Origin of the sequence: Kitasatospora sp. NBC_01560, from assembly GCF_045208415.1 — a bacterium.
GTDB lineage: Bacteria > Actinomycetota > Actinomycetes > Streptomycetales > Streptomycetaceae > Kitasatospora.
The window spans coordinates 3,602,717-3,716,715 of the sequence record NZ_CP109364.1 but is presented as its reverse complement, the minus strand read 5'-3'; the positions used below and the strand labels follow the sequence as shown (position 1 = coordinate 3,716,715).

Annotated in this window: 98 protein-coding genes, 2 tRNA genes, 1 other RNA gene, 1 pseudogene and 1 riboswitch (2 of these 103 running past the window's edge); of the genes and pseudogenes, 76 read left to right on the top strand and 26 right to left on the bottom strand. The window is 73.3% G+C overall.

The window, feature by feature from the left end:
- Window positions 1-58, top strand: the 3' portion of a protein-coding gene (gene secA, locus OH807_RS15945) for a preprotein translocase subunit SecA (RefSeq protein ID WP_406199032.1). Its footprint begins 2,705 nt before the window's first position; the window shows 58 of its 2,763 coding nt (coding positions 2,706-2,763); its start codon lies off the left edge, out of view; the stop codon is at window positions 56-58.
- A 119-nt stretch (window positions 59-177) separates the two neighbouring features.
- On the opposite strand, the gene OH807_RS15940 is transcribed toward secA, so the two are convergent.
- Window positions 178-846, bottom strand: coding sequence for an Rv3235 family protein (locus tag OH807_RS15940; protein ID WP_406199029.1), 669 nt, complete (start codon window positions 844-846; stop codon window positions 178-180).
- Window positions 847-1,175: 329 nt separating this feature from the next.
- Here OH807_RS15940 and OH807_RS15935 point away from each other — a divergent pair, with 329 nt between their 5' ends.
- From OH807_RS15935 to OH807_RS15900, 8 genes are all read left to right on the top strand, one after another.
- On the top strand, window positions 1,176-2,249 hold the full coding sequence (locus OH807_RS15935) for a patatin-like phospholipase family protein (protein WP_406199027.1): 1,074 nt from the start codon (window positions 1,176-1,178) through the stop codon (window positions 2,247-2,249).
- A gap of 206 nt (window positions 2,250-2,455) precedes the next feature.
- Entirely contained in the window at window positions 2,456-2,965 is a 510-nt protein-coding gene (locus OH807_RS15930; RefSeq protein WP_406199025.1) for a DUF6912 family protein, read from the top strand.
- Between the two features lie 163 nt (window positions 2,966-3,128).
- Window positions 3,129-3,785, top strand: coding sequence for an HAD family hydrolase (locus OH807_RS15925; protein ID WP_406199023.1), 657 nt, complete (start codon window positions 3,129-3,131; stop codon window positions 3,783-3,785).
- Window positions 3,786-3,952: 167 nt separating this feature from the next.
- Window positions 3,953-5,581, top strand: a complete 1,629-nt coding sequence (pruA, locus tag OH807_RS15920) for an L-glutamate gamma-semialdehyde dehydrogenase (RefSeq protein WP_406211007.1) — start codon at window positions 3,953-3,955, stop codon at window positions 5,579-5,581.
- 426 nt (window positions 5,582-6,007) lie between these two features.
- A complete protein-coding gene (locus OH807_RS15915; protein WP_406199021.1) occupies window positions 6,008-6,385 on the top strand; it encodes a hypothetical protein in 378 nt (125 codons plus the stop codon).
- A complete protein-coding gene (locus OH807_RS15910; protein WP_406199020.1) occupies window positions 6,375-8,324 on the top strand; it encodes a hypothetical protein in 1,950 nt (649 codons plus the stop codon). The genes OH807_RS15915 and OH807_RS15910 overlap by 11 nt, the downstream gene beginning before the upstream one ends.
- A 313-nt stretch (window positions 8,325-8,637) precedes the next feature.
- Window positions 8,638-13,602: an NAD-glutamate dehydrogenase gene (locus OH807_RS15905; protein ID WP_406199018.1), complete on the top strand. Its 4,965-nt coding sequence runs from the start codon at window positions 8,638-8,640 to the stop codon at window positions 13,600-13,602.
- A gap of 271 nt (window positions 13,603-13,873) precedes the next feature.
- On the top strand, window positions 13,874-14,728 hold the full coding sequence (locus OH807_RS15900; RefSeq protein ID WP_406199016.1) for a hypothetical protein: 855 nt from the start codon (window positions 13,874-13,876) through the stop codon (window positions 14,726-14,728).
- Window positions 14,729-14,801: 73 nt separating this feature from the next.
- On the opposite strand, the gene OH807_RS15895 is transcribed toward OH807_RS15900, so the two are convergent.
- Window positions 14,802-17,813 (bottom strand): FtsK/SpoIIIE domain-containing protein, encoded by a 3,012-nt coding sequence (locus OH807_RS15895; RefSeq protein WP_406199015.1) that lies wholly within the window; start codon window positions 17,811-17,813, stop codon window positions 14,802-14,804.
- A gap of 289 nt (window positions 17,814-18,102) precedes the next feature.
- Here OH807_RS15895 and OH807_RS15890 point away from each other — a divergent pair, with 289 nt between their 5' ends.
- The 3 genes from OH807_RS15890 (at window position 18,103) to prfB (ending at window position 22,679) form a co-directional block, all read left to right on the top strand.
- The gene (locus tag OH807_RS15890; RefSeq protein WP_406199013.1) at window positions 18,103-20,040 is read left to right on the top strand and encodes a protein kinase domain-containing protein; all 1,938 of its coding nucleotides are present in this window, start codon (window positions 18,103-18,105) and stop codon (window positions 20,038-20,040) included.
- 212 nt (window positions 20,041-20,252) lie between these two features.
- Window positions 20,253-21,509, top strand: coding sequence for a serine/threonine-protein kinase (locus OH807_RS15885; RefSeq protein ID WP_406199011.1), 1,257 nt, complete (start codon window positions 20,253-20,255; stop codon window positions 21,507-21,509).
- Between the two features lie 57 nt (window positions 21,510-21,566).
- Window positions 21,567-22,679 (top strand): peptide chain release factor 2, encoded by a 1,113-nt coding sequence (gene prfB, locus OH807_RS15880; protein ID WP_406199009.1) that lies wholly within the window; start codon window positions 21,567-21,569, stop codon window positions 22,677-22,679.
- A gap of 76 nt (window positions 22,680-22,755) precedes the next feature.
- On the opposite strand, the gene OH807_RS15875 is transcribed toward prfB, so the two are convergent.
- Window positions 22,756-22,950, bottom strand: a complete 195-nt coding sequence (locus OH807_RS15875) for a hypothetical protein (RefSeq protein ID WP_196947458.1) — start codon at window positions 22,948-22,950, stop codon at window positions 22,756-22,758.
- Window positions 22,951-23,299: 349 nt separating this feature from the next.
- Between OH807_RS15875 and ftsE the strand changes: the two genes are divergently transcribed.
- The 8 genes from ftsE (at window position 23,300) to OH807_RS15835 (ending at window position 32,475) form a co-directional block, all read left to right on the top strand.
- Window positions 23,300-23,989, top strand: a complete 690-nt coding sequence (gene ftsE, locus OH807_RS15870) for a cell division ATP-binding protein FtsE (protein ID WP_406199005.1) — start codon at window positions 23,300-23,302, stop codon at window positions 23,987-23,989.
- A gap of 75 nt (window positions 23,990-24,064) precedes the next feature.
- A complete protein-coding gene (gene ftsX, locus OH807_RS15865) occupies window positions 24,065-24,976 on the top strand; it encodes a permease-like cell division protein FtsX (protein WP_406199003.1) in 912 nt (303 codons plus the stop codon).
- 121 nt (window positions 24,977-25,097) lie between these two features.
- Window positions 25,098-26,258 (top strand): S41 family peptidase, encoded by a 1,161-nt coding sequence (locus OH807_RS15860; RefSeq protein ID WP_406199000.1) that lies wholly within the window; start codon window positions 25,098-25,100, stop codon window positions 26,256-26,258.
- Window positions 26,259-26,314: 56 nt separating this feature from the next.
- Window positions 26,315-26,791: an SsrA-binding protein SmpB gene (gene smpB, locus OH807_RS15855; RefSeq protein WP_406198997.1), complete on the top strand. Its 477-nt coding sequence runs from the start codon at window positions 26,315-26,317 to the stop codon at window positions 26,789-26,791.
- A 106-nt stretch (window positions 26,792-26,897) separates the two neighbouring features.
- Window positions 26,898-27,279: a transfer-messenger RNA gene (gene ssrA, locus OH807_RS15850) on the top strand.
- A gap of 212 nt (window positions 27,280-27,491) precedes the next feature.
- Window positions 27,492-29,813, top strand: a complete 2,322-nt coding sequence (locus OH807_RS15845; RefSeq protein ID WP_406198994.1) for a HelD family protein — start codon at window positions 27,492-27,494, stop codon at window positions 29,811-29,813.
- A 398-nt stretch (window positions 29,814-30,211) separates the two neighbouring features.
- Window positions 30,212-31,684, top strand: a complete 1,473-nt coding sequence (locus OH807_RS15840; RefSeq protein ID WP_406198992.1) for an NAD-dependent malic enzyme — start codon at window positions 30,212-30,214, stop codon at window positions 31,682-31,684.
- A 509-nt stretch (window positions 31,685-32,193) separates the two neighbouring features.
- Window positions 32,194-32,475, top strand: coding sequence for an HU family DNA-binding protein (locus tag OH807_RS15835; RefSeq protein ID WP_030059737.1), 282 nt, complete (start codon window positions 32,194-32,196; stop codon window positions 32,473-32,475).
- 75 nt (window positions 32,476-32,550) lie between these two features.
- On the opposite strand, the gene murA is transcribed toward OH807_RS15835, so the two are convergent.
- Complete coding sequence (gene murA, locus OH807_RS15830; RefSeq protein ID WP_406198989.1) at window positions 32,551-33,891, bottom strand: UDP-N-acetylglucosamine 1-carboxyvinyltransferase; 1,341 nt, start codon at window positions 33,889-33,891, stop codon at window positions 32,551-32,553.
- 314 nt (window positions 33,892-34,205) lie between these two features.
- Between murA and OH807_RS15825 the strand changes: the two genes are divergently transcribed.
- The 6 genes and pseudogenes from OH807_RS15825 to OH807_RS15800 all read left to right on the top strand — a co-directional run bounded on the left by OH807_RS15825 (window position 34,206) and on the right by OH807_RS15800 (window position 41,823).
- A complete protein-coding gene (locus OH807_RS15825; RefSeq protein WP_406198986.1) occupies window positions 34,206-34,790 on the top strand; it encodes a YqgE/AlgH family protein in 585 nt (194 codons plus the stop codon).
- Between the two features lie 63 nt (window positions 34,791-34,853).
- A complete protein-coding gene (locus OH807_RS15820; RefSeq protein WP_406198983.1) occupies window positions 34,854-35,129 on the top strand; it encodes a DUF3039 domain-containing protein in 276 nt (91 codons plus the stop codon).
- A 201-nt stretch (window positions 35,130-35,330) separates the two neighbouring features.
- A complete protein-coding gene (locus OH807_RS15815; RefSeq protein ID WP_406198981.1) occupies window positions 35,331-36,941 on the top strand; it encodes a beta-N-acetylhexosaminidase in 1,611 nt (536 codons plus the stop codon).
- 408 nt (window positions 36,942-37,349) lie between these two features.
- Entirely contained in the window at window positions 37,350-38,216 is an 867-nt protein-coding gene (locus tag OH807_RS15810) for an FAD binding domain-containing protein (protein ID WP_406211005.1), read from the top strand.
- 68 nt (window positions 38,217-38,284) lie between these two features.
- A pseudogene (locus OH807_RS15805) lies at window positions 38,285-38,767 on the top strand ((2Fe-2S)-binding protein); the annotation flags it as partial.
- Window positions 38,768-39,495: 728 nt separating this feature from the next.
- Window positions 39,496-41,823, top strand: a complete 2,328-nt coding sequence (locus tag OH807_RS15800; RefSeq protein WP_406198979.1) for a xanthine dehydrogenase family protein molybdopterin-binding subunit — start codon at window positions 39,496-39,498, stop codon at window positions 41,821-41,823.
- Window positions 41,824-41,999: 176 nt separating this feature from the next.
- Here OH807_RS15800 and OH807_RS15795 read toward each other — a convergent pair.
- Window positions 42,000-42,071 (bottom strand) — tRNA-Cys (locus tag OH807_RS15795).
- A gap of 236 nt (window positions 42,072-42,307) precedes the next feature.
- Window positions 42,308-42,373: riboswitch (guanidine-III (ykkC-III) riboswitch) on the top strand.
- Between the two features lie 44 nt (window positions 42,374-42,417).
- On the opposite strand from OH807_RS15795, the gene OH807_RS15790 reads away from it, so the two are divergent.
- Both OH807_RS15790 and OH807_RS15785 read left to right on the top strand, forming a co-directional pair.
- A complete protein-coding gene (locus tag OH807_RS15790) occupies window positions 42,418-42,732 on the top strand; it encodes a DMT family transporter (protein WP_406198977.1) in 315 nt (104 codons plus the stop codon).
- Window positions 42,733-42,843: 111 nt separating this feature from the next.
- Window positions 42,844-44,280, top strand: a complete 1,437-nt coding sequence (locus OH807_RS15785; protein ID WP_406198975.1) for an MFS transporter — start codon at window positions 42,844-42,846, stop codon at window positions 44,278-44,280.
- Between the two features lie 3 nt (window positions 44,281-44,283).
- Here OH807_RS15785 and OH807_RS15780 read toward each other — a convergent pair whose 3' ends face one another.
- Window positions 44,284-45,591: a hypothetical protein gene (locus tag OH807_RS15780; RefSeq protein ID WP_406198972.1), complete on the bottom strand. Its 1,308-nt coding sequence runs from the start codon at window positions 45,589-45,591 to the stop codon at window positions 44,284-44,286.
- A gap of 434 nt (window positions 45,592-46,025) precedes the next feature.
- Here OH807_RS15780 and OH807_RS15775 point away from each other — a divergent pair, with 434 nt between their 5' ends.
- From OH807_RS15775 to OH807_RS15765, 3 genes are read left to right on the top strand one after another with little or no spacing between them, the layout of a single operon-like run.
- A complete protein-coding gene (locus tag OH807_RS15775; protein ID WP_406198970.1) occupies window positions 46,026-46,670 on the top strand; it encodes a class F sortase in 645 nt (214 codons plus the stop codon).
- The gene (locus OH807_RS15770) at window positions 46,667-47,995 is read left to right on the top strand and encodes an alpha/beta hydrolase (RefSeq protein WP_406198967.1); all 1,329 of its coding nucleotides are present in this window, start codon (window positions 46,667-46,669) and stop codon (window positions 47,993-47,995) included. Before OH807_RS15775 ends, OH807_RS15770 begins: the two co-directional genes overlap by 4 nt.
- Window positions 47,992-50,508 carry a phosphatidylglycerol lysyltransferase domain-containing protein gene (locus OH807_RS15765; protein ID WP_406198965.1) on the top strand — a complete coding sequence of 839 codons (2,517 nt, stop codon included), beginning with the start codon at window positions 47,992-47,994 and terminating at the stop codon, window positions 50,506-50,508. Before OH807_RS15770 ends, OH807_RS15765 begins: the two co-directional genes overlap by 4 nt.
- 68 nt (window positions 50,509-50,576) lie before the next feature.
- Here OH807_RS15765 and OH807_RS15760 read toward each other — a convergent pair whose 3' ends face one another.
- On the bottom strand, window positions 50,577-51,038 hold the full coding sequence (locus OH807_RS15760) for an SsgA family sporulation/cell division regulator (RefSeq protein ID WP_406198963.1): 462 nt from the start codon (window positions 51,036-51,038) through the stop codon (window positions 50,577-50,579).
- 311 nt (window positions 51,039-51,349) lie between these two features.
- On the opposite strand from OH807_RS15760, the gene OH807_RS15755 reads away from it, so the two are divergent.
- The 5 genes from OH807_RS15755 to OH807_RS15735 all read left to right on the top strand — a co-directional run bounded on the left by OH807_RS15755 (window position 51,350) and on the right by OH807_RS15735 (window position 56,086).
- Complete coding sequence (locus OH807_RS15755) at window positions 51,350-53,182, top strand: DEAD/DEAH box helicase (protein WP_406211003.1); 1,833 nt, start codon at window positions 51,350-51,352, stop codon at window positions 53,180-53,182.
- A 298-nt stretch (window positions 53,183-53,480) separates the two neighbouring features.
- On the top strand, window positions 53,481-53,726 hold the full coding sequence (locus OH807_RS15750; protein ID WP_406198961.1) for a TM2 domain-containing protein: 246 nt from the start codon (window positions 53,481-53,483) through the stop codon (window positions 53,724-53,726).
- Between the two features lie 2 nt (window positions 53,727-53,728).
- On the top strand, window positions 53,729-54,169 hold the full coding sequence (locus tag OH807_RS15745; RefSeq protein ID WP_406198959.1) for a DUF2752 domain-containing protein: 441 nt from the start codon (window positions 53,729-53,731) through the stop codon (window positions 54,167-54,169).
- 423 nt (window positions 54,170-54,592) lie between these two features.
- The gene (locus tag OH807_RS15740) at window positions 54,593-55,243 is read left to right on the top strand and encodes an IclR family transcriptional regulator (RefSeq protein WP_380316659.1); all 651 of its coding nucleotides are present in this window, start codon (window positions 54,593-54,595) and stop codon (window positions 55,241-55,243) included.
- A 36-nt stretch (window positions 55,244-55,279) separates the two neighbouring features.
- Entirely contained in the window at window positions 55,280-56,086 is an 807-nt protein-coding gene (locus tag OH807_RS15735) for a S16 family serine protease (protein WP_406198955.1), read from the top strand.
- Window positions 56,087-56,138: 52 nt separating this feature from the next.
- Here OH807_RS15735 and OH807_RS15730 read toward each other — a convergent pair whose 3' ends face one another.
- Entirely contained in the window at window positions 56,139-56,684 is a 546-nt protein-coding gene (locus OH807_RS15730; RefSeq protein WP_406198953.1) for an Lrp/AsnC family transcriptional regulator, read from the bottom strand.
- A 204-nt stretch (window positions 56,685-56,888) separates the two neighbouring features.
- On the opposite strand from OH807_RS15730, the gene OH807_RS15725 reads away from it, so the two are divergent.
- Window positions 56,889-57,419, top strand: a complete 531-nt coding sequence (locus OH807_RS15725; RefSeq protein ID WP_406198950.1) for a VOC family protein — start codon at window positions 56,889-56,891, stop codon at window positions 57,417-57,419.
- Window positions 57,420-57,428: 9 nt separating this feature from the next.
- On the opposite strand, the gene OH807_RS15720 is transcribed toward OH807_RS15725, so the two are convergent.
- The gene (locus tag OH807_RS15720) at window positions 57,429-57,980 is read right to left on the bottom strand and encodes a hypothetical protein (protein ID WP_406198947.1); all 552 of its coding nucleotides are present in this window, start codon (window positions 57,978-57,980) and stop codon (window positions 57,429-57,431) included.
- A 212-nt stretch (window positions 57,981-58,192) separates the two neighbouring features.
- On the opposite strand from OH807_RS15720, the gene OH807_RS15715 reads away from it, so the two are divergent.
- The 4 genes from OH807_RS15715 (at window position 58,193) to OH807_RS15700 (ending at window position 63,821) form a co-directional block, all read left to right on the top strand.
- Window positions 58,193-58,918 (top strand): response regulator transcription factor, encoded by a 726-nt coding sequence (locus OH807_RS15715; protein ID WP_406198945.1) that lies wholly within the window; start codon window positions 58,193-58,195, stop codon window positions 58,916-58,918.
- Between the two features lie 17 nt (window positions 58,919-58,935).
- Entirely contained in the window at window positions 58,936-60,375 is a 1,440-nt protein-coding gene (locus OH807_RS15710; RefSeq protein WP_406211001.1) for a sensor histidine kinase, read from the top strand.
- Window positions 60,376-60,651: 276 nt separating this feature from the next.
- Window positions 60,652-62,253: a cellulose binding domain-containing protein gene (locus OH807_RS15705; protein WP_406198942.1), complete on the top strand. Its 1,602-nt coding sequence runs from the start codon at window positions 60,652-60,654 to the stop codon at window positions 62,251-62,253.
- Window positions 62,254-62,417: 164 nt separating this feature from the next.
- Window positions 62,418-63,821 carry a glycosyltransferase 87 family protein gene (locus tag OH807_RS15700; RefSeq protein ID WP_406198939.1) on the top strand — a complete coding sequence of 468 codons (1,404 nt, stop codon included), beginning with the start codon at window positions 62,418-62,420 and terminating at the stop codon, window positions 63,819-63,821.
- Between the two features lie 155 nt (window positions 63,822-63,976).
- Here OH807_RS15700 and OH807_RS15695 read toward each other — a convergent pair whose 3' ends face one another.
- Window positions 63,977-64,393 (bottom strand): SsgA family sporulation/cell division regulator, encoded by a 417-nt coding sequence (locus OH807_RS15695; protein ID WP_376161675.1) that lies wholly within the window; start codon window positions 64,391-64,393, stop codon window positions 63,977-63,979.
- Between the two features lie 395 nt (window positions 64,394-64,788).
- Here OH807_RS15695 and OH807_RS15690 point away from each other — a divergent pair, with 395 nt between their 5' ends.
- Together OH807_RS15690 and OH807_RS15685 are read left to right on the top strand one after the other, a co-directional pair.
- Window positions 64,789-66,471, top strand: coding sequence for an RDD family protein (locus OH807_RS15690; RefSeq protein ID WP_406198936.1), 1,683 nt, complete (start codon window positions 64,789-64,791; stop codon window positions 66,469-66,471).
- A 79-nt stretch (window positions 66,472-66,550) separates the two neighbouring features.
- Window positions 66,551-67,345 carry an RDD family protein gene (locus tag OH807_RS15685; RefSeq protein ID WP_406198934.1) on the top strand — a complete coding sequence of 265 codons (795 nt, stop codon included), beginning with the start codon at window positions 66,551-66,553 and terminating at the stop codon, window positions 67,343-67,345.
- A gap of 38 nt (window positions 67,346-67,383) precedes the next feature.
- Here OH807_RS15685 and OH807_RS15680 read toward each other — a convergent pair whose 3' ends face one another.
- Entirely contained in the window at window positions 67,384-67,686 is a 303-nt protein-coding gene (locus tag OH807_RS15680; protein WP_406198932.1) for a hypothetical protein, read from the bottom strand.
- A 201-nt stretch (window positions 67,687-67,887) separates the two neighbouring features.
- Between OH807_RS15680 and OH807_RS15675 the strand changes: the two genes are divergently transcribed.
- From OH807_RS15675 to OH807_RS15650, 6 genes are all read left to right on the top strand, one after another.
- Window positions 67,888-68,598 carry an endonuclease V gene (locus tag OH807_RS15675; RefSeq protein ID WP_406198930.1) on the top strand — a complete coding sequence of 237 codons (711 nt, stop codon included), beginning with the start codon at window positions 67,888-67,890 and terminating at the stop codon, window positions 68,596-68,598.
- A 128-nt stretch (window positions 68,599-68,726) separates the two neighbouring features.
- Window positions 68,727-69,182, top strand: coding sequence for a hypothetical protein (locus OH807_RS15670; RefSeq protein WP_406198928.1), 456 nt, complete (start codon window positions 68,727-68,729; stop codon window positions 69,180-69,182).
- Between the two features lie 43 nt (window positions 69,183-69,225).
- Complete coding sequence (locus tag OH807_RS15665; protein WP_406198926.1) at window positions 69,226-70,680, top strand: hypothetical protein; 1,455 nt, start codon at window positions 69,226-69,228, stop codon at window positions 70,678-70,680.
- A 150-nt stretch (window positions 70,681-70,830) separates the two neighbouring features.
- Window positions 70,831-72,078: a type VII secretion-associated serine protease mycosin gene (mycP, locus tag OH807_RS15660; protein ID WP_406198924.1), complete on the top strand. Its 1,248-nt coding sequence runs from the start codon at window positions 70,831-70,833 to the stop codon at window positions 72,076-72,078.
- A gap of 54 nt (window positions 72,079-72,132) precedes the next feature.
- Entirely contained in the window at window positions 72,133-72,276 is a 144-nt protein-coding gene (locus OH807_RS15655) for a winged helix-turn-helix transcriptional regulator (protein WP_406198922.1), read from the top strand.
- A gap of 128 nt (window positions 72,277-72,404) precedes the next feature.
- Window positions 72,405-72,992 carry a DinB family protein gene (locus OH807_RS15650; RefSeq protein ID WP_406198920.1) on the top strand — a complete coding sequence of 196 codons (588 nt, stop codon included), beginning with the start codon at window positions 72,405-72,407 and terminating at the stop codon, window positions 72,990-72,992.
- Window positions 72,993-73,058: 66 nt separating this feature from the next.
- Here OH807_RS15650 and OH807_RS15645 read toward each other — a convergent pair whose 3' ends face one another.
- Window positions 73,059-73,502 carry an RNA polymerase sigma factor gene (locus OH807_RS15645; RefSeq protein WP_406198918.1) on the bottom strand — a complete coding sequence of 148 codons (444 nt, stop codon included), beginning with the start codon at window positions 73,500-73,502 and terminating at the stop codon, window positions 73,059-73,061.
- Between the two features lie 570 nt (window positions 73,503-74,072).
- Window positions 74,073-74,621 (bottom strand): hypothetical protein, encoded by a 549-nt coding sequence (locus OH807_RS15640; protein WP_406198916.1) that lies wholly within the window; start codon window positions 74,619-74,621, stop codon window positions 74,073-74,075.
- Between the two features lie 255 nt (window positions 74,622-74,876).
- On the opposite strand from OH807_RS15640, the gene OH807_RS15635 reads away from it, so the two are divergent.
- On the top strand, window positions 74,877-75,938 hold the full coding sequence (locus tag OH807_RS15635; RefSeq protein WP_406198913.1) for a hypothetical protein: 1,062 nt from the start codon (window positions 74,877-74,879) through the stop codon (window positions 75,936-75,938).
- A 7-nt stretch (window positions 75,939-75,945) separates the two neighbouring features.
- Here the strand turns inward: OH807_RS15635 and OH807_RS15630 are convergent, their stop codons facing one another.
- On the bottom strand, window positions 75,946-76,536 hold the full coding sequence (locus tag OH807_RS15630; protein ID WP_406198911.1) for an isochorismatase family protein: 591 nt from the start codon (window positions 76,534-76,536) through the stop codon (window positions 75,946-75,948).
- 142 nt (window positions 76,537-76,678) lie between these two features.
- Window positions 76,679-77,995, bottom strand: a complete 1,317-nt coding sequence (locus OH807_RS15625) for a nicotinate phosphoribosyltransferase (protein WP_406198908.1) — start codon at window positions 77,993-77,995, stop codon at window positions 76,679-76,681.
- A 151-nt stretch (window positions 77,996-78,146) separates the two neighbouring features.
- Here OH807_RS15625 and clpS point away from each other — a divergent pair, with 151 nt between their 5' ends.
- The 7 genes from clpS (at window position 78,147) to OH807_RS15590 (ending at window position 83,055) form a co-directional block, all read left to right on the top strand.
- Window positions 78,147-78,440 carry an ATP-dependent Clp protease adapter ClpS gene (gene clpS / locus OH807_RS15620; RefSeq protein ID WP_406198905.1) on the top strand — a complete coding sequence of 98 codons (294 nt, stop codon included), beginning with the start codon at window positions 78,147-78,149 and terminating at the stop codon, window positions 78,438-78,440.
- A 62-nt stretch (window positions 78,441-78,502) separates the two neighbouring features.
- The gene (locus OH807_RS15615; RefSeq protein ID WP_406198903.1) at window positions 78,503-79,075 is read left to right on the top strand and encodes a DUF2017 domain-containing protein; all 573 of its coding nucleotides are present in this window, start codon (window positions 78,503-78,505) and stop codon (window positions 79,073-79,075) included.
- 251 nt (window positions 79,076-79,326) lie between these two features.
- Window positions 79,327-80,769, top strand: a complete 1,443-nt coding sequence (locus OH807_RS15610) for an amino acid permease (protein WP_406198900.1) — start codon at window positions 79,327-79,329, stop codon at window positions 80,767-80,769.
- A 148-nt stretch (window positions 80,770-80,917) separates the two neighbouring features.
- A complete protein-coding gene (locus tag OH807_RS15605; RefSeq protein WP_406198898.1) occupies window positions 80,918-81,349 on the top strand; it encodes a Mov34/MPN/PAD-1 family protein in 432 nt (143 codons plus the stop codon).
- Window positions 81,350-81,487: 138 nt separating this feature from the next.
- Window positions 81,488-81,607 carry a putative leader peptide gene (locus OH807_RS15600; protein ID WP_406198896.1) on the top strand — a complete coding sequence of 40 codons (120 nt, stop codon included), beginning with the start codon at window positions 81,488-81,490 and terminating at the stop codon, window positions 81,605-81,607.
- A gap of 103 nt (window positions 81,608-81,710) precedes the next feature.
- Window positions 81,711-81,989 (top strand): MoaD/ThiS family protein, encoded by a 279-nt coding sequence (locus tag OH807_RS15595; RefSeq protein ID WP_406198894.1) that lies wholly within the window; start codon window positions 81,711-81,713, stop codon window positions 81,987-81,989.
- A 97-nt stretch (window positions 81,990-82,086) separates the two neighbouring features.
- Window positions 82,087-83,055, top strand: coding sequence for a PLP-dependent cysteine synthase family protein (locus tag OH807_RS15590; RefSeq protein WP_406198892.1), 969 nt, complete (start codon window positions 82,087-82,089; stop codon window positions 83,053-83,055).
- A gap of 118 nt (window positions 83,056-83,173) precedes the next feature.
- Here the strand turns inward: OH807_RS15590 and OH807_RS15585 are convergent, their stop codons facing one another.
- Window positions 83,174-83,638 carry a type II toxin-antitoxin system PemK/MazF family toxin gene (locus OH807_RS15585; protein ID WP_406198890.1) on the bottom strand — a complete coding sequence of 155 codons (465 nt, stop codon included), beginning with the start codon at window positions 83,636-83,638 and terminating at the stop codon, window positions 83,174-83,176.
- A 184-nt stretch (window positions 83,639-83,822) separates the two neighbouring features.
- Here OH807_RS15585 and OH807_RS15580 point away from each other — a divergent pair, with 184 nt between their 5' ends.
- Both OH807_RS15580 and OH807_RS15575 read left to right on the top strand, forming a co-directional pair.
- A complete protein-coding gene (locus OH807_RS15580; protein ID WP_406198888.1) occupies window positions 83,823-84,014 on the top strand; it encodes a MerR family transcriptional regulator in 192 nt (63 codons plus the stop codon).
- A 186-nt stretch (window positions 84,015-84,200) separates the two neighbouring features.
- Complete coding sequence (locus OH807_RS15575) at window positions 84,201-84,947, top strand: MBL fold metallo-hydrolase (RefSeq protein WP_406198886.1); 747 nt, start codon at window positions 84,201-84,203, stop codon at window positions 84,945-84,947.
- A gap of 53 nt (window positions 84,948-85,000) precedes the next feature.
- Here the strand turns inward: OH807_RS15575 and OH807_RS15570 are convergent, their stop codons facing one another.
- Window positions 85,001-85,915, bottom strand: a complete 915-nt coding sequence (locus OH807_RS15570; RefSeq protein WP_406198885.1) for a branched-chain amino acid transaminase — start codon at window positions 85,913-85,915, stop codon at window positions 85,001-85,003.
- Window positions 85,916-86,092: 177 nt separating this feature from the next.
- Here OH807_RS15570 and OH807_RS15565 point away from each other — a divergent pair, with 177 nt between their 5' ends.
- A complete protein-coding gene (locus tag OH807_RS15565) occupies window positions 86,093-87,136 on the top strand; it encodes a LuxR C-terminal-related transcriptional regulator (RefSeq protein WP_406198882.1) in 1,044 nt (347 codons plus the stop codon).
- A 47-nt stretch (window positions 87,137-87,183) separates the two neighbouring features.
- On the opposite strand, the gene OH807_RS15560 is transcribed toward OH807_RS15565, so the two are convergent.
- The 4 genes from OH807_RS15560 to OH807_RS15545 all read right to left on the bottom strand — a co-directional run bounded on the left by OH807_RS15560 (window position 87,184) and on the right by OH807_RS15545 (window position 93,696).
- Complete coding sequence (locus OH807_RS15560) at window positions 87,184-88,470, bottom strand: LLM class flavin-dependent oxidoreductase (protein WP_406198880.1); 1,287 nt, start codon at window positions 88,468-88,470, stop codon at window positions 87,184-87,186.
- Window positions 88,467-89,570, bottom strand: a complete 1,104-nt coding sequence (locus OH807_RS15555) for an LLM class flavin-dependent oxidoreductase (RefSeq protein WP_406198878.1) — start codon at window positions 89,568-89,570, stop codon at window positions 88,467-88,469. The genes OH807_RS15560 and OH807_RS15555 overlap by 4 nt, the downstream gene beginning before the upstream one ends.
- A gap of 534 nt (window positions 89,571-90,104) precedes the next feature.
- Entirely contained in the window at window positions 90,105-91,382 is a 1,278-nt protein-coding gene (locus OH807_RS15550; RefSeq protein WP_406198876.1) for a PTS transporter subunit EIIC, read from the bottom strand.
- 1,024 nt (window positions 91,383-92,406) lie between these two features.
- Window positions 92,407-93,696 (bottom strand): PTS transporter subunit EIIC, encoded by a 1,290-nt coding sequence (locus OH807_RS15545; RefSeq protein WP_406198874.1) that lies wholly within the window; start codon window positions 93,694-93,696, stop codon window positions 92,407-92,409.
- Between the two features lie 274 nt (window positions 93,697-93,970).
- Between OH807_RS15545 and OH807_RS15540 the strand changes: the two genes are divergently transcribed.
- The 4 genes from OH807_RS15540 (at window position 93,971) to rdgB (ending at window position 96,515) form a co-directional block, all read left to right on the top strand.
- Window positions 93,971-94,330, top strand: coding sequence for a glucose PTS transporter subunit EIIB (locus OH807_RS15540; protein ID WP_406198872.1), 360 nt, complete (start codon window positions 93,971-93,973; stop codon window positions 94,328-94,330).
- Between the two features lie 275 nt (window positions 94,331-94,605).
- Entirely contained in the window at window positions 94,606-95,331 is a 726-nt protein-coding gene (gene rph / locus OH807_RS15535) for a ribonuclease PH (RefSeq protein ID WP_405359964.1), read from the top strand.
- A gap of 168 nt (window positions 95,332-95,499) precedes the next feature.
- On the top strand, window positions 95,500-95,889 hold the full coding sequence (locus OH807_RS15530) for a hypothetical protein (protein WP_406198869.1): 390 nt from the start codon (window positions 95,500-95,502) through the stop codon (window positions 95,887-95,889).
- 20 nt (window positions 95,890-95,909) lie between these two features.
- Complete coding sequence (gene rdgB, locus OH807_RS15525) at window positions 95,910-96,515, top strand: RdgB/HAM1 family non-canonical purine NTP pyrophosphatase (protein ID WP_406198867.1); 606 nt, start codon at window positions 95,910-95,912, stop codon at window positions 96,513-96,515.
- A gap of 66 nt (window positions 96,516-96,581) precedes the next feature.
- On the opposite strand, the gene OH807_RS15520 is transcribed toward rdgB, so the two are convergent.
- From OH807_RS15520 to OH807_RS15510, 3 genes are all read right to left on the bottom strand, one after another.
- Window positions 96,582-96,667, bottom strand: a tRNA-Leu gene (locus tag OH807_RS15520).
- A 41-nt stretch (window positions 96,668-96,708) separates the two neighbouring features.
- Window positions 96,709-97,395: an HNH endonuclease signature motif containing protein gene (locus OH807_RS15515; protein ID WP_406198864.1), complete on the bottom strand. Its 687-nt coding sequence runs from the start codon at window positions 97,393-97,395 to the stop codon at window positions 96,709-96,711.
- A gap of 77 nt (window positions 97,396-97,472) precedes the next feature.
- Window positions 97,473-97,958, bottom strand: coding sequence for an HPP family protein (locus OH807_RS15510; protein ID WP_406198862.1), 486 nt, complete (start codon window positions 97,956-97,958; stop codon window positions 97,473-97,475).
- A gap of 88 nt (window positions 97,959-98,046) precedes the next feature.
- Here OH807_RS15510 and OH807_RS15505 point away from each other — a divergent pair, with 88 nt between their 5' ends.
- A complete protein-coding gene (locus tag OH807_RS15505; RefSeq protein WP_406198860.1) occupies window positions 98,047-98,685 on the top strand; it encodes a CGNR zinc finger domain-containing protein in 639 nt (212 codons plus the stop codon).
- 193 nt (window positions 98,686-98,878) lie between these two features.
- Complete coding sequence (locus OH807_RS15500; protein WP_406198858.1) at window positions 98,879-101,359, top strand: chitinase C-terminal domain-containing protein; 2,481 nt, start codon at window positions 98,879-98,881, stop codon at window positions 101,357-101,359.
- A gap of 118 nt (window positions 101,360-101,477) precedes the next feature.
- Here OH807_RS15500 and bcp read toward each other — a convergent pair whose 3' ends face one another.
- On the bottom strand, window positions 101,478-101,954 hold the full coding sequence (gene bcp, locus OH807_RS15495) for a thioredoxin-dependent thiol peroxidase (RefSeq protein ID WP_406198855.1): 477 nt from the start codon (window positions 101,952-101,954) through the stop codon (window positions 101,478-101,480).
- Between the two features lie 174 nt (window positions 101,955-102,128).
- Between bcp and OH807_RS15490 the strand changes: the two genes are divergently transcribed.
- From OH807_RS15490 to OH807_RS15480, 3 genes are all read left to right on the top strand, one after another.
- On the top strand, window positions 102,129-102,440 hold the full coding sequence (locus OH807_RS15490; RefSeq protein ID WP_406198853.1) for a DUF3618 domain-containing protein: 312 nt from the start codon (window positions 102,129-102,131) through the stop codon (window positions 102,438-102,440).
- Between the two features lie 269 nt (window positions 102,441-102,709).
- Window positions 102,710-103,012, top strand: coding sequence for a GroES family chaperonin (locus tag OH807_RS15485; protein WP_406210999.1), 303 nt, complete (start codon window positions 102,710-102,712; stop codon window positions 103,010-103,012).
- 140 nt (window positions 103,013-103,152) lie between these two features.
- A complete protein-coding gene (locus OH807_RS15480) occupies window positions 103,153-104,328 on the top strand; it encodes a winged helix DNA-binding domain-containing protein (RefSeq protein WP_406198850.1) in 1,176 nt (391 codons plus the stop codon).
- A 37-nt stretch (window positions 104,329-104,365) separates the two neighbouring features.
- Here OH807_RS15480 and OH807_RS15475 read toward each other — a convergent pair whose 3' ends face one another.
- On the bottom strand, window positions 104,366-106,720 hold the full coding sequence (locus OH807_RS15475) for a transglycosylase domain-containing protein (protein WP_406198848.1): 2,355 nt from the start codon (window positions 106,718-106,720) through the stop codon (window positions 104,366-104,368).
- A gap of 226 nt (window positions 106,721-106,946) precedes the next feature.
- Between OH807_RS15475 and OH807_RS15470 the strand changes: the two genes are divergently transcribed.
- The 7 genes from OH807_RS15470 to OH807_RS15440 form a co-directional block, all read left to right on the top strand.
- Window positions 106,947-107,807, top strand: coding sequence for an ABC transporter permease (locus OH807_RS15470; protein WP_406198846.1), 861 nt, complete (start codon window positions 106,947-106,949; stop codon window positions 107,805-107,807).
- Between the two features lie 91 nt (window positions 107,808-107,898).
- A complete protein-coding gene (locus tag OH807_RS15465; RefSeq protein ID WP_406210997.1) occupies window positions 107,899-108,738 on the top strand; it encodes an ABC transporter permease in 840 nt (279 codons plus the stop codon).
- A 29-nt stretch (window positions 108,739-108,767) separates the two neighbouring features.
- Window positions 108,768-109,727 (top strand): ATP-binding cassette domain-containing protein, encoded by a 960-nt coding sequence (locus OH807_RS15460; RefSeq protein WP_406198844.1) that lies wholly within the window; start codon window positions 108,768-108,770, stop codon window positions 109,725-109,727.
- Between the two features lie 234 nt (window positions 109,728-109,961).
- Complete coding sequence (locus OH807_RS15455) at window positions 109,962-111,389, top strand: DUF445 domain-containing protein (RefSeq protein WP_406198841.1); 1,428 nt, start codon at window positions 109,962-109,964, stop codon at window positions 111,387-111,389.
- A 170-nt stretch (window positions 111,390-111,559) separates the two neighbouring features.
- Entirely contained in the window at window positions 111,560-112,579 is a 1,020-nt protein-coding gene (locus OH807_RS15450; RefSeq protein WP_406210995.1) for an adenosine deaminase, read from the top strand.
- A gap of 158 nt (window positions 112,580-112,737) precedes the next feature.
- Window positions 112,738-113,286 carry a hypothetical protein gene (locus OH807_RS15445; protein WP_406198838.1) on the top strand — a complete coding sequence of 183 codons (549 nt, stop codon included), beginning with the start codon at window positions 112,738-112,740 and terminating at the stop codon, window positions 113,284-113,286.
- A 91-nt stretch (window positions 113,287-113,377) separates the two neighbouring features.
- A protein-coding gene (locus tag OH807_RS15440) for a DUF4097 family beta strand repeat-containing protein (RefSeq protein ID WP_406198835.1) crosses the window boundary here: on the top strand, window positions 113,378-113,999 show its 5' portion. The gene runs 215 nt beyond the window's last position; 622 of the gene's 837 nt are visible here — the first part of the coding sequence; it begins with the start codon at window positions 113,378-113,380; its stop codon lies off the right edge, out of view.

The following is a 113,999-nucleotide window of genomic DNA, read 5'->3' as shown; positions in this document are numbered from 1 at the left end:
CCGCGCAGAGCGCCGCAAGGCCGCCAAGTCGGCCAAGGGCCGCCGCCGCAAGGGCTGAGGCGCGGCCGGTCCACCCGGCCCGCCGCCACGCAGGGCGCCGCTCCCGTTCGGGGGCGGCGCCCTGCGCCGTCGCCGGGGCGCGGGTGGTTCGGGGGCGGGCGGCCGCGGTGCGGCCGCTCACCGGGCCTCCACGGCGGTGCACTGCCACTGTCCGGCCGGTCCGCGCAGCTCCAGCCGGAACGCCACCATGTGGTGCCGGCTGCCGAGGTCGACCCGGACGCAGGCCTCGATCGCGTCGGGCGAGGGCGATCTGTCGTGCACCGGCCCGAGCCGGGGCCGGTCCGCCGCCCCGCCGCGGCGCAGGGTGCCCGTGCGGACGAGGGAGGCGAGCTGGCCGTACCCGTCCAGCGTGGTGTGCCGCATCAGCTGGCCGGAGGGCCGGGCGCCGGTGAGCACCTCGACCAGCTGCTGGGCGAAGCGCATGCTCAGGCCGGTGCGGAAGTCCGGAGCCGGGGCGGCGGGGGCCGCGGGGGCGCAGGCGGCCCGGGGGTGGCGCGGCTGCCGGCCGGTGGGCGGGTGCTGGCCGGCCCGGGCGGAGGCGTGCGGGTGGTGCGGGCGGGCCGGCGGCGCGGCCGGCCGGTCGCCGCGGGTGCCCCGGAGCGGGTCGGTCCCGTGCGGGTCCGCGCGGCGCAGCCCGGCGTGGTGCGAGTCGGTGCGGCGCGGGAGGCCCGTGCGGCGGAGTCCGTCGTGGTGGGTGCTGCCGTGGTGCGTCGTGCTGCTGTGAAGCGGGCTGCCGTGGTGCGGGCTGCCGTGGTGCGGGTCGGCCGGGGTCGGGCGGGTGGTCATCGGGCTCCTCGGGCATGGTGGTGCGAGTACGGACGGGTCCTTGGTAGCCGTGCCGCGTGCGGCGGGGCAACCGGCTTCTCCGGGGCTCCCGGGCCCGCCCGGAGGTTCACCTATCCGGGTGAACCGGCCAGGGCGCGCAAGGGCCGCGACGCCGCCCTGAGGGGCAGCGCGTTGACGTACGGGGCCGGGCGGGAAGGCCCGAAAGGGTACGGTCGGCCTCCCCGGGACGGGTGGCGCCGCCGCGGCCCGGCGTTGCGCCGCCGCCCGAACGGCGCGCACGATCGGAGCCTGGCGCGGGGCGAGCGCCCCGACGACGACAGGCGGCCGGCATGACGACACGGGTATCGGAGACACGGGCGGCCTCGGCGCGCCCCGCCGACGGCACACCCCGGCGCGGCCTCGTCCTGGGCGGCGGCGGCATGCTCGGTGCGGCCTGGACGGTCGGCGCGCTCTGCGCCGTCGAGGAGGCGACCGGCTGGCAGCCGGGCAGCGCCGAGGTCGTGCTCGGGACGTCGGCGGGCGCGATCCTCGGTGCGCTGCTGGCCGGCGGGGTCCGGGCCGACCAGCTCCGCGACCACCAGCGCGGCCTGCCGGTCACCAAGGGCCCGCTGGCCGGCGTGGACTTCGACTACGACACGGCGGTCGGCGGCGCGCTGCCCCCGCGCCCACGGGCCGGCATCGGCTCGCCGGGCCTGCTCCGGGACGCCGTGCGGCACCCGCGCGAGTACCCGCTGCTGACCATGGTCTCGGCGATGGCGCCGCACGGCCGCGGCTCGCTGGCACCGGTCGGCGAGCTGGTGAGCGGGCTGCTCGGTCCGGACGGCTTCCCGGCGGGCTCGCCCCTGCGGGTGGCTGCGGTGGACTACCGCAGCGGCCACCGGGTGGTCTTCGGCGACCCGGGCGCGCCGCCGGTGGCGGTCGCCGACGCGGTGATGGCCTCCTGCGCGATCCCCGGCTGGTTCACCCCCGTCCGGCTGGACGGCTCCGCGTACGTCGACGGCGGCTGCTGGTCGGCCAGCAATGCGGACCTGATGCTCGGCCGCGGCCTGGACGAGGTCTTCGTGCTCGCCCCGATGGCGCTGCGGCTGGATCCGCGCGCGCAGCCGGCCGGGCCCGGGCGCCCCGGCCGGGCCACCCTGGCGGCGCTGCGCGAGTGGCGGGCCCGGGACCGTCCGCGCGGGGTGCTCGCCCAGCTGGTCGGCCGCTACCGCCGGGCGGTGACCAGGCAGCTGCTGCGGGAGGCCCGGCTGCTGCGGGAGAGCGGCGTCCGGGTGCACCTGCTCGCCCCCACCCCGGCCGACCTGGCGGCGATCGGGCCGAACATGATGGATCCGGCCCGCCGCGGCGCCGTCCTGGAGAGCGCGCTGCGGACGAGCCGGGCCGCCCTCGACGGCGTGCGGTGACCGTGCGAGCCGGGCGGGGTGCGCGTCCGCCGGGCGCGCACCGGCCCTGGCCGCCGACCCGTGCCGCCGACCCGCCCGGCCCGTGCCGGGTGGAGCAGGCGCAGGGGGCGCAGTCGGACGTGCACGCGTGATCACGGGCGCCGTCCGGGCGCTTATTCTGGGGGCGCTGGAAGCTGTGCCGCTGGACGAACCGGAGAGTGCCACCGATGCGCGTGTACGTGCCCACCACCCTGACCGGCCTGGCGGCGGCGCACCCGGGCGGCGCCCTGGAGCAGGCCGCGGCGTACGCGGTGACGCCCGCGCTGCGCGAGTGGTACGTCAGCGACGACCTGGAGGAGCTGGAGTACGCGGCGCTCAACCGGGCCGCCCAGTCCTCGCTGCGCCTGCTGGCCGAGGAGCCGGACGCGCCGCGCCGCCGGGTGGTCGTGGCGCTGGACGTCGCCGACTCCGCGGTCGGGGCGTTCGTCGGCGACGAGTACCAGGACCAGGCCTCGCTGGGCCGCGTGGTGCTGGCCGGCCCCGTCCGGCTGGCGAAGGCGGCCGCGGTGCACGCGGACGCCGCCGACCCGGAGGTCCTCGCGGACGTCGAGGCGGCGGTCGCGGCGGTGGTGGCGGCCGACGCCGGCGACCAGGACGCCCAGTTCACCGTGGACGGCGCCGAGGACCACGACCTGCTCTGGTTCGCCACCCAGGAGATCTCCGCCCTGCTGGCCTGAGCCCGCGGCCGCGCACGAGCCCTACGGCCGCACGACCGGCCGGCACGACCGGCTCCGCGGCCGAGCAGCCGGCCGCACAACCGGCTCCGTGTCCGGTGCCCCCGGGCCGCGGGGTGAGCCCCGTCCTACCGGTCTGTCGGTGGCCGGGGTTACCGTTCCCTGCGTGCGCACTCATATCGTCTGGGACTGGAACGGCACGCTCTTCCACGACATGGAGGCGGTGCTCGGCGCGAGCAACGCCGCCTTCGCGACCGTCGGCATAGCGCCGATGACCATGGAGGAGTACCGGGAGCAGTACGAGATCCCGATTCCCCGCTTCTACCAGCGGCTGCTCGGCCGGCTGCCGTCCGAGCGCGAGTGGCTGCTGCTCGACGACGCGTTCCACGACCGCTACCGGGAGCTGAGCGCCGCCTGCGGCCTGACCGACGGCGTCGTCGAGCTGCTCGACGGCTGGCGGGAGGCCGGGCACAGCCAGTCGCTGCTGTCGATGTACGAGCACGAGAAGCTGCTCCCGGTCGTCGACGCCTTCGGCCTGACCACGCAGTTCCTGCGGGTCGACGGCCGCAGCGGCCCGTCCGGCGGCCAGAAGGCGGAGCACCTGACCAGGCACCTGACCGCGCTCGGCGAGTACGTGGACCCGGCCCGGACGGTGCTGATCGGCGATGCCGCGGACGACGCGCTGGCGGCGCTGAACGCGGGCGCGCACGCGGTGCTGTACACCGGCGGCTCGCACACCCGGGCCAAGCTGGAGCCGGTCGGCGTCCCGGTGGTGGACAGCCTGGCCGAGGCGGTCGAGCTGGCCGGCCGGCTGACCCGCTGACCCGCCGGCCGGCCGTCCCGCCGCCCGGCGGGAGTGGCGGGAGTGGTGCGCGCCACGTTCGCCGGTGGCGTGTCCGAGCAGGCGGAACCGCCCGCCGCTCGTCAGGCTGGAACGACGCCGGGCCGCTCCTGGGCCGGGCCACCAGGACGAGCGGAGCCGCCATGCCCATCGACGCAGTCACCCAGGTCCCGACCCCGGGCAACGAGCCGGTGCACGGCTACGCACCCGGCAGTCCGGAGCGGGCCCGGCTGGTGCGCCGGCTGGACGAGCTGGCCGCCGAGCCGGTCCCGCTGCCGATGGTCATCGGCGGCGAGCAGCGCTTCGGCGGCGGCGAGCGGATCGACGTCGTCCAGCCGCACCACCACGCGGCCAGGCTCGGCGTGCTCGGCAACGCCACCCGGGAGGACGCCCGGGCCGCGGTGGACGCGGCGCTGGCGGCCGGGCGGGAGTGGCGCGGGCTCTCCTTCGACGACCGCGCGGCGGTGTTCCTGCGCGCCGCCGACCTGCTGGCCGGGCCGTGGCGGGACACCCTCAACGCGGCCACCATGCTGGGCCAGTCCAAGACGGTGCAGCAGGCCGAGATCGACTCCGCCTGCGAGCTGACCGACTTCTGGCGGTTCAACGTGCACTTCGCCCGGCAGATCCTGGCCGAGCAGCCGGTCTCCTCGCCCGGCGTCTGGAACCGCACCGACCACCGGCCGCTGGAGGGCTTCGTCTACGCGGTCACCCCGTTCAACTTCACCGCCATCGCCGGCAACCTGCCGACCGCACCCGCCCTGATGGGCAACACCGTGGTCTGGAAGCCCGCCCCGGCGCAGACGCTCGCCGCGCACCACCTGATGCGGCTGCTGGAGGCGGCCGGCCTGCCGCCCGGCGTGATCAACCTGGTGACCGGCGACGGACTGCAGGTCTCCCCGGTGGTGCTCGCCGACCCGGCCCTGGCCGGGCTGCACTTCACCGGCTCCACCGCCACCTTCCAGTCGCTCTGGCAGACCATCGGCGCCAACATCGGCGGCTACCGGACGTACCCGCGGATCGTCGGTGAGACGGGCGGCAAGGACTTCCTGCTCGCCCACCGCTCGGCCGACCCGGAGATCCTGCGGACGGCCCTGGTCCGCGGTGCCTTCGAGTACCAGGGGCAGAAGTGCTCGGCGCTGTCCCGTGCCTACCTCCCGCGCAGCCTCTGGCAGAAGATCAAGGACGAGTTCCTGGCCGAGGTGGACGCACTGGCCGTCGGTGACGTCACCGACCTCTCGAACTTCATGGGCGCGCTGATCGACCGCCGGGCGTTCCGGAAGAACCGGGACGCGATCGAGCGGGCCAAGGCCGATCCGACCGTGGAGCTCGCCGCCGGCGGCCAGTACGACGACGCGATCGGCTGGTTCGTCCGCCCGACCGTCCTGGTCTCCTCGGACCACCGCAACGAGATGTTCCGGACGGAGTACTTCGGGCCGATCCTGGCCGTGCACGTCTACGAGGACTCCCGCTGGGAGGACGTGCTCGGCCGGGTCGACTCCGGCGCGCCGTACGGGCTCACCGGCGCGGTGATCGCGCAGGACCGCTACGCCATCGCCCGCGCCGTGGAGGAGCTCCGGTTCGCGGCGGGCAACTTCTACATCAACGACAAGCCGACCGGTGCGGTGGTCGGCCAGCAGCCGTTCGGCGGCGGCCGGGCGTCCGGCACCAACGACAAGGCGGGCGCGGCGCAGAACCTGCTGCGCTGGACGTCGGCCCGGTCGATCAAGGAGACCTTCGTCCCGCCGACCGCGTACCGCCACCCGCACATGGGATCCTGACCCGCAGTACGTGACCATGTGTCAGCAGGCTTGGGTGGTAGGGGTGTTGTCCCAGTAGCCGGTTGCGCGGAGAGTGATGACCCGACTACCGTTGCCCCAGGCGACCTTTCCAGTGTCCGACGCCAGTCGGGGTGGCTCCTCGTCGGCCCGTGACCGGCCGAACCGCCAACCCGCATGCCGCGATCCCAGGCAGGGCCGGAGCTCTCCGGCGCCCTCGGTCCGGATGGTGCGCGGCCTCGAACGGCACTCGACGCCCCGGCTGCCCGAAGGCCGTGGCCGACACGAGTGGAGAAACCCGGCAGTGGTACGTCCGTGCTCTCGCTGTGCCGACGCGTGCGCGTTCGGCAGCGGGATCCAAGACGTTCCGGCCCCGTGCCGGCCGATGCTCCGGGAGTGCTGCTCGTGGCCGCCCACAGTGTTCAGTTCATGGTGTCGTTGATCACCGGCGAGGTGGAGAGCATCTCCGAGGTGATGGGCCGGGCCGCCGAGGACTGCCAGGCGGCCGGGCCGCCGGCGGGCCTCTGCGACGCGGTCACCCTGGGCAACCTCGCCCGGCGGTGGGCCGAGATCGCCGAGCAGGACCTGCACTGCACCGTCGTCAACGTCCACGGCGACCGGCTCTACGCCGTGACGCTCACCATGGAGGCGTGGGGGCAGACTTGCGCCTGGGTGACCTCGCGCGCGATGGACCTGATGGTCCGGGCGCACGGCGGCGCGGCGGTCCAGCAGGACGCCGACCTCCAGCGCGGCCGCGACCTGCTCTCGCTCGTGACCCGGATCAAGGAGCAGATCGGTGCTCGGTGAGCCGTTGGACGCGGAGGGCGACGAGGAGTACGGCTGGGAGCCCGAGGGGTGGGTGCTCCCCAAGCTGACGGCGGTGAAGAACCTCACGGCTGCCCTGGTGGCGCGCGGACTCGGCGAGCAGGCGGCGTCGGTGGTTTCTAGGGCCGCCGTCCGTCCCGACGAACTGCGGCGCAAGCTCGCCGAGCCCGCCGAGCTGCGTGTCCAGGGCGGGACGCTGACCACGGTCGAGAGCCGACTGTGGTCGATGGCGGTGGTGCCCCACCCGGCCAACCCCCGCGAGTACGGCAAGCGGATCTACCCGCTCGGGCTGGGCGCCGGGGAGGGCCGGGGGAAGCTGTTCGCCGAGCCGCGCTCCGACACCTACGACCGGCCCGAACTCGTCCTCTCGGTCCGGTCGCCGACCGAGTTGGCCCAGCGGCTCGACGACGCCGGGGACTACCTCGCCGAGGTGAACCCGTTGTCGGAGGACATCGAGGTGGAGGGGGTCCTCCAGCCGATCACGGTCGTGCCGGCCAGGGTCGAGCACGCCAACGGGCACCGGCCGTCGATGGTCCTCATGGCTGCGGACGGTTCCAGCCGGGTCACCGCGGTGCACCGGTTGCTGAGCCGACGGCCGTCGACCCTCGTCTACGACCTGGGGGACGAGCAGCGCAAGCTGCGGCAGGCGGTCTCCGTGGTGCTGCGGACGGCCCAGGCGGGGAACTGGGACCTGCTGGACGCACCGGTGCAGAAGCGGCTCCGGGCGCTGACCGTCCCGGCCCGGATCGTGGTGGGGTTCCGGCCGGACAATCGTGGCGCTGTCCGGTTCCACACGGCGGTGCGCAGCTTCATCGGTCTCACCCACATCCGTGCGCCGCTGTCCTACAGCCCGACCGTGGTGAGCGAGGCCAAGGCGGACGCCGTTCTGGAGCGGCTCGCGGAGCCGCTGCGAAGCCGCGGCCCGCTGATCGCGGAGGAGGAGAAGCGGTGGTTCGCGGCGACCATGAGCACCCGGGAGGCCGCCGAGGCCGGGTTTCCCGCAGATCCGGACAACCGGGTCGCCCACGTCGTCCAGGTCATCCTGGCCGGTGGGACGGTGGCGACCAGGAGTGCCAACAGCGGCATCAGGACCCTCACGGCCAAGCGGTCGCCGACGAAGAACGAGCGGGTCGACATCGCGGTGGACCTCGCACTGCGTCCGTTGCGGGACGCGGGTGAGGCCGGACGCCTGGTCGCCGTCCGGGCGGCGCTTCAGCGGGCGTACCGGATGGCCGATCTCTCGGTCCGGGGTCTGCCGACCGTACTGGAGGGGGACGCCGGCTCCGAGGTGACCCTGGACTCCCTGCGTGACACGGCGCTGCGCGAGGCCGGCGAGGACAACGACCGGAGCGGGAGGCTGGGGTTCGCGCAGCTGGAGCTGGCAGTCAAGGCCGTCTACTACATGGCGACCGCCGATCCGATGGCGCTGCGTCGCGAGGGGCACAGCGACCAGAGGGAGGACGGCCGCTCGGTGGATCTCGTGCTGAAGGCGATGCTGTCGTGCGAGCGCGGCATCCACCAGGCCTACGAGATCGTTCGGGCGGGCCGGGCCTGGCGGGCCGACGGGCCCCGGGCGCTGCCCGAGGTGGCCGAGGACGGGCGGCTACCGGGCAGCCCCCGTCCGCTGACCAACGTGCTGGTGCGCGAGACCTACACCGGTCAGGTGCCCACGCGGACCGAGTGGGGCTGGCAGGCGGCCGACGAGCACTGGACAGGGGTGACGGCGGCAGTGGATCAGCTGAGGAAGTCCGTGGAAGCGATGGCGACAGTCCCCGCCTACGACGGCGGGCGTCCCTACGTCGACCGGGACGGGTGGAGCCACGAGATGATCCGCACGCAGAGGGAAAGGCTCGACGACCTGTCGCACCAGCTCCGGGGCTGGGGGAAGACGTACCGGGAGCGGATGGCGGGCGAGGGCTAGCCGGGCCGGCCGGGGTCTTTTGGCAGGTCCGACAGTATCCGGCTCCGGATTGGACAAGGTGTCCAGGACGGAGGGATCTTCCTGCAGGTTTGTGCCTCCCTGTCCCCTGACACCTTCAAATCCTCCCGTTAGGCTGGCTGGCGTCGTCGGGTGTCTGCAGGCCGAACGTCTCGTCCTACCCGCTGCAGAGGCATTTCATGCGTGCCATGAATGCCTTTCAGTCGGTCGGTGCGGCAGGATTGCGGCAGACCCGGCGGTGCACATCCACACACCACCGAGTCACGCAACGGCGCGCGACAGGAGCCAAGAAGTCATGCAGACCAAGCTGGACGCAGCCAAGGCCGAACTGCTCACGAAGGCAGCAGCAGCCGCTGAGAACAGCCAGGTGGGGGGAGCGGCGCCGGGAGAGGGTCTGAGCAACGGCGCTCTGACCGCGTACCTGCACCACTACTACCTCCACACCGCGCCGGAGGACCTCGTCCACCGTGACCCGGTCGACGTGTACGGCGCAGCAGCCTCGCACTACCGGCTCGGGCTCAAGCGCCCGCAGGGCACCGCCGAGGTGCGGGTGTACACCCCCTCGGTGGAGGAGAACGGCTGGTCCTGCGGCCACACCGTGGTCGAGGTCGTCACCGACGACATGCCGTTCCTGGTCGACTCGGTCACCAACGAGCTCTCCCGCCAGGACCGGGCGATCCACGTCGTGATCCACCCCCAGCTGGTCGTCCGCCGTGACATCACCGGCAAGCTGCTGGAGATCCTGGACGTCGACGCCTGCGCCCGCAGCCAGGCCGCCGGCGCCGAGTGGCCGGCCGACGCGGTCGTCGAGTCGTGGATGCACATCGAGATCGACCGCGAGACGGACCGCGAGGACCTCCGCTCGATCGAGACCGACCTGCGCCGCGTGCTGGGTGACGTCCGCGAGGTCGTCGAGGACTGGTCGAAGATGCGCGACTCCGCGCTCCGGCTTGCCGACGAGCTCGCCGAGGAGCCCCCGGCGCACCTGCCCGAGCAGGAGGTCGGCGAGGCCTGGGAGCTGATGCGCTGGCTCGCCGACGACCACTTCACCTTCCTCGGGTACCGCGAGTACGACCTGGTCGAGCACGAGGGCGAGGAGGTCCTGAAGGCCGTCGCCGGCACCGGCCTCGGCATCCTGCGCTCCGACCCGCTCAGCCACGACGACGACCACCACCCGGTCAGCGAGGCCTTCGGCCGGCTGTCCGCCCCGGTCCGGGCCAAGGCGCACGAGAAGAAGCTGCTCGTCCTCACCAAGGCGAACAGCCGCTCCACCGTGCACCGGCCGGCCTACCTCGACTACGTCGGCGTGAAGAAGTTCGACGCCAACGGCGAGGTCGTCGGCGAGCGCCGCTTCCTCGGCCTCTTCTCGGCCGCGGCCTACACCGAGTCGGTCAACCGCATCCCGGTGGTCCGCCGCAAGGTGCAGGACGTCATCGTCAGCTCCGGCTTCTCCACCGAGAGCCACGACGGCCGCGACCTGCTGCAGATCCTGGAGACCTTCCCCCGGGACGAGATCTTCCAGACCCCGGCCGCCGAGCTGCTCCAGATCGCCACCAGCGTGCTCTACCTGCAGGAGCGCCGCCGGCTGCGGCTGTTCCTGCGCCAGGACGAGTACGGGCGCTACTTCTCCGCGCTGGTCTACCTGCCGCGCGACCGCTACACCACCCGCATCCGGCTGCGCCTGATGGACATCCTGATGCAGGAGCTCAACGGCGCCTCGATCGACTACACGGTCTGGTCGACGGAGTCGGTGCTGACCCGTCTGCACTTCGTGGTCCGGGTGACCCCGGGCAGCGAGCTTCCGCACCTGAGCGACGCCGAGGTCGAGCGGATCGAGGGCAAGCTCGCCGAGGCCGCCCGGTTCTGGATGGACGGCTTCAACGACCAGCTGCACCTGGAGCTGGGCGAGGAGCGGGCCGCCGAGCTGTCCCGGAAGTACGCCAACGCGTTCCCGGACGGCTACCGCGCCGACTTCACCGCGCGGACGGCCGTCGCCGACCTGAAGCAGATCGAGTCGCTGCAGGGCGCGGGCGACTTCCGCCTGAACCTGTACCAGCCGGTCGGCGCGGGCGACGACGAGCGCCGCTTCAAGATCTACCGGGTCGGCGGCCCGATCTCGCTGACCGAGGTCCTGCCGGTCCTGCAGCGCCTGGGCGTCGAGGTGCTCGACGAGCACCCGTACGCGCTGACCCGCTCGGACCACACCACCGCCTGGGTCTACGACTTCGGGCTGCGCCTGCGCGAGGCCGTCGAGCTGACCGACGAGGCGCGCGAGCGCTTCCAGGAGACCTTCGCCGCGACGTGGACCGGCAAGGCCGAGAACGACGGCTTCAACGAGCTGGTGATGACCGCCGGGCTGACCTGGCGCCAGGCGATGATGCTGCGCACGTACGCCAAGTACCTGCGCCAGGCGGGCTCCACGTTCTCCCAGGACTACATGGAGGACGCGCTCCGCAACAACACCCACAGCACCCGCCTGCTGGTGAACCTCTTCGAGGCGCGGCTGAGCCCCAGCCACCAGCAGGGTGCCGGCGAGCTGACCGACGCCATCCTGGAGGAGCTGGCCGGCGCGCTGGACGAGGTCGTCTCGCTGGACGAGGACCGGATCCTGCGGTCCTTCCTGCACCTCATCAGGGCGACCCTGCGCACCAACTTCTTCCAGCACGACGGCTCGGGCGCGTGGCACTCCTACGTGTCGATGAAGTTCGACCCGAAGGCCATCCCGGACCTGCCGGCCCCGCGTCCGGCGTTCGAGATCTGGGTGTACTCGCCGCAGGTCGAGGGCGTGCACCTGCGCTTCGGCAAGGTCGCCCGCGGCGGTCTGCGCTGGTCCGACCGGCGTGAGGACTTCCGGACGGAGATCCTCGGCCTGGTCAAGGCGCAGATGGTGAAGAACACCGTCATCGTGCCGGTCGGCGCCAAGGGCGGCTTCGTCGCCAAGCAGCTGCCGGACCCGTCGGTGGACCGCGACGCCTGGCTCGCCGAGGGCATCTCGTCCTACAAGACGTTCATCTCGGCGCTGCTGGACATCACCGACAACCTGGTCGGCGGCGCTGTCGTCCACCCGGCCGACGTGGTGCGCCACGACGAGGACGACACCTACCTGGTCGTCGCCGCCGACAAGGGCACCGCGACCTTCTCCGACATCGCCAACGGCGTCGCCGAGTCCTACGGCTTCTGGCTGGGCGACGCGTTCGCCTCCGGCGGCTCGGCCGGCTACGACCACAAGGGCATGGGCATCACCGCCCGCGGTGCCTGGGAGTCGGTCAAGCGCAACTTCCGCGAGCTCGGCGTCGACACCCAGTCCGAGGACTTCACCGTCGTCGGCATCGGCGACATGTCCGGCGACGTCTTCGGCAACGGCATGCTGCTCAGCGAGCACATCCGGCTGGTCGCGGCCTTCGACCACCGGCACATCTTCCTCGACCCCAACCCGGACGCGGCCGCCTCGTACGCCGAGCGCCGCCGCCTCTTCGAGCTGCCGCGCAGCTCCTGGGACGACTACGACAAGTCGCTGATCTCGGCCGGCGGCGGCGTCTTCCCGCGCAGCGCGAAGTCGATCCAGCTCACCCCGCAGGTCCGGGCCGCGCTCGGCATCGAGGACGCCCGGCTCACCCCGGCCGAGCTGATGAAGGCCGTCCTGCAGGCGCCCGTCGACCTGTTCTGGAACGGCGGCATCGGCACCTACATCAAGTCCTCGGCGGAGACCAACGCCGAGGTCGGCGACAAGGCCAACGACGCCATCCGGGTCAACGGCGACCAGGTCCGGGCCCGGGTCATCGGCGAGGGCGGCAACCTCGGCTGCACCCAGCTCGGCCGCATCGAGTACGCCGCGGTCGGCGGCCCGCAGACCCCGTCGACCGGTCAGGGGGGCGGCGGCTGGGTCAACACCGACGCCATCGACAACTCGGCCGGCGTCGACACCTCGGACCACGAGGTCAACATCAAGATCCTGCTCAACCAGGTCGTCACCGACGGCGACATGACGGTCAAGCAGCGCAACACCCTGCTGGCGAAGATGACCGACGAGGTCGGCCACCTCGTGCTGCGCAACAACTACGCGCAGAACGTGGTGCTGGCCAACGCCGTCGCCCAGGCGCACAGCATGGTCAACGTCCACTCCCGGATGATCAACCGCCTGGAGCGCGCGGGGCAGCTCGACCGGGGGCTGGAGTTCCTGCCCACCGAGCGGCAGATCCGCGAGCGCCAGCAGGGCGGCCGCGGGCTCTCCCAGCCCGAGCTGTCGGTGCTGCTCGCCTACACCAAGATCACGCTGGCCGACGAGCTGCTCGCCACCGAGCTGCCCGACGACCCGTTCTTCCGCACCGCGCTGCACGAGTACTTCCCGAGCGCGCTGCGGGCGAAGTTCGCCGACGCGATCGACCAGCACGCGCTGCGCCGCGAGATCATCACCACGCTGATCGTCAATGACACGATCAACCGCGGTGGCTGCACCTTCGCCTTCCGGCTGAAGGAGGAGACCGGCGCCACGTACGAGGAGATCGCCCGGACGCACACCGCCGCACGGGCCGTCTTCGGCCTGGAGGAGATCTGGTCCGAGATCGAGGCCCTGGACAACCAGGTCCCCGCCCGTGCCCAGACCAGGATGCGGCTGCACTCGCGCCGGCTGGTCGAGCGCGCCACCCGGTGGATGCTCAACAACCGCCGCCAGCCGCTCGACATCGCCGGCACCATCGAGTTCTTCCACGACCGGGTCGCCCAGGTCTGGGGCTCGCTGCCCAAGCCGCTGCGCGGCGAGGACCTCGCCTGGTTCGAGTCGGTCTACAACGAGCTGGCCGCGGCGGGCGTCCCGGAGGCCCTGGCCACCCGGATCGCCGGCCTCTCCTCGACCTTCCCGACGCTGGACATCACCGAGGTCGCGGACCGGTCCGGCAAGGACGTCGCCGAGGTCGCCGAGCTGTACTACGACCTCGCCGACCGCCTCCAGATCACCCACCTGCTCGACCGCATCATCGAGCTGCCCCGGACCGACCGCTGGTCGTCCATGGCCCGCGCCGCCATCCGCGAGGACCTCTTCGCGGCCCACGCGGCACTGACCGCGGACATCCTGGCCTGCGGCCCGGAGAACGCCGTCCCCGAGGAGCGCTACACCGCCTGGGCGGAGCTCAACGCGACCCTGCTGAACCGCGCCAAGAGCACGCTCGACGACATAAGGGGTTCGGACAACTACGAGCTGTCCAGCCTGTCGGTCGCGATGCGCGTGATCCGCACCCTGCTCCGCACGGGGTCGATGCGCTGACGTCCGGCCGAGCCGGTACGGGGCGGGCCCGGGTCTTCGGACCCGGGCCCGCCCCGCACTGCTGCCCGAGGCAGTGGCTCGCCGTGCCGCAGGGCGGCCGGGAGGCCCCCACCGCGGCCGGCCTCGCCGCACGCGGCGGCCGGGCACGGGGGCCGGGCACGGCGGCTTCCGGGCGGGCTGACGCCCTCGCCCCTCCGACGTGCGAATACCCGCTTCGCTCGTGGGCGCACGTTCGCTACGGTGTCCGACGGAACGAGGGGGAAAGATCATCATGGGGAAGACGCGCACGACGCGCACGGCCGCCGTCGCACTGACGGTGGCGCTGATGGCCACCGGTGCGGCGGCCTGTACGTCCGACGCCACGTCGTCGGACACCGGGAAGGCCGGCGCCACGGCGCCCGGCACTGCTGCGCCCGGCACCGCTGCGCCCGCGGCCACGACGGCCGCGAGCAAGGCCCCGGAGGTGTTCGGGGCCGCCGGCTACCGGGGCCTGACGCCGGGGATGGCCAAGGAGGCCGCGCTCGCGACGGGCGCTCTGGAGGCGGCGCCGGTCTCGCTGCTGGAGGGCTGCACGGACTTCGCGTACAAGGGCGGCCCGGCGCCGGACGCCGCCCGGATGGCCGCCGAGGCGGCGACCGACGCCAAGTACAAGGACCTCAACGCCAAGGCGGACGCGGCGAAGCAGGGCTCCAAGCCGGAGACCCTGCGGCCGGGCGCCTCGGCGAAGGAGGCCGCGGAGTTCGCGGCCCGGCAGTCCGCGGGGGCCGCCGGCGCGGCCGCCGACGCCAAGCTGATGGCGGACGCGAGCATGGCCCGGGTGGAGCTGCTGACGGCCCGTGAGGCCAAGGAGAAGGCGTTCCTCGCGGCCGGACGGGTGTCGTTCGGTGCGGCCGGTCTGCGCGAGCTGGTCGGACCGGCGGGCGCCCGGACGGCCGAGGGCGTCGGCGCGGGCTCGGCGGTTGCCGACCTGCAGAAGGCGTACGCCGGCAAGGGCATCGAACTGGCGAGGACCGGCCGCTATGAGGTGCCGGCCGAGGGCAGGCCGGGCTGGTTCTACGAGTTCACCGTGGACGGGCAGCAGGTCAGCGGCGTGGCCCTGGTCGACCACACCACGAAGTGCGCCTGAGCGGGCGCCCGCCCGAACGCCGGTGGCTCCGGTCCGACCACGGGTCGGGCCGGAGCCACCGGCGTTCCCGGCCCTACCGCGAGGCGGCGCGCTGCAGCGCGCTGGCCAGCAGGGCGAGGTCGGTCGGGCCGTTGCCCAGCTCGCGGACCGGCCGCCGGGCCGGCGGGGCGCCGAGCTGGAGCGGGTCGATGGCGACGACGGTGGGCCGCAGGGTCGCGGTGCGCGGGATGCGGCCGCTGATCCGGGCGGTCTGGAAGGCGGTGACACCGCCGTCGGGCAGCCGCAGGTAACCGCGGCCGGGGGTGTCCTCGCCGAGCGCGGCGGCGTCGCCGAGGTGGATCAGCAGGTCGGAGTCGGCGGGGTCGTCGGTGCGCAGCGCGATCCGGAGCAGCGCGGCCTCGTCGACCTCGGTGCCGGCGCTCTCCTCCGGGCGGCCGGTGGTGACGGCCAGGTGGACGCCGAGCGGGCCGCCGCGGCGGGCGACGGCGGCCAGCGCCCGGGTGAGCGGCCGGCCGGCCGGGGAGGTCGGTGCCAGCAGCGCGTCGTAGTCGTCGACCACGACGACCAGCCGGGCCGGTACGGGCGGCGGTACGGGTGCGACGGCGGGCCGGGGGGCGTCGCCGCCGCTGCGCGGCTGGACGACCCGGGCGGTGGTGGTGGTGCCGGCGGCGCCGACGACGGCGGGCACCGGGACGGCCGGGCGCGCGGCGTCCGGTGCCTGCTCCCCGGCGAGGCCGCGCGCCCCGTCCACGCCCCGGTCGCCGTCGAGGATCCGGGCCGCGTGCCAGGAGGCGAAGTCCAGGCCGTCGAAGAGCCGCTCGCGCAGCGCGAGTTCGTCCTCCAGAGCCTCTGCGGCGAGCAGCGCGGCGCGCGGGTCGGCGGCGGCGTTCAGATGGCCGGTGACGTGCGGCAGCTCGGTGCAGCCGTCGAGGCCGTCCTCCACCGCCCGGCCCTCGATGATCGTGACGGCCAGCCGCTCGGGCCGCTCGGAGACGGCGAGCGAGGCGACCAGGGTGCGCAGCAGCTCCGTCTTGCCGGAGCCGCGCGCGCCGCCGATGAGCAGGTGCGGGCCGCCCGGGTCGGGGGAGGGCAGGGTGAGCTCGGGGTCGGCCAGGTCGAGGGTGCAGAGCTCGTCCCGGGTGGTGCCGAGCAGGGCGGAGGCGGCGCCGATGCCGCCGGCGTGCGCCGACCAGCGGGCGGAGAGCTTCGCCGGGGTGACGGTGTCGAGCTGCAGCAGGTCGAGCAGGCGCAGTGCGTCGGGCAGCGGGCCGCGGGCGGCCGGGACGGCCTCGCGCAGCGGGGCGAGGACGCGGGCCAGCCGTTCGGCCCAGGCGTCCGAGACGGCGTCCAGCGAGACTTCGTGCAGCGTCTCGCGGCCGCGGGCGACCGGCCGGTCCAGGGAGAGCTGGGTGCCGACCTCGCCGGTGATCAGGGCGGTGGCGCCGAGGCCGCGCGGCAGCAGTTCGGGCTGCTCGGCCAGGCAGACCGGGAAGATGCCGACGGCCGGGCCCTGGCGGATCAGCAGGTCGAGGGCGTGCCGGGCGGCCTCGGTGGCGGGCCGGCCGTCCACCACGACCACGGTCGCGGGGTGGCCGCCGAGGCCGGCCGGGCCGCTGAGCCGGGCGGTGAGCTCGGCGAGGCGGGCGGTGGCCTGGTCGTCGTCGAGGCCGATCAGCAGCCGGCAGTCCTGCCCGTCGGCGGGCCGCAGGTGCGGCAGCCAGAGCGCCCAGGCCCAGGTGTCGGCGCGGTCCTGGACGGGCCGGGCCGGGTCGGCGTCGACCACGACGAGGCTCAGCCCGGTGGGCGGGTGCAGTGCGGCGAGCTGGGCGACGACGGCGCGGGTGAGCGCGTCGAGGCGTTCGCGCGGGCCGCTCAGGCCGAGGCTGCCGGCGGTCTGCAGGTCGAGGGTGACGGGGACGGCGGGCAGCATCGTGCCCGGGGTGGTGCCGGGGCCGCCGGGGCGGTCGGCGGTGCCGAGGCGCAGGGTCAGCGCGTCGGGGTGGCCGGGGCCGCGCTCCCAGAGCCGGGGGCCCGGGCCGAGCGCGTTGAGCAGCAGGGTGGCGAGGTCGGGCCAGCGCTCGCGCTGCGCGGCGGCCTGCCGGGTGCGGACGGCGGCGTGGTGGCGCTCGGCGCTCTCCTGGCCGGACGGCTCGGCGGCGGTGCGGCCGAGCCGCAGGGAGAGCAGGCCGCGGCTGCGGCCGGCGGCGGGCTCGGGCGCGGCGGGCGGCTCGGACACGGCGGGTGCGGGCCGGGCCGGGCCGGGCGGGGCGAGCTGGAGGTGGCCGTGGCCGTCCGGCAGTGCCGCGCGGGCGGGCGGTCCCGAGGCGTCCCGGGGGTCGGTGGCGGCCAGCTGGAGGGTGGACTCGCCGATCCGCAGCAGGCCGGTGCCGTCGAGCGGGACGGCCTCCTCGGGCGGCGCGGGCGGGACGATCCGGCCGTCCAGGGTGGTGCCGTTGGTGGAGCCGAGGTCGCGGACGGTGACCTGACCGTCCGCGCCGAGGTGGAGGGCCAGGTGGAGCCGGGAGACGTCCGGGTCGTCGAGCGGGACGTGGGCCTCGCCGGAGCGGCCGACCCGGATCTCCCGGCCGTGCAGGCGGTGGACGCCCCCGGCGTCGGGGCCGCCGACCACCCGCAGCTCGGCGGCGGCCGGGCCGTCGTCCGGGTCGTCGGCGGTCGGGTCGGGTTCGTTGAGGCTGAGGACCGCGCCGTCGAGCAGCGGGGGGTGGCCGAGCAGGGTGTGCTCGTCCACCCGGTGCGCCCCGGCGTACAGGTGCACATGGGTGGCGGCCCGTGGGCCGCGCACGCCCACGGCGCCCGCGAGGGCGCCCGCGAGGGAGCCGAGCGCGGTACCGACGGGGGCGGTGACCAGCACGTCCACGTAGGGGATGGCGGAGCCGGCGACTGCCGGGCCGCTGCGCGGTCGGAGGACGGTCAGCCGGATCTGCATCTCGCCCGCGGTCCCTTCTGCTGGTGCTGAGGCCTGGTGCCGCTGCTCGCTGCCCGGGCCGGTGCGGCCGGCCCGGCGGCGCTCGGCGCCCTGCGGGCCGCCGTGGCGGCACTGGGCCACAAGAGTGGCGACTGTCATCCTGCCATCCGTCACCGACAGTCCGCGCACGGTACAGGATTTGACGATCTTGCGATCATCGCCATGGTGGGGGCGACGGGGAGTCAGGTCAACCGGCGGCCGCCGGGCCCCGGCCGCCGGCCCCGGTCGGCCCCCCGGGGGATGTCCGCCGGACCGCTGCCGAACCCCTCGCCGGTCGCCCCGAAAACGTGAACAGTCACCGTTAGAGTGGCCGGAACACGGGCCCGGCAGGCTCACCGCACCTGCGGAGGAGCGCCCCGCGCGGGCGGCACGGCGAGGAGTGCGACAGGTGCGGCCAGTCGGCAGCAAGTATCTGCTTGAGGAGACCCTCGGACGGGGGGCCACCGGCACCGTCTGGCGCGGACGGGTGCGCGCGGATGCCGCGGTGCCCGGCAGCGAGCCCGGACAGCTCGTCGCGATCAAGGTGCTGCGCGAGGAGCTCGCGGCCGACCCCGACGTGGTGATGCGCTTCCTGCGGGAGCGCTCGCTGCTGCTGCGGCTCACCCACCCCAACATCGTCAAGGTCCGCGACCTGGTCGTCGAGGGCGAGCTGCTGGCCCTGGTGATGGACCTGGTCGAGGGCCCCGACCTGGCCCGCTACCTGCGCGGCAACGGCCCGTTCAGCCCGATCGCCGGCGCCCTCCTGATGGCCCAGGTCGCCGACGCCCTGGCGGCCAGCCACGCCGACGGCGTCGTCCACCGCGACCTCAAGCCGGCCAACGTGCTGCTCGCCTCCCTCCTGGTGGACGGCGTCGAGCAGATGCACCCGATGCTGACCGACTTCGGCATCGCCCGGCTCGCCGACTCCCCGGGCATCACCCGCACCCACGAGTTCGTCGGCACCCCTGCCTACGTCGCCCCGGAGTCCGCCGAGGGCCGCCCGCAGACCTCCGCGGTCGACGTGTACGGCGCCGGGATCATGCTGTACGAGCTGGTCACCGGCCGGCAGCCGTTCCAGGGCGACGGCCCGCTGGCCGTCCTGCAGGCGCACCTGGCCCAGGAGCCGCAGCGCCCGTCGACCATGCCCGACCCGCTGTGGACGGTGATCGAGCGCTGCCTGCGCAAGGACCCGGCGCAGCGGCCGAGTGCCGTCTCGCTGGCCCGCGCGCTGCGGGTGGTCGCGGCCGGGGTCGGCGTGCACGCCTCCCCGGCGGCGGTGGACGCGGCGCTCGCCGTCGGCGCGCTGCTGCTGCCGGACCCGCAGCCGGCCGCGGTGCCCGGTGCCGGGTCCGGCGGCGTGCTCGGTGGCGTGCCCGGCGGTGTGCCGGACGCCTTCGGCGGCCTGCCGGCGGCGGAGGACCGCACCCAGGTGCTCCCGGCCGGGCAGCCGGGCCGGCACTACGACCCGGCCGCCGCGACCGCCGTGATGGGCACCCAGCCGCCGCCTCCGGCCCCCTACGGCGCCGCGGACCGCACCCAGGTGATGCCGCCGACCGCCGTCCCGCCGGTGCCGTCCGGCCCGCCGCAGCCCGAGGCGCCGCACCCGTGGCAGACCCAGTTGCGCGCCGCCCGGGACCGCAACCAGCAGACCGAGATCGGCTACTTCGCCCCGGAGGACTTCGAGGCCCCGCCGGTGGCCCCGCCGCCGTTCCAGGCCGGCCAGGGCGGTCACGCCGGGCAGGGCGGCCAGGCCGGCGCCCGCCCGCCGGGCCCGCAGGGCTACCAGCCGCAGCAGCCGCCCCCGGGCGGCTACCGGCAGGCCCCGCCGCCCGGCTACGCGCAGCGCCCGCCGGTGGCCCCGCCGCCCTACCGGGCCGGGCCGGACGGCCGGCCGGCGCAGGGCGGGCGTCCGCAGCCGCCCGGCGGCTACAACCAGCCGCAGCACGACTACCAGCAGGCCCCGCCGCCGCCCGGCTACGGCCGGCCGCAGGGCCGTCCCGCGCAGCAGCCGCCGGGCCACGGCGCGGCCCCGGCCGCCGCCCCGCGCCGGGCCGAGCCGCCCGCGCCGCAGCACCGCGAGCCCCCGCAGCGGCGGGAGGCGCCGCCGCAGCCGGCCCGCCGCGAGCCGGCCCCCGCCCGTGAGCCGCGCCCGCGCAGCCGCAACCGGATGTACATCCCGGGCCTCGGCTGCCTCAAGGGCTGCCTGATGGTCCTGCTGGTGCTGGCGGTGGCCGCGGTGGCGCTGTGGAACTTCACGCCGCTGCCGCAGTACTGGGCCGACATCCAGGGCTGGTTCGGCAGCGCGAGCGACTGGGTGAGCAACCTCCTCGACAGTTCGAAGAACTGACCGCGGGGCCCGGCCGCCGGGCCGGGGCCGGGCCCGGCAACGACATTGACGCTTTGTCGACAATCCGCAAGATTTCTTGCCCGTCAGTGCCCGCCGGACCCCCTCAGGCGGCCCGCGGAGGGGGTTCGGGCGCGTAGGTTGGTCGCTGTTGTCCCGCCCCACCGAGCGCACCGGACCCTCCCCGGAGCGCTCCCGCCGCCCACGGAGCAGCATTGGCACGCAAGATCGGCAGCCGCTACACCGTCCACCAGGTGATCGGCCGGGGCTCGGCCGGGACGGTCTGGCTCGGCGAGGGGCCGGACGGCCCGGTGGCGGTCAAGCTGCTGCGCGAGGACCTCGCCGCCGACCAGGTGCTGGTCGGCCGCTTCGTCCAGGAGCGCGCCGCGCTGACCAGCCTCGACCACCCCCGGGTGGTCGGCGTGCGCGACATGGTCGTCGACGGCAGCGACCTCGCCCTGGTCATGGAGCTGGTCCAGGGCACCGACCTGCGCTCCCGGCTGGAGCGCGACGGCGCGCTCGCCCCGCAGACCGCCGTCTCGGTCATCGCGGACGTCGCCGACGGCCTGGCCGCCGCGCACGCCGCCGGGATCGTCCACCGCGACGTGAAGCCCGAGAACGTTCTGCTCGACCTCGCCGCCGCCCCCGGCCCCGGCGGGGCGCCGCGCGCCAAGCTCACCGACTTCGGGGTGGCCCGGCTGGTCGACGCCCCGCGCCGGACCCGCGCCACCCGGATCATCGGCACCCCGGACTACCTCGCCCCCGAGATCATCGAGGGCCTCGAACCCCGCGCCGCCGTCGACATCTACGCCCTGGCCACCGTGCTGTACGAGGTGCTGGCCGGCTTCACGCCGTTCGGCGGCGGGCACACCGGTGCAGTACTGCGCCGGCACGTCACCGAACAGGTGCCGCCCGTCCCCGGGCTGCCGGACGGCCTCTGGCGGATCATCGCCGAGTGCCTGGCCAAGGCCCCGGCCTCCCGGCTGCGCGCCGCCGAGCTGGCCGCCCGGCTGCGCGAGCAGCTGCCCGCGCTGGCCGGGCTGCCGGTGCTGGCCGTCCCGCAGCAGGGCCGCGCCCCGGCCGAGGAGGCGCTGACGCCCGGCGAGGCGGTCTACGCGGAGGTGGACGCCGGCCCCGGCACCCACAAGCGCCGCCGCGGCCCGGCCGTCCCGCTGGTCCCCGGCGCCGCCCCGGACTCCACCCGGGACACCCACACCAGCCTGCGCCGCCCCTCCGCCCAGGAGCTGGCCTCCTACGCCGCCGAGTCCCGGGCCCAGCGCACCGTCCCGGCGGCCCACCGCCGGGACCGCCAGGCGCTGCTGCGCCGCCGCCGGGTGCTGGCCGTCCTGCTGGCCACCGTCCTGCTGCTGGCCGGCGCGGCCGCCGCCTGGACGGCCTTCGCCGCGACGGCCCCGGACGCCGGGCAGCCGCCCCGGCCGGCCGTCCACTCGGCTCCGCCGCGGGCCCCGTAGCGGGCCTCCTGCCCCCGGTGTCGTCAAGAGCCCCCCCGGGGGCATTACCCTGGGTGCGTGGCAGCCGTCGATCCTTCCGAAGAGCTCAAGAACCTCGACACGACCATGGGGTCGATCGAGGCCGTCCTCGACCTGGACAAGATCCGGGCCGACATCGCGCGTCTGGAGGAGGAGGCAGCCGCCCCCGACCTGTGGGACGACCTCGCGAACGCGCAGAAGGTCACCAGCCGACTCTCCTTCCTCCAGGGCGAGGTGCGCCGTGCCGACGGCCTGCGCAACCGCATCGACGACCTCGGCGTCCTGTTCGAGCTCGCCGAGGCCGAGAACGACGCGGACACCCGCGTCGAGGCCGAGCAGGAGCTGGGCTCCCTCAAGAAGGCGGTCGAGGAGCTGGAGGTCCGCACCCTCCTCTCCGGCGAGTACGACGCCCGCGAGGCGCTGATCAACATCCGCGCCGAGGCCGGTGGCGTGGACGCCGCCGACTTCGCCGAGCAGCTGATGCGCATGTACCTGCGCTGGGCCGAGCGGCACGGGTACCCGACCGAGGTGTACGACACCTCGTACGCGGAGGAGGCCGGTATCAAGTCCGCGACCTTCACCGTCAAGGCCCCGTACGCCTACGGCACCCTCTCGGTCGAGCAGGGCACCCACCGTCTGGTCCGCATCTCGCCGTTCGACAACCAGGGCCGCCGGCAGACCTCGTTCGCCGGTGTCGAGGTGCTCCCGGTCGTCGAGCAGTCCGACCACGTCGACATCGACGAGTCGGAGCTCCGCATCGACGTGTACCGCGCCTCCGGCCCCGGCGGCCAGGGCGTCAACACCACCGACTCGGCGGTGCGCATCACGCACCTCCCGACCGGTGTGGTGGTCTCCTGCCAGAACGAGCGCTCGCAGATCCAGAACAAGGCGTCCGCGATGAACGTCCTCCAGGCCAAGCTGCTGGAGCGGCGCCGCCAGGAGGAGCGTGCGGCGATGGACGCGCTCAAGGACAGCGGCAGCTCCTGGGGCAACCAGATGCGCTCCTACGTGCTGCACCCGTACCAGATGGTGAAGGACGTCCGCACCGAGTACGAGGTCGGCAACCCGCAGGGCGTGCTGGACGGCGACATCGACGGCTTCATCGAGGCCGGCATCCGCTGGCGCAAGCAGCGCGAGACCGCCGCCAACTAGCAGGCGCGCGGACAGCACGGCGAAGGGCCCCCGACCGGAAGCGGTCGGGGGCCCTTCGCCGTGTCGTTCGTCGGGGCTAGGCCAGGGCCTGCCGCGCGATCAGCACCACCGCGAGCAGCCCGGCCAGCAGGGCCAGCAGCATCGCGGGGGAGAGTGCGGCGAACGGGCCCTGCTGCTCCTGCAGCCGGGCCCGGTTGGCACGGCACACCGGGCAGCGGCCGTCGCTCACGCGGCCGTTGCAGTTGGCGCACACCAGATGGTCGCAGGTCATGCGATCTCCTCCTCGCTGCTACAGCCAACGCACCGGACGGGGCTTTGGTTCCTGTTCTTGCCCTGTGCGGGGGAGCGGCCGACCCCGGCCGCCACCTCCACTCTGCCAGGTTCTGGCGGTTCCGGCCCCCGGGCTGTGAGATGCCTCCAAATTATCTGGGCATAACCGGGCATTCTCTCCCAATTTCCGGCTCCTGTCGCGGTCGGGCCCTGCGAGCCGGTCGCGGCTTCGCGTATGGTCCCAAGCCGGGAGCGGCCTTCCCCGCTCCCTCCTCCCGCCCCCGGGCCGGGCGCCCGGGGTGGACCGACCGAGGACTGGCGCCGCCTAGGATGGCCTCCGTGATGCAGCCGTGATCAGATTCGACAACGTCTCCAAGACCTATCCCAAGCAGAACCGTCCCGCCCTGGACAACGTCTCGCTGGAGATCGAGAAGGGTGAGTTCGTCTTCCTGGTCGGCTCGTCCGGCTCGGGCAAGTCCACCTTCCTCCGCCTGTGCCTGCGCGAGGAGCGCCCCAGCACCGGTGAGGTGCACGTGATGGGCAAGGACCTGGGCAAGCTGTCCAACTGGAAGGTGCCGCAGATGCGGCGCCAGCTGGGCACCGTCTTCCAGGACTTCCGCCTGCTGCCGAACAAGACGGTCGCGCAGAACGTGGCGTTCGCCCTCGAGGTGATCGGCAAGCCCAAGAGCGCCATCAACAAGGTGGTGCCCGAGGTGCTCGACCTGGTCGGCCTCGGTGGCAAGGAGGACCGCATGCCGGGCGAGCTCTCCGGTGGTGAGCAGCAGCGCGTCGCGATCGCCCGGGCGTTCGTGAACCGCCCGATGCTGCTGATCGCGGACGAGCCCACCGGCAACCTCGACCCGCAGAACTCGGTCGGCATCATGAAGCTGCTCGACCGGATCAACCGCACCGGCACCACCGTGCTGATGGCCACCCACGACCAGGCCATCGTCGACCAGATGCGCAAGCGCGTCATCGAGCTCGACAAGGGGCTGCTGGTTCGGGACCAGGCCCGCGGCGTCTACGGCTACCAGCACTGATCCTCCAGCGCTGTCCCGTGGGCCACCGGCCCGTCCCGCCCGACCAGCTGTACCGACCCTGGAGTTGTTGAACGCATGCGCGCCCAGTTCGTCCTGTCGGAGATCGGTGTGGGTCTCCGCCGCAACCTGACGATGACCATCGCGGTCGTCGTCAGTGTCGCGCTCTCCCTCGCCCTCGCCGGTGCCTCGCTCCTGGTCCGTGACCAGGTGAACTCCATGAAGGGGTACTGGTACGACAAGGTCGAGGTGAGCATCTACTTCTGCACGAAGTCGGACGCCCGCAACTCGCCGCAGTGCCAGAGCGGCGCGGCGACCGACCCGCAGATCGCCGACATCAAGTCCCAGCTCGAGAAGATGGACTCGGTGGTCCAGTCGGCGACCTTCGAGGACTCCGCCGAGGCGTACAAGCACTGGAAGGAGATGAACCCGGACAACCCGCTCATCTCCGTCCTCGGCCCGGAGGCCATCCCGCAGTCCTGGCGGGTCAAGCTCAAGGACCCGACCAAGTACGACGTCATCCAGAGCGCCTTCGCCGGCAAACCCGGGGTGAAGTCGGTCGAGGACCAGCGGAAGATCCTGGAGAACCTCTTCGGCCTGCTGAACGGCCTCCAGACCGCGGCCTTCGTGATCATGGTGCTGATGCTGTTCGTCGCCCTGCTGCTGATCGTCAACACCGTCCGGGTGTCGGCGTTCAGCAGGCGGCGCGAGACCGGGATCATGCGCCTGGTCGGCGCCTCGAACTTCTACGTCCAGATGCCGTTCATCGCCGAGGCCGCGTTCGCCGCGCTGCTCGGCGCCGTGATGGCCTCCGGGCTGCTGCTCGGCGGGCACTTCTTCGTCCAGAACTGGCTGGCCGACCGGGTGCAGTTCATCCACTTCATCGGGCTCTCCTCGGTGCTCGCGGTGATACCGCTGCTGGTGGTGGTCGGTATGGGCATGGCCGGCGTCGCGGCGTTCTTCACCCTCCGGAAGTACCTGAAGGTCTGACCGGAGCGGGCCCCGACAGGCCGACGGCCCCGGACGGCACTGCGCCGTCCGGGGCCGTCGGCGTTCCGCCGTCAGCCGTTCCGGCCCGTCGCGTCACGTGCTGCGCCTACACTCCGATGCCATGCCAGAAACTCCGCGCAGAGCACGTCAGGCGGCCACCCTCAGCCTGGTGTTCGGTGCCGTGCTGCTGGCCGGGGCCGCGACCGGCGCCTGGGGCGACCCGGGCACACCGGCGCACCGCCCGTCCGCCGACGCGGCCCCGGCCGCCCGCGCCGCCGCCGCACCGGGCGCCCTGGCGGCCGGCCAGGACCCGGCCGGCGCCGCGCTCTCCGAGCAGCAGGCCGAGCGCCTGATCGGCGCCAACGGCGACCGCTGGGGCGCCTACTACAGCGCGCAGGAGTACGCGGAGTTCAGCCAGGGCCTGGACGGCCGCTACCTCGGGGTGGGCCTCTCGGTCGGGCGCGGCCAGGACGGCGTCACCGCCGTCTCGCAGGTGCAGCCGGCCGGGCCGGCCGCCGAGGCCGGCATCGCGGCCGGCGACCGCCTGCTGCGGGTCGACCAGGACCAGGCCGACCGGCTCCCGGTGACCGAGGTGGTCGCCCGGCTGCGCGGGCGCGAGGGCGAGCGGCAGGCGGGCTCCGAGGTCACCCTCGCCGTCCAGCGCGGCGACGGCGACGTCCGGGAGGTCCGGCTGCGCCGGGCGCTGCTGGACAGCCAGCAGGTCGCCGTCGAGCGGCTGGACAAGGGCGTCCTGCGGATCACCGTGCGGGCCTTCACCAGCGGTGTGGCCGAGCAGGTGCGCGCTGCCGTCGCCGGCGCGCACGCCGGGGTGGTGCTGGACCTGCGCGGGAACTCCGGCGGGCTGGTCGAGGAGGCCGTCGGGACGGCCGCGGTCTTCCTGGACGGCGGACCGGTCGGCTCGTACCAGGACCGCGGCGGGACCCGCGAGCTGACCGCCCCGCCCGGCGGCGACCAGCGCACCCCGCTGGTGGTGCTGGTGGACGGCGGCACCATGAGCGCCGCCGAGCTGCTCGCCGGCGCCCTGCAGGACCGCAGCCGGGCTGTGGTGGTGGGTGCCCGTACCTTCGGCAAGGGCACCGTGCAGCAGCCCAGCCGGCTCGCCGACGGCGCGGTGCTGGAGCTGACCGTCGGCCGCTACCACACCCCGGCCGGCCGCTCCCCGGAGGGCACCGGCCTGACCCCGGACGTGCCCGCCACCGCCTCCGAGGACGCCGGCGCGCTTGCCCTGCGGGTGCTGGCCGGCCTCGGCACCCGGGCCTGACCCGCCGGGTAAAGGGGCTGCTGACCGGTGGGCCGAGGTGCGAGAATGACGGCGCTATGGCAAAGGAAACCGGACACAAGCTGATCGCGCAGAACAAGAAGGCGCGACACGAGTACACCATCCTCGACACCTACGAGTGCGGTCTCGTGCTCACCGGCACCGAGGTCAAGTCACTGCGCGAAGGGCGGGCCAACCTGGTCGACGGGTACGCCTACATCCAGAACCACGAGGCGTGGATCGACAACGTCTTCATCCCCGAGTACACCCAGGGGACGTGGACCAACCATGCCGCGCGGCGCAAGCGCAAGCTGCTGCTGCACCGGATGGAGATCCACAAGATCGAGGCCAAGGTCCGGGACGCCGGGCACACCCTGATCCCGCTGTCGCTGTACTTCAAGGACGGCCGGGTGAAGCTCGAACTCGCACTCGCCGTCGGCAAGAAGCTGTACGACAAGCGCCAGACGCTGCGCGAGAAGCAGGACACCCGCGAGACGGCCCGCGCGGTGGCGGCGGCCCGGCGGCGCCAGAGCTGATGCCGGCCGCGCCGGAGTTAATCCGCTGGACCCTCGCCGGTCGCCTCGCGTAGTATGGCGCCAGCACCACGGACGGCAACGTCCGAGCTGTTTCTCAAAAAAACATGGGGATGATCGGTTTCGACAGGGGAAGTCGAAACAGGAGAAGCGAGCCGAGGAACGCGGCAATGATCTCGTTAACCATCTGTCGCAAAAAAATAATCGCCAACTCTAAGCGCGATTCCCAGCAGTTCGCTCTCGCTGCCTAATAAGCACCGATAGCGCTTGGGTGTCAGACCGGGGAGTTCCCGACCCGGACCCTGGCATAATCTAGGGAACTCAACCGTCCGCCCGGGCTGCGGGGGTGGATGGGAAATCAAACAGCAGCTGGGCCTGTTGGCGGCTTGTCCGCGTGACTGCCAGGGCCGAGAAAATCACAGCGGACTGCGCTCGGAGAAGTCCTGAATCCACTCCACTGGACCCGGGTTCGATTCCCGGCATCTCCACAACCCCATGTTGCACGGCGAAGGCCGCCCACCGTTCCGCGGTGGGCGGCCTTCGCGTTTTTCGCCGGCCCGTCGTTCCCGCCCGAACACGCGGCCGGGCGCCCGCCGCTGCATGTTCCTGCCGTCCCGGTGCGGCGCAGGAGGCCGGTCGGGGCGTAGGATCTTCTGTCCGCTCGTTTCCCAGAGCGGGGACTCCCGCCGCTAACACCGAGGCCATGCAGAGCAAGCAGATCAAGACGGACACCACCGCCGCCATCGCCGCCGCCGACGCCGAAACCGTCCGCGAGCGCGAGATCGCCGGCGAACAGCACCACCTCGACACGGTGTACCACCGCCTGGAGGAGAAGCTCGCCGAGGCCGAGTACGTCCTGGAGGACGCCGCCAAGCGCGTGCAGGTCGGCACCCCCGGCGCGCTCGCCGAGCGCGACGCCCAGGTCTACCGGGCCGGTGCGCACCTCCAGCGGCTCAACAACGAGTTCGAGGACTTCCTGTTCGGCCGGATCGACCTCCAGCAGGCCGACGCGCCGGAGGAGCACGGCATCCCCTCCGACACCCCGCTCGACCCGGCCGACCCGGCCGTCGCCGAGACCCTCCACATCGGCCGGCTCGGGGTGCTGGACGCCGAGTACGGCCCGCTGGTGATCGACTGGCGGGCACCGGCCGCCGCGCCGTTCTACCGGTCCACCCCGCTGGAGCCGGGCCGGGTCATCCGGCGCCGGGTGATCCGCTCCAAGGGCCGCCGGGTGATCGGTGTCGAGGACGACCTGCTCCGCCCCGACCTCACCCCGACGCTGGGCGGCCGGGAGCTGGCGGTGGTCGGCGACGGCGCCCTGATGGCCTCGCTCGGCCGGGCCCGCAGCCACTCGATGCGCGACATCGTCTCGTCCATCCAGAAGGAGCAGGACGAGGTGATCCGGGCCGCCGCGGCCGGGGCCACCCTGGTCACCGGCGGCCCGGGTACCGGCAAGACCGCCGTCGCCCTGCACCGCGCCGCGTTCCTGCTCTACCAGGACCGCCGCCGCTACGCCGGGGGCATCCTGGTGGTCTCCCCGACCCCGCTGCTGGTCTCCTACACCGAGGGCGTGCTGCCCTCGCTCGGCGAGGAGGGCCAGGTCGCGATCCGGGCGGTCGGCTCGCTGGTGGACGGCATCGAGGCGGGCACCTACGACACGCCGGAGGCGGCCCGGGTGAAGGGTTCGGCCCGGATGGTGCAGCTGCTGCGCCGGGCCGCCCGCGGGGCGCTGGAGCTGGGCGCGCCGCAGGAGCTGAAGGTGGTCGCCCGCGGCGAGGTGCTGCGGCTGGACGCCGGCCGGCTGAAGGCGGTGCGCGGCAACGTGATCGGCGCCGGCGGCACCCCGCTGAACCTGCTCCGCCCGCGCGCCCGCCGGCTGCTGCTGGACGCGCTCTGGCAGCAGGCCGTCCGGCACCTGCCGAAGCCCGCCGACCACTACGCCCGGGAGCAGCGCCAGGAGGAGCGGGAGGCCTTCGACGACTACGTGTCGGACGAGGCGCCGTTCCTGGACTTCCTGGACGCCTGGTGGCCCGCGCTGACCCCGCGGCGGGTGCTCGGGACGCTGAAGCAGGCCCGGCACATCAACCGGATCGCCCGCCGGGCCGTCACTCCCGACGAGGCGAAGGTGCTGGCCGGGTCCTGGCGGCAGCTGTCCGAGCGCGGCGAGGGGGCGCTGTCCGCGCACGACGTGGCGCTGGTGGACGAGCTCCAGCTGCTGCTCGGCGAGCCGGCCCGGCCGAAGATCCGCGAGGTGGACGCGGTGGACCTGCTGAGCGGGCTGGACGAGGTGACTACCTTCGCCGACCGCAACTCCAGACAGCGCGAGCGGGTGCCGGTGGAGCGCACCGAGTACGCGCACATCATCGTGGACGAGGCGCAGGACCTCACCCCGATGCAGTGGCGGATGATCGGCCGCCGGGCCCGCACGGCGACCTGGACGATCGTCGGTGACCCGGCACAGTCCTCCTGGCCGTTCCCCGAGGAGGCGCAGGGCGCGCTGGACGAGGTGCTGTCCGGCAAGCCGCGCCGCCGGTACACGCTGACCGTGAACTACCGGAACCCGGCCGAGATCGCCGAGGTGGCGGCCAAGGTGCTGGCGCTCGCCGCGCCCGGCACGCCGTCGCCGAGCGCGGTGCGGCACGTCGGGGTGGAGCCGCGCTTCGCGGCCGTGACGGACCCGTCGCCGGAGGCCTTCGGCGCGGCGGCCCGGGCCGAGCTGGAGCGGCTGCTGGCCGAGGTGGACGGCACCGTGGCGATCGTGGTGCCGATGGACCGCCGGGCCGAGGCGGCCGGGTGGATCGCGGGCCTGGGGGAGCGCGCGGTGGCGCTGGGCAGCCTGGAGGCCAAGGGCCTGGAGTACGACGCGACGGTGGTGGCGGACCCGACCGGGATCGCCGGCGAGTCGGAGGCGGGGCTGCGGGTGCTCTACGTGGCGCTGACCCGCGCGACCCAGCGGCTGACGGTGCTCTCCGGTCCGGACGACCTGCCGGACGCGAACGGCGTGCCGGCGCTGCTGGACGGCTGACCGGGCCGGCCGGGCCGGCCGGCCGAGGGCTGACCGCCCGTCGGCCGCCGGCCCGGTCGGTGCACGAAGAAGGCCCCTCACCGACGGTGAGGGGCCTTCAGACGTTAATGACACCGACCCGCCATGCTCGCCTCGCGGCAAGTGGTCCCTCGAAGGGACGAAGGTTGGGCCCGGGGGCTTGGATCGAGCCGGTGTCCCGTCCAATGTAACGCATCGGCCCCCGGGGGCAAGAAGAGCGGGCCGGTCTTGTCGGATCCGCACACTCAATGAACGTTATTTCTGACTTCCCCCTGGCAGGTGCGACGATCGAGGTCTAGCATGCGCTGCGTGCCGCTTCAACGTTTTGTTGAAGGATGCCCGGCGCGCAGACACCCTCAGTGGACGGAAGAAGGACGTCGATGGCGACGGTGCCCAGTGTCTCCAACTCGATCACGGTGCGGCTGGAGGTCCCGGCCCGGGGCAACGCCGTCAGTGCGATCACCACGGCGGTCGAGTCCTCCGGCGGATCGGTCACCGGTCTGGACGTCACCGCGTCCGGCCTGGAGGCTCTGCGGATCGACGTGACGGTGGCCGCGTCCTCGGTCGCCCACGGCGAGGAGATCGTCGAGAAGCTGCGCACGATCGACGGCGTGTCGATCGGCAAGGTGTCCGACCGTACCTTCCTGATGCACCTCGGCGGCAAGATCGAGATGTCGTCGAAGCTGCCGATCCGCAACCGTGACGACCTCAGCATGATCTACACCCCGGGTGTCGCCCGGGTCTGCATGGCCATCGCCGAGAACCCCGAGGACGCCCGCCGCCTCACCATCAAGCGCAACAGCGTCGCCGTGGTCACCGACGGCTCCGCCGTGCTGGGCCTGGGCAACATCGGCCCGGCGGCCGCGCTGCCGGTGATGGAGGGCAAGGCGGCCCTGTTCAAGCGCTTCGCCGGGATCGACGCCTGGCCGATCTGCCTGGACACCCAGGACACCGACGAGATCGTGGCCATCGTGAAGGCGATCGCCCCGGGCTTCGCCGGCATCAACCTGGAGGACATCTCCGCGCCGCGCTGCTTCGAGATCGAGGCCCGGCTGCGCGAGGCGCTGGACATCCCGGTCTTCCACGACGACCAGCACGGTACCGCGATCGTGGTGCTGGCGGCGCTCACCAACGCGCTCAAGGTGGTCGGCAAGGACATCGCCGACATCCGGGTCGTCATGTCCGGTGCCGGCGCCGCCGGTACCGCGATCCTCAAGCTGCTGCTGGCGGCCGGCGTCGAGCACGCCACCGTCGCCGACGTGCGCGGCGTGGTCCACCAGGGCCGTGAGGACCTCAACGACTCGCTGCGCTGGATCGCCGAGCACACCAACCGCTCGGGCCGCACCGGCACCCTCAAGGAGGCGGTGGCCGACGCCGACGTCTTCATCGGCGTCTCGGCCCCGAACGTCCTGGACGGCGACGACATCGCGACCATGGCGGCGGGCGCGATCGTCTTCGCGCTGGCCAACCCGGACCCGGAGGTCGAGCCGGCCGTCGCCCGGCAGACCGCCGCCGTGGTGGCCACGGGCCGCAGCGACTTCCCGAACCAGATCAACAACGTGCTGGTCTTCCCGGGTGTCTTCCGCGGCCTGCTGGACGCGCAGAGCCGCACCGTCAACACCGAGATGATGATCGCCGCCGCCCGGGCGCTGGCCACCACCGTCGCGGACGACGAGCTGAACGCCAACTACATCATCCCGAGCGTCTTCCACAAGGACGTCGCCAAGACGGTGGCCGCCGCCGTGCGGGACGCGGCGCTGGCCGGGGCCCAGGACGACCCGGTGCCCTCGCGGCCGACCCCGGGCATCGTCGGCACCCTCGACACCTCGTCATTTCCCACCGTCAAGCTCTGACGGAGGCTCCGTGACACGTGTCGCGGATCGGTCAAATGACCGAATAGCGTCCTTACCCACCCAAGCCCGCCCCGAACCCTTGCGACACAAGGGCGAGGGGCGTGTTTGGGCTTGTCGTGCCTAGGGCGTACGGTAGCCCTGCACGGGGCAGGCGTGTCCGACAAGTACGGAACGTCCCCCTGGTCTTCCGGCGTGTCGTCCTGACCGCCGCCCGCGCCCGGTCCGCCGGAGCCGACGGAGCGTCACACCTCCGGCGGGCGGGCGTTGTTCGGGTGGCGCGGCCGGGGCCCGATTGGCTTTCTCGGGGCCGGTCGGGGCAGGATTCGTATCCGGGCAGGCAGGCGGGCCTTCGACGGCACCGGCGCCGCGGCACGGGGTTACGAACCCGGCCTGCGACCACGCATTGCCTAATGAGCACTGTGTGCGGACCTGCGGCCTATCCGGGTGCTCCCGGAGGGAGTACCGATGGGCCCCCGTACACCGCAAGCGAACAGACCACAGGAGTACACATGAACCGCAGTGAGCTGGTGGCCGCGCTGTCCGAGCGCGCCGAGGTGACCCGCAAGGACGCCGACGCCGTTCTGGCCGCCTTCGCCGAGATCGTCGGCGAGGTCGTCGCCAAGGGCGACGAGAAGGTCACCATCCCCGGTTTCCTGACCTTCGAGCGCACCCACCGCGCTGCTCGTACCGCCCGCAACCCGCAGACCGGCGAGCCGATCCAGATCGCGGCCGGCTACAGCGCCAAGGTGAGCGCCGGCTCCAAGCTGAAGGAAGCCGCCAAGGGCGCCTGAACCACCCCTTGAACGCCCGAGAGGCCGGGCTCCCCGTGAGGGGGGCCCGGCCTCTCGCCGTTGCGCGGGAGCCGGTCAGGCGGTGACCAGGCGCTCGCTCGGCAGCTCGACGTGCGCGCCGAGGTCGCGGAGCTTGTCCATGAAGTTCTCGTAGCCGCGGTTGATCAGGTCGATGCCGTGCACGGTCGAGGTGCCCTCGGCCGCCAGCGCCGCGATCAGGTACGAGAAGCCGCCGCGCAGGTCCGGGATGACCAGCTCGGAGCCGATCAGCTTGGACGGGCCGGAGACCACCGCGGAGTGCTGGAAGTTGCGGGCGCCGAAGCGGCACGGGGTGGCGCCCAGGCACTCGCGGTACAGCTGGATGTGGGCGCCCATCTGGTTCAGCGCGCCGGTGAAGCCGAGCCGCGACTCGTACACCGTCTCGTGCACGATGGAGAGGCCGGTCGCCTGGGTCAGCGCGACCACCAGCGGCTGCTGCCAGTCGGTCTGGAAACCGGGGTGCACGTCGGTCTCCAGGGCGATCGCCTTGAGCTCGCCGCCCGGGTGCCAGAACCGGATGCCCTCGTCGTCGACCTCGAAGGCGCCGCCGACCTTCCGGAAGGTGTTCAGGAAGGTCATCATCTCCAGCTGGCGGGCGCCGCGGACGTAGATGTCGCCCTTGGTGGCCAGTGCCGCGCAGGCCCAGGAGGCGGACTCCAGGCGGTCCGGCAGCGCGCGGTGGTTGTAGCCGGAGAGCTCGTCGACACCGGTGATCAGGATGGTCCGGTCGGTGCCCATGGTGATGATCGCGCCCATCTTCTGCAGGATGCAGATGAGGTCGACGATCTCCGGCTCGACGGCCGCGTTGCGCAGCTCGGTGACGCCCTCGCAGAGGACGGCGGTGAGCAGCACCTGCTCGGTCGCGCCGACCGACGGGTAGGGCAGCTCGATCCGGGTGCCGCGCAGCCGCTGCGGGGCGACCAGGTAGGTGCCCTGCGGGTGCTTCTCGATGGTGGCGCCGAACTGGCGGAGCACCTCGAAGTGGAAGTCGACCGGACGGCCGCCGATGTCGCAGCCGCCGAGGCCCGGGATGAAGGCGTGGCCGAGGCGGTGCAGCAGCGGGCCGCAGAACAGGATCGGGATCCGCGAGGAGCCGGCGTGCGCGTCGATGTCGGCGACGTTGGCGCTCTCCACGTGCGAGGGGTCGAGGATCAGCTCGCCCTCCTCGTCGCCGGTGCGGACCGTCACGCCGTGCAGCTGGAGCAGGCCGCGGACCACCTTGACGTCGCGGATGTCCGGGACGTTGCGCAGTCTGCTGGGGCCCTGCCCGAGCAGCGCCGCGACCATGGCCTTGGGGACCAGGTTCTTCGCACCACGGACGCGGATCTCGCCTTCGAGCGGGTTTCCGCCGTGAACCAGCAGGACGTCGTCGGTCATCGTTCTCGCAATCCGGGGTGCCAGAGGAGTGGGTGCGGCTCCGGGTCGGGAGCCGGGCGGTGGACCGGTCGTACGGGCGCGTTCGGGCCCCCGGTGTGACCGAGTCGGCACCGTAGAAGGGCGTCCACCATCAGTAGATGGTAGTAGGCGTCCCGGTGGTTCCCGTGAGCCTCTCCCGTGATGGTGCTCTCTTGGAGTGGTGCACCGCCCGCCGACGCGTCCGTACGGGTGTTCGCGCGGCGCCGTGGCGGCCGTCCGGGCGGCCTTCGTGTTGCGGTGTCCGCCCCTGGCGGTTCTGCGGGATCATGTGAGGCATGACGGCGGCCCATTCGCACGGAGACCGGTCCCACACCGGTCGTTTGCTCGTCGCGACCCCCGTGCTCACCGACCCGAATTTCGCGCGGGCGGTGGTGCTCCTCCTCGACCACGACGTCGAGGGGGCGCTCGGCGTCGTCCTGAACAGACCCACGCCGGTCGAGGTGGGCAGCGTGCTGGACGGCTGGGGCCGGCTGGTCGGGCCGCCGGCCGTGGTGTTCCAGGGCGGGCCGGTGGCGCTGGACTCCGCCCTCGGCCTGGCCGTGGCGCCGGGCGAGCCGGAGACCGTCGAACCGCTGGGCTGGCGCCGGGTGCACGGAGCGATCGGTCTGGTGGACCTGGAGGCGCCGCCGGAGGTGCTGGCGGGGGAGCTGGGCGGGCTGCGGATCTTCGCCGGCTACGCCGGCTGGTCACCGGGCCAGCTGGAGACGGAGCTCGGCTCCGGCGCCTGGTACCTGGTGGACTGCGAGCCGGGCGACATCTCCAGCCCGGAGCCGGACCGCCTCTGGCGCGCGGTGCTGCGGCGCCAGCGGGGCCCGTTGGCACTGCTCGCGACGTACCCGGACGATCCCACGCTGAACTGACGTGCGAGCGCCGCGGGCGCGACACTGGCCGGGTTTCCCGGGGCCCCCATAGACTTGGCACCCATGAGCACTCTTGAGCCCGAGCGCGGCCTCGGCACCGGCACCCTGGTCGAGCCCGTCCCCCAGGTGTCCAACGGGGACGGCGACCACGAGCGCTTCGCCCACTACGTCCAGAAGGACAAGATCATGGAGAGCGCGCTCTCCGGATCCCCGGTGGTGGCGCTCTGCGGCAAGGTGTGGGTACCCGGCCGCGACCCGAAGAAGTACCCGGTCTGCCCGATGTGCAAGGAGATCTACGACGGCATCGGCAAGCCGCAGGGCGGCGACGAGAACAAGTAGCCCGGCCGGTCCGACTCGGTCCGGTCCGGGCGGCGCGCGGCGGCCGGACCGCCGGGCGGCGGTGCCCCGCGGTGCGGCGGGCGGCCGCCGCGCTGCACGGCCGCTGTGTACACGGGCCGTTCTGCACGTGGCCATTTTGCATAGCGGTCATTTCGCCCAGTGGTCTATGCCAATGGAGCAGGCCCGGGCCAGGATGGCGGCATGGACCTCATCCCCGCACCCTTGAGTTCCGTCCGCCTCCAGGACCAGGACTTCCCCCTCGACCGCGGCACCACCCTCACCGCCCCGCCCGGCCTGGCCGGCGCCGAGCGGTGGCTGCGGAGCTCGCTGACCGCCGCGACCGGACTGCCGCTCGCCCCCGGGCGGCCCGGCGAGGGGATCGAACTGGTCCACGACGGGACGCTGGCCGGCGAGGCGTACCGGCTCTCGGTGCGCCCCGGCCACGCCGTGATCACCGCCGGCGGCCCGGCCGGCGCGCTCTGGGGCGCCCAGACGCTGCGCCGGCTGCTCGGCCCGGACGCCTACCGCCGGGCCCCGCTGCGCGACGGCGGCTGGGTGCTGCCGGGCGGCGACATCGAGGACGCCCCCCGCTTCGCCTGGCGCGGCGCGCTGCTGGACGTCGCCCGGCACTTCCTGCCCAAGGCCGACGTGCTGCGCTTCGTCGACCAGCTCTCCGCCCACAAGCTCAACGTGCTGCACCTGCACCTGACCGACGACCAGGGCTGGCGGGTGGAGATCAAGCGCTACCCGAGGCTCACCGAGCAGGCCTCCTGGCGGGAGCGCTCGATGGTCGGCTACCGGGCCGCCCAGCGCCGCGACGACCGCCCGCACGGCGGCTTCTACACCCAGGACGACGTGCGCGAGATCGTCGCCTACGCCGCCGAACGGGCGATCACCGTCGTGCCGGAGATCGACCTGCCCGGCCACTCGCAGGCCGCCATCGCCGCCTACCCCGAGCTGGGCAACACCGACGTGGTGGACACCGCGGCGCTCGGGGTCTGGACCGACTGGGGGGTCAGCCACAACGTGCTGAACCCCTCCGAGGCCACCCTGCGGTTCTTCGAGGGCGTCCTGGAGGAGGTGCTGGAGCTCTTCCCGTCCGACTTCGTCCACCTCGGCGGCGACGAGTGCCCGAAGGAGCAGTGGAAGGACAGCGCGGCCGCGCAGGCCCGGATCCGGGAGCTCGGCCTCTCCAACGAGGACGAGCTGCAGAGCCACGTCATCCGGCACTTCGACCGCTGGCTGGCCGAGCGCGGACGCCGCCTGATCGGGTGGGACGAGATCCTGGAGGGCGGCCTGGCCCCGGGCGCGGCGGTCTCCTCCTGGCGCGGCTACGGCGGCGGGATCGCCGCCGCGCAGGCCGGGCACGACGTGGTGATGTGCCCCGAGCAGCACGTCTACCTGGACCACCGGCAGGCCCCGGGCGAGGACGAGCCGGTCCCGGTCGGCTTCGTCCGGACGCTGGAGGACGTGTACCGCTTCGAGCCGGTGCCGGCCCAGTTGGACGAGGCCGCGGCCCGCCGGGTGATCGGCACGCAGGCCAACCTGTGGAGCGAGTTCATGGACAGCGCCCGGGACGTCGACTACCGGGCCTTCCCGCGGCTCGCGGCCTTCGCCGAGGTCGCCTGGTCGGCGCTGCCGGCCGACCCGGCCGCGCGCGACTTCGCCGGCTTCGAGCGGCGGATGACGGCCCACCGGGCGGTGCTGGACGCGCTCGGCGTCGAGTACCGGCCGGACGGCGGGCCGCACCCGTGGCAGCGCCGGCCCGGGGTGGCCGGCCGGCCGATCGAGGGCCCGCCGCCGGCGGTCTGACGCCGGCGGGGCGGCGCGCGGAGGCGCCCCCGGTGCACTGCCCGGTGCACTGCCCGGCGCGCCGCCCGGTGGGCGGCCCGCCCGGGGAGTGGTGCGCCGGGGGTCGGTTCGTGCGGTCCGGGAACTTCTGAACGGTCGTCCGACGTCAAGAACAGATGAACATCTGCTCCGGTCCGGACCGGACCGGAGCAGATACCGCCCGGTATCCGTCCCAATCGGGCAGTTCCGTTCGCCTGCCCCGAAATGATCATCGAGCATTGTGTGCCAGAGTTGCCCAACCCGGCCCGATCGCCCGTACCCTACGGGCCAGGCCGGGCTGCCGACGCGGACACCCCGGCCGAGGGCCGCGGGCGGCAGGCGATCGATGAGCAAGTGGAGCACGGTGGGACCCAGGTGAACCGGACGATCATGCTGCCGGCCTCCCTCGACGAGGCCGTCGACGCGCTGGCCTCCCACCCGGCCGCGGTGCCGGTGGCCGGCGCCACCGACCTGATGGAGGCCGTCAACGCCGGCCGACTTCGACCCGCCGCCCTGATCGGCCTCGGCCGGATCACCGAACTGCGCGGCTGGCGCTACGAGGACGGCGGCACCGCCGTCCTCGGGGCCGGGCTCACCCACGCCCGGATGGACCGGCCCGACTTCGCCGCGCTGATCCCCGCCCTGGCCGACGCCGCCCGCACCGCCGGACCCCCGCAGGTGCGCAACGTCGGCACCCTCGGCGGCAACATCGCGACCGCCGCCCCGGCCGGCGACACCCTCCCGGTGCTCACCGCCCTGGAGGCCAGCGTCACGCTCGCCCGGGCCGGCGCCACCCGCGAGGTGCCCGTCAGCCACCTGCTCACCGGGCTCGACCCGCTGCGCCCGGGTGAGCTGCTCACCTGGGTCCGGGTGCCGCTGCTGCACGCCCCGCAGGTCTTCCTGAAGGCCACCGGCCGCAGCGGCCCGGCCCGCGCCACGGCCTCCGTCGCGCTCGTCCTCGACCCCGCCCGGCGCGCCGTGCGCTGCGCCGTCGGCGCCGTCGCCCCGGTGCCGCTGCGACCGCTGGAGGCCGAGGCCTGGGTGGCCGGCTGCATCGACTGGGACGGCAGCCGCGAGATCGACCCCGCCGCGACGGCCGCCTTCGGCGAGTACGTGGCCACCGCCTGCGTGCCGGACAGCTACGGGGCCGATGGTGCCTGGGAGGCCGTGACGGAGGGGCCGAGCGCCGCCGCCGTTCGGCTACGGCGTACCGTATCGGTGCTGGCCCGCCGGGCACTGGGAAGGGCGCTGAAGTGACCACTGATCCCATCGAAACCCTCGACGCGGGCTCCTTCGACCACGCGCCGCAGGTCAGCCGCGAGCTGCGCCCCTGCGCCTCGTACACGCTGCGGGTCAACGGTTTCGAACGGCCCGTCACCGATGCCTGGATCGGCGAGAGCCTGCTCTACGTGCTGCGCGAGCGGCTCGGCCTGGCCGGCGCCAAGGACGGCTGCGAGCAGGGCGAGTGCGGTGCCTGCTCGGTGCAGGTGGACGGGCAGCTGGTGGCGGGCTGCCTGGTGCCCGCCGCGCTGGCCGCGGACAGCGAGATCAACACCGTCGAGGGGCTCTCCGCCGGCGGCGGTGCCAGCGACGTCCAGCAGGCGCTGGCCGAGTCCGGCGCGGTGCAGTGCGGCTACTGCACGCCCGGCATGGCGATGGCCGTGCACGACCTGCTCCAGCGCAACCACCGGCCCACCGACGTCGAGGCCCGGCAGGCGCTCTGCGGCAACCTCTGCCGCTGCACCGGCTACCGCGGCGTCCTCGCCGCGGTGCAGACCGTCGCCGACGCCCGTGCCGTGGAGGCCGAGCAGGCGGAGGAGCCGCCCGCGGCACCGGTGGCCGGGGAGGCCCCCGCCGCGACCGCGGCCGCCGAGGAGCCCGGCACCGTGGCCGACCTGCCGGTCTACACCGACGAGGACGCCTGGATCGAACACGTCCCGCAGCCGCCCGCCGAGCAGCCCCCGGCCGCAGCCGGGGTCACCGACGGCGGGCCGTACGGCCCGCAGGGCGGCCAGGACGGCCAGGGCGGCTACGACACCGGGGTCTACGACACCGCGGTGCTGACGCCGGTGCAGGGCGTCCCCGCGCAGGCCGGCTACCACCCGCAGCCCGGCTACCCCGGGCAGCCCGGCTACCCGCAGCAGCACCAGCACCCGCAGCACCACCAGCAGCCGGACGGCCCGGGCACCCCGGTGCACGGCACCTATCTGCCCGGCGGCTTCCCGGACGGCGGCGGGTACCCGGACGGCGGCTATCCGCAGCAGCCCGGCTACGACGCGGCCTCGGCGTACGACGGACCGGTCTACGAGCCGACCCCCGCCCACGGCACCCCGGTGCCCGGCACCGGCTTCGACGGCACCGGCTTCGCGGGCATGCCCTTCGGCGCCACCGGCTACGACGGCACCCCCGCGCACGGCACGCCGTACGTCCCCACGCCCCCGCACGGCGGGCCGGCCGAGGGCACCGCCCCCGCCGGCGTCCCGTACGGTGCCACCCCCGCCCACGGCATCCGGCTCCCCGAGGACGACCACGCATCATGACGTCGCCTACCGACATCGGCGCAGCACCCCAGCAGGACGGCGACGAGGGCGGCGCACCGGAGCCGTTCGGGCTCGGCAGCTCCCCGCTGCGCACCGACGCGCTGCCCAAGGCGCTCGGCATCTACCCGTACGCCGCCGACCTCTGGGCGGAGGGCCTGCTCTGGGGCGCGGTGCTGCGCTCGCCCCACCCGCACGCCCGGATCAGCGGCATCGACACCTCCGCCGCGCTCGCCCTGCCCGGCGTGCACGCCGTCGTCACCGCCGCCGACCTGCCGGCCGGTCCGGACGGCAGCCCCGACGGTGCGCCGGCCGGCCCGATCGTCTCCGACCGCCCGGTGCTGGCCGCCGGGGTCGTCCGGCACCACGGTGAGCCGGTCGCCGCCGTCGCCGCCGACCACCCGGACACCGCCCGCCTCGCCGTCGGCCTGATCACCGTCGACTACGAGCCGCTGGAGGCGGTCACCGACCCCGAGCAGGCCTTCACCGCCCCGGCCCTGCACCCCGACGGCAACCTGTTCCGCCACCTCCCGCTGCGCACCGGGGACCCGGACGCGGCCGGCGAGGTCATCGTCGAGGGCCTCTACCAGGTCGGCCGGCAGGACCCGGCGCCGCTCGGCGCCGAGGCGGGCCTGGCGGTACCGCGCCCGGACGGCGGCGTCGAGCTGCACCTCTCCTCGACCGACCCGCACGGCGACCGCGACCGCACCGCCGCCTGCCTCGGCCTGGAGCCCGACCGGGTGCGGCTGGTGGTCACCGGCGTGCCCGGCGCCACCTCCGACCGCGAGGACCTCTCGTTCCAGGTGACCCTGGCGCTGCTGGCCCTGCGCACCGGCCGCCCGGTGAAGATGACCCTCACCCGCGAGGAGTCCTTCCAGACCCACACCTCCCGCCACCCGGCCCTGCTGCGCTACCGCCACCACGCGGACGCCGAGGGCCGGCTGGTCAAGGTGGAGGCGCAGATCCTGCTGGACGGTGGCGCGTACGCGGACGTCTCGGCCGAGGCGCTGGCCGCCGCCACCGCCTTCTCGGTCGGCCCGTACAACTGCCCCAACGTCTTCGTGGACGCCTGGGCGGTGCGCACCAACAACCCGCCGGCCGGCCGGATGCGCGGCGAGGGCGCCCTGCAGGCCTGCTTCGCCTACGAGTCCCAGCTGGACCAGCTGGCCGCCCGGGTGGGGGTGGACCCGGTGGAGATCCGCCGCCGCAACGCGATGGCGACCGGCGACCCGATGCCCACCGGACAGGCCGTCACCTGCCCCGCGCCGGTGGCCGCCCTGCTGGACGCCGTCTCCTCCGAGCCGCTGCCGGCGCTGCCGGTGGACGACCCGGACGCCGAGTGGCTGCTGCCGGGCGGGCCCGGCGGTGCCGGTGACCCGGCAGCGGTGCGCCGCGGCATCGGCTACGCCGTCGGCATGGTGCACATGCTGGGGGCGGAGGGCGAGGACGAGGTCTCCACCGCGACGGTGCGGGTCAGCGGCGACCACGCCACGGTGATCTGCGCGGCCGTCGACTCCGGCCAGGGCTTCGCCACCCTCGCCCGGCAGATCGTGCAGTCGGTGCTGGGCGTCAGCGAGGTCTACATCGCCCCGGCCGACAGCGACCAGTCGGTCGCCGGGCCCGCCGCCCGCGGGCGGCACACCTGGGTCTCCGGCGGCGCGGTCGAGCGGGCCGCGGTGATGGTCCGTCACCAGCTGCTGCAGCCGATCGCCGCCAACTTCGGGATGTCGGTGGAGCTGCTGCAGATCTCCGACGGCAAGATCACCTCCTACGACGGCGTGCTCGGGATGCCGGTCGCCGAGGCCCTGGAGGGCAAGGAGCTCTGGGCCACCGCCCAGTGCCGCCCGCACCCGACCGAGCCGCTGGACGAGGCCGGGCAGGGCGACGCCTTCGTCTCCATCGCGTTCTGCGCGATGCGGGCCGTGGTGGACGTGGACATCGAGCTCGGCGCCGTCCGGGTGGTGGACATGACGGTGGCCCAGGACGTCGGCCGGGCGCTCAACCCGCGGCAGATCGAGGACCGGATCGAGGCGGGCGTCGCCCAGGGCGTCGGCCTGGCCCTGCTGGAGGACCTGCGCACCGAGGGTGGCGTGCTGGTCAACCCCTCGCTCACCGGCTACCGGCTGCCGACCGCCCTGGACACGCCCGAGGTCCGGATCGCCGCCCTGCTGGAGGAGCGCGACGTGGTCGCCACCTTCGGGGCCAAGGCGGTCAGCGCGGCTCCCGCGGTGGTGGCCCCCGCGGCCGTCGCCGCCGCCGTCCGCGCCGCCACCGGTCTCCCGGTCGGCCGGCTCCCGATCCGCCCCGAGGACGCCGTCACCGGCTGACCGGCCCGGCCGGCCGGGCCGGTCAGCCTGTCCGGCCGGCCGCCCGCGGTGAATTCCGCGGGAACGCGGGAACGCAGAAATGCGGAGGCGCGGAAACGCTGCCCGGAAATCCGGATGAATGAGAACGACGAATTGCCGGTCGGCCAGAGCGGGCCGATCGGCAATTCGTTTCACGGAGGCCATGACGGGAGTCGAACCCGTGTAAACCGCTTTGCAGGCGGTTCCCTAAACCACTCGGGCACACGGCCGTGGGGTGGAGCTGTTCTGCGGGTGCGTCTCAGGCGCAGCGGCAGCAGCGACAGGCGCGACAACACCGGGGAGCGGAGGCGCAGGTGCGGATCGCCCTGCGGGCCACCGACTTCCTGTCCATGTCCGACTCCTGTCGTCGTTCGCCGTGTTGGTGAATTCATCTTGGCGGAATGGGCGCGGCGGCGTCAATGTCCGTGTGTAAATTCTGTGTGGCGGGGCGTGCTACGGTCGGAGACAGGTGGCCGCGTTCCGGCCGCCCCGGACGAGCGCGTCGTACCCGGTGACGACAAGACGGCGCAGCACAGCGGCAACCCGGCCGCTGCTGACTGCGGAGGTTCCGTCACCATGGCGTGGCTCGTTCTGATCATTTCCGGCGTCCTGGAGACCGTCTGGGCGGTGGCCCTGGATTCGTCCAAGGGGTTCTCCCGCCTCGTCCCCACCGTCGTCTTCGGCGTCGCGCTGGCCCTGAGCATGGGCGGACTGGCGTACGCGATGCGCTCCATCCCGATCGGCACCGGCTACGCGGTCTGGGTCGGCATCGGCGCCGTCGGGACGGCGCTGTACGGCATGGCGGTGCTCGGGGACGCGGTGACGATGGCCCGGATCGGCTGTCTGCTGCTGATCGTCTCCGGCGTGGTGGGCCTCAAGGTGCTGCACTGAGCCGCGTCCGGGCGCGTTGACCGGTCCTGCGCCGTCCTAGGTCCTCCGGACGAGGTGATCACCGCCGCTGGTCAGGGGTCATCCCACCGGACGAGCCTTACGATCATACGTATGACCACAGCCTCCCCCACCTCGGTCGACGCCGCCCCGACACCCCCCGACCCGACCGACTCCGGAGGGGTGCTCGGCGACCGCTACCGCGCGCTGACCCTGGGAATCGTCTCGGTGGTCCTGCTGCTCGCCTTCGAGGCGACCGCCGTCAACACCGCGATGCCGGTGGCGGCCCGCCAGCTGGACGGGCTGGGGCTGTACGCCTTCGCCTTCTCCGGCTACTTCACCACCACGCTGTTCGCCCTGGTCGTCTCCGGCCAGTGGTGCGACCGGCGCGGCCCGCTGCAACCGCTCTTCACCGGCATCGCGGTGTTCGGCGCGGGCCTGGTGGTGGCCGGGGCGGCGCCCGGGATGTGGGTCTTCGTCGCGGGGCGGGCGATCCAGGGCCTCGGGGGCGGCCTGGTGATCGTGGCGCTCTACGTGGTGGTCGGCCGGGCCTACCCCGAGCGGCTGCGGCCGGCGGTCTTCGCGGCCTTCTCCTCGGCCTGGGTGCTGCCCTCGATCGTCGGCCCGGTGGTGTCCGGCGCCGTCACCCAGCACCTCGGCTGGCGCTGGGTGTTCCTCGCCGTCCCGGCGCTGATCCTGCTGCCGCTGGCGGTGATGGGCCCGGCGCTGCGCCGGTCCGAGCGGGAGCAGCCGGTGCTGAAGGGCGCGGACTTCGACCGCCGCCGCACCCTGCTGGCCGGGATGGCCGCGCTCGGTGCGGGCCTGCTCCAGTACGCGGGCCGGCGGCTCGACCTGCTCGGGCTGCTCCCGGCGGCAGCGGGGGCGGCGCTGCTGCTGCCGGCCGTGCTGGGGCTGCTGCCGGCCGGGACGCTGCGCGCCGGGCGCGGGCTGCCGACGGTGATCCTGCTGCGCGGGGTGGCGGCGGGCGCGTTCTTCGCGGCGGAGGCGTTCATCCCGCTGATGATGGTCACCCAGCGCGGCCTCTCGCCGACGATGGCCGGGCTCACGCTGACCAGCGGCGGGCTCTCCTGGGCGCTCGGGTCCTGGCTACAGGGCCGGCCGGGCGCGGAGCGGTACCGGGAGGCGATGATCCGCGGCGGCTTCCTGCTCACCGCGGTGGCGATCGCCGGTGCGGCGCTGGTGCTCGTCCCGGCGGTGCCGGCCTGGGTGGCGGCGGTGGCCTGGGGCGTCGGCGGGATCGGCATGGGGCTGACGGTGGCGAGCGTCAGCGTGCTGATGATGAAGCTGTCGACGCCGGAGGACGCCGGGGCGAACTCGGCCTCGCTGCAGATGAGCGACGCGCTCGGCAACGTCCTGCTGGTCGGCCTGTCGGGGGTGCTGTTCTCGGCGCTGGGCGGCGGCGCGGTGGCCGCCGCCCACGAGGGTGCCGAGGGCACCGGCTCGGCCGGCGCGTTCGCGGTGATCTTCCTGACGATGACCGGGGTGGCCCTGCTGGGCGCGCTGGTGGGCGGCCGGGTGCGGAAGGGCTGAGGCTCACTTGCCGCCGGCGACGGGGGAGGCCGCGGCAGCCGGCGCACTCGCCGGCGCGGCGGAGCCGAGGAAGGTCTCCCAGCCGCCGGCCGGGGCCTGGCCGGCCGGCAGGGTCTGAAGTTTGCGCAGCACCGCCGGGTCCTGGGCGTCCAGCCAGTCGACCAGCTGGCGGAACGAGACCATCCGGACCCCGGGCCGCTCGGCGATGGCCCTGAGCGCGTCCTCGACGGCGTCCATGTAGATGCCGCCGTTCCACTGCTCGAAGTGGTTGCCGATGATGTAGGGCGCCCGGTTGGTGGTGTAGGCCCGCTCGAAGCCCATCAGGTAGGAGTCCCGGGCCTGCTTCTGGTACGCGGGGTGGAGCGCGGGGTCGGCCTTGGTGTTGCTGCCGGACTGGTTGAACATGATGTTGTAGTCCATCGACAGCACCTGGAAGGTGTGGCCGGGGAAGGGGATGGACTGCAGCGGGAGGTCCCAGAGCGCGCCGCCCTGGATCTTCTGCGGCCAGATCTGGGTGCCGTTGCCGCTGCTGTCGTAGCGCCAGCCGCGCTTGGCCGCGGTGGGCAGCAGGTTCCGCTGGCCCTCCAGGCAGGGGGTGCGGCTGCCGATCAGCTCCTTGCGGTAGTCGAAGGGCAGCGCGGGCAGGTCCGAGAAGCCGGTGTTGGTCCGCCAGTTCATGACGAAGTCCATCGCCTGCTCGATCTCGCTGTCCCACTCCTCGGGCGACCACTTGCCGACGCCGGTGGCGCCGCAGAAGTGCCCGTTGAAGTGGGTGCCGATCTCGTGGCCCTCCAGCCAGGCGGCGTGCAGGTTCTTCAGCGTGTCGTGGATGTGCTGGTCGCTCAGGTAGCCGATGTCCGAGGCGCCGGTCTTGTGCTGCGGCGGGCGGTAGAGGTCCTTCTTCGACTCGGGCAGCAGGTAGAGGCCGCTGAGGAAGAAGGTCATCGAGGCGTTGTGCTCCTGCGCGAGCCGGCGGAACCTGCCGAACAGGCCGTTGTCCAGTTCGCCGGCGCCGTCCCAGGAGAAGACCACGAACTGCGGCGGTCGTTCGCCGAGCTTCAACGGCTCGGCGGTGGGCTGGTTCGGCTGCGGACCGGTGTCCGAGGTGGAGCCGTCGCCGATCAGGGTGGCGGGGGGCCGGGGGCTGTCGGACGTCGGGCCGGCGTGGTCCGCCGCCGGGCCGGTCGGCACGGGTGCCGGTGCCGCCGCCTGCTCGCCGCCCGCACCGCTGTGTCCGCCGCAGCCGGCCGCGAGGGTGGCTGCGGTCGCGGCACCGGCGGCCAGTAGGGTGCGGCGGGAGAGAGCGTCCATGGTCACTCCGTTCGTGAGGCGTGCGGAAGCCGTGCGGACACGCGTACGACGCTCCGGGGTGGGAGGATGCGTCGGCACGTCCGGTCGGACAAGTGCGGTCATAGACCTGTGAGCGGGGTCAGCATGGCATGTGGTCGCGATCGGTCGGCGATGCACCACGGACGGTCGGAATCGATCGCCCGATTGGTGCAACCGGACAGACGCCAGAGGTTGTCGATGCTCATGCGGGCGATACCGGAGGGATCATTCCGGTGGGCCACTGCTCTCTCGGAGTGGTCGTCGGCCTACACGGAGCACGAACCGGGGCCCGGACCCTGCCGAACGGGGGGCCTCAGTACGACCATCGTATTGATGTGCCTTAAGGTCCGATCCGGTTCAATTGTTCCCAGGGAACTCCCAGGAACACGTACGTCGACAGCAGAGGGGAGCGCCGAGTGGGCGCCCAGCAGAGCAGGAGCCCGTGGCCGGGCACCCTGGCGGTCGGCGCCGCATTCGTCCTCGGAGCCTGGCTGCTGAACCAGGGCGGCCGGCTCGAACTGCCCCCGGCCCCGGCCACCGGGCAGGCGCTCTCCGGCTTCGCCCCGGTGTCCGTCGTCCCGCCGCTCGGCCCCTCCGACCCGACCCGGATCCGGATCCCCGCCGTGAAGCTCGACGCACCCGTGACCGGCCTCGGCCTGGACGGCGAGGGCCACCTCCAGACGCCGCCCGAGGCCGACCGCAACCTCGCCGGCTGGTACCGCGGCGGCGCCGCCCCCGGGCAGCGCGGCACCGCGATCATCGCCGGTCACGTCGACAACCGGACCGGACCGGCCGTCTTCTACCACCTGGGGGCCCTGCACCGCGGCGACCGGATCGAGATCGCCCGAGCGGACGGCGCCACCGCCGTCTACCAGCTGTACGCCATCGAAGTGCACGACCGAAAGGACTTCCCGGACGACCGGGTGTACCGCCAGGCCGCAGACGCCCAGCTCCGGGTGATCACCTGCGGCGGCGGGTACAGCGAGGAGAGCGGTTACCGCGGCAACGTGGTCGCCTACGGTTTCCTGGCCGACACCACCCGGCCGGGGAAGAACGTATGACCTCCGCCTCCCTTGCCCTGACGTGGAACCCGATCGACTGGTCGCTGATCCACGGCCCGATCCCCTACGCCGTCCTCGCGGCCGGCTGGGGGTCCCTGCTCGCCCTCGCGATCTCCCGCGGGCGGCCCTGGTGGAACCGCCGGCTGCCCGCGGCGCTGCTGCTCGCCGCCGTGCTGAGCCGGGTGCTCGACCTCGTCGTCGACGGCTGGTGGCACCCCTTCCCCGAGGGGCTGCCCCGCTATGTCACCTGGTGGATCGCCACCGCGATCCTCGGCTTCTGCCTGGCCGGCTTCCGGGTGCCCCGGCTGCCCGGCCGCCGGCGCAGGCTGCTCGCCGTCGGCGGCGCGGCGCTGGTGCTGCTGATGTGCTCCTCGCAGGTCAACCGCGGCTTCGAGCAGTACCCCAGCGCCCGCGTGATGCTCGCGCCCTGGCTCTCCGAGACCCAGGACCTCGCCACGAACAAGGACGACCGGACGATAAGCCCGCCGCCCGGGCAGGTGCTGGAGGACGTCTGGCACGCGCCGCCCGGGCTGCCGGCGAAGGGCACGGTCTCCAAGACCCCCATCCCCGGCACCAAGTCCGGCTTCAAGGCCCGCGACGCCTACGTCTACCTGCCGCCCGCCTACCACGTCAGCCCCCGGCCGCTGCTGCCGGTGGTCGTCCTGCTCGGCGGCCAGCCGGGCGTCCCCGAGGACTGGGTGAACACCGCCCAGCTGAACGAGACGCTCGACGCGTTCGCCGCGCAGCACCAGGGCCTGGCCCCGATCGTGGTGATGCCCGACCAGCTCGGCTCCACCTGGAACAACACCCTCTGCCTGGACTCGAAGATCGCCAAGTCGCAGACGTACCTGGCGGTGGACGTCCCGAACTGGGTCCACCAGAACCTCCAGGCCGCCAAGGGGCGGGGCTCCTGGTCGATCGGCGGTGCCTCGATGGGCGGTACCTGCGCGCTGCAGCTCGCCGTCAACGCGCCCGAGGTCTACGGCTCCTTCCTCGACATGTCCGGCCAGGAGGAGCCCACCCTGGGCACCCGGGCGCAGACCGTCGCGGCCGCCTTCGACGGGGACAACGCGGCCTTCGAGGCCGTCGACCCGCTGACCGTGCTGGCCCGCAAGAAGTTCCCGGACACCGCCGGCGCCATCGTGGTCGGCAAGACCGACGACGAGTTCCGGCCGCAGCAGGAGAAGGTCTACCAGGCGGCCCTCGCCGCCGGGATGAAGGCCAAGTTCGACCTCATGCCCGGCGGGCACGGCTGGGTGATCTTCCGGCCCGGCATCGTCGACCAGCTGCCCTGGCTGGCCCAGCAGACCGGACTGATCCGGTGATCCGGCTCGGCCAGCCGCCGGTCCGCGAAGCCGTCCCGGTCGAGGAGACCCCGGAGCCCGGCCCCCAGCACGGGCGGCCCGCGGTCACCGGGATCGCCGCCCGGCTGCGCTCCGCGCCGCTGACGCTCACCCTGCTCGGCCTGCTCTGGGCGATCGGCGGCGCCACCGGCAGCCTGTCCCACGGCGCCTCCCGGGAGCTGCTGTCGCAGGTCGGCATCGGCGTGCCCACGCTCGCCGCCGGGCACTGGTGGACGCCGCTCAGCTCACTGCTGCTCTGCCCCGGCCGGGGCTCCTACGTCGTCACCAGCCTGCTGCTGATCCTGATCGTCCCGGCCGCGGAACGCCGGCTCGGGTGGGCCCGCACGCTCGGCGTCCTGGTGGCCGGGCAGGTGGTCGGCACCCTGCTGGGCACCGGGCTGGTCGCGGTCGGCTCCCGGACGGGCGAGCAGTGGACCGCCGCCGTCGCCGACCAGACCGCCGCCGGCCCGGTCACCGGCCTGTTCGCGCTGGCCGGGGTCCTCGGCTACCGGCTCAGCGTGCTCTGGCGCCGCCGGCTGCACCTGCTGGTGGTGCTCGTCCCGCTGGTCATGACGCTGTACGTCGGCCACCTGCAGAGCGTCCAGCGGTTCGCCGGCGCGCTGCTCGGCCTCGGTGCCGGCGCCCTGCTGGCCCGGCGCCGGGGGCAGCCGCGCGGCCGCCGCTCCTCGCACACCGAGACCCGCGTGCTGGTCGCCCTCTGCCTGGTGGCCGCCGCCCTCGGGCCGCTGATCGCCTCGCTGTACGACAACGCCAGCGGCCCGTTCAACACCTTCGCGGAGCTGTACTTCTCGCACCGGCTCAGCCCCGACGAGGTCGCCGACTTCTGCGCGCTCTCCGCCCACGACTGCGCCCGCGCGCACGCCGTCGAGCGGATCTTCGACACTCCGGCCCGGCTGATGGCCGCGCTGTTCCCGGCCCTGCTGCTGGTGCTCGCCGAGGGCCTGCGGCGCGGTCTGCGGCTCGCCTGGCGGATCACCGTCGCCACCGAGCTGCTCTGGGCCGCCCTGCTGCTCTGGCTGTTCGCCGGCACCGGCACCGGCGCCGGCGACGTGGTGCAGTACTTCGTCGAGGCGCTGCTGCTCCCGCTGCTCACCACCGGCCTGCTGCTGGCCACCCGCCAGCGGTTCGGCCTGCGGGTGCCGGGCGCGGTGCTGCGCCGGCTCGCCCTGCTGCTCGGCGGCGCGATGCTGGCCGCCTCCGCCGCGTACGCCGGCCTCGGCGTCCTGGTGGCCCGGCAGTTCGAGCCGGGGGCGACCTTCCGCGGCATGCTCTCCGGGCTGCCCGCGCAGTTCCTGCCGCCCGCCTACAACGACCTGCTGCCCGACTACCCGATCGCCGTCGGCCCGATCGCCCGGGCCCTGGAGACGTACTGCGGCCTGGCCTTCTGGGTGGTCGCACTGACCGCGCTGCTGCTCGCCTTCCGGCGGCCGCTGGTGCACGCGGACGCCGAGGACGCGGCCCGGGCCCGGGCGCTGCTCACCGCGTACGGCGGCAGCACGCTGTCCTTCATCACGACCTGGGACGGCAACCACTACTGGTTCGACGAGGAGGGCCGGGCCGCCGTCGCCTACCGGGTGCTCTCCACCGTCGCGCTGACCACCGGCGACCCGTTCGGCGAGCCGGAGGCCCGCCGCCGCGCGGTGGCCGGCTTCGCCCGGTACTGCGACGCCCGCGGCTGGACGCCGTGCTTCTACAGCGTCACGCCGGAGACCAGGGCCGCCGCCGGACAGCTCGGCTGGCGCTCGCTCCAGGTCGCCGAGGACACCGTGGTCGCCCTGCCCGAGCTGGCCTTCACCGGCCGCAAGTGGCAGGACATCCGGACCGCCCTCAACAAGGCCGGCAAGCAGGGCATCACCGCCGAGTGGTGGTCCTACCACGACGCGCCGCACGCCCTGCGGGACCAGATCCGCTCGATCTCCGAGGAGTGGGTCTCCGAGAAGGGGCTGCCCGAGATGGGCTTCACCCTCGGTGGCCTGGAGGAGCTGGACGACCCCGCGGTGCGGCTGCTGATCGCCGTGGACGGCGAGCGCCGGGTGCACGGCCTGACCAGCTGGATGCCGGTGTACGAGAACGGTGTGCCGGTCGGCTGGACGCTGGACTTCATGCGCCGCCGCTCGGACGGGTTCCGCGGGGTGACGGAGTTCCTCATCGCCTCGGCCGCGCTCGGCTTCAAGGAGGAGGGGGCGCGCTTCCTCTCGCTCTCCGGCGCGCCGCTGGCCCGCTCCGGACAGGACGCCGGGCCCAGCGGGCTGCAGCGGACCCTCGACTGGATGGGCCGCGTACTGGAGCCGGTGTACGGCTTCCGTTCGCTGCTGGCGTTCAAGGCGAAGTTCCAGCCGGAGTACCGGCCGATGTTCATGGCCTACCCGGACCCGGCGGCGCTGCCCAGCATCACCCGGGCGATCGGCAAGGCCTACCTGCCGCACCTGACGGCGGCGCAGGGCGTCCGGCTGATGCGCAAGCTCTCGTCCTGAACCCCGGCCCGCCGGGCCCGCTCGCCCGGGACCGGCCCCGGGCGGGCACCGGGCCCCCGCGGCCGGGGTCAGCCGAGCAGCTCGGCCAGGGCCCGGTCGGCGTCCAGGTGCAGGTGCTCCTCGCCCTCGGGGACGACCAGCCGGCTGCGCCAGAGGAAGCGCCGCAGGTCGGTGCTGTCGAACTGGACCAGCGCGGTGCCCTCGGGCGCCCGCAGCTCGACCATGGTGCGCCGGCCGGCCGCGGGCCGGACGTGTACGTCGCCGACGCCGGCGGGCAGCTCCAGCCCGGCCGTGAGCAGCTGGCGGGCGAAGACCCAGACGATGTCCTGGCCGGCGTCCCGGCCGGCGTCCTGGCCGGGCCCGGCGTCCCGGCCGGCGTCCGGCTCGTCCAGCGAGAACTCCGCGGGGAAGGCCATCCGGACGGCGAGGGGATCGTCCGGACAGTAGGACAGCGTGACGCGCAGCCGGGCGGAGCGGTGGGTGGAGAGGATCAGGCGGGCCTGGACGGTCTCTTCGACGGGGGTGTGCACGGCGGTTCCCTTCTCGGTGCGGTGAGGCCGGGGTGACGGCAGTGGAGGGTGGGGCGGCCTCACCCCGGTGAGAGTCGGCGGGGGCGGTCGTGATTACCCGGTTCCGGCGAGCGATCGCCGTGATCCGCGTCACATCCGTTTCCGGCCGCGCGGGCCGCACGGGGGCCCGGCCTGGCCGCCCCGGCGGCGCCGGACCGGTACGCTGGACGGGTTGTCCGCCTGCCTCCCGCCCGCCGGTCAAGGCCGCAAAACCGCCTCTGACCTGCGACGATCCCCCCTCGGAGACCGTGAGTACTGCCGCCGCCTCCTCGATGCCGCTCTTCTCCGACGCACTGGAGCCGCACGCGCCCGTCCGGGCCGGCGGCCATGCGTCGCCGGCCGCCTCGCACCACCTGTCACCCGCCTTCCCCGGCCGGGCCCCCTGGGGTACCGCGGGCAAGCTGCGAGCCTGGCAGCAGGGTGCGCTGGACAAGTACATCGAGAGTCAGCCGCGGGACTTCCTCGCGGTCGCGACCCCGGGCGCAGGCAAGACCACCTTCGCGCTGACGCTCGCCTCCTACCTGCTGCACAACCACCTGGTGCAGCAGATCACCGTCGTCGCGCCGACCGAGCACCTGAAGAAGCAGTGGGCCGAGGCCGCCGCCCGGATAGGCATCAAGCTGGACCCGGCGTACTCCTCGGGCCCGCTCTCCCGGGAGTACCACGGCATCGTGGTCACCTACGCCGGGGTCGGCGTGAACCCGATGCTGCACCGCAACCGCACCGAGGCCCGCAAGACGCTGGTCGTCATGGACGAGATCCACCACGCCGGTGACTCGAAGTCCTGGGGCGAGGCCTGCTTCGAGGCCTTCGAGCCGGCCTCCCGCCGGCTCGCGCTGACCGGTACGCCGTTCCGTTCGGACACCAACCCGATCCCGTTCGTCCAGTACGCGGCGGGCGGCGACGGCATCCGCAAGTCCGTCGCCGACTACACCTACGGCTACGGGCACGCGCTGGCCGACCACGTCGTCCGCCCGGTGATCTTCCTCTCCTACAGCGGCAACATGCGCTGGCGGACCAAGTCCGGCGACGAGCTGGAGGCCCGGCTCGGCGAGCCGATGACCAAGGACCTGATCGCCCAGGCCTGGCGGACGGCGCTGGCCCCGCAGGGTGAGTGGATCCCGAGCGTCCTGCAGGCCGCCGACCGCCGGCTGAGCGAGGTCCGCAAGGCGATCCCGGACGCCGGCGGCCTGGTGATCGCCACCGACCAGAACACCGCCCGCGCCTACGCCAAGATGCTGCGCGAGATCAGCGGTGAGAAGGCCACCGTGGTGCTCTCCGACGAGGCGGAGTCGTCCAAGCGGATCTCCGACTTCTCGGCGGGCGACTCGCGCTGGATGGTCGCCGTCCGCATGGTGTCCGAGGGCGTCGACGTGCCGCGGCTGGCCGTCGGCGTGTACGCCACCTCGATCTCCACCCCGCTGTTCTTCGCGCAGGCCGTCGGCCGCTTCGTGCGTGCCCGCAAGCGCGGCGAGACGGCCTCCGTCTTCCTGCCGACCATCCCGACGCTGCTGGGCTTCGCCAACGAGATGGAGCTCCAGCGCGACCACGTGCTGGACCGGCCGAAGAAGGAGGGCGAGGGCCTCTTCGACGAGGAGGACCGGCTGCTCGCCGAGGCGGAGCGGGCCAACGACGGGCCGGACGGCGCCGGCGGCGACGAGTTCTCCTACGAGGCGATCGGCTCCGACGCGGTCTTCGACCGGGTGCTGTACAACGCCATGGAGTTCGGCATGCAGGCGCACCCGGGCAGCGAGGAGGAGGAGGACTACCTCGGCATCCCGGGCCTGCTGGAGCCGGACCAGGTGCAGATGCTGCTGCAGAAGCGCCAGCACCGGCAGATCCAGCGCAGCAAGGGCAAGCCCGCCGAGGAGGCCGACCTGCTGGAGCTGCCGGCCGAGCAGCGGCCGGTCGTCACCCACCAGGAACTGCGTGAGCTGCGCAAGGAGCTGAACGCGCTGGTGGCCGCCTGGCACCATCGGACGAGCCAGCCGCACGGCACCATTCACAACGAACTGCGCCGCCAGAGCGGCGGTCCGATCACCGCCCAGGCCACGGTGAATCAGCTGAAGGCGCGGATCGCCAAAATTCGGGAATGGGCGAAGTAACGGTACGTCAGTGTCCTTTGGCGATAAACCCGGGCGATACCGAGGTGATACCGGACGCTGCCGGTCCTATCGGTAAGGCTGTGTGACATTCCGGTATACGCGGAGGAATTGTGGAGACAGCCGGTGTGATGATCGGCTAGTGTTCCGCGTGCTGCGCTGCTTTCGGGCCGTCAGAGCTGTGCGTCGACCCGCTCGGGACGGCCGCCACGGCTCCCGGTGTCCGATCGGCCAGCCCCACCGACCCGAGGTCGCGACAACCGTCGAGCCAGGGCCTGCCGTCACAAGGAGCACACCGAACGTGTCGTACCCCCCCTACGCCCAGCAGCAGCCCGAGCTGTCCGACAAGTCCAAGGTCGTCGCGGGCATCCTGACGATCCTGCTCGGCAGCCTGGGTGTCGGCCGCTTCTACACCGGCCACATCGGCATCGGCATCGCCCAGCTGCTGACCTGCGGTGGCCTGGGTGTCTGGTCGCTGATCGACGGCATTCTCTTCCTCACCAGCAACGACCGCACGGACGCCCAGGGCCGTCTGCTGCGCAGCTGATCTTGCGCGGGTACTTCGCGGTGCGCCGCCCCGGCCACGACGGCCGGGGCGGTTTCGCCGTTCCCGCCCGCCTGCGCACGGCCGGGCCCCCGCTGGCGCTGCTCGCCGCGGGCCCGGCCGGCGCCGCCTACCTCTGGTCGCGCAATCCCCACCTGCCCGGGCAGGTGCTGCCGTTCTGCCCCTTCCGCAGGATCACCGGGCTGGACTGCCCCGGCTGCGGCGGCACCCGGATGACCTACGACCTGATGCACGGGGACTTCGCGGCGGCCTGGCACGACAATGCGGCACTGCTGCTCTCGCTGCCGCTGGTCGCGCTGCTCTACCTCACCTGGCTGCGGCACGGCCTGGCCGGGCGGAGCTGGCAGCCCCCGCTCGGACGGCGCGGCACGGCGGTGCTGCTCGGTGTCGCGGTGAGCTGGACGGTGCTGCGCAACCTGCTCTGACGAGTCCTCCGGCGCGGCCCGGTGGCGGCGCCCGGGACTGCCGTCCGGAGGTCCGCCCGGCCCGCGGCCCGACGACGGCCCGGCCGTGACGCCCTCCGGTCGGTTGTCCGGACTTCGGACTGTGTTCGAACCCGCATCCTGTCGGGCTCGATGAAATGTGGCTATTTGCCCGTATTTGGCGGGCGCCACAAAAATGATCATGCCCGAATTTTGGACAACCACTTCCGCCGCGACAATTCCTTCACTACCTTTCCCACACGCTCTCCCGCCGGGAAACCCCCGCGGGCCGGGCGCCGCAGGACCGCCAGGACGTCAAGGACGACACACCGCGGCCCGAGCGCGGCCACCCACCTGCGCGCGACACCTGAGTCCCGGACCGGCGCCGCCGAACCGGCGACCCGCCGCGGAAAGGAATTGCGCGTCGTGACTGCAGAGACCTCCCAGACCTTGGACCGTGGCGTCCGGGTCCTCAAACTCCTCGCCGACTCCGAGCGCGGGCTCACCGTCACCGAACTGGCGGCCCGGCTGGCCGTCAACCGGACCGTCGTCTACCGGCTGCTGGCCACCCTGGAGCAGCACGGGTTGGTCCGCCGGGACATCGGCGGCCGGGCCCGGGTCGGCCTCGGCGTGCTGCGGCTGGCCCACCGGGTGCACCCGCTGCTGCGCGAGGCCGCCCTGCCCGCCCTGCGCAGCCTGGCCGAGGACCTCGGCGCCACCGCCCACCTCACGCTGGTGGACGGCAACGAGGCGCTGGCCGTCGCCGTGGTCGAGCCCAGCTGGACCGACTTCCACGTCGCCTACCGGACGGGGCTGCGCCACCCGCTGGGGGAGAGTGCCGCCGGGCGGGCGATCCTGGAGGCGCGGGGCTTCCCCAGTCAGCGCCGTCCGGAGCAGGGCTTCGTCATCACCCGTGCGGAGGAGCAGTCCGGGGCGTGCGGCGCGGCCGCCGCACTGGTCGGGCTGAGCGGGATCGAGGGCAGCGTCGGCGTGGTGATGCTGAACGGGCTCGTCCCCGAACGGGTCGGCCCGCGGGTGGTGGAGGCCGCGACGGAGGTCGCCGACGCCCTGCGCTAGTACGGCGACGGGGGCCGGGTGTGTTTGGATGCCCCTGTGTCCGACACCAAGCTGCCCAAGGCCCTGACCGCCCCCCGGACCCGCGCGCTGGCGCTGTGCGGGGTGCTGGTCGCCGCGCTGTTCGGCGTGGCCGCCTTCGTCCCGCTGCCGTACACGCTGACCTGGCCGGGTGTGACCGCGGACACCCTCGGCAGCTACCAGGACAAGCCGGTGCTGACCATCACCGGAGCACCGGTGCGGACCACCGAGGGCCAGCTCCGGATGGTCACCATCTCGGCGACCAACCCGGGCGAGCGGACCACCTTCTGGCGGTCGTTGCAGGCCTGGTTCGACCGGGACGAGGCGATCCGGCCGAGCGACACGGTCTATCCGGCGGGTGACCCGGTCAAGGCCGAGCAGGAGACGGCCCAGCAGATGACCGAGTCGCAGAACAGCGCCACCGCCGCGGCGCTGTCCTACCTGCACCTCTCGCCCGCCCAGGTGAAGGTGAAGGTCGACCTCGGCGACGTGGGCGGCCCGAGCGCCGGCCAGATGCTGGCGCTGGGCATCGTCGACAAGCTCGCCGGGGACGGCAAGGGCGGCGACCTCACCGGCGGGCTGAACGTCGCGGGCACCGGCACCATCGACGACCAGGGCGTGATCGGCCCGGTCGGCGGGGTGCCGCTGAAGACCCAGGCGGCCGCCCGGGACGGCGCGACGGTGTTCCTGCTGCCCAAGGACGAGTGCGCGGACGCCAGGGTGAACACGCCCGCGGGGCTGCGGCTCGTGCCGGTGGGGACGCTGGCCGAGTCGGTCGCCGCGCTGGACGCGCTGCGCGCCGGGGGGAACGTCCCCGGCTGCTGAGCCGCCCGGCCGGGCCGGCGGGGATGCGTCCGGCCGGCCGGTCCGGCGCCCGTCACTCGGCGGCGGCCTGGTCCACCAGCGGCAGGATCCGGTACGGCACCGGGTTCTCCAGCGCGATCGCCGTCGAGGACCGGACGATCCCGTCGAAGCCGACCACCCGGTCGATCACCCGTTGCAGGTCCGCGTTGGACCGCGCCACGATCCGCACCATCATGTCCCCGCGCCCGGTGATCGTGTGCAGCTCCAGCACCTCCGGCACCGCCGCCAGGTGCGCCCGCACGTCACTGCCCTGCCCCTGGGAGATCTCCAGTGTGGCGAAGGCCGTCACCGGGTAGCCCAGGGCGGCCGGATCCACCTCGGGCCCGAAGCCGCCGATGACACCCCGCGCCTGCAACCGGTCCAGCCGCGCCTGCACCGTGCCGCGGGCCACCTGGAGCCGCCGCGAGCACTCCAGCACGCCGATCCGCGGCTCCTCGGCGAGCAGCCGGATCAGCCGGCCGTCGAGTACGTCGATCGCGTCGTTGCCGACCCCTGCCGGGCCCGAAGGGCCTTGCCCGCCAGGGGAGTCGGGGTCGCTCGGGGAGTGGGCGGGGGGCATCGCGGGCTCCGTCATCCGGTGGGCATTCTGTACAGCGGCGGGCCCGATTCTCCCGCCCCGGCGCACACCTTGACCAGGATGAAACGGAACAGTTGCGCGGCGGTCGGCCCGGCGCCACCCTCCAGCCACAACCCCGTGCCGCCGGGCCCCCGCACCGGCCCGCGGGGACAGCCGTGGTCCCGCACGCCCACCGGGAGGGCCGTCATGACCGACACCGCCGCCGAACCAGTGCTGCTCACCGCCGGCCGGCAGGAACCCGACCTCGTCCCGATGGGCCACGCCGATGCGGTGGTCTTCGCGGTCGGTGACGCCGAACGGGCGGCCCGCCGCTACGCCAGCGCACTGGGGCTCCGCTGTACCGCCTACGCCGGCCCCGAGACCGGCGAACCGGAGACCGTCTCGTACGTCCTGCGCGCACCCGGGACCAGGTTCGTGCTCACCTCGCTGGTCCAGGTGATCGGGCCGCGCGGCCGCGAGCTGGCCGGCCACCTGGCCCGGCACGGCGACGGCGTGGTCGATCTCGCGGTGGCCGTGCCGGACGTCTACTACGCCTACGACTACGCGGTGGACCGCGGCGCCGGCCCGCTCGCCGAGCCCTACGAGGTGCAGGACCGGTACGGGACGGTGGTGCTCGCCGCGATCGGGGTGCCCGGCGGCACCCGGCACACCCTGGTCGACCGGTCGCGCTACGGCGGCCCCTACCTGCCCGGGTACGTGCCCTTCGAGCGGTGGTGACCGGACCGGTCAGCGGACGGCGGTCTCGACGGTCGGCGGGTGACCGTTCCAGGCGACGAAGACCGAGTTGGCCTGGTTGTCCTTGGTGAAGTCCACCCGCAGCCACTGGGGCCCGTTCCAGACCTGCATCTGCCAGCCCGGGTCCGGCGTGGCCGAGACCAGCGAGGCACTGTCGGCGCGCAGGTCCAGCGCGACCTTGCCGCCCGGCACCGGGTAGCTGCGCACGGAGGACGTGGTCGCCGCGGCGGTCGGCGAGGGGCGGCGGGAGGAGGGCTGGGCGGTGGTCGGCGCCGGAGCGCGCGGGGCGGTCACCGCGGAGGGTGCGGAGGTCACCGCCGACGGCCCCGCCGGCGGTGCGGACGAGGCCGGCGGAGGTGGCGTGGGCGTCGCGGTGGTCGGCTGCGGCCGCGCCCCGGTCGTCGCCGGGGACGGCAGCGGCAGCGCCGTGGGCTGCTCGAACGCGGCGCCGGTCAGCACCGCGTGCACGCCGAACCAGGACAGCGCCACCGCCGCCCCGGTGGCCGCCGCCCAGGCGCCGAGCTGTACCAGTCCGTTCCGCATCGTGCGCACATCCTGCCGTACTCCGGGCCACGGCAGGTGGGCACCCCTGCGGTTCCGCAGGGAACTTGCAGAAACCGCCAGGGTCGCACCGGAACGGTCCCCGCCGGGGACGGGGACCACCCCGGGCGCCCGGCCCGCCGCGCGCCCGGGGCCGCTGCGGGGGCCACCCGAGGTACAGACCACCGGAGGCCCATGGCGTACCGTGCAGGGCCATGGCAACAGTGCTCGTGGTCGAGGACGACCCCTTCGTACGCTCCGCCCTCATCCGGCACCTGGCCGACACCGGCCACGCGGTCCGCAGTGTGGGTACGGCACTTGAGGCGCTGCGCGAGGTCGCCCAGGTCGGCTGTGACCTGGTGATCCTCGACCTCGGCCTGCCGGACCTGGACGGCAGCGAGGCGCTGAAGATGATCCGCGGCCTGACCAACGTGCCGGTGATCATCTCCACCGCCCGGGACGACGAGGCCGAGATCGTCCGGCTGCTCAACGACGGCGCCGACGACTACCTGGTGAAACCTTTCTCCGGGGAACACCTCAGCGCCCGGATGGCCGCCGTACTGCGCCGGCTCGGCGGCGGGAGCCCGCCCGTCGCCCAGGTGCTCAGAGTCGGCGGACTGGCCATCGACCTCCAGCGCCGCGAGGCCGCCCTGGACGGCCGCCGACTCGACCTGACCCGCCGCGAGTTCGACCTGCTCGCCTTCCTCGCCGCCCGCCCCGGCGTCGTCGTACCGCGCAAGGAGATCCTGGCCGAGGTGTGGCGCCAGACCTACGGCGGCGACCAGACCATCGACGTCCACCTGTCCTGGCTGCGCCGCAAGCTCGGCGAGACCGCCTCCAGCCCGCGCTACCTGCACACCGTCCGCGGTGTCGGCGTCCGGCTGGAGGCGGCCGCGCACCCGGCCGGGCCCGGGCCCGCTCCGGCGGAGCGGCGGACATGAGGAGGTTCGGGCACTCGCTGCGCTGGGCCCTGATCAAAGCCGCCGTGGCCGGGACGACCATGGTCGCGCTGGCCTTCCTCATCCCGCTCGGGCTGATGGTCCAGCAGACCGCGCGGGACCGTGCGTTCACGGCGGCCGAGCGGCAGGCGGCGGCGCTCGGACCGGCCCTCGCCATCACCACCGACCAGGACGCCATCGTCCGCGCCCTGGCCAGCACCGACGCCGGCGCACAGCGGCGGATGGCCGTCCACCTGCCGCTGCCGGCCCCGGCGGGCGGCGCGACCAGCAGCGTGACCGGCGGGACGGCGATGGTCGGGCCGGACGGCGGCGCCACCATCGGCGAGGCCCGCGCGCTGGCCGACGACGTCTCCACCGCCGGCGGCCAGGGCCGCTCGTTCACCGTCCAGGTGCCGGGCGGCTTCGCCCTGCTCCAGCCGGTCGCCGTCGACACCGGCCGGACCGCCGTGGTCGAGGTCTTCGTGGCCGACGGCGACCTCACCAGGGGCGTCTCCACCGCCTGGCTGGTGCTCTCGGCGGTCGCCCTGGCGCTGGTGGCGATCTCGGTCCTGGTCGCCGACCGGATGGGCGCCCGGATCGTCGCCTCCGCCCGCCGGCTGGCCGCGGCCGCCCGCGCGCTCGGCGCCGGCAACCTCGCCGTCCGGGTGCCGGTCGACGGGCGGGAGGGCGCCGGCAGCCCCGAGGAGCTGCGCGAAGCCGGCCACGCGTTCAACGCGATGGCCGACCGCGTCCTCCAACTGCTCGCCGCCGAGCGCGAATTGGCCGCCGACCTGTCGCACCGGCTGCGCACCCCGCTCACCGTGCTGCGCCTCAACGCGGCCTCGCTCGGCGAGGGCGATGCCGCCGACGCCACCCGGCACGCCGTCTCCCAGCTCGAACGCGAGGTCGACCAGATCATCCGCTCGGCCCGGCGCGCCCCCGAGGACGCGCCCGCCGTCACCGTCGGCTGCGACGCCGGCGAAGTGATCCGCGAGCGCGTCGGCTTCTGGTCCGCGCTCGCCGAGGACGAGGGCCGGCGCTGGCAGCTGGCCGGCGCCGACCGGCCCGTCCCCGTACCGGTCCAGCGCGGCGACCTCGCCGCCGCCGTGGACGCCCTGCTCGGCAACGTCTTCCGGCACACCGTCGTCGGCACCGCGTTCTCGGTCGACGTCCTGGCCACCGACAGCTCGGTCATCGTCCTGGTGGGCGACGCCGGTCCGGGCTTCAGCGACCCCGACTCCGCCCTCCAGCGCGGCCAGGGCCACGGCGGCGACGGCTCCACCGGCCTCGGCCTGGACATCGTCCGCAAGCTGGCCGAGGCCACCGGCGGCGACCTCGCGCTCGGCCGCTCGGCCGTGCTCGGCGGCGCCGAGATCCGGCTGCGGCTGCACCCGCGGGCCGACGGCGCCCCCGCCCGGGCCGGCCGCCGGCGCAGCCGGAACGCGCTGTTCCAGCGGTGAACGGCACGGCGGCGGCCGTCCCGGGCGGGCCCGGGGCGCCCCGCTCCGACCTCTTTCTTAAGCGGGCCCTAAGAGAGCTGTACCCCTCGCTGAGGGCAGCGGTTTCGGCCGTCCGGCCCCGCTAGCGTCAACCGCGCCGGTCACCCGACCGAGCCGGGTCACGCCGCCCGCACCCGGTCCACGGACCGGTGCCCGGCCGCGGCGGCCCCGTCCGGCTCAGCCGCCTCCCCGCCCTCCGGGCCCGGGGAGGTACCCGCCAAGCGGAGGTACGCCCACATGACGACCCAGCCCAACCGCCGTTCAGGGCACCGCCGGCGCAGCCGCAAGGGCATCGTCCTCGGGGCCTCGGCCGTGGCCGCCGCACTGGTCGCCGGCGGTGTCGTCGTCCTCGCCTCCTCGGCCAGCGCCGCCTCGCTCGGCGCCGTCTACAGCCGGACCAGCAGCTGGGACGCCGGCTACACCGGCCAGTACCTCGTCAGCAACCCGGACAGCAGCGCGATCGAGGACTGGACGCTGACCTTCGACCTGCCGGCCGGGGCGAAGATCGACTCGCTCTGGAACGCCACCTTCAGCGCCGCCGGCGGGCACGTCACCGTCAAGCCCGAGTCCTGGAACAAGCGGCTGGAGCCCGGCAAGAGCGTGGTGATCGGCTTCGTCGCCCAGGGCTCCGGCGCCGCCCAGGCCGAGCCGGCCAACTGCCTGATCAACAACGCCTCCTGCAAGGCCGGCGACGGCACCGTGCCGACCCCCTCGGGCCGTCCGACCGGCACGCCCACCACCGCGCCGACCGCCGGCACGACGCCCACCACCGCGCCCACCGCCTCGCCGACCGCGACCGCCACGGCCACCGCAACCGCCACCGCGAAGCCCACCACGGCACCGCCGAGCCCGACCGCGACGACCCGGCCCACCACCCCGACCCCCACCCCCACCGCCACCGCGACCGGCACCCCCGTCACCGGCGCCGGCTTCGCCCCGTACGTGGACACCTCGCTCTACCCGCCGTACGACCTGGTCGCCACCGCCAAGGCCACCGGGGTCAAGAACTTCAACCTCGCCTTCGTGGTCTCCGGCGGCGGCTGCACTCCCAAGTGGGGCGGCGTCAGCGACCTCTCCACCGACGCCGTGGCCGCCCAGATCGGCGCACTGCGGGCGATCGGCGGCGACGTCCGGGTCTCCTTCGGCGGGGCCAACGGCAGCGAGCTCGCCCTCGCCTGCGGCACGACGGCCGACCTGACCGCCGTCTACCAGAAGACCGTCGACGCCTTCGGCCTGACCAAGGTCGACTTCGACGTCGAGGGCGGCGCGATCAGCAACGCCGCGGCCAACACCCGCCGCGCCCAGGCCGTCGCCCAGCTGCAGAAGAACGCCGCGGCCAAGGGCAAGGCCCTGGACGTCTCCTTCACCCTGCCCGCGCTGCCCTCCGGCCTGACCCAGGAGGGCGTCGACCTCGTCGCCGACGCCAAGAAGAACGGTGTCGCGATCGGCGCGGTCAACATCATGGCGATGGACTTCGGCGACGGCGTCGCCCCGAACCCGCAGGGCCAGATGGGCAAGTACGCCATCGCCGCCGCCACCGCCACCCAGGCCCAGGTGAAGAGCGTGCTCGGCGTGGACGACGCCGCCGCCTGGCGCAAGGTCGCCGTCACCCCGATGATCGGCGTCAACGACGTGGCCAGCGAGATCTTCACCGTCGCCGACGCCAAGCAGCTCGCCGACTTCGCCGCGGCCAAGCACCTGGCCTGGCTGGCGATGTGGTCCGGCACCCGCGACAAGGCCTGCGAGGGCGGTGCCAAGGCCTACGCCGACGCCTCCTGCAGCAGCATCGTCCAGCAGCCGCTGGACTTCACCCGGGCCCTCGGCGCCTACGCCGGCTGAGCCCCGCACCGACCCTCCCCGCGACCCCGGCCGTCCGTGCTCCGCCCGCAACGGAGTACGGCCGGCCGGGGCATTTGCTCACTGTCCGTAATCGCTCGCGCCGGGCCGGTCCGGCGGGCATCGGGTATCGTCGCTGGTTGGTCGAGCGGTGGACGGAGCGAACAGTGACAGCGGTGCAAGACGAGCGCAGCCCGGTGCTGACCGCACCCGATCCGGCGCCCGGGCCCCTGTCGGACCGCCTCGGGCACGCCCTCGGCGCACCCGTGCGCGCGCTGCGCGAGGCCCCGCGCCGCCCGTTGCTGGCCGTCTCGGCCGTGGCGCTGCTGTCCCTCGTGATCTACGCGGTCGTCCGGCACTTCGTCCACACCTCGATGGTCGACATGATCGTCTACCGGGCGGAGGGCGCCGCCGTCGCCAACGGCAACGACCTCTACGGGCTGCGGGTCACCGCGTGGAACCTGCCCGCGACCTACCCGCCGTTCGCCGCGATGCTGTTCGTCCCGACGACCTGGTTCCCGGTCCCGGTCCTCCGGATCGCGATCACGCTCGGCAACCTCGGCCTGCTCGCGGTCTTCACCCACCTGTCGTTCAAGCTCGTCGGCTGGCCGCGCCGCGACCTGCGCCCGCTCGGCGTGATCCTCGTCACCGGCTGCGGGGTCTGGCTCGAACCCGTCTTCACCACGCTGCGCTACGGCCAGATCAACCTCGCCCTGGCCTGCCTCATCCTCTGGGACCTCACCCGCCCCGACGGCCGCCGCAGCAAGGGCGTCGCGATCGGCATCGCCGCCGGCATCAAGCTCACCCCCGGCCTGTTCGCCGTCTACCTGCTGCTCACCGGCCGGATCCGGGCCGCCTTCGTGGCCGGCCTCACCTTCCTCGGCACCTTCCTGATCGGTGCGCTGGTGCTGCCGGACGCCACCTGGGGCTTCTGGACCAAGTACCTCTACGACTCCTCGCGGGTCGGCAAGACCGAGATCGTCGACAACCAGTCCGTCCGCGGCGCCTTCGCCCGGCTGCTGCACACCGCCGACCCCGGCACCGTCGCCACCCTGGGGGCCGGCCTGATCGCGGTGGCCGGCCTCGCCGTCGCCGCCTGGGCCGCCGCCAGCTCCCGCTGGCTGCCGCGCGCCGAGGCGTGGGGCGTCTGCTGCGCCGCCGTCACCGCGGTGCTCATCTCGCCGATCAGCTGGACGCACCACTGGGTCTGGTGCGTCCCCGTGCTCACCCTGCTCGCCTGCGAGGCCTCCGTCGAACGGGCCCGGCCGGCCGCCGTCCGCAAGCTGCGCTGGCGCGCCGCCTTCGGGGCCACGCTGCTGGCCTTCCTCTCCTTCGCGATGTGGGCCGCCAAGCCGCACGGCGCGGAGATCCTGCACCTCGCTCCGCTGCGCCAGATCCCGACCTCCGTCTACCCCCTGGTCGGGATCTGCTTCCTGCTGACCGCCGCGCTACGGATAAGGGCGCGGCGCAGGGCCGCCGGCGCTCCGCTCGTCCGGCTGCCCGGACAGCGGGAGGGCGGCGGCCGCCCGGGGCCCGCACGCGACCGTCAGCAGGCCCCCGCGGCCCGCTGAGTCGCCGGGGGCGCCCGTTCCGGGGCGCTGCTGCCGTCCGGGCCGGTGCTGTGGTCCGGTCCGCTGCCGCGGTCCGGCGGCGTGCCGTGGTCCGGGGGCGGGGCGTCGTCCGGCGGCGTGCCGTCGTGCCCGGCGGGGCCGTCGTCCGCGATCCGTCACGCGAGCAGTTCGGCGAGCGAGCCGTCCATGTCCAGCGCGGCCATCTCGCTGCCCGGCGGCACCAGCCGGTGCGCCCGCTCCAGCCACGCGGCCACCGCCGGCAGCGGCGCCTCCAGCAGCGCGTCCCCGGCCGGCGAGCTCAGCGCCATGCACAGCACGCTGCGCCGGCCCGACCTGGTCGGCCAGATCCGCACGTCGCCCTGCCCGCACGGCCGGAAGGTGCCCTCCACCAGCAGCTCGCGCGCGAACACCCAGGTGACCGGCGAGCCGGTGTCCAGATGGAAGGTGATGTGCACCGCGTACGGGTCGTGGCTGCCGTACGACAGCCGGGCGGGGACGGGAACGCTGTGCTCGGGGGAGAGCACCAGGTTGAGCTCCAGCTCGTGCTCGACCACGCTCGTCGGGCGCTCCATGATCGGTTCCTTCCTGTCTGCGGTCGGTGCCCGGTGCCGGGCCCTGTGACCATGGAGAGCACGTGCCGGTACGGCTCTTACACACCTTTCCGGGATTTCTTTGCGGCCGGCCGTGTCCTCCGGTGAGGAGTGGTGAACGCGGGGGAGCGGGCGCGTGAACACCGCTGCACGCCCTCGCCCCTACCCCGGGCGGGCCGAGGCTGTCCGGTGAATGGCCAAGTTCCAACCTCGGGGCGTGCGAGGCACTACCCTTTGTGACTGCCTGGCGACTTTCCGCCCATCCGGCGGAACCCTCGCGCGCGCCGACGGCGAAGCCGCCCCGGTCGCCCGAGCCGCTGTCGCGCGAACCGCTCGCCGGGCGAGCCGCATCGGCCCTGCCAGGAAAGAAGACCCCCATGACGGACCAGCCCTTCGCCGGCGGAGCGGACACGGCCGTCGGTCCCACGCCCGGCTACTACCCGGACCCCTCGGTGCCCGGTTTCGTCCGCTACTGGGGCGGCACGGCCTGGGTGCCGGGGACCAGCCGGCCCGCACCCGCCGAGGGCGAGGTGCTGGAGCCGCCCCGGTTCGCGGCCCGCCGCGGCGGCATGGCAGGGAGAGCCGGGGTCGGGGCGCGGTTCGTGCCGCCGCCGGTGGTGCCGGAGGAGCTCCCGGCGGACGTGGCCTCGCGACGGGCCGCGGACGGCGGGGCGGCCGAGCTCGCCGCGGCGGTAGCGGTGCCGCTGCCGGGGGCGGGGGCGGCACTCGGGACAGCACTTGGGACGGCTCCGGGGGAGGGTCCGGGGCAGGCCGGGGCGGCGTCCGGGGCCGGGGCGGCGTTCGGCGGGAGAGCGCCGAAGGTGTCGCCGGGGGACACCGGGCCGGTCTACCTGGACGAGACCACGGGCGGGGCCTCGTTCGTCCTGGGGCCGCAGTCGGCGAGCGGGCCGGTGTTCCGTCCGGCCGGGGGTGGCTCGGGCGTCGATGCGGGCGCCGCGGCCGCCGGGGTCGGCGGGGTCGACGCCGGTGCCGGGGTGGTCGGGGAGGAGCCGCCGGGCTGGCAGGCCGACCCGCGGGCGCAGCGGGGGCTGATGGAGACGGGCGGCGCGCCGCGCTGGGTCTCCTGGGGCGTGCTGCCGGGGGCGGAGGCGCCGGTGGAGGCGGTCGCGGAGGCGGGTGGCGTCGTGCCGCAGGTCGCCGTCGGGGCGGTGGTGCCCGGAGTCCTCGTGCCCGAGAGTGTCGTTCCCGTGGCCGGCGTGTCCGAGCCGGTGGTGTCCCGGTCGGCGGTCTCCCCGTCGGCCGTGCCCGATCCGGCCCTGGTGGCCGAGCGGACCGCCGTCCCGGCTCCCGTCCCGGTGCCAGTGCCGGTGCCGGCGCCTGTGCCGGTGCCTGCGGCCGGGGCGGAGCCGGTGTCCGTGCCGGTGGCCGCGCTCCCTTCCGTGCCGGTCGCCGGGTCGGTGCCCGCGGCGGATCGGCGGGGCGTTCCGGTCGGTGCGACTGCCGTCCGGCCGTCGACCGCGGCTCCTGCCGCTGCTCCTACCTCTGCCCCTGCCCCTGCCGCTGCTCCTGCCCCGAGCAAGGCCGCCCGCCGCCGGGCCCCCGCACCCGTTCCGGCCGGCCTGGGCCGGCGGCTGGCCGCCCGGCTGGTGGACACCGCCGTGCTGGCCGTCGCCGCCACCGCCGCCGCCGTCCCGCTCGCCAACTCCGTCCAGACCCACCTCCAGCACAAGCTGGACCAGGCCCGGATGACCAGCTCGCTCGCCCGCCGCCAGGTCGACGTCTGGCTGATCGACGGCGTGGTGGTGGGCAAGTTCGCCGTCCTCGTCGGCATCCTCGCCTTCGTCGGCCTGCTCTACGAAGTCCTGCCGACCGCCCGCACCGGCCAGACCTTCGGCAAGCGGCTGGCCCGGATCCGGGTGGTGGACGCGTCGCCCGCCGCGGGCCGGTCCCGGCTGAGCCTCGGCCGTTCACTCTGCCGGTGGCTGGTCAGGAACGTCTCCGCGATGCTGCTGATCGGACTCGTCTGGCCCCTCTTCGACCGCCCCGCCCGGCGCGGCTGGCACGACCGGGCGGCACGGAGCCGGGTGGTCCGCTCCTGAGCCCGGCCCGGCAGAGGTTGCCGGGCAAAACAGACGCAATATCCGAAACTTACCGAATGTGTGATGTTCTACTCGGGGCATGAGCACCTACAACTCCTCAGGCCCCGAGCCGGAGGGGGGCGATCAGCCCTCCTTCGACAAGCAGCCCCCGCGGCCGGGCGGCGGCCCGCCGGAAGGTGCGCCGTCGGACCCGTACGGAAACCCGCAGCCCGGCCCCACCCCGCAGCCCGGCCCCACCCCGCAGCCCGGCCCCACCCCGCAGCCCGGCCCCACCCCGCCGCCCGCCGGCAGCCCCTACGAACGCCCCGGCGCGTACGGCGGCAACTACGGCGGCACCCCCGGCGGTTCGCCCTACGGGCAGCCGCCGCCCGGGCAGAGCCCGTACGACCAGCCGCCGCCCGGCTACGGCCCCAGCGGCTACGGCACGCCCGGAGCCGGGCCCGTCCCAGGGATGCCGCCCCTCGGCAGCTGGCCGAACCGGATCCTCGCGCAGCTGATCGACTACATCCTCGTGCAGGTCGTCGCGCTCCTCATCGTGCTGCCCTTCGCCAGCCTCACCGACCGTTCGGGCTCGGCCGGCGCGTTCTGGCTCGCGTGCGGGCTCTACCTGATCTACGACGGCGTGATGCTCAGCCGGGACGGCCAGACCCTCGGCAAGAAGGCCATGAAGATCCGGGTCGCCATGCTGATCGACGGCAGCACGCCGACCCCGTCCGCGGCCTGGACCAGGTCGGCCGTCTTCATCCTCCCGGCCGTCATCTGCTGCGCTGCCCTCTGGTGGCTGATCGACGGCCTGTTCGGCGTCTTCGACAAGCCGTACCGCCAGTGCGTGCACGACAAGGCCGCGAAGACCGTGGTGGTCTCCACGGTCTGAGTCGTCCGCGGATCCGGTACCGCCCGGTGGCGCCTGCGTCAGCGCTGCCGGGCGTACTGCTGCCCGGAGGCCGGTGCGGGCGCCACCGCTGCGGGTGCTGCCGGTACAGGTGCTGCCGGCGCAGGGGTGGGTGCGGGCGCCGGCTGTGCTGCCGGGCCGCGGCGCCGGGCCGCCGTGGACAACGACAACACCGTCACCAGCGTGCCGAGTGCGAGCGCGAAGCCCACCACCACCGCCACCTCCAGGACGCCCGCGGCGCCCGAGACGGCCAGCAATGCCACGGTGGAGGCGACGACGGTGAAGGTGCCGAGACAGATCTGCGGAGCGGTCGGTCGCGCCATGGCGTCGTTCCTTCGCACGTCGGGGGAAACGGGCGGGCGGTAGTACCGGTACCGAACATACATACCCGGCACGGGAGTTCGGTAAGTGCAGCCTAATCCGCCGGGCCCGGGGCACGGGGGGCGCACAGGCTCACTGCAGGGTCGTGCGCCCACTCGGTACGGTGAACACGACCGAACCCACCGCACACCAGGGGGAACGCCGTGCCCGCCGCCGACTGGCCCACCACCGAGACCGAGGCGATCGCCGAACAGGAACGGCTGCGCCCGCTCGTCCAGCCGCACGGCCCCGGCCCCGACACCGCCGGCGGCGCCCACGACCACCTGGTCGCCGGCGTCGACGTCGCCTACGACGACGAACGCGACCTCGTCGTCGCCGCCGCCGTCGTGCTCGACCTGCACAGCCTCGACGTCGTCGAACAGACCACCGCCGTCGACCGGATCGCCTTCCCCTACGTCCCCGGCCTGCTCGCCTTCCGCGAACTCCCCACCGTGCTCCACGCCCTCGACCGGCTCACCCACACCCCCGGCACCGTCGTCTGCGACGGCTACGGCCTCGCCCACCCCCGCCGCCTCGGCCTCGCCAGCCACCTCGGCGTCCTCACCGGCCTGCGGACCATCGGCGTCGCCAAGACCCCGTTCACCTTCGACCACCGCGACCCCGACGCCCCCCGCGGCTCCACGACCCCGCTCACCGACCCCGTCACCGGCGAGGAGGTCGGGCGCGCCGTCCGCACCCGGGCCGGCGTCAAACCGGTGTTCGTCTCGGTCGGCCACCGCATCGGCCTGCCCGAGGCCGTCGACACCACGCTCGCCCTCGCCCGCGCCTACCGGCTCCCCGAAACCACCCGCCACGCCGACTCGCTCTGCCGCCGCGCCCTCGCCGCCCTCCAGGAGGAGACGCGCGCGAACTGACCGTGCGGCAGGCCACCCGCACTTCCCCCCGAGTCCCGTTCACCCGGCCCGGACCATGTGTTAGACATGTCCTTCCGGGCCGTCCGCAGGACGGCGAGAAGGACGGACGCACGGGGGAGGCGCCGGACGTGGCCACGGGGGCAGCAGGGACCGGATCGACCGGCGGAGCCGGCAGCGGATACCGCGTCGAGGTCGAACAGCTCAGAGCCTTCGCGGCCCAGGTGCGCGGCCTGCTGGCCGAGTTCCAGCACCACGCCGACGGCACCGCCACCCACGGCCGCAGCGGCGTCGGCACCAGCGCCTTCGGCACCTTCGCCGAAGCCACCGACGTCCACGGCCGCTACCAGACCATGCGCGACGGCCTGCGCGACGTCCTCAACCAGCTCCAGGAAGCCGTCGACGAGGCCCAGAAGAAGGCCGAACTGACCGCCACCAACTACGAGGAACAGGAACGCCGCACCGCGGGCAAACTCAAGCTCGGCGACGACGGCTGGTCGGTCGCCAGCCCCTCCGCCACCAGCACCGCCGCGTACACCCGGACCGTCGCCCCGCCCCGCCACGACGGCGGGAAGTCCGAGCGATGAACACCCCGCAGCAGCACACCCGGGAGAACGGAGAGGGCCACCGATGAGCGCACCGGGCTACACCCAGTTCAACGACTTCAGCCACGCCGAACTCCGCAGGATGGCCCAGGCCCTCAATCCCGGCGAGGTGATGGCCGCCAGCGACCCGTGGCGCCGCGCCGCCGACACCCTCAAGGCCATCCGCACCACCCTCACCCGCGCCAGCACCGAAGCCGCCGTCAGCTGGGAGGGCAGCACCAGCGACGCCTTCCACAGCCGCATGCTCACCCTCGCCGCCACCATCAACAACGCGGCCTCCTACGCCAACGACGCCGCCATCACCCTCAAGTCGCTCTCCGAGGCCATCGCCAAGGCCAAACGCGACATGCCCGAGGAGCCCAGCGGCTGGGACCAGTTCACCGACGGCGTCGGCGACACCGTCTCCTCCCTCTTCGGCGGCGACGACGAGGACACCAAGACGGCCGTCGCCGAACAGAAGAAGGCCGAAGCGGCAGCCGTCATGCAGACCCTCGCCATGCACTACCGGGTAGCGGCCCCGATGCTGAAGGCACCGCCGGCCTACTATCGTGGCGACGACGTCCACGATGTCACTCCACCTCCTTCCGACCCGTCCGCAGGCGCACCTGCACTGAGCGCCGTCATGGCAGGTATCGGCTACACCGGTACGGGAGCGGCGCCGACTACAAGCGGGGGTTCGGCATCGTCGCTGGGCAAGCCCGCCGATCGGCCTGCGCCGAAACCCTCGGTGACGAAGGCGCCGCCAGCGCCGCCGAGGACAGATTCGGGCATCAAAGGTGGCACTGCTCAGACGGCTCCCAAGCCTCCGTCCGTGACGAACTACGGACCAGGCACCGCGATCGACGGCACGACGATCACTCCCTCCAGCACGCCTGGGACCGGCCCGCTGTCCACTAATTCTGTGGGTCCGATCTCCCATCCCGGAACGCCCGTCGGCCTCCCGGCAGGTAACAGCGGCATTGGGCCCGGTCCGACCGGTGGTCCGCCGATCGTGGGCGGGAAGGGAGTGAAGGGCAACGACCTGGTCACGGGTGGAGTGACGCAGGGCAAGGAGGCCTTCGGTCGTACGACGAGTGCCCCGGGGAAGGCCGTCGCCCGCGGAAGCAAGGCCTTCGGCGTGGGCGAGGCCTATGAGGGCGGCTTCGGTACAGGGGGCCGTGGTGCCGTAGGGGCACGCTCTGGCAGTCGTCTGCCAGAGCGGACCGAAGGCGGCATTGTCGGCGGGGGCGCGCGGCAAGGTGGTGTGTCGGGGTCGAAGCAGGCCTTCACCGAAGGCGGTTCCGGGCTCGGGGCCCGCGGCCGGGCTAGGGGGGACCTGGCCACGAACTCCGCTACAGGCATGGGATCGGGTATCCCGATGGGGGATGCCCAGCGTCGTAAGAAGGACAAGGAGAAGGACGGCAAGCGTCCTGACTATCTCGTCGAGGACGAGGAGACATGGGCGTCGGACAGGCCGGCCAACCCGAACGTGGTGGAATGAGTCCTGTTTGCTGGTGGACAGGCCGATGATCGGTCGTCCCGCAGGTCGACGACCAGTGGGACGCCTTGCAGAGTGAGGTGAACAGGCTTGACGAGCAGCCGGGTCGGGCGTGGAGCAGCCGTTCTCGCTGCTGGTGCTTTGATGTGGGGGATGGCTTCATCGCCGGCGGCTGCGGATCAGATCAGGGACTCGCAATGGCCGCTGAGGACCTACGAAGCCGAGACGAAAATCTGGCCGATCAGCCAGGGTGAGGGAATCGTCGTTGCCGTCGTGGACGGTGGCGTCAATCAGGACCACCAGGATCTCGTCGGCCAGGTGCTACCGGGAGCTGACTTCTCCGGGGGAACGACGGACGGGCGTTTCGATGCTGACGGTCATGGCACTGCGATGGCAGGCCTGATTGCTGGTACCGGACACGGCTCGCAAGCCGGGATTAAGGGACTCGCCCCTAAGGCAAAGATCCTTCCGGTCAAACTCACTAGCAAGGACGGGCAGTGGGGCGACCAGGGTCCCGATTTTGCGCGGGCAATCAAGTTTGCAGCTGACCACGGGGCAAGGGTCATCAATATTTCCCTGGGTGGATATTTCCGAACCTCTAGAGATGCGCGTGACGCGATCAAGTATGCGGTGTCCAGGGACATCGTTCTTGTGGCATCTGCCGGAAACAGCGGGAACAAGTCTTTGCCGGTGGAGTATCCGGCTGCGTTCCCGGGCGTGATGGCCGTCGCGGCCGTCGATCAAGAGGGTCGCGCCTGGGAGAAGTCCACCTTCGGACCTGAAACCACGATTGCCGGCCCCGGGGTTGATATCTATCAGCTCACTGCCAAGTCGACATCGAGTTACGGCGTCGGCAATGGAACCTCCGACGCCACCGCCTATGTCTCGGCTACCGCAGCGCTCATCCGTTCGAAGTACCCCAGCCTCTCGGCCGGTCAGGTCATCAATCGGATGATCAAGAGCGCGACACCGCCGTCGGACGGTTCGGCCGTGCCCGATGCGCATTATGGCTACGGAATCATCGATCCGGCCAAGGCTCTTGCGCCGAATCCGGCCGTGGATGGTGGGTCGAAGGACAATCCGCTGCTCGGCCGGGCCGAGTCGCAGGGGGCGCCGGAGGCCGGGGCGGACGGTTCCGCGGGCGGGGCCGGCGTGCCTCCTGCTCCTGTGGCGGCCGGGGCGAACGGGAATGCGGGGATCACCTACACGCTGATCGGTGCGGGTGCGCTCGTCGTGGTGCTGGGTGCCGGGGTGGGGGGCGGGTTGGCGGTGCGGGGTCGGCGGCGGGCTGCGGCCACTGCTGCCGCCGCTGCTGCGGCGTGCCCGCCGCCGGTGTACCCGTATGCGGGGTATCCGTCCCAGCCGCCGCCCCAGCAGCCCCAGCAGCCGCCGTACCGGTAGGCCGGTGGCCCGGTTCCGGCGGCGACGGCGATCTGTTCGCGGTGGTGGGTCGGGGTGGTGAGCCGGACGGAGTACGTGGAGAATCCGCCGCGGGTGGTGTACGCGCTGACGCCGCCGGACCGTTCGCTGCTGGGGCCGATGGACGCGGTGTGCGCGTGGAGCCGGGAGAACCTGGCGACGCTGTTGGCGGCCCGGTAGGCGTACGAGCGGGACGAGCGGGACGGGTCGGGCGAGGAGGGCGCTCCGGCTCCTGCTGGCGGCATTTCGGCGGACGCCGGCGCTGTGACCGCTGGTGGGGGCGGTGCCGGGTCGGCCATTCTGGGCGCATGACCACTTCTGCGCAGGACCGCACCCCCGAGCACCCGGCCACGCTCGCCGAGGACGGCATCGTCCCGGACACCAAGGACTGGACGTGGGTGCTCGAACGCCCCTGCCCGGACTGCGGCCTGGACTCGGCGGCGGTGCCCCGTGAGGCCGTCCCGGGGCTGATCCGGGCCAATGCCGAGGCCTGGGTGGCGGTGCTGGCGGGGGACGGGGAGGCGTTGCGCCGCCGGCCGAGTCCGGAGGTCTGGTCGGACTTGGAGTACGCGTGTCACGTGCGCGACGTCTTCCGGCTGTTCCACGTCCGGTTGGGCCTGATGCTCGGCCAGGAGGGTCCGGATTTCCCGAACTGGGACCAGGACGAGACGGCCGTCGCCGGGTGTTACGGGGAGCAGCGGCCCGAGGAGGTCGCGGCGGACCTGGCGGCGGCCGCCGACGTCCTCGCGGACGCGTTCGCGGGGGTTCGGGGTGAGCAGTGGCTGCGTACCGGCAACCGCAGTGACGGCGCGCGCTTCACGGTGGAGTCGTTCGCCCGCTACCTGGTCCACGACCCGGTGCACCACCTGTTCGACGTGACGGGCGAGCGGGTCTGAGCCGGCCGGGACGCCGGGTCGGGCGCCGGGTCGGGCGCCGGTGGTCGGGTGCGGGGCCGGCCGGGGTCACCAGCCGGAGGCCTCGCGGAGCATGGTGCGGCGGAGCCGGCCGGCCACGCTGGCGGTGTCGGTGCCGATGACGTCGGCGATCTCGGGGGCCGCGAGGCCGACGATGTAGTGCAGGATCGCCAGGTCGTCGTCGGCGGGGCGGCTCGGTCCGGCGGGCGGGTCGGCACGGAGGGTGTGCTCGTTGACGGTGCCGCGCAGGATCTGCCAGGCGTGTGCGGTTGGATTGGAGCTGCCCAGCAACTCGCGCCACTGGACGGCGATTTCGGCGAACGCCTGTTGGACGGCGCCGGCCGCGTCGGTCTGGTCGGGCAGCCAGACCCGGGCATAGCTGAGGTACCGCGGCCGGTGGAGTTCGCAGAAGGCCGCGAACTCCAGGGGTACGGCGGGCGGTTCGCCGAGCCCCGGGGGAGGCTCGGCGGCGCTGTCTTGACGATTGGTCATCTCGGCTTCTCGGCAAGTGAGATGGGCTTCTGGCGGTCGATCATCCGTGCTCACTCTACGGTAGGCGCTCGGTGCGCTGGGTTACCAATCGGATTGAATGCCCGGAACGCACCGCCGCTCGGCCGGTTCCGGCGGTGGCCGGGTGCGGTCGGGCGGGCGGCGGGGTGGTGCGCAGAGCTGCCAGGGTCGCGGGTGTGAGCGCGTCCCGGCCGGTCGGCCGGGCGGCCGGCGAGGGGGACGCAGGGCGGTTGATGGGTCACCGTAGGCGGTCCGGTGGCTCACGTCCACACCCGAGGCGTGAAGCTGCGGCCGCGCCACCGGTGGCGCGCACGACGGGGGGAATCAGGCGTGGAGACGGGCGCGCGCATGGGTGGCGCGCTCCTGCGGGAGGCGGCGCGCCGGGGGTGGTGGGGCCGCCTGACGGGGCTTGGGGGCGGGGCTGAAGAGCAGGCTGGGGCTCGGGGTGGAGGTGAGGGCGGTCCGGCGCTCGCCGGCCGCCCCCGTTCGCGCCCGACGGTGCCGCCGTCCGGTCGGCCGACCGGCTTGCACCGCAGGCAGGGTGACGATGGATCAGGTGTTCTTGCAGGCTTCGGTGACGGGCATGCGGTCGTCAGCCGCGGTACTCCGTTCGAGTTGGGCGGGGAACGATTCGACGACCCGCCGCCGGGCCAGTTCGGCTGCTGCCGCCGCCGCTGCACCGGCCGCGGCCGCCGCGTTCTCCACAGCGCCCGCCGACCGCCCGAGGGCGGCCTCGGAGGCTTGATCGGCGGACACCCGGCCGTCGGACACCCCGCCGTCGGACGCCCGGGCGGCGTGTTCCTCGGCGGCCTGTCTCGCGGCCAGGTAGGCCTGGACGGCCGCCATGCCGTAGACGGGCTGGATGAGCTGGTGGCCCTTGAAGAACGGGCGGGCCGGGGCGAACCCGGCGGCGACCACGAGGTCGCGGATCTCGGTTATCTCCGCCTCGCTGCGGGCGGTGAAGCGGACCTCCCAGCCTTTCTTGTACGTATGGCCCTGTTCGCCGCTGCGGCGGGCCGGGTCCGGCCGGCGGACGTATCCGGGCAGGCGGCCGAGGCGGAGTTGGGCCGCGCGGAGGCCGGCGGTCTCGTCACGTGACATGAACCAAGGGTAGGCAATCCGGCGGGTCCGAGTGACGCCCGGAGGGTCTCCGGCGTATGCCCTTGGTCACGCACGGTCAGGCGGCCTGGTCGTTGACCGTATTCGATCATTACTGACAATCCGATGAGTGCCAATTACTCCGAATGGGTGAGGGTATGGGGACTTTAGGACGGACCGGTCCCGGTTTCGCGACGGTTGGGTAACAGTGCGTCAGGCAGCCGATGAGCGGTCCCGGGTGTTGGGGATGGTGTCGGCATGAGCTACCGGATTCCCTCGCCGCCGCCGTCCCTGGAGGAACTGGCGAAGCGTCAGCAGAACGTCATCACCGCCAGCCAGCTGCGCGCCCGGGGCGTGCCGGCCCGGCTGGTCACCGAGCACTGCCGCCGTGGCGGGCCCTGGCAGCGGCTGCTGCCCCGGGTCTACCTGCTGCAGTCCGGCGAGCCTACGCCGGAGCAGCGGATGTGGGCCGCATTGCTGTACGCGGCGCAGAACGGCCGGGAGGAGGGCCGCCGCGAGGGGGCGGTGATCACCGGCGCCGCCGCGCTGGCGCTGTACGGCTTCGCCGCCGTGCCCCGGCTGCCGGCCGTCACCGGGGTCGAGGTCCTGGTGCCCCGCCAGCGCCGGCTGAAGGATGCCGGTGAGGTCCGGATCCGGCGCACCGAGCGGGAGTTGGTGGCCCGGTCGGTGCACGGGCTGGCCTGTGCGCCGGTCGCCCGGGCGGTGGCCGACGCGCTGCGCGAGTGGACGGCCGAGGGGGTGGCGCCGGAGCTCGGGGCGGGCGCGGTGCTGCCGGTCCGCGAGGTGCTGCGGGAGGCCGTGGGTCTCGGGCCGGAGCGCCCGGACCGCACGGTGCGGCCGGAGGCCCGCTGCACCGTGCGGGAGCTGGTGGCCGAGCTGACCGAGGCCGGGCCGGCCGCGGACCACCGGGTGCGGGCCGCGCTGGACGAGCTGCTGGCGGCCGAGCGGGACGGCGTGCTGGCGCGGGTCGGTGAGCTGGCGGACGAGTGGCTGCTGCCGGCCCCGCTGGTCGCGCCGGAGCTGCGGATGCGCGGCGGCACCTACATCGCGGTGCCGGACCTGTACTGGCCGCGGGCCGGGGTGGCGGTGGAGGTGGACTCGGAGCTGCGGTGCGTCAGCGAGGGGGAGGCCGCCTGGGTGCGCGGTGGTCAGCACCGGATGGAGTACCTGGGGATCCGGGTGGTCTACCTCTCCGGTGCCCGGCTGGCCGCGGAGCCGGACGCGGTCGGTGCCGAGCTGCGCGAGGCGTTCCGGCAGGGCGGCACCGACGTGGTCGAGCTGCTGGTCGAGCAGGGGTGACCGGGGTTCAGCCCCGGACCACCGGCGTGCCGACCAGTTCGACCCCGGCCGCCCGCAGTTCGGCCAGTGCGGCGGCGGTGGTCTCCGGCTTCACCCCGGCCGTGAGGTCGAGCAGGACGCGGGTGGTGAAGCCCGCCCGGGCCGCGTCCAGGGCGGTGGCCCGGACGCAGTGGTCGGTGGCCAGGCCGACCACGTCCACCTCGCTGACCTGGCGCTCGCGCAGCCACTCGATCGGGCCGCGGTTGTTCTCGTCGACGCCCTCGAACCCGCTGTACGCGGCCGCGTAGGCGCCCTTGTCGAAGACCGCCTCGATCGCGCCGGAGGTGACGGACGGCGCGAAGTTGGGGTGGAAGCCCACGCCCTCGGTGCCGGCCACGCAGTGCACCGGCCAGCTGTTGACGTAGTCCGGGTGGTCGGAGAAGTGGTCGCCCGGGTCGACGTGGTTGTCCCGGGTGGCGAGGACGTGGTGGTAGCCGGCGCTGGACTCGGCGATCAGGTCGGTGATCGCGGCGGCCACCTCGGCCCCGCCGGCGACGGCCAGGCTGCCGCCCTCGCAGAAGTCGTTCTGCACGTCGACGACGATCAGTGCCCGGTGCATGGCTCGCATCCTCGGTTGTGGGGGGAAGGCGCGGCGGTTCCGTGCGCCTCCGGTGGGAACTCTACGGTCGACTGTAGGCAGTGGCACCCGGGGGCGGAAGGCCCGGGGAGCGCCCGGTCGCCGCCCCGGCGGAGGCCCGCTGTCACAGCATCAGCTCGGTCGGCAGGACCGGGTCCCCCTTGGAGAGCTGGGTCGCGGAGAGCGGCAGCGCCGTCCGGGCCCGGACGTGCCGCTCGCGTGCGGCGCTCAGCGGTTCGCGGCCGACGACCTCGCCGGCCAGCACCAGCGGCACCTGGACGAGGTGGGGCGCCAGCTCGGCCGGGATCGTTCCGGTGCCGACCACCTCGGCCTCGGCCACGCCGTCCGCGTCGGGCCGCCGGGCCGCCCACTTGCGGCCGCCGACGCTGGTCTTGCCGCCGGCCGCGCGCTTGGCGACCGACACGAGCGGTCCGTCCGGCACCTCGGCCCGGGCCACCAGCTTGTAGACCATCGAGCAGGTCGGGTGGCCGCTGCCGGTGACCAGGCTGGTGCCGACGCCGTAGCCGTCCACCGGGGCGGCGGCCAGTGCGGCGATCGCGTACTCGTCGAGATCGGAGGTGACGATGATCTTCGTCTTGCCGGCGCCGAGTTCGTCCAGCTGGCGGCGGACCCGGTGGGCCAGCAGGGTGAGGTCGCCGGAGTCGATCCGGACGGCGCCGAGCTCGGGCCCGGCCACCTCGACGGCGGTGCGGACGGCCTCGCGCAGGTCGTAGGTGTCGACCAGCAGCGTGGTGCCCCGGCCCATCGAGGCGATCTGCGCCCGGAAGGCGTCCCGCTCGCTGTCGTGCACCAGGGTGAAGGCGTGTGCGGCGGTGCCGGTGGTCGGGATGCCGTGGGTGAACCCGGCCTCCAGGTCGGAGGTGGCGGCGAAGCCGGCCACGTACGCGGCCCGGGCGGCCGCGACGGCGGCCTGTTCGTGGGCGCGCCGGGCGCCCATCTCGATCACCGGACGCCCGCCCGCGGCGGCGGTCATCCGGGAGGCGGCGGCGGCGATGGCCGAGTCGTGGTTGAGGATCGACAGGATCACCGTCTCCAGGATCACCGCCTCGGCGAAGGTGCCCTCGACGGTGAGCAGCGGCGACCCGGGGAAGTAGACCTCGCCCTCGGGGTAGCCGTGGATGTCACCGGTGAACCGGTAGTCGGCCAGGTAGCGCAGGGTGTCCGCGTCGACCACGTCCTGGGCGGCGAGCCAGTCGAGCTGGGCCGCGGTGAAGCGGAAGTTCTCGACCGCGTCCAGCACCCGGCCGGTGCCGGCCATCACGCCGTAGCGGCGGCCGGCCGGCAGCCGGCGGGTGAACACCTCGAACACGGAGTGGCGGTGTGCGGCTCCGCTCTGCTGGGCGGCCTGCAGCATGGTGAGCTCGTAGCGGTCGGTGAGGAGCGCGGTCGAACCGGCCGCGCGCACTGAAGTGGCGTCCATGGCGATGATGCTACTACCACTTAGCGTCAGATTGACGATTTCTCGCGAGGGGAGTCCTTGCGCCCGGGGGCGGAATCGCCCGGAGGTCCCCCGGATGGCAGCATGGGGCTGACAGGGCAGGTGGCTGAGGAATGGCGAGGAGGACCCGGCGGTGAGTGTCGCGCCCGCGGAGATCGAGCGCCCGGAGGTCGAAGGACTACCGGTGGCGGAGCCGGACACGCCCTGGGTGACCATCGTGCACAACGACCCGGTCAACCTGATGAGCTACGTCCAGTACGTCTTCCAGGCCTACTTCGGCTACCCGAAGGACAAGGCCCGGAAGCTGATGATGGAGGTGCACACCAAGGGCCGGACGGTGGTCTCCAGCGGATCCCGCGAGGAGATGGAGCGCGACGTGCAGGCGATGCACGGTTACGGCCTCTGGGCGACGCTGCAGCACGACTGAGCGGCGCCCGCCCCCCGGCGACACCACCACCGAAGACGACGAAGACGGGCTGACCGATACAGATGGCTGGGTTGTTCGAGAGCGCCGGCGGCGGCGCGGCGATCGCGCTGGACGAGTACGAGGCCTCCATCCTGCGCTCGCTGGAAGTACAGCTGCTGGAGCGGATCGGGCCCGGTCCGGGCGGGGCGGGCGACGACCCGCTGGCCGCACTGTTCGCCGAGGGGCCGACCGAGGCGCCCGCCGACCCGGCGCTGGCCCGGCTCTTCCCCGACGCATACGGGGAGCCGGGGAAGCCCGACGACGAGGAGTCCCGGGCCGCCTCCAGCGAGTTCCGCCGCTTCACCGAGCTGGACCTGCGCGCCCGCAAGCGTGACGACGCGCTGCACGTGATCCGCGCGCTGGACGGGCTCGGCGGCGGGGGCGGGGTGCTCAAGCTGCCCGCCGCGGACTGCCTGCGCTGGCTGGGCGCGCTCAACGACCTGCGGCTCACCCTGGGGGTCTGGCTGGAGCTCACCGAGGACGACGAGCAGGGCCTGTACGACCTGCCGGACACCGACGAGCGCAAGCCGCTGGTGATCGCCTATCTCTGGCTGGGCGCGCTCCAGGAGTCGCTGCTGGAGGCGATCACGGACTGAGTCCGCGCCCAGTTCCGCCGCGTACCGTCCCGTTCCGCCCCGTACCGTCCCGTTCCGCCCCGGCTCCCGGGGGCTCCGGAACGGCCCCCGACCCCCTGTCCGCATGCTGGACAGGGGGTCGGGGCGTTTCCGTCCAAAACGGGCGGAATCATATGACTCCATGCTCAAATGTCGCTCAGATGAACACCGGTATCCGGAGCCTGCGTGGTACGACTTCTCCACCCCACGAGACCCACCCAGGACGGTGCACCATGGCCGAGCAGTTGTACGACGAAGTGGTCGACGCCAAACCGGACGAGGAGGGCTACGAGCGGGGTCTGGGCAGCCGCCAGATCCAGATGATCGCCATCGGCGGCGCCATCGGCACCGGCCTGTTCCTCGGCGCCGGCACCGCGATCTCCAAGTCCGGCCCGAGCCTGATCCTGTCCTACGCCGTGGCCGGCGTGGTGATCTTCGTGATCATGCGGGCGCTCGGCGAACTGCTCACCTACCGCCCGGTGTCCGGCAGCTTCGCCGAGTACGCCCGGGAGTTCCTCGGCCCGTTCGCCGGCTACGTCACCGGGTGGACGTACTGGCTGTTCTGGGTGGTCACCGGAATGGCGGAGACCACCGCCGCCGCCGTCTACGTGAAGTTCTGGGAGCCGGGCATCCCGCAGTGGCTCAGTGCGCTGACCTTCCTGGTCATCCTCTACGGGGCCAACCTGATCTCGGTGAAGCTGTTCGGCGAGATCGAGTTCTGGTTCTCGATGGTCAAGGTCACCGCCATCATCGGCATGATCCTGATCGGCATCGGCGTGCTCACCCTCGGGTTCAGCGACGCGGGTGACACCGCGTCGATCAGCAACCTCTGGGACGACGGCGGCTTCTTCCCCAAGGGCATCGGCGCCACCGTGATGACCCTGCAGATCGTCATGTTCGCCTACCTCGGCGTGGAGCTGGTCGGCGTCACCGCCGGCGAGAGCGAGAACCCGCAGAAGACCCTGCCGCGCGCCATCAACACGCTGCCCTGGCGGATCGCGCTGTTCTACATCGGCGCCCTGGTGATCATCCTCTCGCTCGTCCCGTGGACGGAGTTCCAGCCCGGCGTCAGCCCGTTCGTCGCCGCCTTCGGCAAGATCGGCATCCCCGCCGCCGCCGGCATCATCAACTTCGTGGTGCTCACCGCCGCGCTCTCCTCCTGCAACTCCGGCATGTACTCCACCGGCCGGATGCTGCGCGACCTCGCCCTGCGCGGCCAGGCCCCCGGGCGGCTGACCAAGCTCAACTCGCACCGCAGCCCCGCCACCGCGATCACCCTCTCCGCGCTGCTGATGGGCGTCGGCGTGGTGCTCAACTACCTCGTCCCGGCCAAGGCGTTCGAGTACATCACCTCGGTCGCCACCGTCTGCGGCCTCTGGACGTGGTCGATGATCCTGATCTCCCAGATCCGCTACCGGAAGGCCTGGCAGGGCGGCCACCTGCCGCCGCCCTCCTTCAAGGCGCCCGGCGGCCTCTGGAGCAGCTGGGCCGCGCTCGCCTTCCTCGGCCTGGTCGTCGTCCTGATCGCGCTGGACCGGGACAACCGGATCTCGCTGTACGTCTTCCCCGGGTGGGCCGTGATGCTGGTGATCGGCTACCAGGTGCTCAAGCGCCGCCGCCCCGCGGCCGTGCACGGCGTCGCCCACGACCACCTGCACGCCCGCGCGGGCGACTGACCGGGCTGCCTGACCGGGCTGCCTGACCGGACTGTCCGACCCGCCGCGCCGAACCGCGCCGGACCGCGGAACGAGGCATGGGCCGGGCCGTGGACCGGGCCGTGGACGCCCCGGCGGCGGCCCGCCGGGGCGTGGCTATCCTGACCGCATGCTGACCATCACCCGAGAACTGCGCGACGCGATCGTCGCCCACGCCCGCGCCGACCACCCGGACGAGGCCTGTGGCGTGGTGGCCGGACCGGCCGGCACCGGACGGCCCGAGCGGTTCGTCCCGATGCTCAACGCCGCCCGCTCGCCCACCTTCTACGAGTTCGACTCGGGCGACCTGCTGAAGCTCTACCGCGAGATGGACGACCGGGACGAGGAGCCCGTGATCGTCTACCACTCGCACACCGCCACCGAGGCCTACCCCTCGCGCACCGACGTGAGCTACGCCTCCGAGCCCTTCGCCCACTACGTCCTGGTCTCCACCGCCGACGGCAACGGCCCGGACGACCCGTACCAGTTCCGCTCGTTCCGCATCGTGGACGGCGAGATCACAGAGGAAGACGTCCAGGTCGTCGAGGCCCACCGGCCCTGACCCGCACCCCCTGGGCGCCGCCCGCCGACTGCCCGCAGGCGGTCGGCGGGCCGGCATCATCTCAGCAGCAGAAACGGAAACATCCGGATCCCGAGACGGGCATGTCGGAGCGAGGCCGGGAATCTATACGATGAGCCCATGCGTTCCGTCGATGTGAGCACCCAGGCCCCGGGCACCCGCCTCGTGGCGCGCCTGCACGTCGACCTGTGCCGGCTCGCCAGTGCGATCTGTCCCGGCACGCCGGCGCGCTCTCACTGAGCCGCCCGCACCGGCCCGCCGCACGCCCTGCGCCCCGGGCCCACCCCGCCCCGCCGCGCCCGCTGCGGCCCACCCACCTCACGACTCGCACAGGAGCGCACCCATGGCCATCGAGGTCCGCATCCCGACCATCCTCCGCACCTACACCGACGGCGCCAAGGCCGTCGACGGCACCGGCAGCAACCTCGCGGAACTCTTCCAGGACCTCGACGCCCGCCACCCGGGCATCGCCGCCCGGCTCCTGGACGGCGGCGAGCTGCGCCGCTTCGTCAACGTCTACCTGAACGACGAGGACGTCCGCTTCCTGGAGGGCATCTCCACCACCGTCGCCGACGGTGACAGCGTCACCATCCTGCCCGCCGTGGCCGGCGGCGCCCGCTGACCTCCCGCTCTCCCGCCCGCCCAGCAGCCCGGCCCGGGCCGGTGCGGGCGGGGGAGCCGCCGCACCCGACCCTCACCGCCGTTGCCGGAGGCACCCCTTGCGTTACGACAGCCCGCTCGAAGCCGTCGGCAACACCCCGCTGGTCCGCCTGCCCCGACTCTCCGCCGCCGTCCCCGGCAACACCGACGGCCTGGTCACCCTCTGGGCCAAGCTGGAGGACCGCAACCCCACCGGCTCCATCAAGGACCGCCCCGCGCTGCACATGATCGAGCGCGCCGAGGCCGCCGGAGTCCTCACCCCCGGCTGCACCATCCTGGAGCCCACCAGCGGCAACACCGGCATCTCGCTCGCCATGGCCGCCAAGCTCAAGGGCTACCGGATGGTCTGCGTGATGCCCGAGAACACCAGCGAGGAACGCCGCGAGCTGCTCCGCATGTGGGGCGCCGAGATCATCCCGTCCCCGGCCGCCGGCGGTTCCAACACCGCGGTGCGGATCGCCAAGGAGATCGCCGCCGAGCACCCCGACTGGGTGATGCTCTACCAGTACGGCAACCCGGACAACGCCGGCGCCCACTACGCCACCACCGGCCCCGAGATCCTCGCCGACCTGCCCACCGTCACCCACTTCGTGGCCGGCCTCGGCACCACCGGCACCCTGATGGGCGTCGGCCGCTACCTGCGCGAGAAGGTCCCCGCCGTACAGATCGTCGCCGCCGAACCGCGGTACGACGACCTCGTCTACGGCCTGCGCAACCTCGACGAGGGCTTCGTCCCCGAGCTGTACGACGCCGAGGTGCTCACCACCCGCTTCTCCGTCGGCTCCGCCGACGCCGTCCGCCGCACCCGCGAACTCCTCCAGCAGGAGGGCATCTTCGCCGGCGTCTCCACCGGCGCCATCCTGCACGCCGCGACCGGTGTCGGGCGCAAGGCCGCCGCCGCCGGGCAGCGCGCCGACATCGTCTTCGTGGTCGCCGACGGCGGCTGGAAGTACCTCTCCACCGGCATCTACACCGCCGAGTCCACCGAGGCCGCCGTCGAGGCGCTGCAGGGCCAGCTCTGGGCCTGACCGGTCAGCGGCCGCCCGGCCGCGCCCCGGTCACGCCCCGGCCGGGCGGCGAACGCCCACCGGCCGTGAACGCGCACCGGCCGTGAACCCATTCGGGCCGTGAACGCGCGCCGGCCGCTCACCCGCCGGACGGGACCGCCCGCTTCGCACGCGCCCAGATCTGCCGGTCGACCACCCCGGCCCGGCGGCGGAAGGCCGTGAGCGGCACCTCGCGCAGCTCGTCCGTCTCCAGCCAGCTGGTCCGGCCGGCGCGGTCACCCACCGATCCCGGCGGCAGCGGCAGCACGCCCGGGCGCTCCGCGTGGTGCTTGGTGGTGATCTTCACGACCGTGGCCGTCCGGCCGTTCACCCGCAGCACCAGGCACGGACGGTCCTTCGCGCCGGGGCCGTCCTCGAACGGCACCTCCGCCCACCAGATCTCCTGCGGCGCCGGACCGGGCCGCCCCTTCGCCGGACGCGGCCGCGGCGCAGCCGGTGCCGGGGCGACTGCCGCCGCCCCGCGCGAACGCCGGACCAGCACCGACACCGCCCACGCCAGCGCCGCGGCACCCGCCACGGCCACGACCACCCAGATGCCTGTCATGCGGCGAACCGTACCGGTCCGGCGGCCGGCGCCACCACCGTGACGGCCGTGACAGTTGGGCATTTATCCGTACCCTGCTCCCGGTTCGTCACGAAACGACCACAGTGCCCGTTCTGCGGTCGAGCCGCGCCCGGGCACGGAAAGGCTGCTCCCGAACGTCCCCCCACGCCCCGGAGGTGACCCCGTGAGCCGCAGCAGCGACCTGTGGTCGTACGCCGAGATCGCCCGCCACATCAACGTCCAGCCGGAGACCGTCCGCAACTACCGCCGGCACGGACTGCTGCCGGACCCCGACGTCGTCGACGGCAGCGGCCACCCCCGCTGGTACCCCGACACGATCAGAGCCTGGGCCCGCCGGCGCCCCGGCCACCGCTGAACGCCGCCCCCGGCCCCGCCCCCGGCGTTCTGGTGATTCCAGCCACAGCGCGGCACGGAGACGGGGGCAAAGTGCCCCTCCGCCCTTACCCTCGACACACGCGAGGGCAGCGCTACCGGCCGGTTCACCCGGCCCGCACTGCCATGACCAGCGGCAGCCAGGACGTGTCGGGGCGGAGGGGCTCGGATGAAACTGACCGTGGTGGGATGCTCAGGGAGCTTCCCGTCCGCCGACTCGCCGTGCTCCAGCTACCTCGTGGAGGCCGACGGCTACCGCGTCGTGCTCGACCTCGGCAACGGAGCCCTCGGCGCCCTGCAGAAGTACGTCGACCTCTACGCCGTCGATGCCGTGCTGCTGAGCCACCTCCACGCCGACCACTGCGTCGACCTCTGCGCCTACTGGGTCGCCCGGAACTACCGGGCCGAGGGCTGTCCCGACCCGATGCCCGTCTACGGCCCGGCCGGCACCGCCGAGCGGCTGGCCCGTGCCTACGACATGCCGGAGAACCCCGGGATGAAGGAGGTCTTCGACTTCCGCACCCTCACCCCCGGCAGCTTCGACCTCGGCCCGTTCCGGATCGAGGTCGCCCAGGTCGACCACCCCGTCGACGCCTTCGCCTTCCGGCTCGAACACGGCGGCCGCAGCCTCGTGTACTCGGGGGACACCGGCGAGAGCGCCGCACTCGTCGAACTCGCCCGCGACACCGACCTCTTCCTCTGCGAAGCCGCCTACATCGACGGCCGCGACACCTACCGCTCCGTCCACCTCAACGGCCGCGAGGCCGGCGAACACGCCACCGCCGCCCGCGTCCGCCGGCTCGTCCTCACGCACATCCCGCCGTGGACCGACGCCGAGCACAACCGCCGCGACGCCGCCGCGGCCTTCGCCGGGCCGGTCGAAGTGGCCCGCGCCGGCGCCGTCTACGAGCTCTGACACCCGGGCCCGCCGCCCGCGCGGGCCGGACCGGACCGTGCCGGTCGAGGCGGTCAGCCGACCGGTGTCAGCCAGTGCCGGTACCGCGGATCGGCACCCGACACCGCCGCCCCGTACGCCTCCCGCAGCCGGGCCGTGACCGGCCCCGGCGCACCCGGCAGCTCCCGGTCGTCCAGCGAACGGACCGGCACGATGCCGGCGGCCGTCCCGCACAGGAACACCTCGTCCGCCGCGTAGAGGTCCGACCGCAGCAACCCCTCCACCCGCGCCGGCACGCCGAGATCGCGGGCCAGCACCAGCACCGTGTCCTGCGTGATCCCCTCCAGTGCGCCCGCGCTCGCCGGCGGAGTGCGCAGCACCCCGCCGCGCACCGCGAACACGTTCTCGCCCGTGCACTCGCTCACCGAACCGTCCGGGCCCAGCAGCAGCGCCTCGTCGTACCCCGCGTCGGTCGCCTCCCGGCGGGCCAGCACCGCGTTCAGGTACGGACCGGTCGCCTTCGCGGCCGTCGGAACCGCGTTCGGATCGTTGCGCCGCCAACTGCTCGTCCGCACTCTGATCCCACCGCCGTCGTCCGCGAGCTGGGGCTCCCACTCCCAGCTCGCGATCGCCGTGCTGGTCGGCGAGAACCGCATGTCCAGCCCCATTGAGCCGTAGCCCAGGAACGCGAAGTGCCGCAGGTAGCAGGCCCGATGGCCGTTGGCCCGCACCAGTTCGACCGTCGCCACCGCCAACTCCTCCGTAGTGAAGGGGAGTTCCATTCTTAGCATGCGCGCACTGCGGCCCAGCCGGTCCAGGTGCTCCGGCAGCCGGAACACCGCCGGACCGTCCGCCGTCGCGAACACCCTCGTCCCCTCCAGCACTCCCGTCCCGTAGTGCAGTCCGTGCGTCAGCACGTGCGTCTGCGCCTGGTGCCAGGGCACCAGCGCGCCGTCCAGCCAGATCGTCGAAGCCTCGGAAAGAGCCATGCGCCCATCCTGGCCACCGCCCCGCCGCAGGTCAGCCACCCCGGCCCTGCCGGAACCGGCCATGACCGCGACCGGAAGCAGGCCCGGAGGCAGGGCGCAGAGGCGGGCCGGAAGCCGCACCGTCTCGCCCCTCGGAAAACCCCGGCCCGCCCGCACCCGCCTCACTAGGCTGCGCCGATGGAGAGCCCCGCCGACCGCGACGCCGCCCAGCTCTATGCCCGCCTGCTCACCGGCGCCGGGCTCCCGGCCCCCGCCGGGCTCCCGCCAGTGGCCGGACTCCCACCCGCTGCCGGACTCCCGCCGGCCACCCCGGGCCCGGACTGGGACGAACACCGCCTGGCCGCCGCCACCGCCGAACTGCACACCCTCGGACTGCTCCAGCCCACCGCCGCCGACGCCGCCGGACACGCCGCGGTCTCCGTCGACACCGCCGTCCGCCAGCTGCTCCTCGATGCGGACACCCAGGTCACCGCCCTGGTCACCGCGCTCGGCCGGGCCCGCCACGCCGTCGACCGCCTGCACACCAGCTACCTCCCGGTCCAGCACCGCCACCACGCCGGCACCGCCCTCGAACTCGTCCGCGGCGCCGACCGGATCGCCGCCCTGCTGGAGGACGCCGCCCGCGGTGCCCGCACCGAAGCCCTCTCCCTCCGCCCCGGCCAGGACCTCTCCGGCCCCGCCCTGGCCGGCAAACTCGCCCGCGAACGCCTCGCCCTCGCCCACGGCGCCACCCTGCGGACCATCTACCCGGCCGCGGCGCTGCGCCGGCCCGCGGTGCTCGCGCACGTCCGCGAGCTGACCGCGGCCGGCGCCCGGATCAGGGCGGCGCACTCGCTGCCGCTCTGGCTGATCGTGGTCGACGCCCGGCTGGCGATCCTGCCGGCGCCGGGGGCCGGCCCGGACGGGGACGCGCCGGCCGCCGGGGCGGCGGTGGTGGTCCGGGAGCCGGCCCTGGTCGCCCTGGTGGCGGAGCTGTTCGAGTACTTCTGGTCGGCCGCCTGGACCCCGCCGGAACTCCTGCCCGGAGCTGTGGACATGACGGGCCGGCACCGTGAGGTGCTGCGGCTGCTGGCGGCCGGGCTGACCGACGCCGCGATCTCCCGGAAGCTGGAGGTCTCCGAGCGGACGGTGCGCCGGCTGGTGGCCGAGCTGACCGCCGATCTCGGCGCGGAGAGTCGCTTCCAGGCTGGCGTGCACGCGGCCCGCCTCGGACGGATCTGAGGCGGGCCGCGCGCCGGCGGTGGCCGGCGGGTGGTGGCCGGTGCGGTTCAGCGCCGCCCGGGCACCGGCAGGCCGAGGTGTTCGCGCAGCGTCGTCCCGGTGTACTCCGTCCGGAACACCCCGCGTTCCTGGAGCAGCGGCACCACCTGGTCGACGAAGTCGTCCAGGCCGCCCGGGGTGAGGTGCGGGACGAGGATGAAGCCGTCCGAGGCGTCGTTCTGGACGAACTCGTTGATCTGCGCGGCGACCGTCGCGGGGCTGCCGATGAAGGACTGCCGGCCGGTCACCTCGATCACCAGTTCGCGGCTGCTGAGCTTCTTCTCGGCCGCCACCGCACGCCACTTGGCGGCGATCTCCAGCGGGTCGCCGGCCTTGCTCCGGCCCTGCACCAGAGTGCTGTCCACCACGGGGTCGACGGCGGGCAGCGGACCGTCCGGGTCGTGGTCCGAGAGGTCGATGCCCCAGATCTGCTCCAGGTGGGCGATCGCCGTCCGCGGCCCGACCTGGACCCGGCGGATCTCCGCGGCGCGCTCGGCGGCCTCGGCGTCGGTGTCGCCCAGCACGTAGGTGACGCCGGGCATGATCTTCAGTTCGTCCGGCTTGCGGCCGTAGGCGGCCAGCCGGCGCTTGACGTCGGCGTGGAAGGCCTGGCCGGCGGCCAGGGTGGAGTGCCGGCTGAAGATGATGTCGGCCGTGGCGGCGGCGAACTCCCGCCCCTCGCTGGAGTCGCCGGCCTGGATCACCACCGGGTGGCCCTGCGGCGGCCGGGGGAGCGAGAGCCGCCCCTCGACGTCGAACTGCGGGCCGCGGTGCCGGACGGTCTCGCCCCCGCCGTCCCAGAACTCCCGGGCGAGCTGGACGAATTCGGCGGCCCGGGTGTACCGGTCGGCGCGGTCGAGGTAGCCGCCGCGGCGGAAGTTCTCCCCGGTGAAGGCGTCCGAGGAGGTGACCACGTTCCAGGCCGCGCGCCCGCCGGAGAGGTGGTCCAGGGAGGCGAACCGCCGGGCCAGCTCGTAGGGCTCGTTGAAGGTGGCGTTGACGGTGGCGGCCAGGCCGAGGTGCGTGGTGACGGCCGCGAGTGCGTTCAGGACGGTGATCGACTCGGGCCGGCCGACCACGTCCAGGTCGTGGATCCGGCCCTTCACCTCGCGCAGCCGCAGGCCCTCGGCGAGGAAGAAGAAGTCGAACAGGCCGCGCTCGGCGGTCTCCGCGAGGTGCCGGAAGGAGGAGAACTCGATCTGGCTGCGGGAGGCCGGATCGGCCCACACCGTGGTGTTGTTGACGCCCGGGAAGTGCGCGGCGAGGTGGATCTGCTTGAGCGGTCGGTCCGTCATCGGGTCACCTCGGAGGCGGTGGGCACCGCGGCTGCGGTGATCGGAGCGGCGGCGGTGGCGGCCGTCGCGGCGGCGGTCGTGGTGGTTGCGGCCGGGCTGCCGGGCCCGGCGGCGTAGCGGCCGGCCGGGCGGGCCAGCCCGAGGTGGTCGCGCAGGGTGCGGCCGGTGTAGCCGGTGCGGAACAGCCCGCGGTCGCGCAGGGCCGGTACGACCAGGTCGGCGAGGGCCGCGAGGTCGCGGGCGGGCTCGGCCGGCACCAGGTGGAAGCCGTCGACGCCGCCGCCGCCCCGGACGAGCTCGTCGGTCAGGGCGGTGACCGACCGCTCGTCGGTCAGGGCGGCGTCGAGCCGGGCGAGGATGCGCAGCGTCTCGCCCGCGCGCAGCCGCAGCTCGGTGGCGGCGGTCAGCCGGGTGGCCCGGTCGGGCGCGTCGAGCAGGACGACATCGGCGTACCGGGCCGCCGTATCCACCCGGGCCCGCCCGCCGGCGCCGGCGTCCGGTGCGAGGTCGGCGGCGGAGACCGCGACCGCGACCACCGGCCGGCCCTGCGGCGGACGCGGGGTGATGGAGGGGCCGCGGACGGAGAAGTGCGGGCCGTCGAAGTCGATGTAGTGCAGCTTGTCGCGGTCGATGAACCGGCCGGTGGCCACGTCGCGGATCTCCGCGTCGTCCTCCCAGCTGTCCCAGAGCCGGGCCGCGACCTCGGCGGCGTCGGCGGCCTCGGCCCAGAGCACGTCGGCCGGGGCGACGCCCTTGCGGCCGAAGGCCCTGGCCTGCGCCTCGGTGTCCGAGACGCCGACCAGCCAGCCGGCCCGGCCCTCGCTCACCCAGTCCAGCGTGTTCACCGAGATCGAGGTGTGGAACGGCTCGGTGTGGGTGGTGGTGACGGTCGGGACGAGGCCGAGGCCGCGGGTCTGCGGGGCGAGCCGGGCGAAGGTGGCGAGCGCGTCGAGTCGCTGGGGCTCGGGGGCGTAGGAGTCGTCGAGGGTGACGAAGTCGAGGGTGGCCCGTTCGGCGAGGCGGGCGAGGCCGGCGAAGTGGCCGGCGTCGAAGCGGCCGGGGCTGTCGAGGGCGGCGGACAGGTGCAACTGGCGGGGCATGGCGAGGCCTTGACTTTCCTCGTGCGGGCGCGTGCGGGTGCGCGCGGAACGCAGGTGGATACGTGGCGGTGGCCCGGGGTGCGGGCTGACACGGGAAGTGGGGCTGCGGTACCGGCGCGCGGCGAGGGCGTCAGCCGGGCGGCGGTGGGGGAACGGTCAGGTCAGGTGCAACACGCCGCCGACCACACGCGACCGAAGTCGATGTGGCTGCGGGAGACCAGAATGCGCCGGGCGTTCACCGCTTCAGTTGACCAGCGATCTTGCTGCTTCGTCAACCACCGTCTCACCGCAGGGCCCCGGAGCTGGGACGGGAGCCGGGGTCGGGGCCGGAGCGGGAGCCGCGATGGGAGGGGCCTGCGGCCGGGGCGGGAGGGGCCGGACGCGGGTCCGGTGGCGCCGGCGGGAGGCGCGACGGCCCGGGAAACGCGACGGCCCGGGAACGCGACGGCCCGGGAAACGCGACGGCCCCGCCCCGCCGCTCGGGGGAGCGAGCGGCGGGGCGGGGCCGGGGGCGCGTCGGGTCGTACCTCGGCGTCAGGCCTTGGTGACGTCCTCGATCTCCTCGTCGTCCTCGCGACCGGGGGTCTTGAGGTCGAACTTCGTGATCGCGAAGCGGAAGAGGAAGTAGTACAGCGCGGCGAAGGCGAGACCGATCGGGATGATCAGCCATGGGTCGGTGGCCTTGTTCCACGCCAGCAGGTAGTCGATCAGGCCACCGGAGAAGGTGAAGCCGTCGTGCACGCCGAGGGCCCAGGTGAGGGCCATCGAGACGGCGGTCAGCAGCGCGTGGATGACGTACAGGACCGGGGCGATGAAGACGAACGCGAACTCGATCGGCTCGGTGACGCCGGTCACGAAGGAGGTCAGCGCCAGCGACAGCATCATGCCGGTGACGGCCTTGCGGCGGTGCGGCTTGGCGGCGTGGGCGATGGCGAACGCGGCGGCCGGCAGTGCGAACATCATGATCGGGTAGAAGCCCGACATGAACTGTCCGGCGGTCGGGTCGCCGGCGAAGAAGCGGGTCAGGTCGCCGTGCACGACGGTGCCGTCGGGCTTGGTGAAGTCACCGGTCTGGAACCAGGCGTAGGAGTTCACGAACTGGTGCATGCCGACCGGCAGCAGACCGCGGTTGACCAGGCCGAAGGCGCCCGCACCGAACGCGCCGGCACCGATCAGGGTGTCGTTCAGGCTCTTGATGGCGTCGCCGATCGGGCCCCAGGTCAGGGCGAAGATGACGCCGACGGCGGTGCCGACGAAGGCCATCAGGATCGGGACGAGGCGGCGGCCGTTGAAGAAGCCGAGCCAGTCGACCAGCTTGGTGCGGTGGTACTTCTGCCACAGCACGGCCGAGAGCAGACCGATCACGATGCCGCCGAGCACGCCCGGGTTCTGGTACGTGGCGGGTTCGTCCTTGCCGGGCAGGATCTGGTACTCGGTGATCGGGAACGCGGTCAGCACGTTCTTGTAGACGAGGAAGCCGACCAGCGCGGCGAGCGCGGTGGAGCCGTCGGCCTTCTTCGCGAAGCCGATCGCGATGCCCACCGCGAAGAGCAGCGGCAGGTTGGTGAAGACGGCGTCACCGGCGGTGGCGAACACCGCGGCGACCTTGTTCCAGCCGAGGCCGTCCTTGCCGAACACATCGTCCTGGCCGAGGCGCAGCAGCAGACCGGCGGCGGGGAGAACGGCGATGGGCAGCTGGAGGCTGCGGCCGATCTTCTGCAGACCCTGAAGCAGGTTCTGGCCGAACTTCTTGGTGGGGCTTGGCGTGGCCGGAGCCGCGGCGGGCGCCGGTGCCTGCGCAGACTGACTCATGGGGGTGGGTTCCTAACGGCAGGGCGGGTCGGTCGGGGGTAGGTGCACAGGGGGCCGAACCGCGAACTGGTCTACACCACACGTGGTGTAGACCAGTTTTGTAGCACGGGCGGAGAAGGGGGGGAAGCCCTGAAAGCGGTGCTGGTGAGAAGCGCTATGAAATCGAAACCTACTTGCGGATCAACGATCATGATTACCCGCCGTGATTGGGATTTTGGCTATTTGCGCAACAAAAAGAGCCGGCCGCCGGGTGTGGGCGTACGGCCGGTCGGCGGGGGCTCGGCAGCGGGCTCCGCGGCAGAGCGGGCGGCCGGTCCGGGGGGCGGTCCGGCGGCGGCGTCCGCGGCCGCGCCGGTGGAGACTCCGGCGGGGCCGACGGGTACCGGCCGTGGTCGTGCGGTCGCCCGGTGGTGCTGTCCGGGCGTCCGGGCCGGGCCGGTCGGGCCCCCGGTGGCCGGGTACGGGCCGGCCTGGGGCCGAACGTCGGGGGAGCGGCGGGGGAGCGGCGGGATCGGCTCGGGCCCCCCTGGCCGCGGCGCCCGGTATTCGCCGCCGGATTGCGGTGCCGCCCGACCACGCCTTCCCTTTGCCGGGTGAAACGGGTGGCGACGCGCGGAAGAACGGTGGTGGCGCATTGCCCGGTGGCCGGTCCGGCGCGGCGGCGATCTTCCCCCACCCGGTTTCGGTGCCGAACTCGGGCTGCCCGGAGGCCGGCTCCGGACGGCCGCCCACCCCGGCTCCGCAGGCCACGCCGGCCCGGTTGTCGGGGGGCGTCCGCCGTGCCGCCGCGGGCCCTGGGGCGGCTCCCGCCGGGCCACGGGCGGGTGGCGGCCGGGCGGCCCACGGGGGCGCCGGCCGGTGCCTGGGTGGTGCGGAGGTGGCCCGGTCGGGCAGGCCGGAACAATTCCCGGTCATCGAATTCCGGGACTTTCGTATCGGGACCATCGACCCGTTCCGGATATGCCGAAGGCCCCCGGACGGTGGGTCCGAGGGCCTTTCGGAATTGCGCGCGGTGACGCTCGGTTCAGGCCTTGGTCACGTCCTCGACGTCGTCCTCGTCCTCGCGCCCGGGTGTTTTCAGGTTGAATTTGACGATGATGATCCGGAACAGCGCGTAGTAGACGAGGGCGAACCCGAGCCCGATCGGGATGATCATCCAGGGCTTGGTGGCCAGCCCCCAGTTGATCACGTAGTCGATCAGGCCGGCTGAGAAGCTGAAGCCGTCGTGCACCCCGAGCCCCCAGGTGATCGCCATGGACGCGCCGGTCAGCAGGGCGTGCACCGCGAACAGCGCGGGGGCGATGTAGGCGAAGGAGTACTCGATCGGCTCGGTCACACCGGTGACGAAGGAGGTCAGGCCGACCGAGAGCATCAGGCCGTAGATCTCCTTGCGGCGGTGCGGCTTGGCGGAGTGGGCCATCGCCATGGCCGCGGCCGGCAGGGCGAACATCATGATCGGGAAGAAGCCCGAGGTGAACTGGCCGGCCGTCGGGTCGCCGGCCAGGAAGCGGGGGATGTCACCGTGGACCATCATGCCGTCCGGCTTGGTGTAGTCGCCGAACTGGAACCAGACGAAGGTGTTCAGCAGCTGGTGCATGCCGATCAGCAGCAGCGCACGGTTGGCGACACCGAAGATGCCCGCGCCGCCCGCCCCGAGGTCGGCGAGGTCCTGGCTGAAGTCGTTCATCGCCCGGCCGATCGGCGGCCACACCCAGACGGCGGCGACGGCCAGCACCATGCCCACCACGGCGGTGATCATCGGGACGAGGCGGCGGCCGTTGAAGAAGCCGAGCCAGTCGACCAGCTTGGTGCGGTGGAAGCGCACCCAGAGCCAGGCGGAGAGGAGGCCGATCAGGATGCCGCCCAGGACACCCGGGTTCTGGTACGTCGCCGCGGCCGCCTTCGCCGAGGTGAAGTCCACGCACTGGTCGCCGATCAGGACCGTCGGCAGTGTGCAGTCCTCCGGGAAGGCGTGCAGCACCTGGTAGAAGACGAGGAAGCCGACCACCGCGGCCAGCGCCGTCGAGCCGTCCGCCTTCTTCGCCATGCCGATCGCCACGCCGATGCAGAACAGCATCGGCAGGCCCAGTGAGGAGTCGAGCAGGGCTCCGCCGGCCGCTGCGAAGACCTTGGCGACGTCGTCCCAGCCCAGGCCGTCCTTGCCGAAGACGTCGGGCTGGCCGAGCCGGTTCAGGATGCCGGCCGCCGGCAGGACCGCCACCGGGAGCTGGAGCGAGCGGCCCATCTTCTGGAGTCCGCCGTAGAAGGAGTGCCACCACTTGGTCTGCGGGGCTGTGGCGCCTGCCGAACTCATCCTTCGCCCTCCGAGAGCAGTTGCCGTCCGGTGACCCCGCGGGGGGCCGTCGGGCGGGGTCCAGGAACACCCGGGGCCCTTCCTGCGTTCATCGGAGTACACATATATTGGTGTAGACCACTCTTGGGGACGCAGGATGCGCGCGCCGGGGCAGAGGCCCCGCTGATCGTCATCCTCGGACGAAGATCCAGACCGTGCGCGTCGGAATGGGCCAAAAGTGGACTAACGTGGCAAATCGGTCCAGAACGGGTCATGCTTGTCGCGCTGCCAGGCAGTGCGACGGCTCCTGAATCCGCGTCAGCACCGGCAGCGACCCGCCCCCGGCCCGGCCGGGGACCCCAGCACAGCGCAGGACGGCACCCGGCAGAGCAGCCGGCGGGCCGAGACAGAGGGAGAAATCATGGCCAGCAAGGCTGAGAAGATCGTCGCCGGTCTGGGCGGCATCGACAACATCGAAGAGGTCGAAGGCTGCATCACCCGCCTCCGTACCGAGGTCAAGGACGCCTCCCTCGTCAACGAGGCCGCACTCAAGGCCGCCGGCGCCCACGGCGTCGTCAAGATGGGCACCGCGATCCAGGTCGTCATCGGCACCGACGCCGACCCGATCGCCGCCGACATCGAGGACATGATGTGACCTGAGCCCACCGGGCTCACCACCCTCGGCCCGCCGTCCCTCCCGGGGCGGCGGGCCGAGGCTTGTCCGGGCGGCCCGATGAGCCGGCGGGCCGAGCAGGCCGAGCAGGCTGAGGGGGCCGAGCGGGCCGAGGGCTCCGACGTGCCGACGCCGCGAGGGGCCGAGGGACCGACGTGCCGACACGCCGACACCCGCCCCGCGGCCGAACGGGCACGATTGCGGACCGGTCGGGGCGAACCCGGACCACCCGCCGGAAGCGGCTACGCTCGGTGCCTATGTCACGCATCGACGGCCGCACCCCCGAACAGCTCCGCCCCATCACCATCGAGCGGGGCTGGAGCAAGCACGCCGAAGGCTCCGTCCTCATCTCCTACGGCGACACCAAGGTGCTGTGCACCGCCAGCGTCACCGAAGGCGTCCCGCGCTGGCGCAAGGGCAGCGGCGAAGGCTGGGTCACCGCCGAGTACTCCATGCTCCCCCGGGCCACCAACACCCGCGGCGACCGCGAGGCCGTCAAGGGCCGCATCGGCGGACGCACCCACGAGATCAGCCGCCTCATCGGCCGCTCGCTGCGCGCCGTCATCGACCACCGGGCCCTCGCCGAGAACACCATCGTCCTCGACTGCGACGTCCTCCAGGCCGACGGCGGCACCCGCACCGCCGCCATCACCGGTGCCTACGTCGCCCTCGTCGACGCCGTCGCCTGGGCGCGCGACAAGAAGATCCTCCGCGCCAAGGGCCAGCCCATCACCGGCGGCGTCAGCGCCGTCAGCGTCGGCATCATCGACGGCACCCCCATGCTCGACCTCCGCTACGAGGAGGACGTCCGCGCCGAGACCGACATGAACATCGTCTGCACCTCCGACGGCCGCTTCGTCGAGGTCCAGGGCACCGCCGAGGGCGCCCCCTTCGACCGCGCCCTCCTCGACCGGCTGCTCGACCTCGGCACCCTCGGCTGCGCCGAACTGGACGAGATCCAGCGCAAGGCCCTGGAGGCCTGAGACCGGGGCGGCGCCGGCGAAGGGCTCCGGAGCACGGCCGAACCGCAGCGCACCGCTGTACAGGCCGGGCCCGGAGCCCTTACCGTTCCCGCAGCACCGAATGAGGGAACCGCGCACCCCCCGACGCGCGTCCTCCCTCACCGGAACCCGCGCACCCAGGAGGACCGGATGCCCCAGAGCATCGCCCGCCCCGCCACCCTCGCCGTGGCCGGCCTGATCGCCATCCTCCCGCTCAGCATGGTCAGTTGCTCGGCCGCCCAGAAGGCGCTCGACTGCGGCAACACCGCCGTCCGCATCACCGGCGACATCGCCGACGTCACCAAGGCCTACAACAACGCGAGCAACGACGCCGCCGCCGCCGGCACCGCCCTGCAGAAGCTCAAGAACGACCTCGACCAGCTCGGCAAGAACTCCAAGGACACCGACGTCGTCAAGGCGCTCAACGACCTCAACACCCAGGTGGACAAGGTCCAGCAGGCGGTCGACGGCAAGCAGATCCCCGACCTCGGACCGCTCGGCGACGCCGCCGGCAACCTCACCAAGGTCTGCACCGGCTGACGTCCGGTTAGGGTGGGTTCATGACCACCCGACTCATCCTCGCCACCCGTAACCGGCACAAGGTCGCCGAACTCCGCGCCATCCTCGGTGACGCCGGTCTGGACGTCGAACTGGTCGGCGCCGACGCCTACCCCGAGATCCCGGACGTCCCCGAGACCGGCGTCACCTTCGCGGAGAACGCCCTCCTCAAGGCCCACGCCCTCGCCCGGGCCACCGGCCTGCCCGCCGTCGCCGACGACTCCGGCCTCTGCGTCGACGTGCTCGGCGGCGCACCCGGCATCTTCTCCGCCCGCTGGGCCGGCAAGCACGGCGACGACCGCGCCAACCTGGAGCTGCTGCTCGCCCAGCTCGGCGACATCGACGCCCCGCACCGCGGCGCCCATTTCTTCTGCGCCGCCGCCCTGGCCCTGCCCGACGGCACCGAGCGCGTCGTCGAGGGCCGCCTCCTCGGCACCCTGCGCACCGCCCCGAGCGGCGCCGGCGGCTTCGGCTACGACCCGATCCTGGAGCCGCTGGGGGAGACCCGGACGTGCGCCGAGCTGACGGCCGACGAGAAGAACGCCATCAGCCACCGCGGCAAGGCCTTCCGCGGCCTCGTCCCGGTGGTGCAGGAGCTGCTCGGCTGACGAGTCATGGGGATCGACAAAGGCCCGCCCGGAGATCATCTCCGGGCGGGCCTTTGCTTCCAAGGCTGGTGCGGCCTGAGGGATTCGAACCCTCACGGGATTTCTCCCACGGGCACCTAAAACCCGCGCGGCTGCCCTTTCGCCAAGGCCGCATCGCCTTCAGTCTAGGGGCATGCCCGGTTCGGGGACACCGTCATTTCGCCCGGTGTGGTGCCGTCCCGGGTGCGGTCCGGGCGGGCTTCCCGGGCTTGTTCCTGTTGCGCCCGCAGTAGGTGTCGGTGATGGCGTGACAGTTCGGGCAGAGCAGTCGGAGGTTGTCCGGGCGGTTGTCGGACCAGTCGCCGTTGATGTGGTCCACCTCCAGGGTGAGCGCGCGACCGCGCCACTGCGGTCCGGTGCCGCAGTCCTCGCACAGCTCCGGGCGGCCGAGTTCCGCGAGTGCCTGGCGGATCCGCGCGCCGGGAAGCCGCTTGGCGTCCGCGGGGCGCCTGACCAGGAGCTGGTCGGGCGGGATCCGGCCGGGGGACCGCTTGCCGCGATTGTGGGCCTGGCCGGTGAAGTGGGAGGTGTCGATGCCGAGCGCCTTGATCCGGCGGCCGATGTGGGCCTGCGTCCCGCCGGCCTGTCGCTGGTTGAGGTGTCGCACGACCCCGGCCACGCTCCGGCAGGCGGAAACGGCCTCCTGCAGGACCTCGCGGGTGTAGATGCTTCCGGTCGGCCGGAAGTGCGTCGTGTCGATCCCGTACTCCGTCAGTTTGCGGCGCAGGTAGTTACGACGGTCCTTGTTCGGTGCCCGTCCGAGAGTGTTCAGCATCTCGTCGAGCGAAGCGGCGCCGGCCGCGGTGGTGGTGAGCAGTTCACGTGTGTACTCGACCGCCATGGTCGTCCCCCTTCGGGCCTGTGTGTGCGCCCGTCCCCCGGGTGTGCGAACGAGTGGGGGCCCGTTCGGTCACGGCCTCACCACCAGTACTTCGGGTAGGTGCGGCCGGTCAGGCGGGCGCCGAGGAGGGTGGCGCCGGTGAGGAGCAGAGTGGCGAGGAGCAGGAGGGGGAGGAAGCGGGTGGGGTCGGGGGCGGTGAGGGTGACGATGACGGCGGTGGCTGCGGCGGGGGAGTGGGGGGTGCGGGCGAGGGTCATGGTGCCGAGGGCGAGGCCGCCGGCGACGGCGGCGGACCAGTAGGCGGGGGTGGTGGCGGCGAGGACGGCGTAGCCGGTGAGGGCGGAGAGGAGTTGGCCGCCGATGACGCTGCGGGGCTGGGCGAGGGGGAGGTCGGGGGCGCCGGCGAGGAGGGCCATGGAGGCGGCGAGGGGTGGGATGAGGAGGGGTTGCCGGGTGAGGGTGCCGAGGGCGACGAGGAGGAGGAGTGCGGTGACGGCGGTGGTGGTGGAGGTGAGGAGGGTGCCGGCGGTGGGGCGTGCGGGGGCTTGGCTGGGGAGGGGCACGGCGGAGAACTCCTAACGGGAGAAGAAGTATTTGAGCGTTAGTATTCGGGTCTTGGCTTACGCCTGGCAAGTCGCGTTACCGTGAGGTATGGGAACGGTGGAGCGCGGCGCGGTGGGCGAGATGCCGGTTTTCGGCGAGCATCCCGCGCTGGATCTGGTGAACAGCACGTTCGTCCGGGGCGGCCTGCGCGGGCATCCGGTGGATGTGCTGGTGGAGCCGTCGGACCTGGTGGTGTGGGTGGAGCGGCAGGCCGAGTGGCTGGATCCGGCCGACGCGCCGGCCGGGGAGCTGGGGGCGGCGGAGCTGGCGGCGTTCCTGGAGCTGCGCCGGGCGCTGCGCGCGGTGCTGACGGCGGTGGTGGCGGGGGAGCCGGCGGGGGCGGCGGATGTCGCGGTGGTCAATGCCGCGGTGCGGGCGGCGCCGGGGTGGGTGGAGCTGTCGCCGGGGGCGGTCGGCACGGGGGTGCGCCGTTCGGTGGCGGGGGAGCGCGGGGCGGTGCTGCTGGGGCGGGTGGCGCAGTCGGCGGTGGAGTTGCTGACGGGGGATCGGCGGGATCTGGTGCGGGCGTGTCCGGCGCCCGGCTGCATCCTGTTCTTCCTGCAGCGGCACGCGCGCCGCTCGTGGTGCTCGGCATCGTGCGGGACGCGGGTGCGGGTGGCGCGGCACAGTCGTCGGCATGCGGCCGAGCATGCGGCCGGGCATGCGGCTGGGCATACGGAGGAATGACCGGTTATGACCGGCGGGTATCGGCCGTTCGACCGGCGATGTTGGGGATTTGATTACCAATTGGTACAGACCTATTGACCTATGTGGTTCAGACCACATAGCTTCAGCGCCAATCCGCAATCCCCCACGTGCGTGCTCCCCCACAGGTACGCGCCGACACTCTCTCCCGGAGGACCGAGTGTTGATCCGATCCATGGCGGAGCGGCGTCCCACCGCTGCCCGTCGTTCCAAGAACCCGGCCGCCCGTGCCGGCCTGGCCTCGCTGGCGGCTGCCGGCCTGGCCGGCCTGCTGGTGGCGACGCTGGGCGCGGCGCCCTCGCAGGCGTCCGCGACCGTCGACAACTCGGCCTGTCGGCCCGACGGCATGTACCAGACGCCCGGGGTGGACGTCCCGTACTGCAACGTCTACGACACCGCCGGCCGCGAGAAGATGGGCGCCGACCACCAGCGCCGCATCATCGGCTACTTCACCGGCTGGCGGACCGGAAAGGACGGCGCGCAGCCGTACCTGGTGAGTGACATCCCCTGGGACAAGGTCACCCACCTGAACTACGCCTTCGGGCACGTCGGCAGCGACAACAAGCTCTCCGTCGGCACCGACAACGACAAGAACGAGGCCACCGGGATCTCCTTCCCGGGCGTGCCCGGTGCCGAGCTGGACCCGTCGCTGCCCTACAAGGGGCACTTCAACCTGCTGACGAAGTACAAGAAGCAGTACCCGAACGTCAAGACCATTATCTCGGTGGGCGGTTGGACCGAGACCGGCGGGTTCTTCGGTGACGACGGCAAGCGCGTCAACTCCGGCGGCTTCTACTCGCTGACGGTCAACCCGGACGGCTCCGTCAACCAGGCGGGCATCGACACCTTCGCCAACTCCTCGGTCGACTTCATCAAGAAGTACGGCTTCAACGGCGTCGACGTCGACTACGAGTACCCGACCTCGATGAAGGACGCGGGCAACCCGCTGGACTGGCAGCTCGCCAACTCCAAGCGTGCCTCGCTCGCCAAGGGCTACGCGGCGCTGATGAAGACGCTGCGCGAGAAGCTGGACCGGGCGGGTGCCGCCGACGGCAAGCACTACCTGCTCTCGGTCGCGGCCCCGTCGTCCGGCTACCTGCTGCGCGGCATGGAGACCTTCCAGGTGGCGCAGTACCTGGACTACGTCAACATCATGTCGTACGACCTGCACGGCGCCTGGAACAAGTACGTCGGCCCGAACGCCTCGCTGTTCGACGACGGCAAGGACGGCGAGCTGGCGGCGGCCAACGTGTACGGCACCGGCCAGTACGGCGGGATCGGCTACCTGAACGCGGACTGGTCGTACCACTACTTCCGCGGTGCGATGCCGGGCGGCCGGATCAACGTCGGCCTGCCGTACTACACCCGCGGGTTCAAGAACGTCACCGGCGGCACCAACGGCCTCTGGGGTACCGCCTCGGCGACCACCTGCCCGGTGGGCGCCGGACTGACGGCCTGTGGCGACGGCGCTGTCGGCATCGACAACATCTGGAACGACAAGGACGACGCGGGCAAGGAGTCCCCGGCCGGCTCGAACCCGATGTGGCACGCGAAGAACCTGGAGAAGGGCATCGTGCCCGACTACCTCTCCAAGTACGGCGTGACCGACACCGCCCTGCAGGGCACCTACATCCGCAACTACAGCTCCACCCTGGTGGCGCCGTGGCTGTGGAACGACACGAAGAAGGTCTTCCTCTCCACCGAGGACGAGCAGTCGGTGGGCGCCAAGGCGGACTACATCGTCAACCAGGGCGCCGGCGGCGCGATGATCTGGGAGCTCGCGGGCGACTACAAGTGGGACGCGACCGCCAACGGCGGCAAGGGCCAGTACGTCCCCGGCTCGACGCTGACCTCGCTGATGTACGACAAGTTCAAGGCGGCCTCGCCGTACAACGCCGTCCGCGCGACGACCGCGCTGCCGCAGCAGACCCTGCCGATCGACGTGTCGTTCACCAACTTCGCGCTGGGTGACTCGAACTACCCGATCAACCCGAAGATCCACATCGTCAACAACTCGACGGTGACCCTGCCCGGCGGCACCGAGTTCCAGTTCGACTACAGCAACTCGGCTCCGGGCAACGCGAAGGACCAGTCCGGCTTCGGGCTGACCGTCATCAAGCAGGACAACCCCGGTCCGGGCAACGTGGGCGGCCTCAAGGGCACTTACAACCGGGTCTCGGTGAAGCTGCCGGGCTGGCAGTCGCTGGCGCCGGGCGCGTCGATCGACATGGACTTCGTCTACTACCTGCCGGTCTCGACGCCGTCGAACTGGACGGTCAACGTCGGTGGCACGCTGTACGGCCTGAAGGGCGACCTGAGCCGCGGTGCGGTGGACGGTGGCACCGCCACGCCGACCCCGTCGCAGACGGCCACGCCGACCGCGACCCCGACGGTCACCCCGACCGTCACCCCGACGGTGACGCCCACCGTGACGCCGACGGTCACCCCGACCGTCACGCCCACGGTGACGCCGACCGCGACCCCGACCTCGGGCGCCTGCACGGGTGCGCCGGGCTGGGACGCGGGCACCACCTACGCGTCCACCACCAAGGTGTCCTGGAAGGGCCACTACTACCAGAACAAGTGGTGGACCAAGGGCGACGACCCCGCCGCGAGCGGTTCGTGGGGCGTCTGGAGCGACCTCGGCGCCTGCTGATGACAGCGGCTCGCTGAGGTGAGAGACGGCGGTGGCGGTGCACCCGGTCGGGGGGTGCGCCGCCACCGCTGCGTCGTCCCGCGGCCGGCCCGGCGTCGTTCCGGGCCGGGGCGCGGGATCAGGCCGTCTCGACCTTGAGGTCGCGCAGCAGCTTGGCGACGTGGCCGGTGGCCTTGACGTTGTACAGGGCGCGCTCGACCTTGCCCTGCTCGTCCACGATCACGGTGGAGCGGATGACGCCCTGGTAGGTGCGGCCGTAGTTCTGCTTCTCGCCGAACGCGGCGTAGGCCTCCAGCACGGCGTGGTCCGGGTCGGAGAGCAGGGTGACCTTGAGGTCCTCGGTCTCGCGGAACTTGCCGAGCTTCTCCGGCTTGTCGGGCGAGATGCCGAGGATGTCGTACCCGGCGCCGGCGAAGACCTCCAGGTTGTCCGTGAAGTCGCAGGCCTGCTTGGTGCAGCCCGGGGTGAGCGCGGCGGGGTAGAAGTAGACGATCACCTTGCGGCCGAGGTGATCGGCCAGGGACACCTGGTTCCCGTCCGCGTCGGACAGGGTGAAGGCGGGCGCGGTGTCGCCGGGCTGGAGGCGCTCAGTCACGGGTGGACTCTCCTGGTGCGTGGGCGGGTGGTCGTACCACGGCAAACTTACCCCCGATGGTGGGTGGGGCCGCGCGGCCGTGCTCGGCAGCTGACAAACTGGGTCCGTCGCACAGGACAACATCAGTGAATTGGGGTGGCCCGAGTGGGCGAGGCGAGCACGAAGGACAACTCGGTGAGGACGACCGCCCAGATCGAGGCGGACATCACCCGCACCCGCACCCAGCTGGCGGCGACCCTGGACGAGCTCGCCATGCGGGTCCACCCGAGCACGATCTCCGCCCAGGTCAAGGCCAAGGCCGTGGCCTCCGTGGAGGAGAAGGCCGGCCGGGCGTACGTGGCGGCCAGCGGGCTGGTGGAGAAGGCCAAGGCGCAGTTCGTGGACGAGAAGGGGCAGCCGCGCAAGGAGCGGATCGTCCCGGTGGCGCTGGTCGGTGTCGGCCTGGTGCTGCTGGTCGCCTCGGGCCGCAAGCGCCGCAAGGGCTGAGCAGCGGGACGTCGTGGGGCCGGGCGCCGTTGGCGTCCGGCCTCCGGTGCGTCCGGGGCCCGGTGCGTCCGGCCTCCGGTGCGTCCGGGGCCCGGCGGGGCCGTCCGGTGGGGCGGCCCGTCCCGCAGGCCGGGCCAGCGTCACGCCGCGCGCCCGGGGACGGTACCTTCGGGGTCGTGAGTACGAACGACGAACCGACCCCGCTGACCACCTCGCCCGAGCACGACCTGCCGCGGCACGACCGCCTCGGCGAGAAGCTGCCGATCAAGATGCTGCACGACCGCGTCCTGGTGAAGACCGAGGGCAGCGAGGGCGAGCGCCGCTCGACCGGCGGCATCCTCATCCCGGCGACCGCGGAGCTCAGCAAGAGGTGCGCCTGGGCGGAGGCGGTGGCCGTGGGCCAGAGCGTCCGCTCGGTGGAGCCCGGCGACCGCGTGCTGTACGACCCGGAGGACAAGCTGGAGGTCGAGGTCCGCGGCGCCACCTACGTGCTGCTGCGCGAGCGGGACCTGCACGCCGTCGCGGCGATGCGCTTCGGCGACACGGAGGGCTCGACCGGGCTCTACCTCTGAGCCACCGGGGCCCCGGGCCGGGCCGTCCCGACGTCGATGTGCCCTGACGTCGACATGCCCCGACGTCGACGTGCCCGGACTTTGACGCGCCCCGCCGTCGGTGCCGGGCATTGTCGGTGCCGGGCGTTATCGTCCCGGCCATGAGCAGCCTTGTGCTTTCGGTCGGTGACGAGCAGCGTCGGGCCCGGTTGGGAGTGCGGCACCTGCTGGCGCCGTCCGCCCGGGCGGTGCGGGTGGAGCAGGTGGCGGACGCGGTGGTCGGGCTGCACGCCACCGACGCCGCGACGGTCTACCTGTCGGCGTGCGCGCGGCTGGCGGAGCCGTCGGCGGCGGAGGTGGAGCGGGCGCTGTACGAGGACGTCTCGCTGGTGAAGCTGCTGTCGATGCGGCGGACGATCTTCGCCGTGACGGAGGGGTTCGCGCCGTACGTGAGCTCGTCCACCGCGCGGGCGATCGCGGCGAAGGAGCGGGCGACGCTGCTGAAGCACCTGCGCGAGTTCGCCGAGGGCTGGGACGAGGAGCGGCTCGCCGGGACGGAGCGGGCCGTGCTGGCGGCGCTGGAGCGGCGCGGCGAGGCGACGACCAACGAGCTCGGGGAGGACGTCCCGGAGCTGCGCGAGACGATGCTGATGGCGGCGGGCAAGCCGTACGAGGCGAAGCAGAGCGTGGGCAGCCGGCTGCTGCGGCTGCTGGCCTCGGACGGGCACGTGCGGCGGTGCCGGCCGCGGGGCTCCTGGCTGAGCAGCAGCTATCCGTGGGCTCCGGTGGCGCCGTGGCCGGACGTTCCGGTGCGGGAGGCCAAGGCGGAGGTGGCGCGGCGCTGGCTGGCGGCGTACGGCCCGGCCACCGTCGAGGACGTCAAGTGGTGGACGGGCTGGACGCTGGGCGACACCCGCCGGGCACTGGCCGACGTGGGCGCGGTGGACGCGGCGCCGGCCGGCGGTGCGGTGGGTCTGCTGCTGCCGGGGGACGAGGAGCCGGTGGCGGAGCCGGAGCCGTGGGCGGCACTGCTGCCGGCGCTGGATCCGACCGTGATGGGCTGGCGCGGCCGGGACTGGTACCTGCGGCCGGAGGACGTGCCGTTGCTGTTCGACCGGGCGGGCAACGCGGGGCCGACGGTGTGGTGGTGCGGCCGGGTGGTCGGCGGTTGGGCGCAGCGTGCCGACGGCGAGGTCGTGTGGCGGCTGTTCGAGGATCTGGGGGCGCAGGCGCGGTCGGCCGTGGAGGCGGAGGCGGCGCGGTTGTCGGGGTGGCTGGGGGAGGTGCGGGTGACGCCGCGGTTCCGGACGCCGTTGGAGCGGGAGTTGGTCGCCTGACGGTCGCCGGCCGCTGGACGCCTGACGCCGGCCGGCGTCAGCGGGGCGGCGGGGTGACCGGGTCGCCGGCGACCGGCGGCGCCGTTGGGGGCGGGGTCGGTGGTGCGGTGGGCCGGGCCGAGGTGGGCCGGCTGCTGGGGGTGGCCGGCGCTTCGGGGGTGTGGGTCTGGCCGGTGGGCGGCGGGGCCTGGGTGGGCTCGGCGGGCGCCGGGGGGTCGGCGGGCGGCGTGGTCGGGGTGGGCTGCGGCTTCGGTGCGGGCGCGCTGGGGGCCGGGGCGCTGGGTGCGGTGGTGGGCTGGGCGCTGGGGGTGGTGGCGGTCGCGGTGGGTGAGGCGGGGGCGCTGCTGGTGGGGGTGCTCGGCTGGGTGTTGCCACGGCTGGGCTGGAGTTCGAAGTGCTGGACGTCGGTGCCGTCGAGGACGTCGGCCATGTAGGCGGTCCAGATCTCGGTCGGGAAGGCGCCGCCGTTGACCCGGGTGTAGCCGGCCGTGCCGGCCAGCGGTTCCTTGGCGTGGGTCTTCGGATTCTCCCGGAACAGGCCGACGGTGGTGGTGAGTTCGGGGGTGTAGCCGGCGAACCAGGCGGAGAGGTTGGAGTCGGTGGTGCCGGTCTTGCCGGCGGCGGGGCGGCCGAGGTCGAGGGCGGCGGCGCCGGTGCCCCGGGGGCTGATGACGTCGCGCAGGACGTCGGTGACGGCGTCGGCGGTGCCGCGGTCGAGCGCGGTGACGGGGACGTGCTCGGGCATCTTGGGGACGTCGATGGCGCCGCCGGTGTGGACGCGTTCGAGTTTGGTGACGGACCACGGGGTGTACGCCTGGCCGTGGTTGGCGAAGGCGGCGTAGGCGCCGGCGAGGTCGAGGGCGCTCGGGGTGGCGGTGCCGAGGGTCATCGAGGTGTTGGCCGGGTCCATGCCGGGGACGTCGTCGGGGATGCCGAGCCGGACGGCGGTCTCCCGGACGTGGGCGAGCCCGGCGTCGACGCCTTCCTGGGCGTAGACCGAGTTGACGGACTTGGCCATGGCCTGGCGCAGGGTGATGCTGCCGTAGTCGGTGCCGTCCTCGTTGGGCGGCGCGTACGGGGTGGGGCCGCCGGTGACGGGGCGTTCGCTGGTGCCGTCGTAGCGGGTCTCGGTGCTGATCGGGCGGCCGTCGCCGCTGCTGCGGCCGGAGTTGAGGCCGGCGGCGAGGTCGATGGGCTTGAAGGTGGAGCCGATCTGGTTGTCCTGGCGCAGGGCGTCGTTGTAGGGCTGCTTGGCGTAGTCGGGGCCGCCGTAGACGGCGACGACCCGGCCGGTGGCCGGTTCCACGGAGGCGCCGGCGACGCGGACGTCGGTGTCGGTGGCGGGCCGTTTGGCGGGGTCGAGTTCGTCGGTGAGCTCCTGCTGGACGGCGCGGGTGAAGGCGTCCTGCTTGGGCTTGTCGAAGGTGGTGGTGATGCGCCAGCCGCCGGCCTTGAGGGTGGGGGTGTCGATGATGCCGGCGGAGACGAGGTAGTCGTCGGCGACGCCGACGAGGTAGCCGGCCTGGCCGCCGAGGCCGGTGGCGGGCTGCGGGTCGATGGGGTCGGGGAAGGTGATGGCGGCGCGGTCGGCGGCGGTGAGGAAGCCGAGCTGGACCATGCCGTCGAGGGTGTAGTTCCAGCGGGCGACGGCCTTCTCGCGGTTGGCGGGGGTGGCGGTCTTGACGTCGTAGACGCTGGGGGCCTGGAGCAGGGCGGCGAGGTAGGCGCCCTGGGGGAGGGTGAGCTGGGAGACGTCGACGCCGTAGTAGGCGTGCGCGGCGCTCTGGATGCCGTAGGCGTTGCGGCCGAAGTAGCTGCTGTTGAGGTAGCCGGTGAGGATCTCGTTCTTGCTGCGCTGCTGGTCGACCTTGAGGGCGATGAAGAGCTCGCGGCCCTTGCGCTCGATGGTCTGGTCCTGGGTCAGGTAGTAGTTCTTGACGTACTGCTGGGTGATGGTGGAGCCGCCCTGCATGCCCTTGCCGGTGAGGGTGTTCCAGCCGGCCCGGACCATGCCCTTCAGGTCGATGCCGCGGTTCTGGTAGAAGGTGCGGTCCTCGGCGGAGACGACGGCGTGCTGGGTGTCGGGCGGGATCTGGGTGATGGTGACGTCGGTGCGGTTGACGGCGCCGGTGCGGGCGATCTCGGTGGTGTCGTCGGAGTACAGGTAGATGTTGTTCTGGGCGACGGCGTGGGCGTTGGCATCGGGCACCGGGACGATGAGGTAGAGCACGGCGAAGGAGCCGACGGCGAGCAGCAGGACGGCGGTGAGCGCGCCCAGGGTGACCCGCCAGGTGGGCAGGAGACGGCGCCAGAACGGCTTGGCACGGCGGGCTTCGCGACGGGCGGCCCGTTTGGCCTGGCGCCGGGTGCGGTGGTCTGCCCTCAAGGTCATGCCGCGATTATGTGCTATTTGATCCGGGATCAGGTGGTGGAAAAACCGGGTGCGTCTGCCGATCGTCGGCAGTACGGTGAAAGGTGAGAACCAGATAGCGCAGCCAGTGCGGCAGCTCCGCCCGCCCGGCCCGGTACCCCCGGGTGGGGACGGTCGGGGCCGTTCCGGCGTGCGCCGGTGTCCCTGCGCGTATCCGTCTGCTCGTATTTGTCGACAAGGAGACAATATGCTGAACGCTCCTTCCGGGGCGACACGCCTCAGGCCCCCACCCGACCTCGGCGGCACCGTCCGCCTCTACCTCGCCGTCGCGCGCGGTGCGTTCCGCCGCTACTCCACCTACCGCGCCGCCACGCTGGCCGGCGTCTTCACCAACACCGTCTTCGGCTTCATCCTGGCCTACACCTTCCTCGCCCTCTGGCAGGCCAGGCCAGGCCTCGGCGGCTACGACACCGCCCAGGCCGTCACCTACATCTGGATCAGCCAGTCCCTGCTGGCCACCGTCGCGGTCTTCGGCGGCGGCTTCCAGGACGACATCCAGGAGCGGTTCCGCAAGGGCGACATCGCGGTCGACCTCTACCGCCCGGTCGACTTCCAGGGCTGGTGGCTGGCCAACGACCTCGGCCGGGCCAGCTTCCAACTGCTGGCCCGCGGTGTGCTGCCGACCGTCGCCGGCTGCCTCGCCTTCGACACCCGGCTCCCGCACGACCCGGTCGTCTGGGCCGCGTTCCTGCTCGCCGTCCTGCTCGCGGTGGTGGTCAGCTTCGCGCTGCGCTTCCTGGTCTCGCTCACCGGGTTCTGGCTCCAGGACGCGGAGGGCATCCGCTCGGTCATGGTGGTCGTGACGATGTTCCTCTCCGGGATGCTGCTGCCGCTCGGCCTCTTCCCCGGCCTGCTCGGTGAGCTCGCCCCGCTGCTGCCCTGGGCGGCCATGGTCCAGATCCCCACCGACGTCTTCCTGGAGCGGCACAGCGGCGCCGGCCTGCTCGGCGCCCTCGGCCTCCAACTGCTCTGGGCCGTCCTGCTGCTCGGCGCCGGGCACCTCGTCCAGCTCCTCGCCACCCGCAAGGTGGTGGTCCAGGGTGGCTGACACCGTCCCCACCGAGGCGCTCGCCGCGCACGGCGAAGCGCTCCCCGCCCATGCTGCGATGCCCGCCGAAGCGCTCCCCGTTCACGCCGGGATGCCCGCCGTCCGGACCGCCACGGTGCCCGCACGGGTCCGCGAGGCGGTCCGCTCCTGGTGGCTGGTGGCTGCGATGTGGAACCGCTCCACCATGTCCTACCGGCTCTCCTTCACCCTGATGGCCCTGGCCAGCACCGTCGTCACCTTCCTCGACTTCGTCGTCATCCTGGTGATGTTCCGGCACACCAGCGCCCTCGGCGGCTGGACCCTGCCCGAACTCGGCTTCCTGTACGGCACCTCGGCGTTCGCCCTGGGCACCGCCAACCTGCTGGTCGGCACGGCCGACGCGCTGGGCGAACGGATCCGCACCGGGAGCCTGGACACCATGCTGATCCGCCCCGCCCCGGCGCTCGCCCAGCTCTGCGCCGAGCGCTTCACCCTGCGCCGGCTCGGCCGGCCCGTCCAGGGCGCCGCCGTCCTGGTCTGGTCGCTCGCCGCGCTGGACGTCCACTGGACGTGGGACAGGGTGCTGCTGGTGCCGGTCCTGCTCGTCTGCGGCAGCGTGATCTTCGCGGCGGCCTTCATCGGCGGCGCCACCGTGCAGTTCTGGTGGGGCGAGGCCGGCGAGCTGCAGAACGCCCTCACCTACGGCGGCGCCACCCTGCTGCAGTACCCGCCGACGATCTTCGCCCGGGAGCTGGTGGCCGGCGTGGTCTTCGGCGTCCCGCTCGCCTTCGTCAACTGGCTGCCCGCCCTGCGCATCCTCGGCCGGCCCGACCCGCTCGGGCTGCCCACCGCCTTCCAGTACGCCTCGCCGCTCGCCGCCGTGCTCTGCTGCGCCGCCGCCGGCCTCGCCTGGCGCGCCGGGCTGCGGGCCTACCGCGGCACCGGCAGCTGACCCCGATCCCCGAAGAACGGACAACTCCCATGGCACTGATCGAACTCGACGACGTCCGCCGCACCTTCACCGTCCGCACCCGGGCGGGCCGGTTCAGGCGGGAGAAGCGCGAGGTGCGCGCCGTCGACGGACTGACCTTCCGGGTGGAGGCCGGCGAGTGCGTCGGCTACATCGGCCCGAACGGCGCCGGCAAGTCCACCACCATCAAGATGCTCACCGGCATCCTGGTGCCCTCCGGCGGCCGCCTGCGGGTGGCCGGCGTCGACCCGGCCCGCCAGCGCGTCGCGCTCGCCCGCCGGATCGGCGTCGTCTTCGGCCAGCGCACCACGCTCTGGTGGGACCTCCCGCTGCGTGAATCCTACGAACTCGCCCGCCGGCTCTACCGCATCCCCGACGGGCGATATCGGGCCAACCTCGACCGCTGCGTCGAACTCCTCGACCTCGGCGGCCTGCTGGACACCCCGGTCCGTCAGCTCTCGCTCGGCCAGCGGATGCGCGGGGACCTCGCGGCGGCGCTGCTGCACGACCCGCAGGTGCTCTACCTGGACGAGCCCACCATCGGGCTCGACGTCGTCAGCAAGGGCAAGGTGCGCGACTTCCTGCGCGAGGCCAACCGCGACCAGGGGACGACCGTGCTGCTCACCACGCACGACCTCACCGACATCGAGCAGCTCTGCGGCCGGGTCATGGTGATCGACCACGGCCGGGTCGTCCACGACGGCGGCCTGGACAGGCTGCACGCGGCGGGCCGCAGCGAGCGGACCCTGGTGGTCGACCTCGCCGAGGCCCGGCCGCCGATCGAGGTGGCCGGCGCACGGGTGGTGAAGGTGGAGGGCCCGCGGCAGTGGCTGGCCTTCCCGGCCCGGCAGAGTGCCGCCCCGATCGTCGCCGCCGTCGCCGAGCGGTACCCGATGGTGGACCTCTCCGTGCGGGAGCCGGCGATCGAGGACGTGATCGCCCGGATGTACGCGGAGGCCGCGACCGGCTGACCGTCGGCGCGCCCGGCCTCGTACGGGGCCGGGCGCACCCGTCGGCGTTCCGGTGGCTGGTGCCCGTCCCCGGCCGGCTGTGGCTCGAACTCGCCGCCGGCCGGCCGGGCGTGGCCGTACGTCGGGGCTCGGCTGTACGTCGCGGATCGGCTGTACCTGGCGGATCGGCTGTACGTCGCGGATCGGCCGTACCGCGCCGAGGAGCCGGCCGGCTCGGCCCGCCCGTCGGGGGCGGTGCGGTTGTCGGTCCGGCGGTCGGCGCGGCGGGGCGGGGCGCACCTGCCCGGAGCGCCTGCTGGTGCGCGCCCGGCGCGTATTGGCGGGGCGCGCCCTCCGCTCGCGCCACGCACCGGGCAGACTGGCGGGGTGAGTGACGAAGCCTTCAGCGGGACCGGGCCCGGGGTGCGGTTCACCGCGGCCGACGAGGAGAAGAGACGCGGCGTCCGCCGGATGAAGACCATCGCGACGGGCCTGTTGGCCTTCGCGACCCTGGTCTTCGCCCTGGCCACGTGGGCGAAGGCGGCCGGTGCCGGCAGCTGGGCCGGCTACGTCGCGGCCGCCGCCGAGGCGGGCATGGTCGGTGCGCTCGCCGACTGGTTCGCCGTGACCGCGCTGTTCCGCCGTCCGTTCGGCCTGCCGATCCCGCACACCGCGATCATCCCCACCAAGAAGGACGCCTTCGGCCGCTCGCTCGGCGACTTCGTCGGTGACAACTTCCTCTCCGGGCAGGTCGTGCGCGGCCGGCTCGCCGCCCTCGGGATCGGCCGCCGGCTGGGCGAGTGGCTGGCCGCCCCCGGCAGCGCCGAGCGGGTCACCAAGGAGGCCTCGGCGGCGCTGCGCGGTGTGCTGGCGGTGCTGCGCGACGACGACGTGCAGGCGGTCGTCGGTGAGGCGGTGACCAGGCGGGCCGCCGCCACCTCGGTGGCCGAGCCGATGGGCCGGATGCTCGGCAAGGTGGTCGCCGACGGCGGGCACCACGGCGTGGTCGACCTGGTCGCCGTCCGGGTGCACGACTGGCTGGCGGTGAACCACGAGGAGGTGGTCCAGAAGGTCACCCAGAAGACCCCGGGGTGGACGCCCAAGTTCCTCGACCACCAGGTCGGCGAGAGGGTCTACAAGGAGCTGATGCGGTTCGTCACCGACATCCGCGACGACCCCGCCCACCCGGCCCGCGGCGCCGTCGACACCTTCCTCGCCGACTTCGCCACCGAACTCCAGACCGACCCGGAGACCATCGCCCGGGTCGAGCGGGCCAAGGCCGACCTGCTGGCCCGTCCCGAGGTGCAGGACCTCATCGCCTCCACCTGGGCGGCCGTCCGCACCCTGGTGATGAACGCCGCCGAGGACGAGGACAGCGAACTGCGCCGGCGCATCACCACCGGCGTGCGCGACTTCGGCGCCCGCCTGGCGACCGACCGCAAGCTCCAGGCCAAGGCGGACGGCTGGCTCCAGGACGCCGCCCAGTACCTGGTCGAGACGTACCGCGCCGAGATCACCTCGCTGATCTCCGAGACGGTGGCGGGCTGGGACGCGGACGACGCCTCCCGCAAGATCGAGGCCAACGTCGGCCGCGACCTCCAGTTCATCCGGATCAACGGCACCGTGGTCGGCGCGCTGGCCGGGCTGCTCATCCACACCGCGGCGGTCACGCTCGGCGGGTGAGGCGCCTGTGCTTATCCTGGCGCACACTGCTTGGTACGCGCGTAGAGGCGCGGCGAAGCGCAGAGTCGTGGAAGACGTAGAGGAAGAAGGGCACCACCGTGGTCCAGCCGGACGGAAGTCGGATCGGAAACCCCACCGGAAGCACCGGGAACCCCGCCGGGAAGCGGGGCATCGAGGCGTTCATCGCCGGGATGCCCAAGGCGGAGCTGCACGTCCACCACGTCGGATCGGCCTCGCCGCGCGTGGTCGCCGAGCTCGCCGCCCGCCACCGCGGCCAGGTGAAGGTGCCGACCGACCCGGCGGCCCTCGCCGAGTACTTCACCTTCACCGACTTCGCCCACTTCATCGAGGTCTACCTCAGCGTCGTCGACCTGATCCGTGACGCCGAGGACGTCCGTGCGCTCACCTACGGCGTCGCCGAGGACATGGCCCGGCAGAACATCCGGTACGCCGAGCTGACCGTCACCCCCTACTCCTCGGTCAGCCGGGGCATCCCCGACGTCGCCTTCATGGAGGCCATCGAGGACGCCCGGCTGCGCGCGGAGAAGGAGCTCGGCGTCGTCCTGCGCTGGTGCTTCGACATCCCCGGCGAGGCCGGGCTGGCCGCCGCCGAGGAGACCGCCCGGCTCGCCGTCGACCTCGCCCCCGAGGGCCTGGTCAGCTTCGGCCTCGGCGGCCCGGAGATCGGCGTGCCGCGCCCGCAGTTCAAGCCGTACTTCGACCGGGCCCGCGCGGCCGGACTGCGCAGCGTCCCGCACGCCGGCGAGACCACCGGCCCGGAGACGGTCTGGGACGCGCTGCGGGTGCTCGGTGCCGAGCGGATCGGCCACGGCACGCAGGCGGTCAAGGACCCGGCGCTGCTCGACTTCCTCGGCGAGCACCGGATCCCGCTGGAGGTCTGCCCGACCTCCAACATCGCCACCCGGGCGGTGGAGCGGATGGAGGAGCACCCGATCCGGCAGATGGTGGACGCGGGGCTGCTGGTCACCGTCAACAGCGACGACCCGCCGATGTTCGGCACCGACCTCAACACCGAGTACGCGGTGGCGGCCCGGCTGCTCGACCTGGACGAGGCGGGCGTGGCCGCGCTGGCGCGCAACGCCGTCGAGGCGTCCTTCCTGGACGCGGCGGGCAAGGCCCGGATCGTCGGGGAGATCGACACGTACCTGGCGGGCTGGGACAAGGGCTGAGCCGCAGCCCGACCCACGCCCTTCCGGCTGCCCGACTGCGGCCGGCGACCGCCCCCGCCGGGCTCTCCGGCGGGGGCGGTCCGCTGATGGCGCCACTCTTCCGGGTGATGGCGCCAAAATGGCTTCCCATGGCGCCATCGATGTGCCATGGTGGGGCCATGGACCTCACGCCGTACGTCGACAACCTCCGGCACGAGCTCGCAGTGGCGGCGGGCGCGGGCGGAGAAGAAGCCCGCGCCCTGGCCGAGCGCCTGACCCTGCCGTTGGAGTCGGCCGCCCGGTTGACCCTGCTCAACGCGCTCTCCGCCGCGATGGGCGAGGTCACCCGTGACCTCGCGCCGGGTTCGGTGGACGTCCGGCTCCGCGGGTTGGACCCGGAGTTCGTGGTGACGGCGCCGCCGTCCTCGGAGTCGTTCCACGATTCCGGCGAGCAGGTGCCATCGATGGCGCCATCGGTGGTGCCATCGATGCCATCGACGGCGTCGGCGGTGCCGGAGTCCGAGGACGGCAACACCGCCAGGATCAACTTCCGCCTCCCCGCTCACCTCAAGACGCGGGTCGAGGAGGCCGCCGGCCAGGAGGGCCTCTCCGTCAACGCCTGGCTGGTCCGGGCCGTCGCCGCCGCGCTGGAGCCGGGCGAGCCCGCCCGTTTCGTGGGTCGGACGAGGTCGGCGACGGGCCAGGGCTACACCGGCTGGGTCCGGTAGGCCCCGATCCCGGCCGCCGAGCCGCCTCCTTCTCACGTCACCCCGCCCGAGCGGCGGAAACACCCACCAGAGCCACGAGAACGGGACAGCCATGCCTTCTTTCGACACTCCGGGCCCGATCAGTGCCACCCTCGAATTCGACATCGCGTCCGTACGGATCACCGCGGGCAAGCGCACCGACACCGTCGTGGAGGTGCGGCCGGCCGACGCCACCGTCGAGGTGGACGTGAAGACCGCGGAGCAGACCAGGATCAGCTGCACGGGCGGCGTCCTCGTGGTCAAGGGCCCGAAGAAGCGCTCGCTCTTCGGGCGCGCGGGGTCGGTCGACGTCACCGTCGAGCTGCCGGCCGGCTCCGAGGTCCGCGGCAACGTGCCGATGGGGGACTTCCTCTGCGAGGGTCTGCTCGGCGACTGCCGGCTGCGGACGTCGGTCGGCCGCATCCACGTCGAGCACGCCGCCGCCGTCGACCTGAGGACCGACCACGGCGACATCCGCCTCCAGCACGCCGGCGGGGACGCCGAGGTGGCCGGCTCCGGGCGGGTCGAGATCGGCACCGTCGAGGGCACGGCGACGCTGAAGAACCTCAACGGCGAGACGGTCGTCGGCGAGGTCGGCGGCAGCCTCAGGGCCAACTCGTCCAACGGGCAGATCACCGTGGGTGTCGCCCACGCGGACGTCGACGTCAAGTCGGCCCACGGCGCCATCCGGATCG

What these genes read in the sequence shown, in the direction of transcription:
- OH807_RS15940 (WP_406199029.1), bottom strand. Translation starts at nt 846, where the DNA reads ATGACCACCCGCCCGACCCCGGCCGACCCGCACCACGGCAGCCCGCAC.
- OH807_RS15935 (WP_406199027.1), top strand. Translation starts at nt 1,176, where the DNA reads ATGACGACACGGGTATCGGAGACACGGGCGGCCTCGGCGCGCCCCGCC.
- OH807_RS15930 (WP_406199025.1), top strand. Translation starts at nt 2,456, where the DNA reads ATGCGCGTGTACGTGCCCACCACCCTGACCGGCCTGGCGGCGGCGCAC.
- OH807_RS15915 (WP_406199021.1), top strand. Translation starts at nt 6,008, where the DNA reads ATGGTGTCGTTGATCACCGGCGAGGTGGAGAGCATCTCCGAGGTGATG.
- OH807_RS15905 (WP_406199018.1), top strand. Translation starts at nt 8,638, where the DNA reads ATGCAGACCAAGCTGGACGCAGCCAAGGCCGAACTGCTCACGAAGGCA.
- OH807_RS15900 (WP_406199016.1), top strand. Translation starts at nt 13,874, where the DNA reads ATGGGGAAGACGCGCACGACGCGCACGGCCGCCGTCGCACTGACGGTG.
- OH807_RS15895 (WP_406199015.1), bottom strand. Translation starts at nt 17,813, where the DNA reads ATGACAGTCGCCACTCTTGTGGCCCAGTGCCGCCACGGCGGCCCGCAG.
- OH807_RS15875 (WP_196947458.1), bottom strand. Translation starts at nt 22,950, where the DNA reads ATGACCTGCGACCATCTGGTGTGCGCCAACTGCAACGGCCGCGTGAGC.
- ftsX (WP_406199003.1), top strand. Translation starts at nt 24,065, where the DNA reads ATGCGCGCCCAGTTCGTCCTGTCGGAGATCGGTGTGGGTCTCCGCCGC.
- OH807_RS15860 (WP_406199000.1), top strand. Translation starts at nt 25,098, where the DNA reads ATGCCAGAAACTCCGCGCAGAGCACGTCAGGCGGCCACCCTCAGCCTG.
- smpB (WP_406198997.1), top strand. Translation starts at nt 26,315, where the DNA reads ATGGCAAAGGAAACCGGACACAAGCTGATCGCGCAGAACAAGAAGGCG.
- OH807_RS15845 (WP_406198994.1), top strand. Translation starts at nt 27,492, where the DNA reads ATGCAGAGCAAGCAGATCAAGACGGACACCACCGCCGCCATCGCCGCC.
- OH807_RS15840 (WP_406198992.1), top strand. Translation starts at nt 30,212, where the DNA reads ATGGCGACGGTGCCCAGTGTCTCCAACTCGATCACGGTGCGGCTGGAG.
- OH807_RS15835 (WP_030059737.1), top strand. Translation starts at nt 32,194, where the DNA reads ATGAACCGCAGTGAGCTGGTGGCCGCGCTGTCCGAGCGCGCCGAGGTG.
- murA (WP_406198989.1), bottom strand. Translation starts at nt 33,891, where the DNA reads ATGACCGACGACGTCCTGCTGGTTCACGGCGGAAACCCGCTCGAAGGC.
- OH807_RS15825 (WP_406198986.1), top strand. Translation starts at nt 34,206, where the DNA reads ATGACGGCGGCCCATTCGCACGGAGACCGGTCCCACACCGGTCGTTTG.
- OH807_RS15820 (WP_406198983.1), top strand. Translation starts at nt 34,854, where the DNA reads ATGAGCACTCTTGAGCCCGAGCGCGGCCTCGGCACCGGCACCCTGGTC.
- OH807_RS15815 (WP_406198981.1), top strand. Translation starts at nt 35,331, where the DNA reads ATGGACCTCATCCCCGCACCCTTGAGTTCCGTCCGCCTCCAGGACCAG.
- OH807_RS15810 (WP_406211005.1), top strand. Translation starts at nt 37,350, where the DNA reads ATGCTGCCGGCCTCCCTCGACGAGGCCGTCGACGCGCTGGCCTCCCAC.
- OH807_RS15800 (WP_406198979.1), top strand. Translation starts at nt 39,496, where the DNA reads ATGACGTCGCCTACCGACATCGGCGCAGCACCCCAGCAGGACGGCGAC.
- OH807_RS15790 (WP_406198977.1), top strand. Translation starts at nt 42,418, where the DNA reads ATGGCGTGGCTCGTTCTGATCATTTCCGGCGTCCTGGAGACCGTCTGG.
- OH807_RS15785 (WP_406198975.1), top strand. Translation starts at nt 42,844, where the DNA reads ATGACCACAGCCTCCCCCACCTCGGTCGACGCCGCCCCGACACCCCCC.
- OH807_RS15780 (WP_406198972.1), bottom strand. Translation starts at nt 45,591, where the DNA reads ATGGACGCTCTCTCCCGCCGCACCCTACTGGCCGCCGGTGCCGCGACC.
- OH807_RS15770 (WP_406198967.1), top strand. Translation starts at nt 46,667, where the DNA reads ATGACCTCCGCCTCCCTTGCCCTGACGTGGAACCCGATCGACTGGTCG.
- OH807_RS15755 (WP_406211003.1), top strand. Translation starts at nt 51,350, where the DNA reads ATGCCGCTCTTCTCCGACGCACTGGAGCCGCACGCGCCCGTCCGGGCC.
- OH807_RS15730 (WP_406198953.1), bottom strand. Translation starts at nt 56,684, where the DNA reads ATGCCCCCCGCCCACTCCCCGAGCGACCCCGACTCCCCTGGCGGGCAA.
- OH807_RS15725 (WP_406198950.1), top strand. Translation starts at nt 56,889, where the DNA reads ATGACCGACACCGCCGCCGAACCAGTGCTGCTCACCGCCGGCCGGCAG.
- OH807_RS15720 (WP_406198947.1), bottom strand. Translation starts at nt 57,980, where the DNA reads ATGCGGAACGGACTGGTACAGCTCGGCGCCTGGGCGGCGGCCACCGGG.
- OH807_RS15715 (WP_406198945.1), top strand. Translation starts at nt 58,193, where the DNA reads ATGGCAACAGTGCTCGTGGTCGAGGACGACCCCTTCGTACGCTCCGCC.
- OH807_RS15705 (WP_406198942.1), top strand. Translation starts at nt 60,652, where the DNA reads ATGACGACCCAGCCCAACCGCCGTTCAGGGCACCGCCGGCGCAGCCGC.
- OH807_RS15695 (WP_376161675.1), bottom strand. Translation starts at nt 64,393, where the DNA reads ATGGAGCGCCCGACGAGCGTGGTCGAGCACGAGCTGGAGCTCAACCTG.
- OH807_RS15690 (WP_406198936.1), top strand. Translation starts at nt 64,789, where the DNA reads ATGACGGACCAGCCCTTCGCCGGCGGAGCGGACACGGCCGTCGGTCCC.
- OH807_RS15685 (WP_406198934.1), top strand. Translation starts at nt 66,551, where the DNA reads ATGAGCACCTACAACTCCTCAGGCCCCGAGCCGGAGGGGGGCGATCAG.
- OH807_RS15680 (WP_406198932.1), bottom strand. Translation starts at nt 67,686, where the DNA reads ATGGCGCGACCGACCGCTCCGCAGATCTGTCTCGGCACCTTCACCGTC.
- OH807_RS15665 (WP_406198926.1), top strand. Translation starts at nt 69,226, where the DNA reads ATGAGCGCACCGGGCTACACCCAGTTCAACGACTTCAGCCACGCCGAA.
- mycP (WP_406198924.1), top strand. Translation starts at nt 70,831, where the DNA reads ATGGCTTCATCGCCGGCGGCTGCGGATCAGATCAGGGACTCGCAATGG.
- OH807_RS15650 (WP_406198920.1), top strand. Translation starts at nt 72,405, where the DNA reads ATGACCACTTCTGCGCAGGACCGCACCCCCGAGCACCCGGCCACGCTC.
- OH807_RS15645 (WP_406198918.1), bottom strand. Translation starts at nt 73,502, where the DNA reads ATGACCAATCGTCAAGACAGCGCCGCCGAGCCTCCCCCGGGGCTCGGC.
- OH807_RS15640 (WP_406198916.1), bottom strand. Translation starts at nt 74,621, where the DNA reads ATGTCACGTGACGAGACCGCCGGCCTCCGCGCGGCCCAACTCCGCCTC.
- OH807_RS15635 (WP_406198913.1), top strand. Translation starts at nt 74,877, where the DNA reads ATGAGCTACCGGATTCCCTCGCCGCCGCCGTCCCTGGAGGAACTGGCG.
- OH807_RS15630 (WP_406198911.1), bottom strand. Translation starts at nt 76,536, where the DNA reads ATGCACCGGGCACTGATCGTCGTCGACGTGCAGAACGACTTCTGCGAG.
- OH807_RS15625 (WP_406198908.1), bottom strand. Translation starts at nt 77,995, where the DNA reads ATGGACGCCACTTCAGTGCGCGCGGCCGGTTCGACCGCGCTCCTCACC.
- OH807_RS15615 (WP_406198903.1), top strand. Translation starts at nt 78,503, where the DNA reads ATGGCTGGGTTGTTCGAGAGCGCCGGCGGCGGCGCGGCGATCGCGCTG.
- OH807_RS15610 (WP_406198900.1), top strand. Translation starts at nt 79,327, where the DNA reads ATGGCCGAGCAGTTGTACGACGAAGTGGTCGACGCCAAACCGGACGAG.
- OH807_RS15605 (WP_406198898.1), top strand. Translation starts at nt 80,918, where the DNA reads ATGCTGACCATCACCCGAGAACTGCGCGACGCGATCGTCGCCCACGCC.
- OH807_RS15600 (WP_406198896.1), top strand. Translation starts at nt 81,488, where the DNA reads ATGCGTTCCGTCGATGTGAGCACCCAGGCCCCGGGCACCCGCCTCGTG.
- OH807_RS15595 (WP_406198894.1), top strand. Translation starts at nt 81,711, where the DNA reads ATGGCCATCGAGGTCCGCATCCCGACCATCCTCCGCACCTACACCGAC.
- OH807_RS15585 (WP_406198890.1), bottom strand. Translation starts at nt 83,638, where the DNA reads ATGACAGGCATCTGGGTGGTCGTGGCCGTGGCGGGTGCCGCGGCGCTG.
- OH807_RS15575 (WP_406198886.1), top strand. Translation starts at nt 84,201, where the DNA reads ATGAAACTGACCGTGGTGGGATGCTCAGGGAGCTTCCCGTCCGCCGAC.
- OH807_RS15570 (WP_406198885.1), bottom strand. Translation starts at nt 85,915, where the DNA reads ATGGCTCTTTCCGAGGCTTCGACGATCTGGCTGGACGGCGCGCTGGTG.
- OH807_RS15565 (WP_406198882.1), top strand. Translation starts at nt 86,093, where the DNA reads ATGGAGAGCCCCGCCGACCGCGACGCCGCCCAGCTCTATGCCCGCCTG.
- OH807_RS15560 (WP_406198880.1), bottom strand. Translation starts at nt 88,470, where the DNA reads ATGACGGACCGACCGCTCAAGCAGATCCACCTCGCCGCGCACTTCCCG.
- OH807_RS15555 (WP_406198878.1), bottom strand. Translation starts at nt 89,570, where the DNA reads ATGCCCCGCCAGTTGCACCTGTCCGCCGCCCTCGACAGCCCCGGCCGC.
- OH807_RS15550 (WP_406198876.1), bottom strand. Translation starts at nt 91,382, where the DNA reads ATGAGTCAGTCTGCGCAGGCACCGGCGCCCGCCGCGGCTCCGGCCACG.
- OH807_RS15545 (WP_406198874.1), bottom strand. Translation starts at nt 93,696, where the DNA reads ATGAGTTCGGCAGGCGCCACAGCCCCGCAGACCAAGTGGTGGCACTCC.
- rph (WP_405359964.1), top strand. Translation starts at nt 94,606, where the DNA reads ATGTCACGCATCGACGGCCGCACCCCCGAACAGCTCCGCCCCATCACC.
- OH807_RS15530 (WP_406198869.1), top strand. Translation starts at nt 95,500, where the DNA reads ATGCCCCAGAGCATCGCCCGCCCCGCCACCCTCGCCGTGGCCGGCCTG.
- rdgB (WP_406198867.1), top strand. Translation starts at nt 95,910, where the DNA reads ATGACCACCCGACTCATCCTCGCCACCCGTAACCGGCACAAGGTCGCC.
- OH807_RS15515 (WP_406198864.1), bottom strand. Translation starts at nt 97,395, where the DNA reads ATGGCGGTCGAGTACACACGTGAACTGCTCACCACCACCGCGGCCGGC.
- OH807_RS15505 (WP_406198860.1), top strand. Translation starts at nt 98,047, where the DNA reads ATGGGAACGGTGGAGCGCGGCGCGGTGGGCGAGATGCCGGTTTTCGGC.
- OH807_RS15500 (WP_406198858.1), top strand. Translation starts at nt 98,879, where the DNA reads ATGGCGGAGCGGCGTCCCACCGCTGCCCGTCGTTCCAAGAACCCGGCC.
- OH807_RS15485 (WP_406210999.1), top strand. Translation starts at nt 102,710, where the DNA reads ATGCTGCACGACCGCGTCCTGGTGAAGACCGAGGGCAGCGAGGGCGAG.
- OH807_RS15480 (WP_406198850.1), top strand. Translation starts at nt 103,153, where the DNA reads ATGAGCAGCCTTGTGCTTTCGGTCGGTGACGAGCAGCGTCGGGCCCGG.
- OH807_RS15475 (WP_406198848.1), bottom strand. Translation starts at nt 106,720, where the DNA reads ATGACCTTGAGGGCAGACCACCGCACCCGGCGCCAGGCCAAACGGGCC.
- OH807_RS15470 (WP_406198846.1), top strand. Translation starts at nt 106,947, where the DNA reads ATGCTGAACGCTCCTTCCGGGGCGACACGCCTCAGGCCCCCACCCGAC.
- OH807_RS15465 (WP_406210997.1), top strand. Translation starts at nt 107,899, where the DNA reads ATGCCCGCCGTCCGGACCGCCACGGTGCCCGCACGGGTCCGCGAGGCG.
- OH807_RS15460 (WP_406198844.1), top strand. Translation starts at nt 108,768, where the DNA reads ATGGCACTGATCGAACTCGACGACGTCCGCCGCACCTTCACCGTCCGC.
- OH807_RS15445 (WP_406198838.1), top strand. Translation starts at nt 112,738, where the DNA reads ATGGACCTCACGCCGTACGTCGACAACCTCCGGCACGAGCTCGCAGTG.